Source organism: Pseudoalteromonas sp. 68 DY56-GL68 (assembly GCF_041414825.1).
Taxonomy (GTDB): Bacteria; Pseudomonadota; Gammaproteobacteria; order Enterobacterales; family Alteromonadaceae; genus Pseudoalteromonas.
Map to the genome: position 1 here is coordinate 360,466 of NZ_JAOCZL010000020.1, position 102,848 is coordinate 463,313.

The window sequence follows — 102,848 nt, forward strand, 5'->3', positions numbered from 1 at the left end:
TATTCCATAAGTTCTCTAAGCATTCAGAGAGCTCTTGATATTCTTCGTGAGTAAGATAGCCGTGATTAATGAGCTCTTGTAATGTTTCTGCTCTAAAGTGTTTTTTTGCCACCCATATAATGGTTTGTAAATCACGTAAACCACCCGGGTTTTCTTTAATATTCGGCTCAAGGTTATAGGCTGTGCCGTGACACTTTTTATGACGTAAATTCTGTTCTTGCACTTTCGCCAAAAAGAATTCATCAGAGCGCCAAATGGGCGTATCGACTAAATGTCTCTTGAGTTTTTCAAACTCAATATGATTACCGAAAATGAGTCGGCTTTCGAGTAAGCTGGTGGCAAACGTTACGTCTTCGCGCTTTTGTTCTAATGCTTGTTCTATGGTACGAACGCTGTGACCAATTTCTAAGTTGAGATCCCAAAGCATAGTGACGAATTGACCAATCTTTTCACACACCGCATCACTTGGCTGCTCGCTTACTAGCAACATAAAGTCGATGTCGGAGTAGGGGTGCAATTCGCCACGGCCATAACCACCTACTGCGATAAGGGCCAAATCACTTTCGTGCGCAAGGTCATAGTCATGAAACAGTTTAATCAATAAGCGATCGATAAACTCAGCGCGGGCATTGATTAAGTTGCTGACGGGTTGTTTAGAAAATTCGTTCTGAAGCCATTTGTAAAAATAACTTGAACAGTCGCGATAGTCGCTAAGTTGCTCAGCTTGGCTAAGCAACTTCTTTACTTTATTGGGTAATGCCACAGGGGCTGGCTCCTAGTGTTCGATGATCCTGTCAATAGTATCATCTGATCGGAGCGTTAAAATTTCAACACCATTTTCAGTCACTAACAGCGTATGTTCCCACTGTGCAGACAATGAACGGTCTTTTGTTACGACAGTCCAGTCATCTTTAAGCAACTTACATTGGCGTTTACCCGCATTAACCATAGGTTCGATTGTTAAGCACATGCCCGCTTTTAATACTTCACCAGTACCTGCTTTGCCATAGTGCATAACTTGTGGCTCTTCGTGGAACTCTGCACCAATACCGTGACCACAGTATTCACGTACAATCGAATAGCTAAAGCTTTCAGCGTATTTTTGAATCGCAGCACCAATATCACCTAAGCGAACGCCAGGTTTCACCATTTTAATGGCAAGGTACAGGCTTTCTTGTGTTACTTCAGCAAGGCGTTTACCTTGGATATTAGGTGTACCAACATGGAACATTTTAGATGTATCGCCATGGTAACCGTCTTTGATTACAGTTACATCAATATTGACGCTGTCACCTTCTTTAAGTGGTTTGTCATTTGGGATACCGTGACAAATTACATGGTTCACTGAGGTGCAAATTGATTTTGGGAAACCGTGATAGTTAAGTGGTGCTGGAATAGCATCTTGAACGTTAACAATATAATCGTGACAAATTGTATTTAGTTCATCTGTGGTTACACCTGGCACCACATGCGGTTCAATCATTTCAAGTACCTCGGCGGCTAAGCGCCCGGCAACACGCATTTTTTCGATTTCTTCAGGGGTCTTGATCACAGCACTCATTGAGGCTCCAAAGTTGTTTTTTAGGTCATTTTTCAGTGCACAAATTTTGCACTGAATGTTGAGTTTTCAATTTTAATATGGTATAAAGCGCGCCGTCTTTTTACAAATAAATTCTTAACTGATTTTTTGTATTTAAGGCAAACACAATTTTATTTTAACACACACACGTATCGTCACATACACTTGGGTGCACATAAGTTACAAATTAACTTAGGTGTTGGTGCTATGGGATATGTGGAGGCCTAACCCTAAACTATTAGAGGAATTTACAAATGGCAAACGTTTCAATGCGCGATATGCTTCAAGCTGGTGTTCACTTTGGTCACCAGGCACGTTACTGGAATCCTAAGATGAAGCCTTTCATCTTCGGCGCTCGTAACCGTGTTCATATCATCAACCTAGAGCAAACTGTACCAATGTTCAACGAAGCACTTAAGTTCTTATCGAACGCAGCTTCTAACAAAGGTAAAGTACTTTTCGTTGGTACTAAGCGCGCAGCAAGCGAAGCAGTTAAAGAAGCAGCTCTTCAAAGCGAGCAGTTCTACGTAAACCACCGTTGGTTAGGTGGTATGTTGACTAACTGGAAAACAGTTCGTCAATCAATCAAGCGTCTTAAAGATCTTGAAGCGCAAAGCCAAGACGGTACTTTCGAGAAGTTAACTAAGAAAGAAGCGTTAATGCTAACTCGTGAAATGGAAAAGCTTGAAAAGAGCCTTGGTGGTATCAAAGACATGGGTGGTCTTCCTGACGCACTTTTCGTTATCGATGCAGACCACGAGCACATCGCTATCCGTGAAGCTAACAACCTAGGTATTCCAGTTGTTGCTATCGTTGATACTAACTCTAACCCAGACGGCGTTGATTACGTTGTTCCTGGTAACGATGATGCGATCCGTGCTATCCAACTTTACACTGGCGCTGTATCAGCTGCGATCACTGAAGGTCGTGAGAACAACATCGTTGCTCAAGCTGAGAAAGACGATTTCGTAGAAGCTGAGTAATTAGCTGTCATCAAGTCTTCATCTTAATTAAGGTGAAGACTTGTTATTCTTGTTAAGCGGCCCATACCGCTTCCCTAATAACAGAATTCAATTGAGGATATTCTAATGGCTGTAACTGCTGCCCTAGTTAAAGAATTACGCGAGCGTACTGGCGCTGGCATGATGGATTGTAAAAAAGCGTTAACTGAAACTAACGGTGACATCGAGTTAGCGATTGAAAACATGCGTAAGAGCGGTGCTGCAAAGGCTGCTAAAAAAGCTGGTAACATCGCTGCTGAAGGTACAATCTTAATCAAAGAAGGTAACGGTTTCGCTGCGCTTCTTGAAGTTAACTGTCAAACTGACTTCGTTGCTAAAGACGCTAACTTCCTTGGTTTCGCTAACCAAGTTCTTGACGCTGCTGCAGAATCTAAAGCAGACATCGATGCGCTTAAAGCACAGTTCGAAGAAACACGTGTTGCACTAGTTGCTAAAATTGGTGAAAACATCAATGTTCGTCGCGTTGAGTACATCGATGGTGACAAACTTTCTTCATACCGTCACGGTGACCGTATCGGTGTTGTTGTAGTTGGTGAAGCTGACGAAGAAACACTTAAGCAAGTTGCTATGCACGTAGCTGCGTCTAAGCCTGAGTTTGTTAACCCAGAAGACGTACCAGCTGACGTTGTTGAGAAAGAAAAAGCAGTTCAAATCGATATCGCGATGAACGAAGGCAAGCCTGCTGAAATCGCTGAGAAGATGGTTGTTGGCCGTATGAAGAAATTCACTGGTGAGATCTCTCTTACTGGTCAAGCTTTCATCATGGAGCCTAAGAAGACTGTTGGCGAAATTCTTAAAGAGAAAGGCGCAACTGTTTCTAACTTCATCCGTTTAGAAGTTGGTGAAGGTATCGAGCGTAAAGAAGAAGATTTCGCTGCTGAAGTAGCTGCACAAATCGCTGCTGCAAAAGGCGAGTAATTTTCTGCTTGAGTGATGCAGGCGAAATTAGATGAAATTAATCTGCTATTAGCTTTTGCGTCACTGATGAAAATTCTTTAAAATAACCGCGTTTTATGTGTAACCATAGCGCGGTTATTTTTTATCTCATTACTAAGGCTGGCCCAAATATTATGACTATCAATCGTAAACCTATTTTTAGACGTGTTCTTCTTAAACTTAGCGGTGAAGCATTAATGGGAGACGAAGGCTTCGGCATCGACCCGAAAGTACTTGACCGTATGGCTCAAGAAATTAAAGAACTTGTAGAACTCGACGTAGAAGTAGGTTTGGTTATCGGCGGCGGTAACTTCTTACGTGGTGGTTCATTAGCAGAAGCAGGCATGAACCGCGTAGTGGGTGACCACATGGGAATGTTAGCAACAGTAATGAATGGCTTAGCAATGCGTGATGCACTACACCGTGCATTTGTAAATTGCCGCTTAATGTCAGCTATCCCACTAAATGGTGTGTGTGATGCTTATAACTGGGCTGAAGCAATCAGCTTATTAAAATCTGGCCGCGTAGTTATTTTCTCAGCGGGCACGGGTAATCCGTTCTTTACTACTGATTCTGCCGCGTGTTTACGTGGTATCGAAATCGAAGCTGATACAGTTATCAAAGCGACAAAAGTGGACGGTGTTTATTCTGATGACCCAGTGAAAAATCCAGAAGCTACACTATATCGCCACTTGAGCTACAATGAAATCATTGAAAAAGAATTAAAGGTTATGGACTTAGCTGCATTCACTCTTGCACGAGATCATAAAATGCCTTTAAGCGTATTTAATATGAACAAATCTGGCGCGTTGAAACGTGTTATTATGGGTGAAGATGAAGGAACACTTATTTCTTCACAAGCCTCAGATGAAATAAATAAATAGATTATTAGGATTGAACCGTGATTAACGATATCAAAAAAGATGCGTCAGAGCGCATGCAAAAAAGTGTTGCGGCACTAGGCAGTCAATTATCTAAAATTCGCACAGGCCGTGCTCACCCTGCGTTACTTGATGGTATTCAAGTATCTTACTATGGTGCTGATACACCGTTAAACCAAGTTGCAAACGTAACAATTGAAGACTCGCGTACACTTGCTATTAGCGTGTTCGACAAGTCACTAGCACAAGCCGTAGAAAAAGCAATCATGGCTTCAGACTTAGGCTTAAACCCTATGTCTGCTGGTACGGTTATTCGTGTTCCACTTCCTCCACTTACAGAAGAGCGTCGTAAAGACCTAATTAAAATCGTACGTGGCGAAGTTGAAGGTGGCCGTGTTGCGGTACGTAACATCCGTCGTGATGCGAATGGCGACATTAAGAGCTTATTGAAAGATAAAGACATTTCTGAAGATGAAGCGCGCCAAGCTGAAGATGAAATTCAAAAGCTTACTGATAAGTTCATTAAAGAAATGGATACACAATTAACAGCGAAAGAAGCTGAATTGATGGAAATCTAATACGTCCTGTTTATCTTTCAGACACTCATCCTGAATAGGTAATAGGCATAACTAAATTTATTAGTTTTGAAACGCCGTCTAGGGTATACTAGACGGCGTTTTTTTATGGAATACTCGATATTTATGGTTCTTAACGCTGATAAAATTTCCCAGCAAAGTTTGCCTAAGCATGTCGCTATAATCATGGATGGTAACGGTCGATGGGCGCAAGCTAAAAATCGTCCACGTGTTTACGGGCACAAAAAGGGCGTTGATGCGGTGCGTCAATCTGTTCAATTTTGTACTCGCTTAGGTATTCAGTCATTAACACTATTTGCGTTTAGTAGTGAAAACTGGCGCCGCCCAGAGGACGAAGTAAATACACTTATGGAGTTGTTTTTATTCGTACTGGGAAAAGAAGTAAAAAAACTTCATAAAAATAATGTAAAACTAAATATCATTGGTGATTTATCACGTTTTTCTGAAGGTTTACGACACAAAGTAGATGCTGCACACGAACTTACCCGCAACAATACTGGGTTAGAATTAAATGTCGCGGCTAATTATGGTGGTCGTTGGGATATTACCAATGCCGCAACACAGCTTGCGAAGAAAGTCGCTGCAGGTGAATTAGCTGCAGATGAAATTACTGAGCAGCATATGAACGACCACATGAGTATGGCAGGTCAGGTGGAACTTGATTTGATGATCCGTACTGGTGGCGACTTACGCATTAGTAACTTTCTTTTGTGGCAAGCTGCTTATGCTGAGCTTTACTTTACAGATACGCTTTGGCCAGATTTTAATGAAGCTGCTTTTGCTGACGCTATCGCTTGTTACGTTGCCAGAGAGCGACGATTTGGTTGTACCGGTGAACAAATAAAACAATTACTCGCCGAAACCTAATTACTAGTTGAAGGTACACACATTGCTTAAACAACGAATTTTAACCTCACTTGTACTTGCGCCACTTGCACTTGTATTGGTTTTTTATACCCCACTTACTTTATTTAGTTATATCGCTGCCGGTATTGTTTTACTCGGTGCGTGGGAATGGTCTGCTTTTATGGGCTTATGCGATAAATTCAAACGGCTAGGCTTTGTTGCTGCGACCGCTATCATTCTTGCTCTGCTGAATTGGCACTGGCCGATAGAGTCGCTTTGGCAAAACGGTAAACTGGTGGGCGATGCTAATTATTTGTTTACCTTGTCATTCGCGTGGTGGATTGTTGCCACTTATTTAGTATGGCGCTACCCGGCCATGGCGAAAGCATGGAATGAAGGTCTTGTGATGCGAGCGATAGCAGGCTTTCTAACCCTCGTGCCATTATGGTTGGCGTTAAATACCTTAAGAAGTGCGGGCTATAACGAATCGACTCACTTTGGTTCAATGCTTATTTTAGTGGTTTTAGGTATTGTTTGGAGCGCAGACATCGGTGCTTATTTTACAGGCAAGAACTTAGGAAAACGTAAATTAATGCCTAAAGTCAGCCCTAATAAAACCATTGAAGGGCTACTTGGTGGTGTCGTCGCATCGGTTATCTTCGTGTTGGCTTTTTGTCACTTTAGCGACGTTGATATGGCTGTTTGGCCTATTTATGCCATTATGACTGCATTTATAGCACTGTTTTCTGCGGTGGGTGACTTACTTGAAAGTATGTTTAAGCGTGAAGCAGGTTTAAAAGACAGCGGTTCATGCTTACCTGGTCATGGCGGTATTTTAGACCGTATTGACAGCCTAACTGCTGCAGCACCTATTTTTGTCCTTTGTTATGCATGGACATTGAGTTTATGAGTAAGACTGAACAACTGGTAGTGCTTGGTGCAACAGGTTCAATAGGCCTAAGCACGTTAGATGTTGTTGCTCGAAATACAGATCGCTTCGCTATTTTTGCGTTAACCGCAGGGCAAAATGCTGAAAAAATGGCTGAGCTTTGCTTAGCGCATCAACCGAAATTTGCAGTTATGGCTAATAACGCGGCAGCAAAGGCGTTATCAAGCTTACTTGCAAATACACCCTGTACGACCGAAGTACTTGCAGGCGTAGAAGCAATGAGCGAGCTTGCGGCTCACCCCGAGGTTAATACAGTGATGTCGGCTATTGTGGGAGCAGCAGGCTTACTACCCACCTTGAGTGCCGTTGAAGCAGGTAAAAAAGTACTGCTTGCTAATAAAGAGTCGTTGGTGATGTCAGGTCAGTTGTTTATCGACAAAGTAAAGCAACATGGCGCAACATTACTGCCAATTGATAGCGAACATAATGCTATTTTTCAATGCATGCCTGCATCATTACAAAACACATCAGGGTTACTTGGTGATAACGGCGTGAGCAAAATCTTGTTAACGGGCTCTGGTGGTCCATTTTTAACACGTGATTTAGCCACCTTATCATCTGTTACAGTCGCTGAGGCGGTGGCTCACCCTAACTGGTCTATGGGACAAAAGATTTCTGTTGATTCAGCGACCATGATGAACAAAGGTCTGGAATTCATTGAAGCTAAATGGTTATTTAACTGTCACGCCAGTGATATTGAAGTGGTCATTCATCCGCAAAGTATTATTCACTCAATGGTACAGTATCAAGATGGCTCTGTGCTTGCGCAAATGGGGAATCCAGATATGCGTACACCTATCGCACATGCACTTGCTTTTCCAGATCGTGTTGATGCAGGTGTGAAGCCCCTCGACTTTTCAGAGCTAGCTGATTTTACGTTTACTAAACCTGATTATGCACGTTATCCAAATTTAAAATTAGCAATAGATGCCAGTGAAATGGGGCAAGGTGCAACAACGACAGTCAACGCTGCCAATGAAGTAGCTGTTGCGGCATTTTTAAATGGGCAAATTGGCTTTACAGATATCTTCCGTGTTAATGCGCAGACATTAGAGTCAACCTTGAATGTTAATGTACAAACACTTGAAGAAATATTAGCGTGCGATAAAGCTGCACGTATGAAAGCGCTTGAACTTGTTAAAAAGGGCATGAATTAAGATGTTTGATTTTTTCTGGAATTTAGGCTCATTCATTCTTGCATTGGGAATTTTAGTGACCGTGCATGAATATGGTCATTTTTGGGTGGCGCGTAAAGCCGGCGTAAAGGTTTTACGCTTTTCAATTGGCTTTGGCAAACCACTTATAAAATGGTACGACAAGCATAAAACAGAATACGTCATTGCTGCTATTCCTTTGGGTGGCTATGTTAAAATGCTGGATGAACGAGTGGACGAAGTCCCGCCAGAGCAGCGCCATCTATCATTTAATGCCAAATCTGTAAAAGCCCGTATTGCCATTGTTGCAGCAGGCCCCATGGCGAACTTCTTATTTGCTATTTTTGCCCTTGCGGTAATGTATATGGTGGGCGTACAGTCACTAAAACCTGTCGTTGGTGAGGTCACGCAAGGTAGTCGTGCAGAAGCCGCAAATATCGAACCAAACCAACAAATTATCAAAATAGGTGAAGATGATATTAGCACCTGGCAAGATACTACTTTCTCATTAATGAGTCGTTTAGGTGAGCAAAGTGTTGTGGTGACTTTACGCGACCAAAATTACCAAAAGCATGTTCGTACATTGAACCTAGATGGCTGGAAGTTAGACCAACAAGATGTGCCTCCGTTAACGTCGATTGGTATTGTTCCATTTAGACCTCAAGCGACATTAACGGTCGCGCAAATCAATAAAGGTTCTGCAGCTGAGCGGGCTGGTCTTCAGGTAAATGATACAATCTCAGCCGTAAATGGTGAAAATATCAGCGATTGGACCCAGTTAGTCTCTATTATTCAACAATCACCTAACAAATCCTTACAATTTAGTGTAAAAAGACAAGGTAGCATTGAGTCACTTACCGTCACACCAGATGGCCGTGATAATGATGCTGGCGTGTTGCAAGGGTTTTTAGGAGTTGCACCAAAGGTTGAGCCTTGGCCAGAAAACTACATTGAAACTAGACATTATGGCCCCGTCGATAGTATTGTGCTGGGCATACAAGAAACATGGCGTTTAATAACCTTAAGTTTTGATATGATTGGCAACCTCATTACGGGTCAAGTGTCAGTTAAAAACTTAAGTGGGCCCGTAGGCATTGCAGTGGGGGCGGGGACTAGCGTAAGCTATGGCTTGGTTGCATTTTTAAGCTTTTTAGCTTTGATCAGTGTTAACCTTGGCGTATTTAACTTATTGCCGTTGCCAGTGCTTGATGGTGGGCACTTAATGTATTACATAATTGAACTTTTTCGTAAGAAGCCTGTCTCTGAAAAGACACAAGAGTTTGGTTTTAAATTGGGCGCCTTACTGCTCATATTTTTAACATGTTTCGCTTTGTTCAATGATGTATCACGTTTATAACAAGTAAGCGGAAAATTCCAATTTGAACACGATTGTAAAACACCGCAAAAAGTTAAATTTACAAGGTGTTGAGCGGTAATACAGTTGTAAAGGATAAAGATAACAAAATGGCTATAAAAAAACATTTGGCAGTTTCAAGTTTATTAGGTGCAAGCTTTGCAGCCCTAGGCCAAAACTCCTTTATTGTAGAAGATTTAAAAGTTGAAGGTTTACAACGTGTTGCATTAGGTGCAGCACTGACGCATATTCCGATCAACGTGGGCGATAATATTGATGAGTACACAATTTCAAGAACCATAAAGTCACTCTATCGTTCAGGTCACTTTGATAATATTAAAGCGTTGCGTGACGGTAATAATGTTATTTTCCGTGTCACTGAGCGCCCAACAATCAGCTTGATTGAGTTCGACGGCAATAAAGATATTAAAGATGAGCAGCTAAACGAATCACTTGATCAACAAGATATTCGTACCGGTGAGCCTCTTGATAAAACCGTTCTTGATAATATTGAAAAAGGGCTTGTTGAGTTCTTTCATAGTATTGGTAAATACAATGCTAAAGTTGAAGTTAGCATCACCAAGCTACCTCGCAACCGCGTAAAGTTATTATTTAAGTTTGATGAAGGTGACGCTGCGTCAATTCGTCAAATAAACCTTGTTGGTAATGAACTTTTCTCAGATGAAGAACTACTCAAGTTGGCTGAATCTCAACAAGATTTGCCATGGTGGAAGTTCATGTCAAGTGACCGCTATCAGAAACAAACGATTGAAGGCGATCTTGAGAAAATCCGCAGTTACTATTTAGACCGTGGTTACTTACGCTTTAATATTGATTCCACACAAGTGTCTGTGAGCCCTGAGCGAGATTCAGTTTATGTGACTGCAAACATGACTGAGGGTGTTAAATACACCGTAAAAGGGTTTGACTTTATCGGTGACTTACTTGGCCGCGAAGAGCTTATTAAAAGTGTTATTCCACTTAAAGCGGGTGAGTTGTACAATGGCTCTGTGGTTACCTCATCAGAAGAGTTTATCAAGAGCTACCTAGCCCGATTTGGCTATGCGAATGCAGAAGTACGCACGATTCCTGAAATCGATGATGAAAATAAAGAAGTACAGTTAACGCTGTCGGTAGACCCTGGCAAGCGTGTATATGTGCGCCGTATTATCGTTGGCGGTAACCAAAATACCTCAGATGAAGTTGTTCGTCGTGAAATGACTCAGCTTGAAGGTGCGTGGCTTTCTAATCAAAATCTAGAGCGTTCTAAATTGCAAATCCAACGTTTGCCGTATATGGAAAGCGTTGATTTCAATGTTGTTCCTGTACCAGGTGTTGATGATCAAGTAGACGTTGATTTTACTGTGAAAGAACAGTCAGCAGGTAGCTTTAATGCAGGTTTGGCATATGGCTCTTACTTAGGTCTGCAATTTAACATTGGTGTCAGTGAATCGAACTTCTTAGGTACTGGTAACCAAATTGGTTTTAATATCAATACGTCACGTGGTTCAGAGCGTATTAGCTTATCGTATACTGATCCGTACTTCACCCCAGATGGTGTTTCGCAGGGCAGTAGCATTTTCTATAGCAACTATGATGCAAGTAAATTTAGCCTCATCGACTATAAATCGAAAAGCTACGGTATTGGTACCAATATTGGTTTCCCAATTGATGCTGTAAACCGTATTAATTTCGGTATCCGTTGGATTGAAGAAGAGTTATCGGATATCGCTGAATACGAGCAAACACGCGTAATGCGAGAAACCTTCTTAGACCCTGAAAACCCAGATGCTGGCTTTAACTTTACTAAATATGAGTTGAGCACGGGATGGTCGCGTGTGACAGTAAACCGTGGTTTATTCCCATCAGCGGGTTCGCGTCAATCACTTAATCTAACAGCAACAACACCGAACTCAGATTTAACTTACTTTAAGTTAAATTATGACTCACGTTTTTACTGGCCGATTAGCAATGACCATCGTTGGGTATTCTCAACACGTGCAGCGCTTGCTTATGGTAATGGTTACGGTTCAACCAATGGGTTTGATCAAACATTACCGTTCCAAGAGTACTTCCGTATTACTGAGATGGAATTACGTGGTTTTGATAGAAATACCATTTTACCACGTGCTGTATCACGTACACCGCAAACTATTCCGGGCACGCCACAAGGCGATGGTACAACAACCGGCAGTATTGGTGGGGCGTCAGAATTTGACGTACTAACATTACAAGGCCGAATTGGTGGTAATGCCAAAGCGGTTGCAGGGATGGAGCTGATTGTTCCAACCCCATTCTTGGATGAAGAAAATACGAGTTCTGTACGTACAAGCTTCTTCGTAGATGCTGCGAACGTATGGGATACAGAGTTTAACGTTGACCGTTATCAAAACTTAGCCCCTGATCAACGCGCAAAATTAGAGGATTATTCAGATCCGATGCGCTTTAGGGTATCAACCGGTCTTTCATTACAATGGATCTCTCCAATGGGTCCAATGCTGATCAGTTTTGCGTATCCATTGCAAAAAGAAGAAGATGACGATACGAAAACCATCAGCTTTAATATTAGTAATACATTCTAAAGGAGTTTTTTGTGAAAAAATCAATTAAATCAACAGCGTTTGCACTACTTGCTACTTTGTCAATGGGGTTGTCTACCAGTGCATTTGCACATAAAGTCGCTATTGTTGACATGCAAGAAATCTATAAGCAAATTCCTCAAATGGCAAAAGTAGAGCAAACACTTGAAGCTGAGTTTGCTGAACGCCGTCAAGAGCTTGAAAAATTGCAGGGTGATATCCGTTTTGAAGCTGAAAAGTTCAAGCGTGAAGCAACAACAATGAGTGACAAGCAAAAAGAAGAATTACGTACTAAGATTCAAGGCATGCAACAACAACTTGCTGAAAAGGGTCGTCCTTTAGAGCAAGAAATCAAAATGCGTCAAAACCAAGAGTTAGCAAAAGTTCAAAAGCTAATTCTAGATGCGATTGAAGAAGTTGCTAAAGCAGGTAAGTACGACGAAGTAAAAGTTAAAGAAACAACAATTTACGTTAACCCTAAAACAGTGTCTGACTTATCAGATAAAGTTGTTGAAAAAGTAAGTAAGCAATAGAAATTACATATGCAAAACTACACGCTTTCGCAGATTGCGGATCTTTTGGGTGCTGAGCTACACGGCGATGGCACTCAAGAGATTAAAAAAATATCAACACTTGCAAATGCCCAATCTGGGCATATTGCATTTTTGGCGAACAAAAAATATCGTTCTCAGTTAGAGGATACCAATGCCAGTGCGGTGATTTTATCACCGGCAGATGCCGACTATTTTAGTGGCAATAAGCTGGTTATTGCTAACCCTTATGTATGCTACGCCAAGCTTGCCCAGTTAATGGATACAACACCTCGCAGCGCATCAGTAGGGATACACCCTAGTGCAGTCATTCATGATTCAGCATCAATTGGAGATAATGTCTCGATCGCTGCCAATGTGGTGATAGAAGCAAATGCAGTCATCGCAAACGATGTACAGATTGGTCCAGGTTGCTTTATTGGTGAGCAGGTCAAAATAGGCCAAGGAACAAAGCTTTGGGCTAATGTCAGTATTTACCATGAAGTTGAAATTGGCAGTGACTGTCTATTTCAAGCAAATACAGTTGTAGGAAGCGATGGTTTTGGTTACGCCAATGAGCGTGGTGAATGGATTAAAATACCGCAATTAGGACGTGTAATTATTGGTGATAAAGTTGAAGTCGGTGCCTCAACAACGATTGATCGTGGCGCACTCGATGACACACTCATCCATAGTAATGTAATTATCGATAATCAATGTCAAATAGCGCATAATGTCGAGATCGGTTCGGGTACAGCAGTTGCTGGCTGCACTGTTTTTGCCGGCAGTGTTGTTGTTGGTAAACATTGTCAAATTGGCGGCATGGTTGCAATTAATGGTCACATCAGTGTCTGTGATGGTGCTATAATCACGGGCATGAGTATGGTGACAAAAGCAATCACTGAACCTGGGATTTACTCATCAGGTTTGCCTCATCAAAACAACAAAGAATGGCGTCGTAGTATTGCCCATATCCGAAACCTTGGTGATATGAAAGACCGCTTAAAAGTACTTGAGTCACTGACTAAGTCACTCAATATTGAAGACAAATAAGGATGCTATTTTGGCAAATGAATTAAATAGTCTTGATATTCAAGATATCTTGAATTTACTTCCGCATCGTTATCCGATGTTACTTGTTGATCGTGTTTTAGATTACACGCCAGGCGAGTCGTTACATGCAATCAAAAATGTAACAGTGAATGAACCTATTTTTACAGGCCACTTTCCGAATCAACCAATTTTTCCAGGTGTGTTGATATTAGAAGCAATGGCTCAAGCAACTGGCTTGTTAGGTTTTAAGACAGTTGAAAATCGTAGCGATAATGAACTTTACTTGTTTGCTGCCATTGATAATGCACGATTTAAGCAACCAGTATTACCTGGCGATACTATGCATTTGCATGTAGAGTTTGTTAAAGAGCGCCGCAATATATGGAAGTTTGCAGCAGAAGCAAAAGTTGACGGCAAAGTAGTGTGTACTGCCGAAATCATGTGTGCGAGAAGAGAGTTTTAATAGTGATCCATCCTACGGCAATAATCGAACCAGGTGCGAAGCTTGGAAAAAATGTCTCAGTTGGCCCTTATAGCTATATTGGCAACGATGTAACGATTGGTGATAACTGTATCATTGAGTCTCATGTGGTTGTCAAAGGCCCATCGACAATTGGTTCTGGTAACCATATTTTTCAGTTTGCATCGGTTGGTGAAGCTTGCCAAGACAAAAAATACGCGAATGAGCCAACTACCTTGATTATGGGTGACAACAATGTCATTCGTGAATGTGCAACAATTCACCGTGGCACTATTCAAGATCAAGGTGTGACTAAAATTGGTAGCAACAACTTGTTTATGGCTTACACGCACGTTGCTCATGACGCAGTCGTGGGTGATAACGTGATTTTTGCTAACAACGCCTCTGTTGCTGGTCATGTGCACGTAGGTGATTGGGTGATCCTTGCGGGTAACTCAGGTGTTCACCAGTTTTGTAAGATTGGTGCACATGCTTTTGTTGGTATGTACTCAGGCGTTAATAAAGATGTACCGCCGTTTGTTACAACCATTGGTACGCCAGCAGGCCCAGTCGCAATCAATACTGAAGGTATGAAACGTCGTGGCTTTGAAAGTGATGAAGTAATGGCAACTCGACGTGCTTACAAAACACTTTATCGTAAGAGCTTAGGTGTTGAAGAAGCAATTGCTGAGCTGAGCGAAGACGCAGCGAAGTACCCAGCTGTTCAGCTGATGATAGACTTCGTGAAAAGCTCTGAGCGCGGAATTATTCGCTAATCATTAGCGACCCCCTACAAAAGCCACCGTAAGGTGGCTTTTTTGTTTTTATAGTTCAGGTTTTGCTAAGTCAGTGCTTGCTATCTTCACAGCAAAAAGGATCTAGTAATATGAATAAACTCATCGTCTTTGCATTGTTAAGCTTAATTTTAAGTGGCTGTAGTAGCTCGCCTACTATAAACTCAAGTGCTAAGGTACAAAGAGGTAAAGCCAGCTTTTATGCGGACAAATACCATGGCCGTACAACGGCCAGTGGTACAGTGTTTAATCAACAAGCATTGAGTGCAGCCCACCAAGATCTCGCTTTTGGTACCCGCGTAAAAGTGACTAATGTCGCAAATAATAAAAGTGTGATTGTTAGTATTAACGACCGTGGTCCGTTTGTTCACGGTCGAATTATTGATTTGTCTAAAAAGGCATTTTCACAAATAGCTTCTTTGCAGCAAGGTGTTATTGACGTTACCGTTGAGCAACTTGATTAAAAACGAGTGATGAGCTCGACATAATCAGGCTCATTCTCAACCAGCTCAGCATGGCTTGCCATTGCTCTTATTTGCCCTTGTTCTAACCAAATGACTTTATCAACACGATTCAACATAACAGGATCATGACTGATCGTTAGCACGGTTTTATCAGCCCAGACCTTTTCGAGTGTATTCAGTAAACTGTACTTAGTGTGGTTATCTAAGCTTTCTGTTGGTTCATCAAGAACCACAAAATTACCTTGTCTCAATAATGCTTGCGCAATAGCAATACGACGTGACTGACCATGAGAGAGTTTTCTTCCAGCGGTGCCTAATCGGGTATTAAGGCCGTTTTTTAAGTTGTTCAGCCATGAGCCAAGTTCTGCTTGTTCACAGGCTTCTGAAAGCATCTTATCAGTCGCCTCCGGTGCTGCAAAGCGAAGGTTATCTCTTAGTGTGCCATCAAAAATATGATGTTGTTGGGCGACAATTGTGAGCTGCATAAAGCGTTCGTTAGCGTCTAGGCTACTAAGTTCAACACTGTGTTTTGCTGCTAACAGTTTTAATGAGCCAGACTGCAAAGGCCAAAGTCCCGTGAGTAAATTTACTAATGTTGTTTTACCGCTGCCACTTGCGCCAACCAGTGCTACTTTGTTGCCAGCTGCAATGGATAGATTAATATCCCTCAAAGCGTCATTATGCGCCCCAGAGTATTGATAACTCACGTTAGTTAATTCTAAGCCGAGCGCGTGTTGATTGTTTACTTGGTCGTGCTTTTTGTAAGGTGCTGGTGTTTGTTTGTCCTCTAGCGAAAATAACCGCTCTGCTGCACTTAAAGCGACAGGGAGCTCGATAAAAGCAGCGGGCAGGGTAAGTACAGTTTCAAAACTAGCCAAGACGAATAGTGCGAGCATTGCCAATTCAACATTTTTCATAGCGCCTGTTGCAACCAAAGGAATAATTACAAAAACGCTTGCAAGCATGGTTAACTGTACAACAAAGGTGCTCAAACCATTGCTGTTCGCGATGGCTTTATGGCGAGTATAGAGTTGCGAATTATATTGCTGACTTAGTGTATCGCAGCGTGTTAACTGAGCACCATGTGCTTGATAAATTGCAAGTTCACGGCTTCCTTTTAACGTATCGGCAAGCTCAGCTCTTAGCTCAGCTGAAAGTCTGGTCTCGGCATCTGCTTGTTTGTGTAATTTATGACTCAATAAGACTGGTAGCAGCACACCAATTATCATCAATGATATAAAACAAATCAAAGCCACCTTCGCGTTGTATGCGCTCATAAATGCCATGACAATTGGAATTGTAAATAAGGCTATTATGATGGGAAGTAAGACATTTAAGTAAAATTTATCAAGGGCATCCACATCATTTTGCAAACGATTCACAAGGTCGGCACTGCGACTCATTGCCAAATCAACGTTGTTGAGTCGGCTCAGTGTTGCAAACATTTTTACACGAATTTCGCTTAGTAATAAAAATGTAGCATTGTGAGTGATCATTCTTTCGCCGTACCGTGATGCGGTTCTTACAATGGCTAAAAAGCGAATAACTCCTGCAGGTGTAAAATAATTCATATGTACACCTGCAATGCCAGCGGCTGCCATTGCTGCTAAAAACCAGCCAGATATTGCAAGCAAGCCAACATTGGCAAGCACAGTTAAGCTTGCTAAAAAAGCGCCCAGTAGCAGCATGCCAGCATGAGGTTTACACAGTTTTAATAAGCGAATGAAGTTATACATGCGCTTCACCTCGACTTACAAGCTTAGCAAACAGACCCGCTTGTTCAGTGAGTTGTTGATAATAACCCGACTCGATAATTTTACCTTGCTGCATAACGTAGATATTGTCCGCGTGTTTTACCGTATTAAGCCTATGAGCAATAACCAGCACTAAATGATCGTTTGCATAATCTCGGATTGCTTGATTGATTAGCTGCTCTGTTTGGCTGTCTAAGTGTGCTGTTGGCTCATCAAGCATTAGAATTGGTGCATCCTTTAAAAATGCACGAGCAAGGGCAATACGCTGCTTTTGGCCACCAGAGAGACCTTCCCCTTGTTCACCCAGCATAGTATCAAAACCATTTGGTAGGGCGTTAATAAACTCAAGTGCGCCTGCTTTTCGAGTGGCCGCAATAAGTTCATCATGGCTTGCATCTGGTTTGGCAAGGCGTAGATTGTCGGCAACACTTCGATAAAATAGTGTGGCTTGCTGTGGGATCCACGCAAGTTGCGCCTGCCAATTATGTAGTGCGATATCACTGAGTGCTTGTCCGTTAATATTGATAGCACTGTTAGCTTGATGGTGAAAACCTAAAAGGCAATCAAATAGGGTACTTTTACCTGAGCCACTCTCTCCAACAAATGCAATTAACCCTTTATTTGGCAGACTAAAATTAATGTCGGTGACCCCTTCGTTTGTGTCAGGGTAATGATAGGTGAGTTCATGCACATGTATGTCTTTTAGCGGTGTTGATAATTGTGATGAACCCGTATGCTCATGTACTTCGCTGTGATTAACGATGTCGACCATATCAGCAGCGGCGCTAATCCCTTCTAATTTTGCGTGATAGTGAGTGCCCATTTGTCGAAGTGGTAAGTAAAACTCAGGGGCCAGTAGTAACACCACAAACCCGGTGGCAAAATCAAGGGTACCAAAAAACAGTCTAAAACCGATAATAACTGCAACAAGTGCAACACTAATGGTGGCTAAAAACTCCAAGGCGAAAGAGGATAAAAAGGCAACTTTCAACACCCCCATGGTTGCACCACGGTAGTCATCAGAAATCTGGCTAATATTATTAAGCTCGCGTTTGGTCGCATTAAACAGCTTAAGCTGAGTCAGTCCTTGCAAGCGGTCAAAAAAGTAATTGCCAAGTACCGCGAGCTGTTGCCAACGTTCTTGGTTGAGTTGCTCCGCTTTGTGACCGACTAAAATCATAAAAAATGGAATAAGCGGGGCAGTTAACAGGAAAATAAGCCCTGCTTTATAATCGGTTGGAAAAATAACCACTAAAATAGCGAGTGGAATAAGTGCGCTATATGCCACGCTTGGAATGTAGTTTGCGTAATATTGATGAAGCGCTTCAACACCATTATGTAAAGTGTTAAGTGTTGCGCCGTGCCCTTTGTGCTCACTGTAAGCAGGGCCTAGTTTAGTTAACTTCGCAAGTAATGTATTGCGCATCACCGTTTTTATTTTTAATGCGGCAAGGCTACTTACTCGCTCACTCAATGCAACTAATAGGGCGCGTAGTACAATAAGACCTGCAAGAGGCCATAGTAACGGAGTGACAGCTTGCAAACTTGCTTGCTCAAACATAACTTGATGAACCGCGTTTGCCAGTAAATAGCAAGAGGCAATCATTAACAGGGCATTGAGTGTGCCCAGACTAATACTTAGTTTCAGAAGCCCTGAAGCGGACTGGCTATACTGCTTTAAGAACGCGCGCAGCGTTTGCTGCTGCGCGCGATTTGGTCGGGGTTTAGTTGTCATCGTTGTTTTTGAGTCTCGCGTACAGCTCTAGCTCATCATCAGCGATGGAATCTTTATGTTGGTGAAATTCGTACCACATGACGTTGATAACCCCAAGTGTACAGGCTAATAGAACACCTAATATCCAGGCGAAATACCACATAATTAAATCTCCTTAATAGCTACCGTGCGTATTGTTTTCAATTTCACTAATCGTTACTTTGCGCCACATTTTCACATAACACCAAGTGGTGTAAAGAAGAATGAGTGGTACAAAAATGACTGCAGCAATAAACATCACATTTAATGTCATATGGCTCGAAACCGCGTCCCACATCGTTAGACTAATATTAGGATTATTGCTCGATGGCATCACAAACGGGAACATTGACATACCTGCTGTAAGAATCACACCTGCAAGCATTAGACTTGAGGATACAAGTGCTAGCGCAGGCTTGTGTAATTTTGAAAACACCAGTGCCAGAATAGCCATTACAAATGCAAGAGCAGGGAACAACATGGTTAATGGCATTTTACTGTAGTTGTCAAGCCATGCTCCAGGCGCTTGGGCTACGGTTTTTGCAAGTGGATTTGCATAACCTTGCGTATCACCCATGCTAATAATTCGATAGCCTTCAATTTGTGATATCCACACACCAGCAATAGCAAATAACACAATAAATGCCATGAGTGCGTATCGTCCATACTGTGCTGAGCGTTTTGCAACCTCAGCATCTGTTCTAAGTTGTAACCACATACCAGCATGTCCGACTAGCATCAATACACTGATCAAGCCTGCAACAAGTGCAAAAGGATTAAGTAAGGCAAAGAATGAACCTTGATAACTTACACGCAATAGGTCATCAATATGGTACGGCACACCTAATAATAAGTTACCAAATGCGACCCCAAAAACGAGCGCAGGAATAAAGCTGCCAGCAAAAAGCCCCCAATCCCAGTTGTTACGCCAACGGGTTGACTCAATTTTAGAGCGGTAATCGAAACCAAGGGGTCTAAAAAAGAGTGCGAATAACACCAGCATCATGGCAAAGTAAAAGCCTGAGAAGGCCGCAGCATAAACCATAGGCCATGCTGCGAATAGTGCGCCCCCAGCGGTGATAAACCACACTTGGTTACCATCCCAGTGAGCACCAATGGTGTTAATAACTGTTCTGCGTTCTACATCTGTTTTACCTACTAGGCGAAGCAAAATTGCTACACCCATATCCATGCCATCGGTCACGGCAAAACCAATCAGTAATACACCGATTAGTAGCCACCAGATAAATTTAAGTGTTTCGTAATCAAAAATCATGACTGAGCTCCTTGGCTATCTACTTTAGCAAGTTCATGATGATATTTACCTGTATGAAGCGAGCTTGGGCCTTGCTTAATAAAGCGCAGCATTAACCAGCCTTCTACCGCAGCAAGCCCTGTATAAAATACAATAAAGCCTGTGATACTAATCAAAAGATCATTAACGGTCAGTGACGATGTTGCTAAAAAGGTTGGTAAAATTTCTGATATAGCCCAAGGTTGACGGCCGTATTCAGCGACAATCCAACCAAACTCAATGGCAATCCAAGGAAGTGGGATACTCCATACCGCAGCCCATAGTAACCAGCGTTTTTGTTCAATTACACGGTGTGCATTGTAATAAAATGCCAGAACAAATACCCCAAGCATAAGTACACCGCAGCCCACCATGATCCTAAATGACCAAAACATTGGGCCTACTTTAGGGAAGGAGTCTTTAACTGCTTTTTGAATATGTTCTTCTGTGGCATCAACGACATTTGGCGTATAACGTTTTAAAAGTAAACCGTAGCCTAAATCACCTTTTAGCGTGTCAAACTTGGCAATATTTTCAGCTGTATCATTACCGCTACGAAGCTTTTCAAGGTATTCATAGGCAAGCATACCGTTGCGAATACGTACTTCATGTTGTTCTTCAAGCTCTTTGATACCGGTTACTTGCTCATCTATTGAGCGTGTTGCAATAATACCCATAACATAAGGGATTTTAACTGCAGCATGGGTGACTTGTTCTTCTGAGTCAGGAATACCGACTAAGGTGAATGCCGCAGGCGCTTCTTCGGTATGCCACTCAGCTTCAATGGTGGCGAGTTTTACCTTTTGAACTTCACCCACTTCATAGCCAGATTCATCCCCAAGTAAAATAACACACAAAATAGAGGCAAGACCAAAACCAGAAGCCACCGAGAATGAACGTTTAGCAAAAGCGAGGTCACGACCTTTTAAGATGTACCAGCTACTAATGCCTAATACAAACATCGAGGCAGCAACATAACCTGCAGATACCGTATGAATAAATTTAACCTGCGCAACAGGGTTAAACACAAGCTCAGCAAAGCTGGTCATTTCCATACGCATGGTTTGATAGTTAAACTCTGCCCCCACTGGGTTTTGCATCCAACCGTTAGCAATTAAAATCCACAGTGCTGATAGGTTAGTGCCTAGTGCCATTAAAAAGGTTGCAGCAAGGTGCTGGCGCTTTGTTAGTCGTTCCCAGCCTAAAAAGAACATACCTACGAACGTCGATTCGAGGAAAAAGGCCATTAGACCTTCAATGGCAAGAGGTGCGCCGAAAATATCGCCCACATAGTGAGAGTAATAAGACCAGTTGGTACCAAACTCAAACTCCATGGTTAGACCTGTAGCCACACCAATAGCAAAGTTTATACCAAACAACTTACCCCAAAACTTAGTCATATCACGATAAATTTCGCGACCAGTCATCACATAAACGGACTCCATGATCACTAAAATCCACGTCATACCTAAGGTAAGAGGAACAAATAGGAAGTGAAATAGGGCAGTGATTGCAAATTGCAATCGCGATAGATCCACAAACGTTTCATCTATCATTGGTTGGCTCCTTGTAAACGGTGCGGTAGACACGACAAATTAAATTATTCAAGTTTCAGTATTTATTGAAACTTCGTAAATAGTAACCTTGTATTCATTTTAGTCAATAGATAAATAAGAAAATAAGGTGAAACCACTGCTCACCATTTCTACAGGTTAGAGATAAAGCTCTAAAGTTTCAAATGATTAATTACTTTAAAGAATAAGATATTCAGTTATTACTTAATGGGTATCGATTACTTCACTTGAGGTATCAGTCTTTGGCATGTCGAACTTTAAAGCCTTATAAAGAGGCTTAAATGCTTAACCTTTGAGCGTTATTTCAATTTCTAGTATTTATTCAGCGTGTGACATTTATCCTATTGCTAAAACACGGTAAACTAATTTTTATATGTGCCTTTAAGTTGCGAATTATCAACGAATGAAAGAACAAAAAAAGCCGTTACGTATTGCCTTGGTGGCAGGCGAGTTATCAGGTGATATTTTAGGTGAGGGACTGGTAAAAGCACTTAAAGTCCGTTTTCCAGATGCCATATTTGAAGGCATTGCAGGCCCACGTATGCAAGCGGCTGGCTGCAAAACACTATTTGATATGGACGAATTATCGGTTATGGGGCTCGTTGAGGTCTTAGGCCGCTTACCGCGTTTACTAAAAATTCGTAAGCAGCTTGTACAGCACTTTATCGATAACCCACCTGATGTGTTTATTGGTATTGATGCACCAGACTTTAACTTGCGTGTTGAAAAGCCTTTAAAAGAGGCGGGTATCAAAACGGTTCAATATGTTAGTCCGTCGGTGTGGGCATGGCGCGAAAAACGTATTCACAAAATTAGTGCTGCAACTAACTTAGTGTTAGCACTGTTACCGTTCGAAAAAGCATTTTATGATAAGCATAATGTGCCTTGTACATTTGTTGGGCATACGCTTGCAGATGATATTGCGCTTGAACATGACCAAAATGATGCACGCCATCAGTTAGGTTTAGCTCAAACGGATAAGGTGCTTGCGTTATTACCAGGCAGTCGAGGCTCAGAGGTCGGCCTGTTAAGCGAAACTTATATTCAAACAGCTGCAAAGCTACAAGCTGCGAACCCTGAGCTTAAAATTGTGGTGCCCTTAGTTAATGAAAAACGCAAAGCTCAATTTTGCGATGTGTTAGAAAAAACAGCACCACAGTTAAAGTTAGCGCTATTAGACGGTAAATCAAACCTCGCTATGCAAGCAGCGGATGCTATTTTACTCGCATCAGGTACGGCAACACTTGAAGGCATGCTTTATAAAAAACCTATGGTTGTTGGATATAAAATAAAACCAATGAGTTATTGGATTTTCAAAACATTATTCACTTTCAATATTAAATATTTTTCATTGCCAAATTTATTGGCAGATGAAGAGCTGGTGCCTGAATATTTGCAAACAGAGTGTAATGTTGAGAACTTAGTTGATGCATTAACACCCATGTTAAATTCCGATAATGCAAAACTGAAAGCACGCTTTTTAGCTATTCACAAAGAAATTAGATTAAATGCCAATGAACAAGCTGCGGCTGCAGTTGCGGAGTTACTAGATGCAGATTGAACGACCTAACGTTAACTTTATTGCGGGTGTCGACGAAGTTGGCCGTGGTCCATTAGTCGGTGATGTAGTCACAGCCGCGGTTATTTTAGATCCTGCTAAACCTATTGCAGGTTTAACTGACTCAAAAAAGCTTTCCGATAAAAAGCGTCAATTGCTTGCAACCGAAATAAAAGAAAAAGCACTTTGCTATGCTATTGGCCGTTGTAGCCCAACTGAAATTGACGAATTAAATATTTTACATGCCACTATGCTGGCAATGAGTCGTGCTGTTGAAGGCTTGAGTGTAAAGCCTGAGTTTGTATTTATTGATGGTAATCGTGTGCCAACTCAATTAACGGTCCCTGCTCAAGCTGTTGTAAAAGGTGATAGTTTAGTAGCTGAAATTTCAGCAGCGTCCATTTTGGCTAAAGTTGCCCGCGATGATGAAATGATCGAGCTCGATAAACGTTACCCAGATTATGGTTTTGCAGGCCATAAGGGATACCCGACAAAAGCACATTTTGCGGCACTTGAACAATACGGTGCAATTGCAGAGCATCGTAAAAGCTTTAAACCTGTACAGCGCATTTTGGCGTTAAAAGGAGAGCAACGCTAATGCCAACGCCGCAATTTGTCCACTTACGTGTTCACTCAGATTTCTCAATGGTGGATGGTCTTGCTAAAACAAAACCAATAGTTGCAAAGGCTGAAGAGTTACAAATGCCTGCGCTGGCAATCACCGATCAAATGAACTTATGTGGTTTGGTGCGTTTTTATGGTGCTGCCCATGGCGCGGGTATTAAACCTATTGTTGGCGCTGATTTTTGGCTAAGAAGCCCTGAGTTTGAAGATGAACCATGTCGTATAACCATCTTAGCGAAAGATAATGACGGCTATAAAAATCTCACATTATTGATTTCTAAGGCGTATCAACGCGGGCATTTATTTCATCGCCCAGTTATTGATCGTGAATGGTTAGTTGAGTTAAAAGACGGCTTGATTATTCTCTCTGGCGCGAAAGATGGTGATTTAGGCAAAGCACTGCTTAAAGGTAATGCAGGGCTTATTGAGTCAGTAGTAAGCTTTTATAAACAGCATTTCAGCGATCATTACTACCTTGAATTAATTCGAACAGAACGCCCATTAGAAGAAGATTATTTACACCTAGCCGTTGAGCTTGCCGCACAAGAGCAGTTACCTGTGGTAGCAACGAACGAAGTGGTGTTTTTAAAACCAGAGAACTTTGAAGCCCATGAAATCCGCGTAGCAATTCATGATGGTTACACGCTTGAAGATAAGCGCAGACCAAAACGTTTTTCTGAGCAGCAATATCTTAAAACAGCACAGCAAATGGCTGAGCTATTTAGTGATATTCCTGAAGCGTTAGAAAACACTGTGGAAATTGCCAAGCGCTGTAATGTAACCGTGCAGCTCGGGACTTACTTCTTACCAGATTACCCAACCGGTTCGCTGAAAATAGAAGACTTCTTGGTTAAGGTCTCTGAAGATGGCCTTGAAGAGCGTTTACAGTTCTTGTTTCCAGATGAGCAAGAGCGTAAAGAAAAGCGTGGTGAGTATGACGAGCGTTTAAAAATAGAGCTCGACGTAATCAACCAAATGGGTTTCCCTGGTTACTTCTTGATCGTAATGGAGTTCATTCAGTGGAGTAAAGATAACAATATTCCGGTAGGTCCTGGGCGTGGTTCAGGTGCCGGCTCATTGGTGGCTTACGCGCTGAAAATTACCGACCTTGATCCGCTCGAATTTGACTTACTATTCGAACGTTTCTTGAACCCCGAACGTATTTCAATGCCCGATTTCGACGTCGACTTCTGTATGGATAGGCGCGATGAGGTAATAGATCACGTAGCGGCGCTTTATGGTCGTGACGCGGTATCTCAGATTATTACCTTTGGTACCATGGCTGCAAAAGCGGTTATCCGTGACGTAGGCCGTGTACTTGGTCACCCTTACGGCTTTGTTGATCGTATTTCTAAACTAGTACCGGGCGATCCGGGCATGACCTTGGCTAAAGCGTTTGATGTTGAGCCTCGTTTACAAGAAGCCTACGACGGTGATGAAGAGGTCAAAGAGCTTATTGATATGTGTCGCATCCTTGAAGGCTGTACACGTAACGCCGGTAAGCACGCCGGTGGTGTTGTAATATCACCAACCACTATCACTGACTTTGCTGCTCTTTATTGTGATGATGAAGGTAAATTCCCGGTAACGCAATTTGATAAAAACGACGTTGAGACGGCGGGTTTAGTTAAGTTTGACTTCTTAGGTCTAAGAACACTTACCATCTTGCAATGGGCAATTGATATGACTAACGAGCGCTTAGCCCGAGAGGGCAAAGAGCCGGTTGATATCAACGCTATTCCACTTGATGATAAGCCAAGCATTGAGTTACTGCTACGCGCCGAAACCACCGCGGTATTCCAGTTAGAATCTCGTGGTATGAAAGACCTTATTCGTCGTCTAAAGCCCGACTGCTTCGAAGATATGATCGCACTGGTAGCACTATTCCGCCCTGGTCCATTGCAATCAGGCATGGTAGATAACTTTATCGACCGTAAGCATGGTCGTGAAGAGTTATCTTATCCTGATGTGCAGTGGCAACACGATAGCTTGATACCCATTCTAGAACCGACCTACGGTATTATTCTTTATCAAGAACAGGTAATGCAGATTGCGCAGGTACTGGCTGGCTATACGCTAGGTGGCGCTGACATGCTGCGTCGTGCGATGGGTAAGAAAAAGCCAGAGGAGATGGCAAAGCAACGTTCAACCTTCGAAGAAGGCGCTGTTAATAACGGAGTTGACGGCGAACTTGCAATGAAAATCTTCGACTTGGTAGAGAAGTTCGCAGGTTATGGTTTTAACAAATCTCACTCTGCGGCTTATGCATTGGTGTCGTATCAAACGCTGTGGATGAAAACCCACTACCCAGCAGAGTTTATGGCTGCGGTAATGTCGGCGGATATGGATAACACCGATAAAATTGTTACCTTGGTAGATGAATGTGAAAACATGAAACTGACCTTGTTACCGCCAGATGTAAATGCGGGTGAGTACAAGTTTACGGTTAACCGTCAAGGTGAGATTGTTTACGGTATTGGTGCTATTAAAGGAGTAGGTGAGGCGCCTGTTGAAGCCATTTTAGAAGCACGAAGTGAAGGTGGGGCTTTCAAAGACTTATTTGATTTTTGTGCGAGAGTTGATTTAAAACGTTTAAATAAACGTGTGGTAGAAAAACTAATTTATGCCGGTGCGCTTGACCAGTTAGGGCCAGATAAAACCCAGCCAGGTCGTGCGACTTTATTAGCGAGCTTAAAAGATGCCATGCGAGCAGCCGATCAACATCATAAGGCTGAATCATTAGGTCAGGCCGATTTATTTGGGTTATTAGCCACAGAGCCTGACGAAGTTGAACAAGCATTTATAAAAGCAACTGATTTAACGGATAACGAATGGCTTGATGGCGAAAAAGAAACGTTGGGCCTTTATTTAACTGGTCACCCTATAAATCAGTATAGAAAAGAGCTAAGACACTACACATCAGGCCGCCTTGTTGACCTACAACCGACAAACCGTGATGTGCAGTCAACAGCAGCTGGTCTTGTTATTAATGCGCGAACCCTTATTAATAAAAAAGGAAATCGTTGGGGTCTTGTAACTTTAGATGACAAGAGTGCCCGTATTGATGTACGCTTATTCCCAGAACAGTTTGAAATGTACCAAGATATGCTACAAGTTAATAATATCTTGGTGATATCTGGACAGGTCAGCTTTGATAACTTCTCCGGTGGCATTACAATGACCGCCAGAGACATATGCACCATTGCTCAAGCGCGAGAAAAACGTATAAAAGCGATTAAAATGACGTTGAATATGGTGCAAATCGAGGCGAACTTCTTCGATAATTTACAAAAAGTACTGGAACCTTATAAGTTTGGTACTTGTCCTATAAAAGTATTCTATCAACGTCCGGATGCGTTGGCTGAGATTACCTTAGGAACCGAATGGTGTGTTACGCCTAGTGATGACTTAATTCATAAGTTATCACTGATGGCGGCGCAAGATGTAGAACTAGAATTTAATTAATTAGGTAGTTTAGAGCATGAGCCTCAATTATCTTGATTTTGAGCTTCCAATCGCAGAATTAGAAGCAAAAATTGAAGAATTACAAAATGTAAGCCGCGCTGGCGAATTAGACCTTGGATTAGAAGAGGAAGTCAGTCGATTAAAAGAGAAAAGCGCTGAAATGAAAGAGAAAATCTTCTCTGAATTAGGTGCTTGGCAGGTTTCTCAGTTAGCCCGTCATCCGTTGCGTCCTTATACTCGTGATTACATCGAGCGCATTTTCACGGAATTTGACGAACTAGCAGGCGACCGTACTTTTGCTAACGACCCTGCTATTTTAGGTGGTGTTGCACGCTTTGAAGGTCAACCAGTTATGGTTATTGGCCAGCAAAAAGGGCGTGACACGGCTGAAAAAATCAAACGCAACTTTGGTATGCCAAAGCCAGAAGGTTACCGCAAAGCATTGCGCTTAATGGAAATGGCTGAGCGTTTCAAAATGCCAATCATGACCTTTATCGACACCCCAGGTGCGTACCCAGGAGTTGGTGCTGAAGAGCGTGGTCAAAGTGAAGCGATTGCACGTAACCTAAAAGTAATGGCGGCGTTAAAAGTACCAACCATCTGTACCGTAATCGGTGAAGGTGGTTCAGGTGGCGCATTAGCAATTGGTGTGGGCGACCGTGTAAACATGCTGCAATACAGTACTTACTCTGTAATTTCACCGGAAGGTTGTGCATCAATCTTATGGAAAAGCGCAGATAAAGCACCATTAGCTGCAGAGGCGATGGGTGTAACTGCTGCACGCGTTAAAGAGCTTGATTTAATTAACAACGTCATTGATGAGCCACTAGGTGGCGCACATCGTAATTACGATGCGATGGCACGTAACCTTAAAAACCAACTTAAGCGTGACCTAGCTGACTTACAAGGCCTTTCACTAGATGAAATGCTTGATCAGCGTTACAAGCGTTTAATGTCGTTTGGTTATTGCTAAACACAGCTTATAAACGAAAAAGCCGCTTTTGCGGCTTTCTTTGTTTTATAATGCCTGTAACTACTACGCTTGTATATTGATTGGTTTTTAATGCAAACATCAGATTTATATCACCATTTTTTAGCTCAATTACAGCCTTTACTGAATATTCAGCACAGGCGCTTTAGTGTGGCTTTATCCGGTGGTGTTGATTCGGTTGTGTTATTACATTTAATGACTACTGTGCGAATGCAGTATCCTGAACTTGAAATCGAAGCGGTGTATGTCAATCATGGTTTGAGTCAACATGCTGGTGAGTGGCAAAGGTTTTGTCAATCGTTATGTGAAAAGCTTGATGTAGCATTTAAAGCGGTGCGCGTTGAAATTGTTGAGCGTGCACGTACCTCACTTGAAGCACAAGCCCGAGAGGCCAGATACCAAGCACTCGATGAAAACTGTTCAGCGGGCAGTGTGTTACTACTTGGTCAGCATTTAAATGATCAGCTTGAAACCTTCTTGTTGCGACTCAAACGTGGCTCAGGCTTGCAAGGCTTGGCATCGATGCAACAGCAGCGCTTACTCGCGTCAGGACGCGTATGTTTTAGGCCACTCATTAATATTACTCGTGAGCAAATTGAACAGTTTGCTGATGAATTTGCCATTACTCATATCACAGATGATTCAAATAGCGATGAGCGTTTTGATCGTAACTTTTTACGTCATCAAGTGATGCCACTATTAACGATGCGTTTTCAGGGGTTTGAAAAAAGCGCTGCACGCAGTATTCGGTTGTTACAGAAGCAGCAATCGCTACTTGATGAATATACGCAAAGTGACCTTGCACAGTGTCAAAATCAGCACGGGGGCTTAAGTTGTGGGTCCGTTGCAAAGTTTAGTGAAGTTCGCCAAGCCAACCTTGTGCGTGCGTGGCTTAATCAATTTACTCACCAATTGCCTTCTGAAAATCAGCTGCGGCAAATTATTGAACAAGGCTTAACAGCGCAGGCTGATGCGCAATTGAAAATTAGTTTGCAAAGCGGTGATGTGCGCCGTCATCAACAGCATTGGTATTTTGTTGTTGAGCAAGCTGCTCCTGATGCAATGATGATTGACTTACAGCCCGTGCAGTTGTCTGATGGCAGAATGCTTGCGCCGCATAGAGGCAAAGGTGTTCGTATGCCTTTAGAAAATGAGCAAGTGAAGGTTATGTTCAATAATCCACAGGCTCGAATTAAGCCAGTTAACAAGCCAGGTTCAAATACCTTAAAGCATTGGTTTAAAGATGCCAAAGTAGCTCCTTGGTTACGTGCGCAAGTGCCGCTTATTTACTATAACGATGAGCTAGTGCAGGTGGTTGGCTATTTTGTTAGTGCTCAGCACAGTGCTGATGATGGAATTTTTTGGGAGATAGATGTATGAGTGAACAACCACATGCTGGTTTATCACTAGTTAATAAGGCACCGCTTGGATTTATGTTGTCGGTGTTAGTTGCAGTAATTGCGAGTGTTGTTTTCACACAGTTGACTTTAAATACGCTCTTTTATGCGCTCGCTGGCGGAGTCGTGTGCTCGTTATTGCTATTGGCTTATTGGTCAGGTAAAGGCGGTGTGTTCTTTATTTTAGGCGTGCTTACGCCACTGGCGTTAGTAGTGATATCGCCCCTTACCACGATGGCTGCATTACTTTATTTATTGAGTGGTTTTTTCTCTGGCTTTTGGTTGGTATTACTGGGCTATAAGCTGATGGTTAAAAAAGCCTAACGGGGGATGTTAGGCTTTCTATTTGATTAGTAGGCTCTGGCGCAATTTCTGCCTGCTGCTTTAGCCTTGTAAAGACCTTTGTCAGCACGGGCAAATACTTCGTTTTCGCAGTCTTGGTTGTTAGCAAGTGTAAAACCTATGCTAGATGTAACCTTGTATTGCGCCATTAAATCAGACTGAGCAACTAAGTGCATAATGCGATCGGCAATCACTTTGTTGGTTGTAAATTCTGGGTCATCGATAAGCAAAGCAAATTCATCACCACCAAAACGAAAGATTGAATCGGTGCCGCGTACGCTTTTATTTAGTACTTTAGAAAACTCTTGCAGTACATCATCGCCAATCTTGTGACCAAAATTATCGTTAACTTGTTTGAAGTTATCTAAATCCAGCAACATCAAGCTAAATGGGCGGTGTTGCCTGCGACAACGCTCAAGCCTTTGTGCCAAGCTGTCATTAAATTGGCTGCGATTATTGAGACCGGTCAAGGCATCTTTAGTTGCAAGTCGTAATACACGGTTATACATAACCGCATTACGTAATGGGTAAATAAGTGCGCTGTGCAGTTGTTGCAATTTGCTTTTTATAGCTTGTCCCATAGGAAACTTACTAAAGTATATTAGCTGACCAAGGCGCTCATTTTCGATATCTAAATCAAATGAATAAGGCGTCTGGCTGGTATCGCTTTCTGCACTTTGGCAAACACCAAGGGAAGATTGAAATTGCAAACCTGACAAGTTTATTAATTGTTTAGCATGGTCAGCAAAAATTGTAAGAATTTCCTCAATTGATAGAGTTGTCTGTAATTTCGCTACAAGGCCATGCGCATTGCTTAGTTCATTATTTCGGTAATACTCTGCCGAAAATGGCATGAATTCGCCGCGTGCAGACACTCGCTGCGTCAAAATATGGACATTTTCCACGATAATTCTCCCCCCGGAGTGTTTAGATACTGTGAGTAAGCGAGATTTGTGCCACTTTTTTAAACTGGCTGAAAAACAAATGGTTGCTATATTTAAAGAAAGGTATAGCTGGTCATCAAGTTGAAAGGAGTTTATTGCTTGCAAAATGTACTGATTCAAGTGTTTGGCTTGCTTGTCGCTGCCGTTGTATTTGTTTGGTTCTTCAAACGAATTGGTTTACCTCCTATTCTTGCCTACTTGGCAACCGGTGTATTGGCGGGAAGCCACGGCATTGGCTGGATGGCGCAAAGCCATGAAATGCATTTTGTAGCAGAACTCGGTATTGTGTTTTTGCTCTTTAGCCTTGGGCTTGAGTTTTCGATTCCACGCTTGATGGCAATGCGCAATATTGTATTTGGGCTGGGATCATTGCAAGTTGTAGTCACTAGCGTTGTCTTTATCATTATTTTGCTATTGCTTGAGCATAGCCTGTTAAACAGCTTTACGATTGCAACACTTATGGCGTTATCTTCTACAGCCGTTGTGGTTAAGCTGTTAAAGGAGTCTGGCGAGCTGAATCAACGGCGTGGTCAGCTTGCTGTGGGTGTATTATTATTTCAAGATATTGCAGTTGTGCCGTTGTTAATTGTTTACCCGCTTTTAGCGCAAAGTGGCTCAGATGCCATTGCCGGCGCACTGGCTTTTGCATTAACCAAAGGGGCATTTGTATGCGCTTTATTGTGGGCAATTGGGAAATGGATTTTACCTAAGGTATTCAGTGAGATAGCGCTGGTTCGTACCGATGAGTTATTTGTTTTAACAACCTTGTTGGTCGCACTATTTGCAGCAGGCCTCACGTATTTATTTGGCCTTTCTATGGCACTGGGTGCATTTTTAGCAGGGATGATGCTAGGCGAGAGCCAATATCGTCATCAATTAGAAGCTGATATTAGACCGTTTCGCGATATTTTAATGGGACTATTTTTTGTTACGGTCGGCATGCAGCTTGATGTGTTATATGTGCTAAATAGTTGGTATTGGATCTTAGCTGTATTAGTTGGGCTGCTCTTTTTTAAAATTGCCGTATTAGCAATTTCAGCGCAAGTGATTGGTGAGCGTAAACAAGATGCCGTGGCTGCTGGCATTATGCTCTGGCAAATGGGGGAGTTTGGTTTTGTATTAATCGCACTGGCATCGCAGCATTTGCTGATCAGCACAGAGCAAGCATCATTTCTTATTGCCGTGGGCGTATTATCAATGGCACTCACTCCTTATTTGATAGAGAAAACCCCCGTACTTTTAAAGCGCTTTGGTTTACTTTCCCATGCAGGTCAGTACTGGCAACAGCCAGCTACAAGCAGTCCTCTTTATCATAATCATGTGGTGATTTGTGGCTTTTCGCGTGTAGGGCAAACTGTTGCTCGTTTTCTTAAGCCTGAGGCCATTGAGTACGTGGCTATTGAAAGTAACCCTATTTTATTGCAAGAAGCAAAAGCTGCGGGTGAACCGATTATTTTTGGTCATGTAAAACAAAAAGATATTTTAAAATCGGCAGGGGTAGAGCGAGCACGGCTTGTTATTATTACATTTGCAGACTTTGAACAAACGCAAGTCGTTGTTGATGCAATAAAACAAATAGCGCCCAAAGTAAAAATTTTAGTCCGCATGCGAGATGATTCTGAGCTGGAAACACTTAAAGAGTTAGGCGTTACAGAAGTTGTGCCAGAGACCTTAGAAGCGAGTTTAATGCTAGTTTCGCATGTGCTTTATATGTCTGGTGTTCCCATGACACGAATTATTCGCAGAGTGAGTAAAGAGCGCCGTAATCGCTATCAATTTTTAAATGGCTTTTTTACTGGGGATAAGCTTGATAGCGAAGAAACTAGTTCTGATCGATTAGAATATTTACACGTTATTGCACTGCCTGAATATGCGTTTGCTGTGAATCAAAAAATCAGTGAGCTAAAGCTCGAACAGCGCCGAGTATCGGTTAGAGCACTGCGCCGACAAGACAGGGAAATAGAAGCCCCATCATCGCAAACAGTATTAATGGCTGGCGATATTCTTGTTTTACAAGGTAAACCGCGTCGAGTAGAGCGTGTAGAACATTATTTACTCGATGGAACAGAGTAATTAGTCAAGCTCTAAGAATTTACGAATTTCGGGCAGTTTATTGAGCCCGTCTTGGTAACCTATTTCAATCAGCTTTTGGGTATAGCGTTTTTCGAACAGTAAGTAACTGGTTAAACTCGATTGTGAGCGTTTTTTTACACCTATCATACGCAGTAGCACTTTAATCGCGATTGGCATATCGTCATAAAATTGTGCTGCAATCATATTAAAATTTTGTGAGGGATTAATGATACAGGTATCAATCTGTTTAAGTTCTTGATGTTTGTCACGCGCAGGTAACAAGCCAAGTGTTCTGTTTATGCGTTCTAACCGCTCTAAATCAGATTGCAGCGTGTCGGTAAAAACACTATCAAGCAGGTGACCTGCAATATTTGAAAGCCCAGGGTAATGGGGTTGATACCCTGGAGGATGCATTTCTTTGGGTTCATCAACACCAATAATAAAGATTTTTTCAGCGCCTAAATGCACAGAAGGGCTCAGTGGTGACAACTGGTGTATAGACCCATCACCAAAATAATGGTTATGTACATTAACACTTGGAAACACCATAGGAATAGCACTTGATGCCATTAAATGTTCTACATTAATACGCGTTGCCTGGCCTTCACGTTTCGCCCGTTGCCATGGTTTTTGCGTAAGCGATTGAAAAAAAGCGACAGAATCACCGGTTGTATAACTTGACGCAGTAATAGACACAGCATCGAGGTAGTTTTTATGTAAGTTACGTTCTATACGTGATAAGTCTAAAATTTCGTTAAGAAGTTTTCTCAGCGGTTTATTATTTAGCAAGCTTGCTGGTGGATGATTAATGTGTTCAGACTGGAAACTCGTTAAAATATTACGTGTTAGATGTAAAAACACGCTTAAAAAATCACTTTTGTACACTTGAGAGGTGGAAAAGTTTTTCCAGACCCATTCCAGCTTTTTACTCGCCAAATGGGCGCACGACGCATAACATGCAAGTGCGGCGGAATTAATTGCCCCCGCTGATGTCCCATTAATAATAGTAAAAGGTAATGGGGCAGTACGAGGCATACTTTGTGTTATTGCTTTCAACACGCCGACTTGATAAGCGGCACGCGCGCCACCACCTGTTAATAATAAGGCGATTTTAGAGTGCTGTGTTTTTTTTAACTTACTGCTCATAGTTGCATTTAAATTGTTGTGCGTCTTTACTTTATTTATCAACTGTAAGTCTTTAAGCTAGAAGAAGCAAAGTTTACCTAATTGCTCACGTTATTTTGTCGAGTTTTATGTCTGTTTTTTTAAAGGAGTCTGTATGTCAGAGCATTCGTCAGAGACCGAAGTACAAAAGCGTCCAGTTAATAACAACCTTATATTTGGTGTTGTTATTTTAATTATTGTTGCCTGTGTTGCAGCGTATATTTTACTCCAACCAGACGATAAGCCGACGCAAACCGTAGAGGATATTGTAACTGAAGAAGTACCTATGGCGGAGTTTCAAGAGCCCGAACCAGAGCCAGAACCCGAACCAGTTGCAGAACCAGAACCAGAGCCCGTTGTTGTTGAGCAGCCTGTAGCACGTGAAGAAGAGCCAGTGCCAGAGGTAGAACCATTACCTACATTAAACGAAAGCGATGAGGTGGTTGTTGCTCGCATGGACGAAGTACTGAGCGATCAGGTTATGAGTTTAATGGTGACCGATGACCTTATTCGTCGCGGTGTAGTGTATGTAGATAACATTGCAAAAGGCAAAGTAGCAGCTAGCCATGCACCTGTTGAACGTCCAAAAGAGTCATTTAAAGTTATTGAAGGTGATATTTTAACGATTGATCCGAACAGTTATGAGCGCTACACCCCTTATGTAAAACTATTTACTAGTTTAAGTGCTGCGCAGGCTATTCGCATTTATGATGAATATAAACCATTAATAAACGAAGCATATGCTGAGATTGGCTACGAAGGCGATGCCTTTAATCAAACTCTTGAAGAAGCGATTGACGTTCTACTTGATACGCCAGAACCAAAAGGTGACATGCCATTAGTACGCAACTCAGTGACTTATCAATATGCTTATTCAGAGTGGGAAAACCTTCCACAAGCGCAAAAGCAGCTTTTGCGTATGGGCCCTGAAAATATGAAAAAAGTGAAAGCGGCATTACGTAACATAAAAGCTGAACTAGAAAAGTAAGCTTTTAAACCATTAAATACAGTGCGATTGTACAGCAAGTATGCAATCGCACTTTCTTTTTCGAATACCCCTTGAATAACAGGCTAAAACTAGAGATAATCCCTCCCGCGCCAAACAAGGCCCTCAATGGTAGTCTTATTGGTCCTCTCGCAACACTAGCAGGTGAACCTGGTCAGGCCCGGAAGGGAGCAGCCACAGCGTGTGACGTGTGTGCCGAGATGTGGCTGGTAAGACTGCCACCCAAATTCTTCTTGGGTGTTGTTTGAAGTGTAAGTCGGCATAGCCTATTTTCTTCCCAAAAGACAAATCAACCTATTCCCAGCAAAAAGCTAAACACTTCCTTATAAACCTTCCATAAACCTGTAAGCTAAGAATAGAACTACTAGTTTAATCAGCTTTTTATGAGCATGAAAATGCTCAGGTCAACCTGTGTTAATTACTGCGGTGCAGTATCATTAAGAAAAAGTTTCTTGGGTGATTAAAATCACGATACCATTAAAATTTTAAACGGCACTTTTCAAAGCATATGACGAGAAAAAATATTCCGAACTATGTAACTCACCCAAGGTATGGCAGTGCTCCATTGGTTTCCAAAGATGAAGTGCCAGCATGCACAATAGACAGTGCACACTGGCGTTACTCAAGCCTTCAATATTTTCCTGAAACGGCAATTTTTGCAGATACTTCTAAGCAGAATTTTGCTATTTATCCCCGCAAGATTTATGTAGATATAGAAGAAACGTGTGAAGTATGTGGCAGGCCATTTATTTTCTATGCACAAGAGCAGAAACATTGGTTTGAAGACCTAGGCTTTTGGATTGATGCACATTGCACTAGGTGTGTTGAATGCAGAAAAAAAGATCAAAGCACTCGCTTTATGCACAAACGGTATCAAGAACTTATCGTTTTAAAGGAGCGAACGAATCCACAAAATAAAGAACTCAAGCAAATAGCAATAAAGCTTTATAAATTGGGGTATATACGAAATCCAAATAAGCTGAATATTGACACCGGAAGTTAGCAAGTTAAGTCACTGACTTGTTGCTTCTGTAATAAAAGCTATCGAATGCAATACAGTAAGTTACAGCCTTATTATTTCCTAGCCATTTCCTATTATGTAAGCGAAGAGCATCTGTCGATAAAACTAGTGTCGGCGTTTAAATGCAAAGGCTGACTCTAATCGTGTTAGTTACGTGGTGTTTTAGTTTTGGCTCGACTATTTCTATCTGCTGAGAGTGTTTAAACTTAAATAGTTGAAAAGGCTCTCTAAAGTTGATGAATGTAAGCTTAACATTCTGTGCAATTTGTAATTGAAGGTTCAATCATAGGGCCCTTCAAAATTTAAAGGAAAAATTGACTATAAAGGGTCGTTGTCTCATGGTGCATCTTATGTATATAGACCACTTAGCGAGGTAATAAATAATTTTGATAATCTTACTGGTATTTATTCAACAACAGTGCCTATCGTTGATAACTATGTGGAGAAAAGGTAAGTGAAGGAAAGTAATAAGCAACTATATTTATTTATGATTCTTATTGAGTTCCCATTGGCTGCATTTTTAAAAGGAAGCCTATTGGTTGCATGCGTATTGTGTTTATTAGGTGTTACTTCTTATTTTAAACTTAAACCATTTATTTATCTGAAGAAAAATGTCTCCAATTTCAGTCTATATCTTTTTGGTAGTTATGTTGCGGGGGCATTATCTGCTGCATATAAATATGGTTCAGATTTTAGTACAGACTATGCTTTTGGGATCTTTCTATTAATTAATCTGATACTTTTACCTTTTTTTTATAAAGTAAAGAGTGCAATTGAGAATCATTTATTCGCGGGTAAATAATTAGCGTCCAACTATAAATGAAAGCAAAGCCAGTGGGAGCTTGTTTTCTTTTATCTGGCGTTTGAATGTTGGCGCTTCGCTTCCTTTGGGTTGATGCCAAAGGCTAAATTTGAGGAAACGTATTTTTCTGAGTTAGAAACTATCTAGTGAAAGCTGGGAAGTCCAGCGAGCCATTTCAAAAATCAGGTATTTCATATCTTAGAAAGTCTGTTTCTTTGCGTTAAGGGTTAGGTCTTGGAATAGGGTTTATTGCAAGTAGTAGAAACTGAAGTCGTTATTTCTCTTACCGCTAAACTAAATTTTCGAATCAATAGAATCAGCTTTTAAAATTAGCATTAGGGGGCGGTAGTTATTATTTAGTGTGAATTATACTATATTAACATTAAATGTAATGCAAATGGGAATTGTTCGTGATAACATCTTTGCGCTATTTCAATAACAAGGGTTATTATGAATTTTTCTCTACTTCCTACAGCCACAGCGGTGAGCTTAGCGCTTCTGTCAAACAGTGCTTTTGCAGCAGAACAAACTAATAAAAAAGAAACAGACCTCATAGAAAAAATTACTGTAAATGGTAAGTACATTGTTAACGAAAATATCGATACAGCGACAGGCCTTGGTTTATCTATTCGTGAGACTCCACAGTCTGTAACGGTCTTTACTGCTGAGCGTATCAGAGATCAAGATTTAGACACGATTATTGACGCAGTCGATAATACGGTTGGTTTGTCATCTTCAAAAATGGATAACATTCGTAACACCATGCAATCACGCGGGTTTAATGTGTCTAACTATCAAATTGATGGTGTGCCTTTATCGTGGAGTTTGGCAGGGGATTCTGGTGAAACGTCAGCGGATGTTGCAATTTATGAACGAGTAGAGTTTGTACGAGGCGCAACGGGTCTACTTACAGGTGCGGGCGACCCATCTGCATCAATTAATCTTGTTCGCAAACGCGCGCGTAACACCGACTTAACTGGTTACGTTGATGCTTCAATAGGAAGTTGGAATAAAAAAGAGTTAACCCTTGATATCGCGAATGGCTTAAATGATAGCGGTACAGTGCGCGGTCGAGTGGTTGCAAAAGTGGTTGATAGTGAATCATATATCGACTTATACGAAGAGAATAAAAATATCTTCTACGGTGTATTAGAGACTGACCTAACACCTGATACTACCCTTCGTGTAGGGGCGAGTTACCAGAACAGTGATCCGCATGGTCCTGTGTGGGGGGCTTTACCTGCATACTATACAGACGGCACAGCAGCTGAGTGGGATGACTCTAAAACTACGGCCCTTGATTGGACTCGCTGGGAAACAACGCACAAAAACTATTTTGCAACCGTTGAGCATTTATTTTCAAATGGTTGGCAGTTAACAGCAAATTATAATCACTCAAAATATGATAAAGAAAGCCGCTTATTTTATGTTTCTGGTGCATTAGATAAAGAAACAGGGGCAGGCTTAACAGGGCAACGTTATTTTGCGTTTGGCTCAACAGAGCAAGACAGTGTTGATGTGCAGCTTAAAGGTCAATACACTTTGTTTGAACAGAGTCATGACTTTGTGGTGGGTGCGCTTTACTCTAAGCAAACTGGTGAAACAAGTACTCGCGATCCCGATCCTATCATTGGTGGTAGCGCATGGGATGCGGTTCCTATTGATAACTTTTTTGATTTCCAAGGGGATGATATTGCAGAACCTAATTGGACTGAAGAAGTGACACTACAAGATGATAACGACACAGTACAAAAAGGCTTTTACGCAGCTACACGAGTTTCGTTAACTGATGCGTTTAAAGTGATTGCTGGTGGGCGTGTTTCGTCATGGGAGCGAGAGCGCTACTATTATGGCGATCAACAAGATTACGGTGATTCAGGGGTTTTTGTGCCTTACTTTGGCGCACTCTTTGATTTAAATGATCAGCACCGCATGTATGCCAGCTATACAGAAATTTTTCGTCCGCAAAATAGTTTAGATGCGAACGGGGAGTATTTAGACCCTGTTGATGGTAAAGCAAGTGAAATTGGCTTAAAGAGTGCTTATTTTGATGAGCGTTTGCAAACATCTTTGGCTATTTTTGATATTCAACAAGATAACTTAGCAGCAGAAGACCCCAACTTTGTGCCAACCGCTGAACAAATGTCAGCATATTATGGCGCTGAAGGAACACAAAGTAGCGGCTTTGAGTTTGAAGTGATGGGAGAGCCTGTGGATGGTTGGAATATCTCAGCCGGCTACTCACAGTTTAAAGCTGAGGATGCCAATAACAACAAAGTAAATACAGATTCACCACGTAAGCAATTTAAGTTATTTACGACCTACCAATTTGTAAAACAATTACCAGCGCTTACAGTCGGTGGTGGTCTTAACTGGCAAAGCAAGTCATATGCGCAAGGCACAACACGTAATGTAGAGCAAGATGCTTATACAATTGTAAACTTGATGGCACGTTATAATATTAATGAATCAATGGATTTACAGTTAAATGTTAATAATCTATTCGATAAGAAATACTATAACTACATGACAGCAGGCTACTATGACCTTTACCGCTATGGTGCGCCACGTAATGCATCACTGAGCTTCAGCTATAACTTTTAATTGATTGCTTGGGATAGGCTTATATCGAGTTGCAACTAAAGGTGCATTTGTGCACCTTTAGTTTTATGGTTATCAGAGCTTCTTCGCGATTCTAGCTTTAAACAGCGACGAGCTGTTTCATTTTATGACAACTCATTTCCTTCTTTAATCTTATTGATCTTAAATAACACCCTTTTAAATAAACTGGCTTATTCTGTTGCCAAATTAAGTAACGAGCTATTTGCTTGTTTGAGGGATTTTAGATAAATGATTACGTTAGATGAGCAGCGTTTAACATCGTTAAAACGTGGCTTTCATATACCACCTAAGCCTGAACTACTCGATGAAATTGCAACTGAAATGGAGTTAGACGATGCTTGCTTAGATAGAATTGCCAGCATGATCTCTAAAGATATTAGCCTCTCTGCTTTATTATTAAAAACCATCAACAGCCCTTTTTTTGGCTTACAAAGAACGATCAGTGATATAAAACAAGCGGCTATGTTTTTGGGTTTAGAGCAACTAAATCGCTTAGTTACACTCGCATTACTTAAGAACAACTTTGTTGGTGATGCCTGCATCAGTTTAGAGCGATTCTGGGATGAGTCTGTTGAAGTGGCAAACGCTTGTGTATGGCTTGGACATAGTTACAAGTCGCTGATGCCAGTTGATGAGCTCTACTCGTTAGGCCTTTTCCACAATGTTGGCATTGCAGCAATGGCCCTAAAATACCGTGACTATATTGACGTATTACAACACGCAAATCATGCAAAAGAGCAAGTAATAACCGATCTTGAGCAAGCTCGTTATCAGTGCGACCATGCTGTTATAGGTTATTTTATTGCCACATCGTGGCACTTACCTAAGCCGTTATGTAACGTTATTTTAAACCATCATAATAGCCACTTTTTACAGCTAAGTGATAATGACCACCAGCGAATGGCCTTCGCTATTTTAAAATGTGCAGAAAGCATGATTGACTATGCCAGACACAGGCAACATTCAAGCGAGTGGCTAAAAATTAAAGATCAGTGCTTTATCGAGTTAGGAGTTATTGAGCAGGAATACGCTGATCTTCTAGAAGATTACCTCGACAATTCAATGGCGAGTTAAAGCCAATAAAAACCTTCGATAAGCAAGCGGGTGGTGTTAATTCACTGCTCGCTTTTATCTAATTCACGAGCTTCGGTAAGTGCTCATTAGTCCGTAGGCTTTACCTTAAAACCGTGAGTAAATTTAACCTTAAATATAGATATAAAAGCAGTTTGATAAACTGTAGTCGCGACTTTACGTCGCGTTATTTATATGAAACTAATGACGTGTGGTTCAGCGCAAATTATGAAGTAAGTACATAACCATCTCTGATAGAAAATAGCGTGTTTATATCGAGCTTTAGAGCTCAATATTTTCAAAAATTTAAACAGCTAAAGATATGCGCATTACACATATATTTGTTACGCTTCACTAAGTCTATTAAATAGGTATTAAAGTGAAAGTAATTAAATATTTACTGGTATTATTTTTTAGCGGTATTTTCTCGATTTCAGCTTTTGCCGCAACAAAGCACATAAATATTGTCAAACCTGTGGTTGCGGCGTTTAAGGCAGGTGATAAAGCCTTAATTGCCAAGCGAGTGCATTATCCTCTGCAGCGTAAAGCGCCGCTGCAAGCAATTGAAAATGAGCAAATGTTTATAGAAAACTTTGAGCAAATTTTTGATAAAGAATTTATTGAACAAATAGCTAGCTCAAATATTCGCCATGATTGGGAAATGATGGGTTGGCGCGGTATTATGTTCGATTCAGGCAAATTATGGTTAGACTTCGATGGCTCTATTTGGGCTGTGCCTTATGAATCAGAGGCAGAAAAAGCACGACGCGAAGCACTGATTGACGAGCAAAAACAAGCTTTACACAAAAGCCTTCGTGAATTTACAAAGCCGATATTAACGTGGCAAACAAAAAAACATCTAATTCGTATCGATGAGCTTGCGGATAATCAGTACCGTTATGCTGCATGGGAAATTGATCAATCTATGCAAGATGAGCCAAGCCTTGTGATCACAGGGGGCACATTAAGTTTTGATGGCAGTGGGGGCAATCATTTTTATACCTTTACTAACAATGGTTATCGTTATGTTTGTCATGTGACTGTGCTTGGTACTGAACAGTCACCGCCTGGGCTTTTAGAAGTATTTAAAAATAACGTACAAATATTGTCCGAGTCTGCTTTAAGTTTGTAAGTTTTTTTTCTTATTTTGAACTATACTTATCCTTTCAAAGGAGTCTCTTCTAAAGGAGTAAGTTATGGGTGCAAAATTTTGGATACTCAGAGCCACTAAAGTTTTTACGCTGGTAGCTATTTTATTATTTATGGTAGAAATCTTGAAAGGCCATGAGCCCTTAAGTGCATTGGGTTTTGCGCTACTTTGGTCTTTTATTGCTACGGCCATTTTTATCGCAACCCGTTTATATCATTCATCAAAAGGGCGCCACTGTGCACTTTGTAATGACACCCCTGATGATAAAAAAGCAAGTTAGCTTAGGTTATTAACAAACACGCCGCCCCATACCAACGCACAAATCGTTAGAGCAATCAGCACGGCTGCGGAGCCTAAGTCTTTAGCTAGGCCTGATAATGGATGAATTTCAAGGCCTATTCGGTCTATGGCGGCTTCAATTGCCGTATTGACTACTTCAGCAAACATCACAAATAGCACAGATACAAGCAGCATAATTTTCTCATACAGGCTAATCTGCCAGACAAAAACCACTGCGATGGCTAGGACCAACAGTATTAGCTCTTGCTTAAAAGCAGACTCATGCTTTGCTAACCACGTGAATGCTCGTTGGGAGTTTTTAAATGCGAGGCGAATACGTTTAATGCCAATGGGTTTGTTAGTGCTATCAAATTGCATAGTATGAAATCTCTATTTCGTTAGCTTTGTGTTGAGCAAGCATTAAAGATATCTTGCTCTGGTTGATATTCAGTGCTTTGTACATGGGTTAAGCCAAGTAAGGTGTCAAAAATGTTATCGTGCGAAAAAGCCTGGTTACGCTGCTGTTCTATACATTGATTAAAGCGGGTATCGGCTAGTTTATTACTCCAAAACAGCATAGGCACTTGGGTTTGCTCTTTAGGCGCTAATGCATACGGGAAGCCATGTAAGTACAAGCCTTTTTCACCTAGTGATTCACCGTGATCAGAAACATACAGCAGAGCTTTGTCATCCGCCTGACTGTTTTGCAGTAAATTAATAAGTTTACTCAACACTAGGTCGGTATAAGCAATGGTATTATCATAGGTGTTGGTGAGTTGCTCACTGCTACAGTTTTGGATATCGCTACGTGGGCAATCAGGCAAAAATTTACTGTCTTTTTCTGGATAGCGGCGATAGTAGGTTGGCCCATGTGAACCAATCATATGTAGCATCACTAGTTGGTGCTTCGCATGACTTTTAGCAAGCTTTGCGGCTAATTCTTCAACCAGTACTTCATCAAAACAATAGCGTCCGTCACAAAGTGGGTTACTCTTTGTTGGTTCTACCGTTTGTGAGTTTACCCGCACACAAACCCCTTTACAGCTGCTATTGTTATCAATCCACTTTACTTCTACACCACTTCGTTGAATGATATCTAGGGCATTTTCTTGGCTTTGCGCGATGCGCGAATCATAGTGATTGCGATCTAAGCGCGAGAACATACAAGGTACAGAAATGGCCGTTGCGGTGCCACATGAACTAACATCACTGAAATATTTAACGCCAAGTTTAGGGGTATATTGATTAGTCGGCTTGTCGTAACCTTGCAGTGAAAAGTTTGCTGCGCGTGCTGTTTCGCCTACCACCATAATCGTCAGTGAACTTTGTTGCTTAGCTAATAGGTGCGGTGTTTTATCTAAGACTTTAAATGGTAAAGGTGGATAAAAATAATTATCGCGCAGGTACTTATAGCCCGCAGTATAAAATGCAAAGGGGGTAATGTAGCTGGTTAATTGACGATTATTACGCCCTACAGAGGCGTAATCTTTATAAAATGGGACGGCAATAACAGCTACAGCAATAAATGCTGTAACGTTAAGAAACGCAAAGCTTTTAAGGCGCACACGAAAGTTTCCGACAATTTTAAAGCGAGAAAACAAGTAAGCAGGCAGTACACCTAACACACAAATAAAAGCGATAACTTGTACATTAAGATATGAAAATGCTTCGCCTGAATTTGTTTCTAAGATATTTTGCAGCATGCTTTTATCAAAGATAACACCGTAATTTAAGGTTGCATAAAACAACAACGATGAAACCACGATACTTGTTAAAAGCACGGGTTTTACAAAGGTGATTAACGATAACCAACTTAATACCATTGCCGCCAGTGCTAATAAGAAAAACGGTACGCTTGCTATAAATAACCAATCGACATGTTCAGGTTTGCTTGCAGCTTCAAATACATTAAATAAAAACAGACCATTAAATACAATAACCAAGTACAACGACACCAGCCAGACAAATTGGCTGTAGCTAACGTGCCATTTTTTAGTAAGGAGTTGTTTAATTTGCATGCTCATAATCATTCCTCATCGCTACGATTTATTTGGTAAGCGATACAACTGTTCGGTATAAGCTAAATTGCTAAATAAGACGTGCGCTAAGGCTTTTTTTGCAAGCTCAACGCTGCTGCCATCTTTATCAATGGCAACTTGGGTTTTACTTGCAGGGTCATAGCGCCAATAACTCACTTTTTGATTTGGCATGAGTATTACGGCTTCACCATTTTCTACGTAAGCAAAGTTGTCGTAGTACTGCATCATGGCGCGCTCAACAGGGTAGTGTTTCGTTAAATCATAACCAAGCATAGGGGTTGCTTGCTCAACGCCTAATAACGACAACAAAGTAACAGGTAAATCAATTTGGCTGACTAAGCGAGTATCGCGCTTTGCATCCATATCACTATTTAGGATCACAGCAGGGATGTGGAAAGATTTAAGCGGCACAGGCTCTGAACCAAACACGCGTACATCATGATCGGCAACCACTAAAAAGACGGTGTCTTGCCAGTAATCTTGCGTTTTTGCCTTCGCGATGAATTTTCCTAGTGCATAGTCAGCATATTTGATTGCGAGATCGCGCTTGACGTTTTCTGGGTCGTGGCCTTCAGGGAGTGTTACTTTACCCTCTGGAATATCGAATGGGTCGTGGTTACTTGAGGTAAACACAAGGCTGAAAAATGGTTTGCCTGATTTATTTAGCTCACTTAGCTCTTTATCAGCTTGATTAAACAAGTCTTCGTCGCTTGCGCCCCAAGATGAGATAAACTCTGGGCTTTGCATGTCACTAATATCTACAATATCGCTAAAGCCATTCCCTAAGAAAAAGCTTTTCATGTTATCAAAATGACTTTCACCACCGTAAATAAACTGGGTGGTATAGCCTGTGCGGCTTAATACATCAGCGAGTGAGAAAAAGTTGTGCTGTGACTTAGAGAGCTTTACTACAGATCGTGAAGGCGAAGGAGGAAATCCGGTTGTTACGGCCTCGATGCCGCGTACAGAGCGTGTGCCCGTTGCGTATAAGTTATCAAACCCCCAGCCTTGCTGATAAAGCTTATCAAGCTCAGGAGTTACACCAATACCACCTAGTTCACCAACAAAGCGTGCGCCTAAGCTTTCTTCTAAAATGATCACTAAATTCTTGTGTTTGCCTGTATTAAAAGGTGTGTTGTTGGCTAGAGTAGGAATACTCTGCGTTACAAACTGATTTTTATAGGCTGCTTGCTTTACCGTTTGTAAAATCTCATTACGTGGCATGGTGCCGTACAAACTACTGGCATTTTTTTCATTGCCCATATTTTTAATTGCAAATGCAACACTGTAAGTTGAATTTAGAGCCAAAGAGTTAACCAGTGAGTCACTTGAAAAGTACACTAATGCAGGGTTTAAAGGGCGATGGCTTACAGTGCCTCTTGCGCTAATTAAGCAAACTAATAAAGTAGTAACGAGTATCACCACTTGGCTAACCGTTTTAGCATTTTGCTGTTTGCTAAATGCTGCATTTACATAACGATACGCAAACACACAACTAAGCGTTGCAATAATTAAGGTGCTTATCATGGCAAATAGGTGGCCATGTAATAGCATAGAAAAGACTTCTTGAGGGTAATCGAGATATTCGACAAATAAACGATTTGGTCGTACATCGTACTGGGTAATAAACGCGGGGGTCGAAGCCTCAACAACCACGATTAAAGTCACGACTATGCTGCTATAAAGAGTAAACGCACGGCGAAATAAAGCGGTTTTGCTGCGCACAAGCACATCAGCGAGTAACATTAAAACAGCCAAGGCTGACAAGTAGCCTACGCTGCTTAAGTCGACTCTTAAGCCGCCCAATAAAACGGCAAGGCTATCGCCATTTGCTAACCTTTGTTGTTGCCATAATAGCAAGCCCATTCTAGACAATATAAAAACTGACATAATCAGTAGCGTAAAACGTAATAGTGGTTTTAGAACGGATGTGATTGCTTGCATAGTTGTACTTACTTAATCGAAAAGTATCGCAATACTAGGAAGCAAAGCTTAAGAAATACTTATGAAAAACTTAATGTTTACTGGGTTAGCTAAAATTCAGTAAACCTTAAGCAAATCTTAAGTTTTACAGCGTAAGCTGCGCTTAGAATGTTTTATAAGAGAGAGCTATGAAGCTATTACTCATTGAAGATTCGGCGTCTTTGCGACGCAGTTTACGAATAGGTCTTGAAAACTTAGGTTTTACCATTGATGAAACAGGAGATGGAGCCGAAGGGTTAAGTATGGCTATGTCAGGAGAGTATGAACTGATAGTTCTTGATTTAATGCTACCGAGTATTGATGGCATTACTTTACTGCAAACCATCAGAGCAAAGCAGCTTGATGTGCGAGTACTTATTTTATCGGCTAAACAAGAGCCAGAAGATAGAGTTAGAGGGCTGCTCACAGGCGCTGATGATTACTTAACAAAGCCTTTTTCGTTTGATGAATTACATGCACGGTTATTAAACTTAACGCGTCGTGGAAATTTGAAAGCAAAAAGTGATGTGATTTATATTAATAGTTTGGCGCTTAACTTGCAGCTTAAATTATTACAAGTGGGCGATACAGTAATCGACTTAACACCTAACGAGTATAAAATAGTTGAGTGCTTGTTTAGTAATCAAAATAAAGTCATCACAGCAGAAAAACTGAGTAGTTACATTGCAGGTCAATACGATTTAGTATCAAAGAATTCAATCGAAGCACATTTATCATCTGCCCGTAAAAAAGTAAGAGCGGCTGGTGGAGAACTTCCCATTCAAACTAAGCGTGGCTTTGGCTACATAGTACAAGGTAAGTGATGAAATCAATTCGAAGTAAGCTGGTTGTCACTTTATCAATTGCTATTACTGGGCTTGTTTTAAGTATTTTATTAGCCACCGATATTGCTGTTGATAGCTGGATTGATAACGAATTTAATCGCGGCTTGCAGTCAAAAGCAGGGATGTTAATGACGTTGGTACATGAAGATGAGCAAGGACTGGCGTTTAACTTTTCAAGTGAATTTATGCCAGAGTTTGATGGTAAGGTTGAACCTGAATATTTTCAAATCTGGACAGAAGCAGGCGTATTTACGCGCTCTAAAAGCCTTAATTTATTTAAAGTAAAGACCCTTACATTGCAGAGTTTAGACGTTGGCGAATCGAAAATTGTTGCTGCTAAACTGCCCGATGGCCGTGACGGTAGAATCATTTATACTCGCTTTTTTCCTCAGGCTGAATCGCATGTTAGAGCGGGTAACTACGAAAGTAATAAGTCTGCTGTTCAAATGCCTCTTACCCTAGCGTACGCAGCCTCATCAGAAGAAGTGGACTTTATTCTTTGGCTCATTGATATTATTTTTGTTGTCACGACCGTCACCGTCATTGTATTTATTCGACTTTTTGTCCGTAAGTCAGTTGATTCATCGCTTGCGCCATTAAATCAACTCAACAAAGAGATAAGCCTACTTAGTATTGCCGATAAAAGTGCTCAAATTGTAATTAAAGAGCCTGTAAAAGAGTTGCAGCCGATCGTTGAGAGTCTAAATGCGTTCATACAAGAAAACAGGCAGCTTTATTTTCGTGAGAAACGTTTAACGTCAGATATCGCCCATGAACTTAAAACCCCCATTGCAGAGCTAATTAATATGGCAGAAGTAGCCATTCGTTTTCCCAAAGAACAACAACTCAATGAAGACTTTAAGCCGGAAGTGCTAAACATTAGCCAGCGTCTAAAAAGCATTGTTTCTAACTTGTTACTACTGCATAAATACAGTGATCAGGTTTTGCCAAAAAATGAGGCGTGTGATTTAAATCAGGTGACTAGGCGAGTGTTGGAAAACGGTGATACATCGAGACTCGAATTTGAACTCGATAAAACCCTGCCGGCCATAGTCAGTAATATATTTGCGCTTGAGTCTATTATTACCAACTTGGTGAATAATGCTAAGCAATATAGCCCTGAAGGCACATATGTGTTGATTAAAACTAAAAGAGCAGGGAGCTCAATCATTTTAACTGTTAGGAATACGCTCTTAACCGCTTTAAGTAAGGAGGAAATGAGCCAGTTATTTGACCCACTTTGGCAAAAAGACACCGCGCGAACGTCAAATGATAACTTTGGGCTGGGGTTATCGATAGCAAATGCATTAACGAAAGCTATTGATGCAGAACTATTGGTTGAGCAAAGTGAGCAAACAATTACCTTTAGTTTGATATTAAAGTGAAATTTTGCAGCCTCCGTGTTTATGTGCAACACTGATTATGAACAACAATAAGGAATAAAAACTATGGGTAAAATAATTGGTATTGCACTTATCGTCATTGGTGTTGCACTGGCTGTGTGGGGATATAACGTGTATGACTCTGCCAGCGCGCAAGTAAGTCGTACGCTAAGTGGTGATACACCGATTGAAGCGTGGTTAGGTATGGTAGGTGGTGCAATCTGTGCGGTTGTAGGCATATTAAAAGTTAAGTAATCAAACATTGAAATTAGCAAGCTAATACCTGATACTGTGTTTATATACAGTTGTGGTGCTAGCTATGCAGAAACAATTACCAGCAAAATACTATTTAAGTCACTTTTTTGAACTTGCAGAGTTTATCCAAACTCAGTGCACACGCCTGTTAACGGCTGAGCAGCAGTTATTTCTATCAAGGTTAATTCAACTTGATGAGCAAAGCTTGTGTACCTTATTGCGTATTTACTCGCGTAAGCCCAAACTTGTCGCAATATCCTCACTTAATTATGAAGAGATCCCCAATCTTCATGGTGCTATTTTTAAGCTTAAGCAGCAAGGGCTGGTGGCACACCCCACAAGTGAAAATTTAGACTTAGTACTTGAACATTTAACTAAGCTGGAGTTGGTGAGCCTTTTAGCGAATGATGAGCTAATGTCATCTACTGTTGTTTTTAAAAAGTCAGCAAGCAAAGGGGCATTAATTCAACTATGTAAAGATCACATCGATCGTACAAGTAACCTGTTAGAAACGCTTTTCAGTCAATTTGTGATGAATAGCCGAAGCCAGTATTACGAGTACTTTGAGTTTTTATATAGTGGTCGCTTGAGTGGTGGTGATATAAACCACCAAAATCGCTTTGTGATGCGTGATTTAGGGATAGCCAAAGTACGTGGTGATGTCAGCAAAACGCTGTCGCGTTTTCAAACCTTGACCGAAGCACAAACACATTATCAATTAAATCAATTGCGCATGCAGTTTAAGCAAAGCGAGTCAGCAGCGCAGTATCAAAATTTAGCCCAAGCACTTTTAGCCATTAGCTGTGAAGATGAATTAGCCCAGAGTATCAAAAACAAATTACTTATTCGCTTATATAAGCAGTTGAAGGAGCATGATTTAGCGTTTGCATGTGAGTTACTCGAACACTGTGAAGGCAGTAGTGAAGCGCAAGAGCTAGCAATTCGCCAGCGCTATAAAGAGGGGGATAAAGAGTGGGTTGAGCAAAAGCTTGAGCAAATAATTCACGATCCACTTGATGATGGCATTTTGTATTTTGCAGAGGATTTCTTACAACGCAAATACAATAAACAACAACGCTCGCGTTTAACGCAAATGCTCGTTGATACAGAGCATCAATTAAACATTGATGACATTTATCGTGGTGACGTAGAGCAAGGGGTGTGTGAGCATTATCAGCAACAGGAATGCACTGTCTTTTTTAGCGAAAATAACCTTTGGTTGAGCTTATTTACACTGACATTTTGGCAAGAGCTTTTTATTGATACGCCGTACCCACCATGCAACGAATTTGATATTTATCCCAAAGTGCTTCTTGCTGATAACTTTTACGACTCACAGCAAAAACAAATAGAAAAAAAGTTAGCATTTTTAACATCAAGTGATGCTTGGTTTAAGCATGTGTGTAAAGCGGCAGGGCAGTTTTACGATACACCGACAGGTTTATTTCAATGGCACAGTGATGTTTTAGAACCATTAAAGTTACTTATAAAATACAGTGATTTACAAAATTTAAAGTCACATATTTTGCAAATGACAAAAACCTTTAAGCAGCTAAAAGATGGTTACCCAGATTTAATGGTGCTCAAAGAGCACAAGCTCACATTCGAAGAAGTAAAGGCCCCAGGCGACAAACTAAGACGCAACCAACTTGTCAGTATTGATGTGTTAAAACAGCATGGCTTTACTGTGAACATCGTTGCGGTAAATTGGTTTAATGACCCTAATCGCATTTACAGCGTGGTTGATATAGAAACCACAGGTGGTGTTCAAGGTAATAACAAAATTACGGAAATAGCCGTTGTGCAAGTGCAAACTGGCGAGGTGATAAATCAATGGGCAAGCTTAATTAACCCTGAGCGAAGCATTCCACCGTTTATTACTAAACTTACCGGTATCAATGCTGTCATGGTCCGTGATGCCCCACGCTTTGAAGAGATAGCCGATACACTACGCTCACTATTAAAAGGCAGTGTATTTGTTGCTCATAACGTGAATTTTGACTATGGCTTTATTCGTAAAGAATACGCTGCACTTGGGCAAGGCTTTAAAATGCCCAAGCTATGTACTGTGGTTGAATCACGAAGAGCATTTCCAAAGCTTAAGTCTTATTCGCTCGGTAACTTAGCGGCTCATTTTGAACTGAATTTAACTAACCACCATAGAGCATTAGCTGATGCAACTGCCACTGCAGAGCTGTTAAATTTGATTCAACAAACACAATCAAAAAAGGCGAGTTAAACTCGCCTTTTAAACTTAATCTGTCCCATCCAAAATAAGATTACTCGTATTCGATAGGGTCGGTAACGTTATTTAATGCAAAAGCCTCTAAACGCTCTTGGCAAGCACCACATTTGCCACAAGCTTTGTCACGGCCGTTATAACATGTCCATGTTTGGCTATAATCAAGACCCATTTTTAAACCGTCTGTCAAAATATCGATTTTGGTATTATTTAAATACGGGCTGAAAATTTCCACAGCGTCATAGTTGGCAATACGGCAAACATCATCCATTTTTTGTACGAACTCTGGGCGACAGTCTGGATAAATTGCATGGTCACCTGAATGCGCGCCGTAATAGACTTTGCTTGCTTTTAAAGACACCGCATAACCCACTGCAAGTGAAAGTAAGATCATATTACGGTTAGGCACAATTGTGCTCTTCATGCTTTCTTCTTCGTAGTGACCTTCTGGTACTTCGATATCATCAGTTAAAGATGAGCCACCAATTAACTGGTTAATAGCTGAAATATCAACAATCTTGTGAGAAACGCCTAAGTTTTCACACACTTGAGCAGCTACTTTAAGCTCTTTAACATGACGCTGGCCGTAGTCGAACGACAGGGCATATACTTCATGGCCTTGTTGCAGGGCTTTATTTAATACGGTAAATGAGTCCATACCGCCGGAATAAATCACAACTACTTTTTGCGTCATATCTGTTTTGCTCTTACTTTTGATAGAGGTTTACTTCAGGGCGCGATATACTACACGGCTCGGGCCTAAATAACAATTTTTGCGCGTGTTTTTGGTTTTTTGATGGTATGTATTTTATACCGTTGCGTCGTAAGTGAGATGTCTTTTGTACAAAATTAACGAAGTGTTTGAAACAATTCAAGGTGAAGCAAGTTTTACAGGTACACCTTCAATCTTTTTACGTTTACAAGGCTGCCCAGTGGGTTGCGCTTGGTGTGATACAAAGCAAACATGGGATGTTGATAATGTATATAAAGTGTCCTTAGATGACACGGTTGAGAAAAAAGCCGACTCAGATCATTGGGCAGAAGCAACGGCTGAGCAAGTGTTAGCGCTATTTAAAGAACGTGGCTACAACGCAAAACATGTGGTGATCACCGGTGGTGAGCCTTGCATGTACGACTTAAATCCAGTGTGTGAATTATTACACGCAAATGGTTATTCGACTCAAATTGAAACCAGCGGTACGTTTGAAGTGCTAGCACCAGAACAAACATGGGTTACTGTATCACCAAAAATTAATATGCGCGGCGGTTACAAAGTACTTCGCAGCGCCATGCAACGTGCTGACGAAATTAAACACCCAGTTGCGATGCAAAAGCACGTTGAAGAACTTGAAGACTTATTCTTAAAAACAGGTGTGAACCCACGTTTAGTGTACCTGCAACCAATTAGCCAAAAAACCTCAGCAACCAAACTGGCTATTGAGACCTGTATCGCTAAAAACTGGCGCCTGTCAGTGCAAGTACATAAGTATTTGGGAATTAGTTAGTTTATTACTCTGTAGAACAAAAAAGCGTTGCACAATGGCAACGCTTTTATATTTTATACTCAGTTCAATTATTAGCTTTGAGCTAAATAATCAAGCACGACTTGATGGTGGTCTTTAGTTTTAAACTTATCAAATACGTGTTTGATTTTACCGTCTTGGCCTACAAGGAAACTAATACGGTGAATACCTTCGTACTCTTTACCCATAAACTTTTTGTAACCCCAAATACCAAATGCATCAGCAATAGCATGATCTTCGTCGGCTAATAAATCAAAGTTAAGCTCTTTTTTGGTTTCAAAGTTCTTTAAACGTTTGATTGGATCAGGGCTAATACCAACAACACGTGTATTTAATTTAGCAAGCTCAGCTTTTTCATCACGTAAGTTTTCAGCTTGTACTGTGCACCCTGGAGTGGATGCCTTTGGATAGAAGTAAACAAGCACTTGCTGCTCTTTTAATAGCTCAGCGAGTGTGATTGTTTCATCATTTTGGTTTTGTAAACTAAAAGCTGGGGCTGTATCACCTGCTTGAAGAGGATTAATTTTGTTCATGCTTAGCTCCTTAGCGAATGCGTCTGAAAATATAGTCTACGTTCAAACTACGAGAAAGATCTTCAAAACTAACTTTAAATTTATCAATATCAACTTCTACTGGAATATTAAACTCTAGTTCACAACGCATTTTCACATCTTCATCGTCATCAAATGTATCTGATTTTAATGAGCAAATACTGATATTGTTATCAGCAAAAAAGCGTGTCACTTTACTGAGAGTTCCTGGCGTGTCGATACCTGTGTATTCGAGTGTGTAACCTGCACAAAACTCACTTGCCACATGGCTTGCTGTGCGTTTCATCATGGTTAATAAGCCTAGCTCCATCCCTTTAGTTGGCAATGTATGTTCAATTCGGCTAATTGCCGACATGTCACCAGCTAATAACATGATGAAGGTAAATTCGTTGCCTAAAATAGCAATTCGACTGTCGATTATATTGCAATGACAATCACTCACTAGTTGAGTTAGTTCGCTAACGATACCCGGTCTATCTTCACCGATCGCAGTGAGCACTATCTGATGATTCGTAAAAGCAGTCATGGAATTTTAAGTACCTAGTAATTAATAAATACCAACGGATATAAGCCAGAATAAGCTTTGATTTCACGTGAGTTTAATACCGCACGGCGGCGAAGTTTAACATAATTTACCGAATAGACGATAGCGGTGATTAATTAAGCCATTAATAAAGTACGCTCTTTCTTGTTTTTAGGGGCATCTGAAAGTACCATAGTTAAAATTTTGCAAGGCGATAAGCAAACATAGTGGTTACGCGTTAACCCATATTGATTAGGGTTTTTTGCATAAAAACAAAAAATGTAAAGTCAAAAATGATTTTACAGTGAACCAAATCGGCATTACCCACTCATACATTTGTTAAAAAAATTAAGGGTTTGCTAAGGAGAAATATCTGTGCAGTATTGGATCTCAAAGGCGCTTGCAGTAAGCGTAATGGTTAGTTTAACAGGGTGCGGTGTCTTTACTGACGAAGCACATCACAAACGTAATTATCGTGCTAACGAACCGGTTAAAGCGCCTGAAGGACTTGCGCAGCCAGCTCAAGATCTGACCTATAAAATGGATGTTGCTCAATATGACAACGATCCAGAAGCAAAAAATTATCGTCCACCCGCACAAGTTATCACTATTGCTCAGGGTAGCTGGGTAGAAGAGGGTGATAAAGATGCTCGCGTATACTTTGACAAAAATGACGGCATTGTTGACTTAGACGAGTTTATTTGGGACTCAATTAACGCTGTATTACATGAAGAGAATACTCGCGCAACGAAGGAAGACAAGTTGCTTGGCAGTATTGAGACTGATTGGTATAGCATCATCAAACCAGAAGATGTTTGGTTTTGGGAAGATGAAGCAGACGTTTCACAACAGCGATTCTTGTTTACAATTGAAGAAAAATCTCACCAGCGTACGGCATCATTAAGCAGCAAATTGGTTGATTTTAAAAGTGACTCGCAAGAGCTTACGCCACTTTTAAAGCAACAGCTTGAAGTGCGAGCGCTTAATCAAGTAATTGCTGAGTTTGATTACCGTTATCGTCAACTTGAAGTCGAAATGCGTAAGCAACAAGGTATTATTTCTCTTGAAATGGGATTTGATAACAAAGGCAACGCTGCATTAGTGACTGAACAAGATTACTTTGTGGTATTTGATCGTTTTTCTGGTTTCTTAGAGCGTTTATCTTTCACGATTGTTGAAATTGACCAAGAAAGAGGTTTGATTACGGCTGATTACAAGAAGCCTGAGTCAAGCGTTTGGGATTCAATTTGGGGTGAAGAATTAGCAGAGTTACCAATCGAAAATGGCCAATACCAAATACTTGTAAGTCGCACAAATGAAGGCGGTACGAGTCTGACATGGATGGACTCTGAAGGAACTACATTAGAGCCAGGTACAATGAATGACCTACAACAAGCACTAGAAAATGCGCTGCGCCAGCGCGGTATTAATATTTAATAATTATAAAAGTTAAAACCACCACAGAAAGAGCCTCACCGCTCTTTTTGTGGTTTTTACAGGTTGAAAATATGTCTAACTTAAACACTGCAAATCGCAGTAACTTGCGAACTTTGTTTACCTTTTTCGTTCCTTCACTTATAGGTGTCTTTTTGTTTATGACGCCGGTGCCCATAGGTGAGGCAATGACTATTCCTATTGCTGTGATGGCAAAGGGAGTTCAGCAATGGATAGCACCATTCGCATTAGGTTTAATAACCACTATTGTATGTATAACGGGTGTGCTTTCCTTAGTTATTAAATTATTTCAGCCTAAAGCACTTTTAAAGGTGTTTGTAATTAAGCATTTGTTTGACGTAAGTTGGTTGTGGCTCAGTGTTCGCCTATTCGGTATGGTGTTTATACTATTGACCTATACCCAGTATGGGCCTGAAATGATTACTTCCAAAAATACGGGAGCTCTAGTTCTAAATGATCTGCTTCCTGTGTTGTTTTCAGTATTTATATTAGCAGGGTTATTACTTCCTCTATTATTAAATTTTGGTCTGTTAGAGCTTGTCGGCACCTTATTGACGAAAGTAATGCGACCATTATTTGGTGTGCCAGGGCGCAGCGCAGTTAACTGTGTAGCATCTTGGTTAGGCGACGGTAGTGTGGGAATTTTGATGACTGCACGCCAATATGAAGATAAACATTACACCCAACGCGAAGCAGCGATTATTGGTACCACTTTTTCTGCTGTATCAATCACTTTTTGCTTAGTTGTAATTGGCCAAGTTAAATTAGAGCACTTATTTGCTCCTTTCTATTTGACTGTGTGTCTAGCTGGCTTTGTTGCCGCACTCATAGTACCTCGCTTGCCTCCTTTACGTTTTAAGAAAGATTTATATGTTGATGGTACTCAACCTGATGAGCATGCAGAAGCAGTGCCAGAAGGAAAAACACTGATAACGCACTCGCTTGATGTTGCACTTGCAAAGGCTAGAACTGCGCCAGGTTTCTTTGGTACTTTAAAAGAGGGGATTCACAATGCCCTTGACATGGTTTTTGCTGTGTTACCTGTGGTTATGGCTGTGGGTACATTTGCGCTTATTATTGCCGAATATACGCCAATTTTTGAGTATATGGGTAAACCATTCGTACCATTTTTAGAACTATTGCAGGTACCAGAGGCAGAAGCCGCTGCACAAACTATTATGGTGGGATTTGCTGATATGTTTATTCCGTCTATTTTAGCCGCAGGTAGTATTGAAAGTGATGTAACGCGTTTCATTATTGCGGCAATGAGTGTGACGCAATTAATTTATATGTCTGAAGTAGGTGCCTTATTACTGGGTAGTAAAATCCCAGTGAATATCGTTGAGCTATTCTTGATATTTATTTTAAGAACGTTAGTGACACTGCCTGTTATCGTTTTAATGGCTCATTGGTTGGTCTGAGTGAGTCTTTAGATATTATTATGAAGCCCTGATAACTAATCAGGGCTTTTTTTATCTTTATCATCAGCGTTTTGTGGTTTTTTAAAATCCATTTTTGCAGCGTGTTTTAATAAGGCGAGGTTACCAATAACAACGCCGAAAACCGCAACAACAATTGCAATTTTTTGCCATGTTTCCATGCTCAAACCCAACTAGTCAATTTTGATAAATAATAGCACTTAAAAGCGTCTAGCATAAGACAGAGATATAAAATCAAGGCCAGGGTTCGGGCTTTTGAAGCCCGCATTAGAATAATGTAAGTATCTTAATGCTAAACTAGTATTATCACCTAAGTCTGCGACGAGCCCTAATCTATCTTCAAATTGGTAGTGAGTGCTAACGTTCTTACCTGCAAAATGGGTGTCATCTAACAAAGAGACGCCAATCCCGAACTCCACTGAAACAGGGATGTTTTTAACACTAAAAACAGGATATTGAATAACAGGAGACATGGCTAAAACTAGGTTAGTTTGATGGCTGTTTTCTTTACCATATTGCCAAATATTAAAGCTTGATTCGAAGTAGAGGCGTGCATGCTGAAAAGGGAGTTGCTCTTGGGGGATGTGATATTGATAGGCAAGTTTTACCCCTTTTACATCTCCTTCGCCTTGAATATAGTCAATGGCATAACCATGATTTGAATTTGCAAAAGCAGGCGTTGTTAAACTAGCTGCTATAACGAATGTTAGGGCGTTTAAAATGTGTGTAGTTTTCATATCGGGACTTCTCATAGTGACTATGAGCATGTAAATAGGGGTGGCTAAGGGGGCTTTTCAATGTGCAAAAATACACACCTACTGTGCATTTACTTAGTTTTTTTAGCAATTAACTGAAAACTAAAACAAAAATCGATTGGTGCGGATTTGGCATTAAAAAGGTGTCGGATTGTTTCTTTTTATTTGGGGCTAATATCGGTATATTGGCTCAAATTTTCAACGGTAAGTGCATATCATGACCAAATTAATTAACGCCTTTTTACTTGTCACTGCGCTATTTGCTTCAAGTGTCTTTGCTAGCCAACTGAATTCTCCAAAACAGTTGTTAGAGTCAGTGACCGCTGATTTATTTGTAGACATTGCAAGTGTAAACGCAAAAGGTGATGCAAGCTCACAAGCCATGGCGGACATTGTTGAAAAACGTTTGCTACCGCATATGGATATTAAGTTTGTTTCATATAAGTTGCTTGGCAAGCATATTAAGGGGTTGCGCCGTGAGCAAGCTGTTAGCTTTATTTCAGCGGTTGAGCATTATTTAACTGTTACTTATGCTGGTGCGTTAATGAAATACACAGGTCAAAAAGTTATCTTTGATCAAGCACAATTAGTAGATGGTGACTACGCGACCGTTAAAACACAAATTGTGGATGAGAATGCGCCAACTATAGACCTTCATTTTAAGCTACGCCAGAGTAAGAATAAGCAATGGAAAGTGTACGATATCGTTGCTGAAGGGATTTCTTTACTGAGTGCTAAGCAAAAAGAGGTTTTGCAACGTATCAGCCAAGTTGGTATTGACGAAGTTACTCAAGAATTAGCCAGCAAATAGGCTTAGACCTAGACTTACGTTAAAGACATATTTTCAGTAAGTTTAGGTTTATTTAGTCTCCAACCAAGCAGTCAGTGTATCCATGTGCTACTGCTTTTCTATTTTCTTTAAAAATCACTGACTTTACGCTAGCACCTCTTAACCTCTGTGGTAGAATTAAGGCACTTTTCTTCTTACCTTAGTATCATTAGATACTGTTTTTATTGGTCGTGATATTAAGCGCAGTGTCAGTTAAATTTTGGCATAATTTGTAGCTTAATAAGACATCTAATAATGTGCAGCGGAGTTGTGTTTTTTTAATGGAAAATGTACTGATTTGGCCAAAGGAATACCCGTTACTGATCAAAGGATTAGTCGAACAAAATGGGGCCTATATTTTAGATGCGTTAGAAGCTTGGCCTGCATGCCAATCTACCAATGAAGACGATGGTGTATGCACGACTGTATTACCTCCTATCTATTATCTTTCTTGGCTAACACCCCTTGAGCCATTTGAGGAATGTTATTTTCAGCATATTTCTGAGTTTGATGAAGCTGCGCAGCATTATATCAATGCAATGAAGTCTCACTTTTATGAAAACGATTACACGCCTGAAACGCTTGTGCTGATGCTTTGCCAACGATTAGAACAATATGCGAGTGCATTTGCGCAATCTGCGGTTAAAACGCCAATTACTCTCATTCGTCAATTATTTAACCGCCGCTATTTTACTGTTATTGAACATGTGTTAAGTCAAGGTGCGAAAATGTCCGCGGATGATGTATTAGTTCTGTGGACAGAAGTTGATTTTAGAGAGCGTTTCAGTGGTTTTATACCTGATTCAGTCACTGACCTTGAGCAATTAACAGAACTTGCTGCAGAAAAAGTCGCCCTTGGTGAGGATTATTTCACGTTATTAAAATTAGTCTCGCCGGATGTCGATTCAGCTTCGCTTCTTGAGCAAGCATTGTTAGCTCACTTAAGCCACGAGAGTGCTAAGCAAACAATGGCAAAACGTTTTATTGAGCAAGGAGCAACGGGCACACTGGCAGATGAAAACGGCAAAACAGCATTTATGTGGGCTACAGAGAAGGGCTACGTCAATGTTGTTGAGACTTTGCTGGAGCATCAAGATAAAACGATTCAGGATATAAAAGGTAATACAGCATTACACTATGCCGTGCTTGCTGAAAATGAACCATTACTAGTGTTATTACTAAAACAAGGTTTTGATTATCGTGTACGCAATAACGATGGTTTAAGCTGCTATCGCCTGGCGGTGAGTATAAAAGCAGATAGCCTTGTAAAATGTCTTGAGCGTGAATTTGGCATTAAAGAATTATCACCAGAGGGGCAATTTGATCGTGTTAAGAAAGTGCACCTACTCCACGCAATTGTTACCTTGTTGCTGCCAATGCAGTTATTCTTCTTTTTTGATGACAGTATTGCAATAAAAAGTGAATTAACACTGAGCTTCACTTTGGTGGCTATTTTGTGTTTCTTTTTTGCAACGAGCTTAAAGCGTTGCGCACTTTATCCACATTTACGCCATCCTTGGGGTTTATTCTTACTGAGATTATTCTCATTGTTTAGCTTGATTGCTCAAGTGGGGTTAGCCAGTATTGTTGCATTAGCAACTTTATCCGAATTGGTTTAAATAAAAACGGCAACTTATAGTTGCCGTTTTTATTTTCGGCCCTAAACCACCTACTTCAGTAGGTGGTTATCATCATTTAGGCTTTGCCTGAAAAAATACTCATGTTAATTCCTTACTTGATTTTTAGCGAAGTCATATAAGGAAAAAACATGAGTAGATACGAGAAAGCATCGCATGTGTATTGGCGATGTCAATATCATATAGTCTGGACACCAAAGTATAGGTTCAGAATATTGAAGAACAAAGTAGGCAGAGATGTTTACAGGTGCATACAAGTGTATTGTGAGCAGTTAGGGTGCAAAGTAGTCGAGTTAAACGTGCAGGTTGACCATGTTCATTTGGTAATAAAGATACCGCCGAAGTTATCAGTCTCGAAACTAATGGGTGCTTTAAAGAGGGAAAAATAGCTCTAAAGCTATTTAGCAAATATCCATACTTAAGGAAAAACAAGTTATGGGGAAACCATTTTTGGCAGAGAGGGTACTTCGTAGATACTGTAGGGATAAATGAAGAAATAATAAGACGGTATTTCAGGCACCAAGAAAAGGAAGAGGTGCAAGAGCAGGCGCAGTTAACACTGCAGTAAACAACGCCCCCTTCTAGGGGGCTAATGCAAAGCCACCTTCTTTAGAAGGTGGATCTTTTACTTGTAACTGTGCTAAACACATGGTGTGACTATTTGTCGTGCTCGTGGGCTGCTTTTTCCTCAGCAAGCTCTTCTTTGAGTTTACGTATTTTTAACCTTAATTCCTGCCCACGATGGCGCGCATAATACGTGCAACCAATAAACATGAGGCTAGCAAAAGTTAACTCTAACAGTACCCAAAAAAGTTGATCTTGGGCGACCCACAGTAGTGTAAAGCCATGAATAAAATAGAACATGACAATAAAATTAGCCCACGCATATGTGTAGGGCTTGTCTTGAATAATCCCTTTTAATGGTAAGAGTAATGGCACTATATAAACAACAAATATAAAGGCATTACTATGGCCTTCCCTAGGAGCAATTAGGAATAACCAAATAGGCATTAAAATTAATAAGCCGATGTAACCGGTTAATGCAAATCGTTGAAAACGTTTTGTAATCGGTTTTTTGGCAATAGGGGGGGTTACTTCTGAGTTTGTGCTCATTGTAGTTTACTCGCAATCTGCGCCAAACGTTTTCCAACACTGTGGCAAATTTTCATTTCATCTTTACTAAGAACATTACTATTGTTAGTACCAGCAACATGTGTTGCACCGTATGGGGTTCCACCTGTCTCTGTGCTCAGTAATTCGGGCACATCGTATGGCACGCCTAGTAACATCATGCCGTGGTGTAATAAAGGTAATGATAAGTTAAGTAAGGTTGCTTCGTTACCACCATGCATACTGCTTGATGACGAAAAAACACAGGCTGGTTTATCGATCAATTGTCCTTTTAGCCACAGATCACTGGTTGTTTCCCAGAAACTTTTCGCTTGTGATGCCATCATACCAAAACGGGTAGGGGTGCCAAAGGCTAGACCATCACAATGAATAAGGTCGTCTTTGCTTATGACAATATCGTGAGCTTGGCGTTTAACAAAGGTGCGCAGTAAGGCTGTTGCACCTTGCTGTTCAATTGACTCTGCAATTTCGTGGGCCATGGCTTCTACAGAGCCATGACTTGAGTGGTATAACACAACAATGTTAAGTGACATTAAAGTACGCTTAATACGTTTTCAGGTGGACGACCAAGCGCAGCTTTATTATTGTGCTCTACAATAGGACGCTCTATTAATTTAGGGTTTGCCGCCATCGCTGCAATTAGCTTGCCTTCGTCTTGTTCGTTTTTAAGCTCAAGCTCTTTGTAGATGTCTTCTTTTGTGCGCATTAATTCACGTGCCGAGGTAAAACCAAGTTGCGTTACTAGCGTGGCGATTTGTTGCTCATCAAGCGGTGTTTTTAAATACTCAACCACATTAGGTTGGACGTTATTACTTTCTAAAAGGGCAAGCGTTTCACGTGATTTTGAACAACGCGGATTATGATAAATAGTCACAGACATGGAGTGTTCTCTAATTTAATAATTTAGCTTATTTTAGGGTAAGCAAGGCGAGACTTAAAGTCTCGCTAGCTCTTTTTGTAGTTGACGATATTGTGTAAGCAATGCTTTTAAGCGTTGCTGCTTCACTAGCTCTTCTGGCTCGACGAAATTTAATGCTTTTTGAATTTCGTCAGCTGCTTTTAAGTAGGCACCGTATTGCGCTAAAACATCAGCATGTGCTTCATGATACGCCGCTAAGTTTTTTTGCTTTTTATAAACGTTAGCAATCAATTCTTTACCTAAATTATGATCAGGTTTAGCAAGCAAAAAGGTTTTTAAAACTTGCTCTGCAACGTCGTATTGCTCAGCTTCAATAGCCGCATTAGCATAGTTGAGGGTTATAACTTGATTATTTGGTCTATCAATATTTAATTTTGCTAAATATTCTACTGCTTCATCTGCTTTACCTTGCGCAATAAGTAGATCAGTGTGGGTATCGATATAAAATAAGTTTTTAGGATCTTTTTTGCGTAATGGCTCAAGTACACTGGCAGCTTCATCGAGTTTTTTCTGGTCTAATAAGCTAATCCCTAAACCATATTTTAGAGCAGTATCGCCATACGCAGTATTTTCACGCATTAATTTTCGAAAGAGGTCCTCAGCAGCTTCAGACTTTTGATAATAGCGAGCAATAACACGACTTTTTGCTAAATTGAATTCTAAGCTATCTGAGAAATGCTTTTTAGGGTATTGCTCAGCTCTTAAGCGTACATCAGAGACGCGGCTTTCGGGTAATGGGTGAGTAAGCAAAAAAGCAGGGGGCTTGTACTTGTAACGGATTTGCGCAGCTAGTTTAGTTAAAAACTCGCTTGATTGGCGCGGATCAAAGCCGGCATTGTTAAGGGTTTGCATGCCAATACGGTCAGCTTCTTGCTCTGCAGCACGACTGTGAGTGAGTTGGCTGAATGCGGCTTGTGTTTGGTTTGCTGAAATAATCGCAATACCTGCATCAGGTGAGACAACCGTTGCCAAAATGCCTGCAATCATACCTGCAATTGTTAAAGCGCTATTGTCTTGTTGTTGTTGGAGTCTACGCGCTAAATGACGTTGTGTTACGTGCGCTATCTCATGGCCCAACACTGACGCAAATTGGCTTTCGTTATCAGCTTGAGCAATAAGCCCAGTGTGAACACCAACATGACCACCATAGAATGCAAATGCATTAATCTCAGAGTTGTTAATCCAGAAAAAAGAAAACGGAAAACGTACATCGTTGGCATTTGCAACTAAGCGACGACCTAAAGTTGTGAGATACTCGTCAAGTACAGGATCATTAACAACAGGTGATGATCCTCGGATCTGCATCATCATTACTTCACCAATTGCTTGCTCTTTTTCAATAGGAAGTGCTTGCAGTGCCGAGGTGCCTAAATCGGGAAGTTTAAAATTTGTTTGCGCCTTCAACGGCTCACTGTGCAAAACCACGATTGTGAGTAATGCACTGCACAGTGTTATAAAGGCTGATTTAAATCGCATTTTATTCCTTTTTGATCTGCTCACCAAGCATGATTTTAGCAAGGTCTATTTCGTCGCTACATGCACGGCTATCTTTTTCACATAATTGATAGAAATCTTTTATTGTGACTCCACCTAGCTTAACAACGTTCAACTCGCGTTGTAAAAAAGTTATGATTTTATGCACAACCTTATGCGCATGAAGAATAAGGGCTTTGTCGGCCTTATCGCCACGCTCAAAGTAAAAGGCAATAAATTTGTGTAGCTGATTTATGCGAATAAGGTTTTTCATTGTGATGGGATCCCATACCTTAAACTCCATAAAGCGGTTACCTTTGACATATTGATCAACAATTGAATCTTTGGCATATGGCGAAGCCCATAACTCAAAACCACGCTCAGTAAAGCTTTGATGTAACGCTATTCTGGGTTTGTTTTCACAAACAATTTCACCTAAATTGGTTACGTGCCCATCAAGTGTATCAAGATTCCAATTGCTTGTATCAATAAGGCGCTTCACTGCATTATCAAAACCATGATTCAAAATCCCCTCAGATTCACTCACAGAGGACGCAACCATGTGATAAAACGGAGGTAGCTCCCCCCAGTTAATCTGCTTTTTATACCAATTTATTTCTTTAAGAGTTGGATTAGCAGGTAATTGCGCTTTATTATGCGTGCCAGGCATTAGGTTTCCTTTACTACCAGTTATTAAATAAGGATAAACTATTGTTTTGCGTGTTTTAAGAAAAAAATGAATTATGATTCATTCTAGCGACCTTATTTTGGTAAATGTATAAAGCTTATACCAATTGTTCATAGTTATTACGGGATAGTCTCGTTATGTTGAGATGTGATTTGAGGCCGTTTAAGTGCCCGCAACAATTTGTTCAGTTTAAATTAGGACTAAAAAAGGCACAATTAACGAAGCAAACAGTCATTTTTGCATTTGATGTTGCCCATTCAAATCATGATATGCTGCGTTTTTTAGATAAACATCATTATCAATATAGACTTGACCTAAATTTAGGCGAATTAACAGTGGAGCCTGTTTGTGTTTGAATACGTTAAAGCTTGGTACGAAAATAAGTTTTCTGATCCTCATTCAGTTACGCTGTTATTACTTTTAATAGCAACAGTTGCATTGTTTTATTTCTTTGGCTCATTAATTGTACCTGTGCTCGTTGCATTGGTGATTGCATATTTGCTTGATTGGCCTGTTGTTCATTTAGAAAAGCTCGGTTTAAAACGTTTTACAGCCACTGTGTTGGTGATGTTGGTGTTTAGTGGCTTAATGTTAATGATCATTATTGGTATGGGGCCTGTTTTATGGCAGCAAACAAGTAATTTAGTGCAAGAAGCCCCGCACATGGTCGAGCAAGGAAAAGCCTTCTTAATGCATTTGCCTGAAGACTACCCCAATCTGATCACAACAGATCAAGTTAAATCTATTGTCAGTAGTGTAGAGACGAAGGTTATTGAGTTTGGCCAAGTTGTTCTATCTGTCTCGCTTACTTCTTTAAAAGATGTCGCAGCATGGTTGATCTATCTTATTTTAGTCCCGCTGTTAGTTTTCTTTATGCTTAAAGATAAACAAGATCTTATTAAAAGTGCTGAGCGTTTAATCCCTAAGCAACGTCGTTTAATCCTGCAAGTATGGCAAGAGATGAATCAGCAGATTATGAATTACATCCGCGGTAAAGTGTTTGAAATTTTGATTGTTGGTACAGCTTCTTTTATTGCCTTTGCTGTGCTTGATTTACGTTATGCAGCATTACTCAGTGTGCTTGTTGGGCTTTCAGTACTTATTCCGTTTGTGGGAGCGGCATTGGTAACGATCCCCGTTGCTGCTGTGGCGTTGTTTCAATTTGGTCTGGAGACCCAGTTTTGGACCATATTGATCATTTACGGCATTATTCAAGCGCTCGATGGCAATGTGTTGGTCCCTTTATTATTCTCTGAAGCTGTTGACTTAAACCCTGTGTTTATCATTGTTGCAGTGCTGTTTTTTGGTGGGCTTTGGGGGTTCTGGGGAGTATTCTTTGCTATTCCTTTAGCATCACTTGTCAAAGCGTTAATAAATGCTTGGTCGAGCAAGCAGGATCATTTGATAGAGAGCAAATAGTTCAGCCAGTTCTTTAGCATTAAAAAGTATAGAAAACGCACTTTACTGCTTAATTGATTATTACTCTTATACACAGTAAAAATGTAAAATACGTTATAAGATATATCTTTTAGTAATATGGTGCGTTTAATGGCTAACTTTTTTTTCTCCGATGATGTAAATCAGCAAATCTATTTAGATGCAAATGCAACGACACCTGTACTTCCTGAAATTGCTGATATTGTCTCTCATACAATGCAAGTTTGCTTTGGTAATCCGTCAAGCTCTCACATTACAGGTATTCAAGCTAAGCACTTGCTGGAGCAAACTCGCCGTAAAGCCCGTGATGTAATTGGGGCGACTGATGGTGACATCTTGTTTACTTCAGGCGCAACAGAAGGTATTCAGACGGCTGTCGTATCGACTTTAATTGCCGCAAAACATCATAAAATAGATAACCCAGTATTGCTTTATGGTGCAACAGAGCATAAAGCGGTTCCTAATACGCTTAAGCACTGGAATACAGTGCTAGATATTAATGCTGAAGTTCTTGCGATCCCCGTTGATAAAAATGGCATTTTAGATCACGAATTTATTGCTAGGCATGCGGCGCGCGCGTTAATGATTTGTACCATGGCAGTGAATAATGAAACTGGTGTGTTCCAAGACCTAACAGCAATTGAAAAAGTGATCCGCAGTAAAAATACGGATGTTGCTTGGATGGTAGATTGTGTACAAGCACTAGGAAAAACGGACTTATCACTCAGTAAAACGACAATTGATTACGCACCATTCTCAGGGCACAAGCTATATGCACCCAAAGGGATAGGTGTTTTGTATATTCGCAAGGGTAGTGCATATACGCCATTTATAGCTGGAGGTGGCCAAGAAAGTGGCATGCGCTCAGGCACTGAAAACTTACCAGGTATTGCAGGGTTAAATAAACTTTTTTCATTGTTGTTAGATAAAGAAGACAATGTTTTTAAACCTATTGAGCAGCTAGATGCTTATCGCAAGCAGTTACATGCAGCATTAGTGGATACCTTTGGTGACATTACATTTAATCACCGCTTTGCATGCTCAGTACCCACAACATTAAACTTTGCGGTTAATGAGTTAACAAGCAAAGAAGTGATGGATTTATTTGATGCTGCGGGTATTCGTGTCAGTGGTGGGTCTGCATGTAGCTCAGGGGCGAATCGTAGTTTTGTTCTCGATGCTATGGGCGCATCTGATTGGCAAAGTGAGAATGCCATTCGCATGTCGTTTGGGCCAGCAGCAAGCCAGCAAGAAATTGATTATGCGTGCGAGAAAATTCGTTCATTAAAACCGATTCTTGAAGCAAACTGTTTAGTTGTTTCAGACAGTACAACACCACAGCATGAGGTGTGTGCGATTGGTCTAACTCAATTAAGACATCAAGCTGCGTGCTGCTGGTTATATGTTGATAGTAACAAGCATGCGGTGATTATCGATCCTATTATTGAACTTATTCCGCGTTTAGCAAAAATGGTTGCGACACAAGGATTAACAGTTCACGCTATTTTAGACACCCATCAACATCAAGAGCGACTTTCTGCAAGATGTTTATTGAGTAAAGAGTTGGGTGAACACTGTATTGCTGGTGAAGTCGATGCACTAGGCTGGCCAGTTAAGGCCGAACAGATTGAACTAACCGATATGTGTTTGAGCAAAGTCGCTACACCAGGGCACAGTCAAGACAGTGTTAGTTATTTGCTCAAAGATAACAAAACAAAAGCTATTAGTTATTGTTTTTGTGGAGACTTAATTTTACCTGGAGGGTTAGGTAATACTTCGCTTGAAGGTGGTGATGCCGCTCAGATGGCTCAATCATTAAAGTACATTGCAAATACCATAGATGATAAAACAGTGATTTGTTCTGGTCATGATTATCAACAGTGCTTCGCAATGGATTGGCATGCTCAGCAGTCGACAAATCCGCTATTAATCAAATTGCTCAACGAGCAGATTTCTGACGCCGAGTTTATTGAGCTAAAGCAACAAAGCGATCAGCAAAAGCAAACTGTAAATCATACGTTGTGCGGTTATGTCGAAACATTAGAAAGCGCGCCCATGAAACAGCTCACATCAACAGAAGCAAAAGCAATGCTTTGCCAAAAGGACACCTATCTAATCGATACGCGCGAGCCTTATGAGCATAGTGTTGTTGATATCGCAGAGCAGTTTAAGATTGATGACTCTCACGTGATTAATATTCCACTTAGCCGCATGGCTAATGAGATTATGCAGGGGCATCTAAATAAATGTAATTGTTATATCTTAATATGTCGCAGTGGGAACCGCTCAAAACAAGCTGCAAATAACTTATCTCAATTAGGTTTTGAGAATGTTTATAACCTAAATGGTGGGTTAGCGTTACTGTAGCGAACAATACCAGTTCGCACTAATGCTTAATCATTTAATTAAGTGAGTTAATATAAGAAAGCCGCATGTTAATGCGGCTTTTTCGTAACAGTATTGAATCGTTAGATTTTTGGCCCTGAACTTTCACGAACAACTAATGACGGGGTAAATGTCGTGATGATCTCTTTGTCTTGGTTCCGTGCCCCTCGTGTCTTTCTAAATAATAGGCGAGCAGCGTGCTGAGATATAACATCATTGGCTTGATGAGCTGTTGTCAGTTTTGGCCATGTTTGACGCGAGAAAGGCGAGTCTTCGAATCCTGTAATAGACAATTGCTCAGGGATCTCAATTCCCATTAAACGTGACGCAAATAAGGCACCAGCTGCCATTTCATCGTTTCCGCCTAAAAGAGCCGTTATTTGTAGCGGATTATCGGTTCCCAAGAGTGCTTTCGCACCTTCAACACCTGACTCAAACGAATATTGGCCTTCGTAGATTAGCTCATCATTTAGGGCAATATTGTGATCTTTTAATGCTGCTTGATAACCTTCTAAACGTTCTGTTGTTGATTTATGCTCTTTATCACCACATAAAAAGCCAATATGAGTATGACCTAGCGATAATAGGTGAGAGGTAATTTCGTAAGCGGCTTCATAGTCATTAACAAAGATGCAGGTATCTTGCTCTTCATCAGTAGGGCGGCCAGATAACACACGAACGTAATGAATCCCCATTTCATCGAGCATATCAATAATACTACTTTGTTCAGATAAAGGAGGGGTTAGCACTAAGCCGGCTAAGCGAGAACGCTTAATCATGGTTTTAAAGTCATCTTCCATGTTGCTGTCTAGATAATTGCATGGATGGATAACCAGCTCATAACCTTCTTCCTTGCAGCGGGATAAAACACCATTTTGCATATCGATAACATAGTATGCATTTGGGTTGTCATAAACTAAGCCAACAGTGAAAGAGGATGTTCCGGCAAGGTTACGAGCTGCTAAGTTTGGTTGGTAGTTAAGCGTATTAACAGCGTCCATGACGATATCGTAGGTTTTTTTTCTAACCGATGGCTCTTTATTTATGACTCGCGACACGGTTTTCATGGAAACCCCCGCAAGCTTAGCTACATCATTTATTGTTACTTTCATACTGTTACTTTATAGTTAGTTTAAATTGTATTATAATAATACTGAAAGATGGTTAGCCCATGCACTTTAATTTTTAATAAATACATTAATATTTAATATAAGTTGTTTAGTGTATCGAATGTTCAAACAAATTAGCAGTAAAATAATTGAGATAATTTTTATGATACCGGTGTCAAAAGAGAAAAATTGCGCTATTATCTCGACTATAAAATGTAAAAGTAGAACATTGACAGCGTTGTCATTTTAACTTAGTGTTAACCAACTTCGTGTTTTTAATTGCTGTCTTTATTCATTTTTAATTAAAAAGATAGTTACATATCAAATTGTTGCAAGTTTTTTAGGGGATTTCATTTATGAGCAACCGTTCGCAGTTAACTAGTTGGCAAGCATTGAGTGACAGTGCAAAAAAGATGAAACAAATTCATCTTAAAGATTTATTCGCCAATGACAGCTCGCGCTTCGAGCAGTTTTCCGCTCAAATCCCAGGTGTTTTATTTGATTATTCAAAGCAACATATAGATAAAACAGTATTCGAGCAGCTGATTGCACTCGCGAATGAATGTGATATCAGCTCATGGCGTGAAAAAATGTTCACCGGTGAAAAAATTAATATCACCGAAGATCGTGCCGTACTTCATACTGCATTGCGTAACCGCGCTAATACACCTGTTATGGTTGATGGCGATAATGTAACGAATGACGTTAACAACGAACTCGCAAAAATGAAGCAGTTCGTTAATAAGGTTCGCAGTGGTGAGTGGTTAGGTTACACAGGTAAGGCCGTAAAAGATGTTGTGGCCATTGGTGTTGGCGGCTCAAACTTAGGCCCACAAATGGCTACTGAGGCACTTGCAGCCTATGCCGATGACACATTGAAAGTTCATTATGTTTCAAATGTTGATGGCGTACAGATTGCCTCTGTATTAAAAGAGTTGAATGCTGAAACAACGCTTTTTGTTATTTCATCAAAAACATTTACAACATCTGAAACCATGACCAATGCAAAGTCGGCGGTTGAATGGTTTTTACAATCGGCGCAAGCACAAGAGCACATTGCCAAACACTTTGTAGCTGTGAGCACTAATTTAGAAAAGACAGCCGCGTTTGGAATTGCAGATGAAAACGTATTCACAATGTGGGATTGGGTCGGTGGTCGCTTTTCACTGTGGAGTGCGATAGGATTACCAATCGCATTGTATTTAGGCTTCGAAGCGTTTGAAGAGATCCTTGAAGGTGCGTTTGAAGTTGATGAACATTTCAAGTCGGCTAAATTTGAACAAAACGTACCGCTATTAATGGCGCTATTAAGTGTTTGGAATACCAGCTTTTTAGGTCATACATCGCAAGCAATCTTACCGTACGATCAAGCATTGCATATGTTACCTGCTTATTTACAGCAAGGTGAAATGGAAAGTAACGGTAAACATGTAAACTTTGCTGGCGAAACAGTACCTTATACTACAGTGCCTATTATTTGGGGTATGACTGGTATAAATGGTCAGCACGCATTTTATCAATGTTTGCACCAAGGTAATGTAATTGTGCCTGCTGATTTTATTGCATCTATTGAGCCGCAAGTGAATGTTGGCAAGCACCACGATATTTTATTATCAAACTTCTTTGCTCAAACAGAAGCCATGATGGCAGGCGTTGATGCAGAGCAAGTAACGGCTGATTTAACCGCGAAAGGTAAATCGGAATCCGAAATTGCAGAATTACTGAATCATAAGATTCACCAAGGCAACCGCCCAACAACGTCAATGTTACTAGACAAAGTGGATGCAAAAACAGTGGGTCGCTTAATTGCGCTTTATGAGCACAAGATCTTCTGCCAAGGCATTATCTTAGAGATTTGTTCATTTGACCAATGGGGTGTTGAACTAGGTAAAGGACTTGCCTCTAAAATTGAAGCTGAACTATTTGATGACGCAGTGAGTCACCCACACGATAGCTCAACCAATGGACTGATCGCTTACTATAAAACACATCGTAAGCAGTAAAAGATTCGCAGCATTAGCTGTAAACCAAATACCTTTGAACGGGTAGCGCTGGAGTTCTTAGGGCCTGTATTTTTGTGAGAGGATTTACAGAGCCCCTAAGACTCATTTACTTCAGCCAAAATAAGAACAATGAGTAAGCTACTTACATAAATTCAATAGGCTTTGTTAAATGTTTTAAACATCGCCAATCATCCAAATAACAATTCGCATTGCCACACTGCACAAAGTGAAAACATGGCATTGCCAATGTAGAGAGTGATATATGCTAAATCCATTTGATATCGTAATTTTTGGGGGCGGTGGCGATCTTGCGTTACGCAAATTACTACCTGCAATGTATCGCGCTTATCAAGAGGGCAACCTGCCTCAAGGTTCTCGCATTCTCCCTACGGTACGTGACCAAAGTAAACAACAAGAATACATCGAAACAGCGCATAAAGCGTTACAAGAGTTTCTTGCCAAGGGTGAATATAACGCCAAAGACTGGAAAGCATTTTCAGCTTATTTAGTGCCAGTTGTGACCAATGTTACAGAAGCGGATGCTGATTGGGATAAGTTAAAAGATATCTTAGATGAGCACGAAGCTGATAAATCTCGTGTATTTTATCTGTCACTACCGCCAGCTGTGTACGGTAGCTGCTGTGAGATTTTATCATCAAAAGGTCTAATCACAGACACATCCCGTGTAGTTGTTGAAAAGCCGATTGGTTATTGTGGTAAATCCGCGGAAGAAATTAATGCAAAAATTGCCGAGTATTTTACTGAGGAACAGATTTTCCGAATCGACCATTACCTTGGTAAAGAAACGGTACAAAACTTAATGGCCCTGCGTTTTTCAAATTCATTGTTTGAAAATCTTTGGGATGCTAAGTCGATTGATAATATCCAAATCAGTCTATCAGAGACAGTGGGCCTTGAAAGTCGTGCTGGCTTCTACGATAAAGCAGGTGCACTTCGTGATATGGTACAAAACCATTTATTACAGCTGCTTTGTCTTGTTGCAATGGAGTCGCCAAACAAATTAACAGCCAATAGCATTCGCACAGAAAAACTAAAAGTGCTTGAATCACTACGTCCGCTTGTTGCTGAAGATGTTGATGCAAATATTGTCCGAGGCCAATATGTACCTGGTAATTTAGATGGCAAAATCGTGCCTGGGTACTTAGAAGAATTAAACGAAGGCGCAAGTAAAACAGAAACATTTGTTGCTATTCGTGCGCATATTGATAACTGGCGTTGGGCAGGTGTTCCTTTCTATCTTCGCACTGGTAAACGTATGAAAAAGCGTTGTGCTGAAATTGTTGTTGAGTATAAAAAAGTTTCTCACAATGTATACAGCGATAACGTTGGCAATATTGAGCCAAACCGCTTAGTGATCCGCCTGCAACCAGAAGAAACAATTCAATTAACGCTTATGTCAAAGCGTCTTGATAATTTAGAAATGCAGTTAGAGCCTGTGACAATGAATATTGAGTTGTCTCAAGCATACAGTAATGGTTTCCATTCTGATGCATACAAACGTTTAATGCTTGATGCGGCTGCTAATAACCCATCACTATTTATCCACCGTGATGAAGTTCGCCAAGCGTGGAAGTGGATTGATCCAATTATCGAACGTTGGCAAGAAAAAGGCGCTCCTTCGTTATACCGTGCAGGTAGCTGGGGTCCAGAAGATGCTGATGAATTACTAGATGAAAATAATCATGTATGGTTTAACACTGGCGATAAGGCGTAAATACGATGGCAACAATTGTTGAAAAATTCTTTGCGACTAAAGATGAGTTAACAGCTGAGCTTTCTTCAAGTTTAGAGCAAAGTTTAGTATCAGGCATTAAACAAGATGGCCGTGCTGTATTAATGGTATCGGGTGGTTCGTCACCGGCGCCTGCGTACAAACACTTATCTAACCTTGAGCTTGATTGGGCAAATATTGATGTTGCTATGGTTGATGAGCGTTGGGTTGATGCGTCACATGAAAAAAGTAATGAAGCATTTATCAAAAGCACGTTATTACAAAACCAAGGCGCAGCAGCTAACTTCATTACGATGAAAAATAGCGCAGCGACTGCAAAAAAGGGTGTTGCTGAATGTGAAGCAGCATACCAATCTTTAAAGCGTCCTTTTGATGTAACAATTTTAGGTATGGGGCCAGATGGCCATACTGCTTCTCTTTTCCCACATGCTGAAGGTTTAGAGCATGGTTTAGCTACAAATGATTTAGTTTGCGCTATTAATGCTATTGAAAGTGATGTTACAGGTAAGATAACTGAGCGTATGACATTAACACTTGCTGCAATTGCTGATTCTAAAGTGGTTAAGTTATTAATCAGTGGCGAAGAAAAGCTTGAAGTGTATAAACAAGCAAAGCAGGGCGGGGCTGTTGCAGACATGCCTTTACGCGCTGTTTTGAATCACCCAACAATTAATATTGAAGTTTATTGGGCTCCATAATTACTTGTTTTAAAAACATTAAACGAAAGCGAGCTTGAGGCTCGCTTTTTTATTTAAATAAGGAACAAAAAGCATTAGACATTAAATAATATGCTCGTTATAATTTAAAAATGACAACGCTGTCATTGGTATTGGTTTTTATTCTCAATCCCCTTAACGCTTTCTGCCCAGAAAAAGTTAAATAAAATTTATCAATGTTGGCGTGGTTATAAAAAAACACCCCAATTTAAAACTAATTGATTGTTAGTTAAGTCTTTTTTTATAACTTTTGGTTATGGCTAATAATTAACCTCTGGAAAGTAAAGCTTACAAAAATTGCTTAAAATAGGTGCTTTGTACCTAAAAACTCTCAACTATGCTTTTCATATACTTCAAATCTCATGTTATATTTGCGCCGTTTAAATGTAACAATTCTTAAATACTCAATATTAAATTTCATTAATTTCAATATCTTAATTATTTTGTTGTAAATTTTTTGCACAAAACAGCCAAAAAGATGTAGCACAAATGTAATTTAGAGTGTATGGTTTGTTACTAGATGACAGCGTTGTCATCATCACTGGGCAGAAGTGATATAAAACCAACAAAATGATTCAAGGGGAATCCTGTGTTAGCTAAAAATTTTAAGAAAAGCTTATTAGCAGTTAATATCGGTCTTGTAATGAGTGCCGGATTCACTGGTGCTGCATATGCGGCAGATGAAACAAAAGTTCAAGAGGACGTTGAAGTTATTGAAGTTCGCGGTATTCGCCGTTCACTTGAAGCGTCAATGAATACAAAGCGCTTTGCTGACAGCGTTGTCGATGCTGTTTCTGCAGAAGATGTGGGTAAGTTTCCTGATGGTGACGTAGGTGAAGCGCTTGGTCGTATCTCGGGCGTTGCAGTTAACCGTCAGTTCGGTCAAGGCCAGCAAGTATCGATCCGTGGTGCATCTAGCCAACTTACACGTACTCTTTTAAACGGTCAAACAGTGGCATCAACTGGTTGGTACGACCAACAGTCTATCGACCGTAGCTTTAACTACACTTTATTACCACCTGAGCTTGTAGGTGAAATCCAGGTTTATAAATCTTCACAAGCTGACATCGTTGAAGGTGGTGTAGGTGGTACTGTTATTGTTAATACACGCAAACCACTAGACCTTGATGCTGGTACTACTTTCTTAAGTGCTAAAGCAGATTACGGTACGATTTCTGAAGAAACTGACCCGCAAATCTCAGGTTTATTTAGCTGGAAAAATGACGAAGAAACATTTGGTGTTCTAGGTTCAGTTTCATGGGCAGAAACGAACTATCAACGTAATGGTATTGAGTCACTAATTGGTTGGGGTGACATTGTTCCTACCACTTTCCAACAAGAGCGTGAGCGTACAGCATTAAATGCTACATTCCAGTATCGTCCAACTGAAAATCTAGAATTAGGCTTGAATATCATGAGCCTAGAGTTAGATGCAAACAACGCAAATACCTCAAACTTCGTGATGTTCCCTGACGATAAAGATGCAGCGTGTGAACAAACGAATGCATCAGGTACGTGTACTTTCTACCGTCGTACTGGCGAAGGTGCAAATCCAGGTTGGGTACAAACATGGGCGCGTATTGCGAGCATGACATCAGATACAGCTGATTTTAGCCTTAAATATGAAGGTGAAAACTTCACATTAAAAGGTCGTTTCGGTACTACTGAATCAGAAGGTGGTACAGACTTAACAGCAAACTACGGTAACTTCATTGGCTTACCATCTGATTATGCGGGTACGTATGATGCAACTGGCGAAGTAATTAAAATTGATATCAATAACAAATACTTTGAACCGTCAGATTTTACAGGTCCACTTTCTCCAGCTGGTTGGGCACTTAAAAAGCAACCTAATACAGATGAAGAAACCTATGCACAGTTAGATCTTACTTTCCCAGTAGATTTTGGTGCGATTACAGCTATTAAAACAGGTTTCCGCTGGGCTGATCACGAAGTTAAACAAGAGACTTACTCAACAACGTTAGTTGATGTATTACCTACAGGTGATGGTGAAACATACTTCTCAGGTACTATGTCATCAGGTGCAGGCTTCACACTTCCTGAGCCAGATTTCGACAAAATGGTAACTGATGCGTACGCTTCTATCGCTAGCTTTGATAATGACTCAGATGTATATCGTTCAGGCTACGGTACAATTGAAGAAGAAAACTTTGCTGTGTATGCAATGGCAGAATTCTCTGCAGAATCTATTCGTGGTAACTTTGGCTTACGCTATATTTCTACAGATGCTGAATCTGACTACTATGGCTTTGCCAACGGTACTTATGAAAGCACATTAAGCACAGATAAAGCGAGCTACAACGATATTTTACCAAGCATTAACATTGCTTTTGATATCGCTGAAGATGTGATTCTACGTACTTCTGCAGCACAAGTTATTGCACGTCCTAACTATACAGATATGTTCTCTGCGTCTTCATTTGCAGGTTATTCAGATGGCACTGCAGGTAACGAAGTATTAACAAAAGGTAATGTGGGTCTTAACCCATTCAAAGCAACTCAGGCCGATTTAGGCATCGAGTGGTACTTTGATGGTGATGGTATGGTAAGTGCGACGTACTTCTTTAAAGACATCACTTCATTTGTTACATCTAGTCAAATCTTAAACCAACAGATTGGTGTATTTGACCCTGATACACAAGGTGATAACTGGACTCTTTCAACTAAGTTGAATGCAACGGGCGGTCAAATTGAAGGTATCGAGCTACAAATTCAAGATGGTTTTGACAGTGGTTTTGGTTACTCAGTTAACTATACGTTTGTAGATGCACCGTCTGAGGCTGAAAATTACCCAGATCAAATTCCTCTATTCTCTGATTCATCTGAGCATACAGTAAACTTAGTGGGTTACTATGAAACAGATACTTACTCAGCGCGTTTAGCTTATAACTGGCGTTCAGAGTACATGATTCGTGAGCTTCCTGGTTTCTATGGTAACCGTGAGCACCAATCGTACGGTACATTAGATTTCAGCGCGAACTACAGTGTAACTGATAATATTGATGTAACATTTGAAGCTGTTAACTTAACCGAAGAAGACAGCATTCAAATTGGTGTTGCACCAAGTGATGCTGAAGTGGTTCCAGAGCTTCGCAATGGCTACCCAGCATGGAGCTTTGAAGGTGAAGCACGCTACAAGCTAGGTGTTACGCTTCGTTTCTAATTTTAATTAGATAACGAATCTATTAAAGCCCAGTTTGTACTGGGCTTTTTTGTGAGTAAATGAAAGCGAGTTAATAATGATAAAGAAAATCGCAATTGTTGGTGGCGGAACCGCAGGCTGGTTAGCTGCTAATCATTTAGGGCAGTCTCTGCAAGGAAGTAACATTGAGATTACTTTAATAGAATCACCGACTATTCCTACAATCGGTGTTGGCGAAGGTACAGTGCCTTCAATGCGCAACTCATTACAAAAGTTTGGTATTAGCGAAAGCGATTTTATTAATGAATGTGATGTGACATTTAAGCAATCAATTAAGTTTGTTAATTGGTTGGATAAAACAAAACATGGCAGTAACTTTTATCATCATTTGTTTGATCATCCTCATATTTTCGGTGAGCAACTAACAGATGCTTGGCTTGCTTCAAATGAGTCGTCTGACTATGCTTCGTTTGTTTCAAAGCAGCACTTATGTTGTGAAAAAAACTTGGCACCCAAGACGATTACTACCCCAGAATTTATGGGCATTAATGGCTATGCTTATCATTTTGACGCCAAAAAATTTGCTGCATTTTTAAGTCGTCACGCAGAGCAATCTTTTTCTGTAAAACATCATTTTGCAGATATAAAAGATGTTGTAGTAGATGATGCAGGCTACATAACACACTTAGTTGATGAACATGATGTGGCAATGGCATTTGACTTTGTTATTGATTGCACCGGTTTTTCTGCAGCAATTCTTGGCAACAAGCTGGGAGTTGAGTTCTTAGATAAGTCAGCTTGCCTACTAACAGACACTGCGATCACTCTACAAGTTCCTACCTCGCCAGATGATGAAATTCCTCCCTATACAATTGCAACCGCGCACCAAGCAGGCTGGATTTGGGATATTGCCCTCACACAGCGAAGAGGTGTTGGTTTTGTGTATTCATCTAAATATATGACTGAACAACAAGCGTTAGACAAATTACACACATATTTAGGTGAAAAATTTAACCACCTTACCCCCAGAAAAATTCCCATGAAAGTAGGGCGAAGGGAAAAAATGTGGCATAAAAACTGTATCGCCATTGGTCTATCTCAAGGGTTTGTAGAACCACTCGAAGCCACTGCAATTTTAATCGCTGACTTTTCTGCTAACCTACTAGCAAAGCGTTTTCCTCGCTGTAAAGCGGATATTGCATTAGTGATTGATGACTACAATCGCCATGTTAATTACGTGTGGGAGCAGACGTTTGACTTTATAAAAATGCATTACTGTATTTCAGACAGAACCGATTCTGAGTTCTGGATTGATAACCGTAAAGATGAGCAATTATCACAGCAATTGAAAAATAACTTAGCGCGTTGGCAAAGATTTGCGCCAAATAGAGAAGACTTTGCAAGTAAATTTGATTTGTTCGACCTTGAGAATTACTTGTATGTGCTGTTTGGAATGCGCTACCTTCCTGCATCAGACACACTAAATACTGTGTGCGGTTTTGAGCAATTAACGTCATTAAAGCAGCAACGAGTTAATCAATTGCTAGATGAGCTTCCAACACACAGAGCGTTGCTCGAGAAAATTAAAAAGTTTGGAATGCAAAAACAGTAAACAGCAAATAAGTGGCTTTTAATTAACAAGCCACTTATTCAATTCTAAAAAATGATGAAATAGAGAGTCGGCTATTTTTAATATCTTGGCTATATGCTAGGTTGTTTTTTAAGGCCGCACTATGAAGCAGGTTGCTTTTATAAAGTACCACACGGTTTGGTTTTGCCTCTATATCAATAACCTTTTCAAATAGCTCCGTACTTTCATCTAAATAGCCTTGATGTGTACTTTCATGTTGTTGTACATTTTTAATTATATCGTGAACGATATTTTGATTTTCAGCGGTAATTTTAATTGTATTTGTTGGTTTGTATTTATAAATACCTGTACCACCCCATTCTTTACTTGATAAATAATGTACGGCAGCAAACGTTTTATCATCTGTTGAATCAATATGTGGCATGCGTTGCATGACATGTAATTCATTAGCAGATTGCGTAACGACCGAGAGCTTACATTTATGCAAATAGAGATTGTTATTTCCAGAATCTATAACACCATGCGTTATTAAGCTTTGTAATAGTTGTTCAAATACTCGGTAATAAGGCGCTGGCATTTCGTCGCGTTTTCCTGGGTACAAGGTGCCGTCTGTGCCGATAGGTTGAAAGTATGCGACGTTTGATGCGAAATGATAAACACCTTGAAGGTGGCTTAAAAAATCATCGATAATAATGATGTTTTCATCAATACTTTCAATATTGATTACCTGCACTTTATAGTTTTTATTTAATTGATAATTTTCCATTTAAATGCTCAGTAAATTCCTCATCATTAATGAATATACTAACAAAAATAATTAGTTAGAGGCGAGGGAATTTTGCCTTAATTCACCGCTTTTCTAGGCTGTTTTTTAACCGTTGTTGAGTAATTATTTGTGTTAAAAAATAATGTACAATCTGCCACAAAATTTTCACTTCCTTTTTGTGTCTAAAACCGATAGGCTTTGGGCACTAACAGCAAAACATATATAAAATTATAATGGAGCAGTATCATGGCGGAGCAACAAGTACAGCCTTTACATAACGAAAAACATGCCAACACTAAAATTCAAAACGGCATCCATGTCGAGTTCATGAAATCTCAGCATTTAGTTCCTGTGGTTGCCCACGAATTTGCACGTATCGCAAATGAATTTCCAATGGCTTTTGTTAAAAATAATGAATCAGGTCAATTCCAAGCTGTTGCGATTTTTGGTCTGGAGCCAGGCGAAAACTTATTTATCGAAGATGACAAATGGACAGCCGCTTTCGCACCTATGGCGATGACACGTTATCCTCTTGGTCTAGTAAAACACCCTGAGGGTGACCAATTTGGTATTGTTATTGACGAAGCAAGCCCACTTGTAAGTGAAGAAGCGGGTAATGCTCTTTTCGAAAATGGTGAAGAGACTGAATATCTTAAACGTCGTAAAGAAGCACTTGTTTCTTTCATCGAGTTTTCTCAAGTAACAGACGCATTCACTAAGTTCTTAGCTGATAAAGAACTTTTAGTTGCGCAGACATTAACTGTAGATATCAAAGGTGAGAAAAAAGACATCAGTGGTATTTACCTTGTAGATGAGAAAAAGCTAAACGCATTAAGCGATGAAGAGTTCCTTGAGCTTCGTAAGCGTGGCTATTTAGCGCCTATCTACTCATTCTTAACGTCTACTCATCAAGTAGCACGTCTAGCACGTTTGAAAGCTGCTAAAGCATAATTTTAAACTGCTAAAGAAAAGCGCCATTTGGCGCTTTTTTTATTTCTTTCATCGGGTAATACTTGAAAATTGCCGACGAATTATTCACATTGGGCTTATCACCAAAATAAATATAAGTGCCCATTATGTTAAAAACATTACTCACCTCAGCTATTGCGCTCAGCGCATTGTCACTCAGTGTTCCAACTTACAGCGCAGAGCAGCCGTTTGCTATTGCCATTCATGGTGGTGCTGGCACCATAGAAAAAAGCCGCTTTACAGCAGAGCAAGAAAAAGCCTATCGGGCAAAATTAAAAGAGGCAGTAGAAACTGGCTACACAGTGCTAGAGAAGGGCGGTGAGAGCTTAGATGCAATTACAGCAGCTATAAATGTACTTGAAAACTCGCCATTTTTTAATGCTGGTCGTGGTGCTGTGTATACCTATGATGGCGCGCATGAATTAGATGCTTCGATAATGGATGGCCGTAATCGACAAGCTGGCGCAGTTGCAGGCATTAAACACATTGAAAACCCAATTAACCTTGCTCGTTTAGTGATGGAAAAGTCAGTGCACGTGATGCTGAGTGGTCAAGGGGCTGAAGATTTTGCAAAAACGCAAGGTGTTCCTTTGGTTGAAAATAATTTGTTTGATACAGAAAATCGCTATGAAGCACTTTTAAAAGCTAAAGAAAAATTAGATAAGCAAAAAGTAACCAGTAAAGATTACCAAGCTGCACATCAAGCCTTGCCAGTTAATTATAAAATGGGCACCGTCGGTGCCGTTGCGCTCGATAAAAACGGCAATATCGCCGCAGGCACTTCAACCGGTGGTATGACAGCAAAACGCTTTGGCCGTGTTGGTGACTCGCCAGTAATTGGTGCCGGTACGTTTGCTGAAAACGAATCATGTGCAGTATCTGCAACAGGGCATGGCGAGTACTTTATTCGCTACAATGTGGCAGCTGATATTTGTGCGCGTGTAAAATACCAAGGTAAAACGATTGTTGAGGCGGGTAACGAAGTGATTCACGATGTTTTAATGCCTGTTGGCGGCACAGGTGGCGTGATCATCATTGATGCTAAAGGCAATATCAGCTTACCGTTTAATACTGCGGGTATGTATCGTGCGAGTAAATCAAATACATCACCAACGTATGTGGGTATTTTTAAAGACGAATAATTACTCGTAATTGCCTGACAATAAAAAACCGAGTTCAACTCGGTTTTTTATTGTCGTTTACTTATTGACGATTAATTTTCACCTTAAAGGGCGTTTCGTCTTGATTCGTTGAGCGATAAGGGTTGATGTCTAAACCTCCGCGGCGTGTATAGCGGGCATACACTTCAAGCTCTTCAAGGTCTAACTGCTGCATTAAATCACAATAAATACGCTCTACACACTGCTCATGAAACTCGTTATGAGTACGAAACGAAATCAAATATTTTAATAAGGCTTCATGGCAGATTGCTTGACCTTTGTAGCGAATAATCACGCTTGCCCAATCTGGCTGTGAGGTAATTAAACAGTTCGATTTTAGCAAGTGGCTGTGTAGTGTTTCTGAGATAACGTCATTGCCATTGTGACGAAGCGAGCTTGCGTCAATATCGTAACTGTTGATTTCGATATCAAGATCATCAATACACTCGCCTGGTAACGCGGTAAATGGCAAGCAGTTATAATCGTCAGCTTTATATAAAGTGACGACGACAGGCGCATTCACGGCGGCAGATAAGTCGCTAGAAAGAGCTTGCTGTACGTCTTCAATAGCTGCAAAGCGTGTCTGGTTAAAACTATTCAGATACAGCTTGAATGATTTTGACTCAATGATGTGACTGCTTTGGCAAGGAAACACAAATGTCGCTACAGCAACCATTGGTTTACCCTTATTATTGAGCCACGATAACTCATAGCCAGTCCAAATATCTTGCCCTTTAAATGGTAAGTTATTTTCGCTAACACCTAATGCGTCACGATTAAGTTTACGGGCAATAGGAAACAATAAGCTAGGTGTGTAGGTGTCTATATACTCAGTTGATTTACCAAGCACACTGTCTTTTAATTCGGGAGAGTTGCTGTAATCTGTCATCTTTACACTTTTGTGGTTACAATGGCGACATTATACCCAAAGCTAATGAGTTTCGCAGTATGTCCGTTTCTTTAAAACTAGAAAAACTACACCAAGCATTTAGTGAAAAATGCCTAGAGCGCACGGAAAGATTACCCGTTATTGAGCATGATGAAGCATGGCCTAGCCCGTGTGAGCAAGGTGATGTTGATGAGCAAGGCCTTATTCAGTGGCGAGCAGCAGCGCAACAGCCCAAGGGATCTTTAAATGATTTAGCAAATGCTTTAGAGCTTAATTTTCCTGAAGAGCTGGATGTGTTATTTGGTCACCTGTATGCAGGAAACTTGCTAGTTCGTATCGACGATCATCATATTGAGTTGCTGCAAGCATGGAATGAAGATGATTTTAGCCGTTTGCAGCAGAATATTACTGGCCATGTACTCATGAAACGTAAGTTAAAGCAGCCAGAAACGGTGTTTATTGGTCTTACAGAGCAAGATGATTTACTTATTACTGTACTGGTTGAAAGCGGGGAGGTTTGCTTAGAGTATGTGGGTAAAAAGCCACATCACGTACTCGCAAACAGCATCAGTGAGTTTTTAGATAAAGTAACGGTGTAAACTTAATAAGTAAAAGGGGCGATTGCCCCTTTTGTGTATCTGGTTATTGCATTTATTGAGTTATTGAAAGTCCCACGAGATATTCGAAACAATGCCACAGGGCTCGCAACGAAAATCAAATAAGCCAAACCATGGTTCGGGCAGTCTCCAATCTCCATTACAGCTAGGGCAACGACGTTCAAGCTCTGATTCTTTATCGACTCCACCAACGCGATACAAATAGTAATAAACTGGCTTCTTTGTTAGGTAGCTAATACGCTTAGTGATATCTCGCCCACGGCGGTATAAATCACTGTTGATACTGGTTAGCTCCTCAAGAGCAGGAAATTCACAGCGGGTTGCACCATTGATCTGAATTTGATCGCATGCTTGCCAGTCTTCTTGCCATTTTATCAGTGTTTTGTAATCACCATTGGCAATCGCAGGAATGCGGAATAACGGCACAGGTAAAAAGTCATCACCACAATAAACAGGGCTACAGGTATGCACGTAGGTAGTGTATAAAATATAGCACGACGGATCATGACACATGTCTGCGCCATTTGAGTGAATGTCTTGGCCGATCACTTTAACTTTTGGTGCAAGTAAACCCGCAGTGTGCAGTTGCTCAATACTGTGCTTTACAAACGGGCTATTATTAAGAGGATGCATTGCATCTTCGGTCGGGCACATCACGCGGGTGATAAAAAATCCATCTTTTAAAACTGTAGGAAATTCATCCCCAATAATCTGGCCGTTAAAACGAAGCGCATTGACTAAGCGGTTTATCGCCTGCTCAGCAAGCTCTAGGGTGGTATCTTGGTAGCAATCAAAAGTCAGATCGACAACAAACATTATTTTTTCTCAAGCAGTGCTAATAACCTATCTAATTTTGCTTCGATACGATCCAATTGACTTTCTTTTGGTGTACTCAGTTTCTCATTTGATGGGTTATTAATGAAATTTTTAATTGAATCCGGATTGTTTTTATATTGGCTTACAGCTGCAATAATTACTGGCATCGGCATAGGTTCTGCTAGCTTACTTTTTGTTAGGGCAACTGTTGGGGTTTTACCTTCATCAAGAAGGGTTTTAATTGCATCAAATACAACGGCATTCATTTTTGTATAAACTCTTTAATAAAGACTAAAAAGCACCGTAGCGTATGGGCCACAGTGCGCGTGTATGGTAGCAATAATAGAGATGGAGTGAAATTAATTTCCTTATTTACACGCTAAAATTAGGTATATTAGTGTGTAAATAAGGGAGCGAAAGCTACTGGCGTAACCTTGCGTCTAATTCGTCAATCACCTCGCTCCATGCACCATCTTCAGCTAACGACTCGGCTAGAAAATGTTGCTGTGCTTCATCCCAAAACGGAGCTTCCTGTAACAAAGTTGTATCTGACAATTGATGTGAGGCTATAAAAGCGTCTATTTCGCTTTCTTTACTTGGTAAACCAAGTTGTGCAAAGAGGGTTGAAATATCATGTTTTGTCGTATCCATAGTTCTACTCCTTGTGTATGGTGATAATTTATTACTGCTTAAAAATAATAATGGAGAATGTCAGTTTAACTTACGCTGAATTTGTTTTTAGCTTTGCTTAGGTATATATATAGTCTAGTGGTAAAAATAATAAAGCCAAACAAAGGATGAGTATGACAACGATAGCCGAACACGACACATTCAGTGTGCAATACCTCAGTGCTGAAGATATCAGTATAGCTGCAAGTCTTATTTACCAAGCTTATTATGATGACCCTGTGTTAAAGAATGTACTTGGATACCAACCAGATAGCCCCACTAAATACGAAAGTAAGCTCAGAGCCCTTGTGCGTGAAGAACTGGCCAGCTTTTGGCAAGAAAAGCAGCCGTTAATTGGGTTGTACTCTCAAAAAAGATTGAAAGCCGTTGCGTGTGTTTTTGACTCAAACAGTGAACTTCAAGCCGAACGTTACTGGCACTGGCGCTTGAAATTAATGCTTAGTGCAGGGTATTTGCAAACCAATCAATTGATTGAAAAAGAGCGCACAATACGAGAAGCATTATCGCAAAAAGCACCTTATTTATTTTTAGCCTTTATTGCCGTGGACCCGCACTTTCAGGGGCAGGGCCTTGGGCGTTATTTACTAAGAGGACTTGATGATTTATTACAAAGCAGTCCTAATACATCGGGTCTCGCTGTATTTGTGACACGTGCGGAACAGCGCGAGTTTTTTACCTCAGAGAGCTTTGAAATATTTAAGTCACTAAGCTTTAATCAGGTTAATGGTGACCTTATGTTTAAGAGTGCAAAATAACCAACGGACGTTTTGGAAATTGCAATGTGAGACTTATCTCACATTGCTGTAAGTATTATCAGAATAAATACTCAAATTTTGTACCCGTTTTTGCTTATCTTAATGTTTTTAAAAGAATTCTTATATCTTACTTTAATATGAACGCAAAAAAATTGCTTTTTGTACCTATCCTGATTTCTCCATTCCACTAAACTTAATCATGTCAAGACGACACAGGTTCAATGAATGAACTGATGCCAAGGATTAGGACGCTGGCAATTTAGCAAAGATGCTTAGCAGGAAGCAAAAGGACAGAAGCAAAAGGACAATTTAAAAGGGAAGCAAGGACGACTAAGGAAACTGCTAGGATGCAGTACGATCGCGGAGCGGTTGAAAAGGATTGAGTAAGGGATTATTTAGCAGGAAGCTAAAGGAGCGTTTGGAAAACGAAGTGGATAGCCATTGATGGCAAGAGGACGACACCGGGATGTGTTAAATGCGACATGATGTTGCATGGTGGGTGTATCTGGATGTATACCCGTTCAGGGGATAGAAAAAAACGGCAGCTTCGGCAAGAGTAGGGATACTTTATCATGGAAGTAGCAAGATTGAGGCGTGGCTAGTAGCTACGCCTTAGTTCTTTCTGGGCTTTGTATTTTTCGCAATCAAAATTACTTCGTTTATACGCAACTTAAATTTTGTGCGGTGGTATCACTACACTCTTAAGCAATTCGTTTTCCATGATCAAAACGCCTTGATATACGCTTTGCCCATCACTTGAAAACTCAAAAATAAACTCGCTTTTAATACCCGGTTTACCACTTTTTAAAATCCCAAGTCGGCGTTTATTACAAGCGACACTCATCAATTGCACATTTAACTGCTCAATTTGTCTTTGTGCATGGAGGTTAGCTGCTTCGGCTACTTTTCTGTTTAACCAAAAAAAGTAGATGATGCTGCCAATGATAATGAGTGTCCACAAGCCTGCCATTTACGAAAATAACCTTCCAATTGCTCGAGCGAGTGTTTCGCTTCGATTTTCTAGTCTTAATAAACCTAATAAGTGAGGGCGAATACTCGGAATTGCAACTAAATCGGTGAAAATACTCACAAACAGTTGCTCAATTTCAGTGTGGTGTGCACAGCAATCCATAAACACATGTAAGCGTTCTGGGTCTTCTAGTGTGCTAAAACAACGCCCTGCAATCGTTAATAGTACATCTGAGTGGGTGTTCATATCAGAGCGTAATACAGCATCAACAAGTTGTGCAGTTAAACCTTGCGCTGGTGTTTTTGATAAGCTTCTAAGAGCTGCAACAAGCGCAATGTCGTCTTTTTGTTCTATGGCGTTTAAACCATAGGCTAACAATTGCTCTGCAAATACGGGTTCGATTGCAACATGTTCAAGCATTGCACTTAGCGGTTGTAATACTTCGACAGGTAATTGCCCCCAAGCTGCTTGTAGGTTTGCTAAATTGTTGTCGTTATCTAAACGCATCGCAAAATCAGCAATACCTTGTACTGCAACACTTTGCCAATTATCAAACCCCAGTTTGCCTGAAAAATACAACTGAGCATATTCGTAGTACTGTGAAGCACTTTGTTTAAGTAAACATTTAACCTGTGCATTAAATGCAGCTAGCTTGTTGGCGTTTGGCGTAAATACATACGGGTTGTTATCAAGTTTGCCCTCGGCATTTTCACCGGTAATTTCTGTACCAAGTGCTTCAATTACCATACTTGCAAAGTGATCGCGGCTTGCGCTTACTAGGCGGCTTTGCTCATCTAATGGAAATTTTAAAAACCATACATAAGGTTCTTTAGACGCTTTTACATCCCAAAATTGAATAGCAAGCCAAGCATGACCAGCAAGCGGGTATGGGTAAGGGATTTTTGTTTCTTCAATGGCAAGAAATTGTTTTTTGTCTAATTTCGTGATGTGTCTGCCAATATCGAAGGCACGCCAAGTGGTACCTGCTGCATCCAGAAGTTGCCCTAATGTGGCGATCTGCTCAGTCATAAAATCTCAATTACCGTAATTAATCTATATCAGGCGCGAATTATACGCCATACCATGGCGCCTTGGAACAGGGTATACTAAGCACAAAGGTATTAAGAGTTTTACAATGCATCAACAGACTTTGGCGCTGCTGCGCGAATTAGAATCCACATTACAACGCCATTCACTTTGGCAAACAACACCGATTGACCCAAGTGCACTCAATTCTAGTGTGCCGTTTTGTCATGACACCATGGCTTTTGAGCAATGGCTGCAATTTGTTTTTCTTGAAAAAATGCATGCTTTAATCACACATGCTCAGCCTTTACCCCGTAATTTTGCAATTGCGCCTATGGCTGAAATGATGCTGGTACAACACAGCGGTGCTAATGAAGTAATTAGTGTTTTACAAAAACTCGATCAACTTTTGAGTGATGACTAAGATGCAAGAGATTGTTAAGCCACAATTTGACGAGTTAACGATTCTGTACCGCGATGAAAATTACATTGCGATTGATAAACCATCCGGTTTATTGGTTCACCGTTCGTTTTTAGACAAACACGAAACCCAATTTGCAATGCAAATGCTGCGTGACCAAATAGGCCAACACGTGTTTCCTGTTCATCGTTTAGATAGACCAACCTCAGGCGTATTACTGTTTGCGTTAAGTTCAGAAGCGGCCCGTGATATGAACCAGTTGTTTATTGATGGGCAAATTGAAAAGCGTTACTTAGCTTTAGTAAGAGGCTTTTTAAACGAATCAATCTTCTTAGATAAACCTTTAAAAGAAGAGCTTGATAAAATTGCCGATAAGTTTGCTGATCAAGATAAAGCACCGCAAGAAGCACAAACGCAATTTCATTGTCTGCACCAAGCAAGCTTACCTATTCCAATTGGTAAGTACCCAACAGTTCGTTACTCGCTGGTGGAGTGTTTTCCTAAAACTGGCCGCAAACATCAAATTCGTCGTCATTTAAAACATTTATCATTGCCAATTATTGGTGACGTAAATCATGGTGATAATCAGCATAATCAATTTTTTAGAGAGCATTTCCAGCTTCGTCGTTTAATGTTATTTGCCTCTGAATTAAAGTTTGTGCACCCTTATAGCAAACAACCAATAACAATTAGAGCGCCATTAGGCGATGCAATGTTAACGATTTGCCAGCAACTTGGCTGGCCAACAGAAGAAAAGGATTATTATGGCAACTATTAGTATTTTTGTCGGCAGTGTCTATGGCGGTGCTGAGCGTTTAAGCGAGCAAGTTATTGAAGTTATTGAAAAGTCAGAGCATCAAGCGCAATTAGTTGAAAATGGCACGGTTGATGACATGCTTGCTGCATCACATATTTTAGTGATCACATCAACGACGGGTCAGGGTGATATTCCTGATAACTTAATCGCTTTATACAGCCAATTAAACGATCAATTCCCACTGTTAACAGGCAAGCAATACGGCATTATTGCTATGGGCGACCGCAGCTATGGCGATACGTTTTGTGGTGCAGGTCGCAGTTTTGATGAACTGTTTCGCGATTTACAGGCAAAACCTGTTGGTCATCGTTTAGAAATTGATGCCTGTGAAGATTTTGAGCCTTGGCCTGTTACTGAGCCTTGGTTAAATGAATGGCTGACGAAAATTAGTTAATGCCTATTAATTAGCTAGTGTCTCTTAAAAGTGCTGATTGAATAAGCAATTGGCACTTTCCCCTTGGTTTTTCGAGTACAGAATCTGATATACTAAACCATCATTTTATGAGGCTGTTATGATTTCAAAAAACCAACTGAAACTAATTCGTGCATTAGGTCAAAAGAAATACCGTAAGCAATACAATCAGTACCTTGTACAAGGCGAAAAAAATGTACTTGAATTACTAAACAGTGGTTTAAGTATTGCTCATATTTTTGCGACTCCTGCATTTATTTCTGCGCACCAATCAGCACTTGCAGCCCATCAAGTCATTGAAGCAGATGAAGACAGCCTAACTAAAGCCAGTACACTTGTTAGTAACAACGCCGCAATTGCTGTTGTTGATATGCCAAGTCAGCAAGCATTACCAACATCGGGACTTATTTTAGCCCTTGATGGCGTGTCGGACCCGGGGAATTTAGGAACGATTATTCGAGTTGCTGATTGGTATGGTATTAAGCATATTGTTACCAGCACAGACAGTGCGGATGCTTATAACCCTAAAACCATCAGCGCAACCATGGGTTCATTTGCTCGCGTGTGTGTCACACAAACCGACTTAACCAGTTACTTACCTAGTTTAAACCTTCCTGTGTATGGCGCATTTTTAGAAGGTGAGAACATTCACAAAACTGCTCTCAAGCAAGATGCCGTATTACTCATGGGCAGTGAATCCCATGGTATTCGTGCTGATTGCGAAAGCTTAGTTACTGATAAAATCACTATTCCGGCTTATGGCCAAGCAGAATCGCTTAATGTAGCAATGGCAACGGGTATTATTTTAGATAATTTTAAGCGCCACGCTTAACCTTTTACCCTAAAATGGGTTAAATTGAAGAATAACAATAAAAATCGGTAAAACAATTAGATGCGCTTAAGCACCATAAAATTAGCGGGTTTCAAATCGTTTGTTGAACCCACTAAGATCCCATTCCCTGATCAGATGACCTGTGTTGTCGGCCCGAACGGCTGTGGCAAATCAAACGTCATTGATGCAGTGCGTTGGGTGCTAGGTGAAAGCTCAGCTAAAAACTTACGTGGCGATGCCATGACCGATGTTATTTTTAACGGCTCAACTAATCGAAAACCTATTTCACAAGCCTCTGTTGAGTTGGTGTTTGATAACACCAGTGGCCATCTTCCGAATACCTTTGCTGATCGAAACCAAGTGGCGATCAAACGCCTAGTGACCCGAGATGGTCAGTCAATTTATTTTCTAAATGGCAGTAAATGCCGTAAGCGTGATATTACTGATATTTTTTTAGGCACAGGTCTTGGCCCGCGCAGCTATGCGATTATTGAGCAGGGCATGATCTCGCGTTTAATAGAGAGCAAACCGGCTGACTTGCGTGTTTTTTTAGAAGAAGCCGCGGGAGTTTCAAAATACAAAGAGCGTCGTCGTGAAACGCAAACACGCATTAAAAGTACCCGCGAAAACCTTGAACGTTTGCTTGATGTAAGACAAGAGCTGCAAACACAGCTCGATAAGCTTGCAGTGCAATCAGTCGATGCAAAAAAATACCGAGAACTAAAAGCCACTGAACGCACTTTAAAAGGGCAAATTGCGGTTTTAAAGTGGCAGAAGTTACACCAACAACAAATCGATAAAGCTGAGCAAATCAATAAACTTAAAGAGCAAATTCAGTTCTTTAGAGAAGCACATTCTGGCCATGATGATGTTTTAGCCAGCCTTGAAAATCAGGTGCAACTTGAGCAGCAGAAACTGCAAGATGCTCAGCAGGCTCAGCATCAAACTCATACAGAGTTAACACGCAAAGAACAGCAACAGATCAGTTTAAAGCAGCAACAGCAAACACTTAGCCAAAACCTTATCAAACAGCAACAATTGCAGTTACAAAACAAAGAGCTGCAAGAAGAGCAACATGCTTCTGCCGCCATTTTACAAGAGCAACTTCAAGATGCGATTGAGCAAAGTTTGTTGTGCGCTGAGCAAGTTGCAGAGGTTGAAGAACAAGTCGCTTTTAAGCAGCAACAAACGCAAAGTGCCAATGAGCAATATCAAAGCACTTTACATAAAAATCAAGCTCATAGTAGTGATATTAATGTTGCAAAGAGTCAACAGGCTCACTTTGCCCTGAGTCTTGCACAACTTGAAACTCAGCAGACACAACTTGCCGCTGAAATTAGTGAGCTAGAAGCGACCCCAGTTGCAGCGCAAATTGCTGAGCAACAACAGCATATTCAAACACTGACAAAAGAGCTTGCGCAGCAACAAAGTGCGCTAAATAAGCTCACTCACAATCTAGAACAAGCGGATAAAGACCAACAGCACTTAGAGCAGGATTTAAAGCGGGTTCAACAGCACAGCAATGAAAACAAAGCCAGCATAGCTGCGCTTAACTCTTTGTTATCAGAGCAAACCGACAGCGGGAGTGTCTCTTTATTAGCGCAGTTAAAAGTGGCTTCTGGTTTTGAGCCGTTAGTTGAGCAAGCCCTACTTGGCCTTGAGCATCTAAAGGTCAGTCAATATAAAGAGCCGAATAGTGTTTGGCCTGTAACTAATAATGCTGAGCTACCAAAAGAGTCATTAGTAAATTATATCGAATCGGGTGCTTACCCTGACATATTAGCACGGTTTGCATTTCAACCTTGTTTTGATGACGCTATTTTGGCGGATCCATATTGGCTGGCTGTGATTGATGAAGAAGGCTGTATACATGGTCGTAACTTTCATACCGATGCTAATAAAGACACCGACAATTCTTTGCTTTTAAAATATGCTCAGCTTAGCGATGCACAGCAGTTAGATGAAGAGCTCAACGAGCAATTAGAAACCAAGCAGCAATTGTTAAATGAGCATCTAGCACATAAAAAAACGCTCACCGCTGACAAAGAGCAATACAGAGAACGAATTCACCAAGCGGCTCAGCAGATTGCATCGGCCAGTACTCGCCGCGATATGTTGCTAGAGCAGCAAACGCAGTGGCAAAACCAGCTTGTTAAGTTACAACAGCGTCAAACGTTACTGGCTGAGCAAAAGCAAAATGCCGACGAACAGCAACAAACGCAGCAGACTTTACTTGAGCAATTGTTAGAGCAGCAGTTAGAACTTGAAACTGAGTTAGAGCAGGCGAAACATCAACAAACTGAGGCAAATAACAACTATCGCCAAGTGGCTTCTCAGCTTGAGCAATATAAAACGCAAGCACATCAAGCAAATTTGGCCGAACAAAAAGCTCGCAGTGAGTGTCAACTTAGCGAAACTAAACTTCAGCATGCTAATGCCGCCCAAAGTGCGGCTAGTGAAGCTGTATTAGAGCTCACCGAGCAACTAGAAGAGCTAGTGATCCCGCTTGAAGAAGTAGCAGAGCAAATTATGCTATTGCTTGAAAAGCATCAACAAAGTGACGTTGAGCTGAAAAACTTGCAAGCGGCATTGAGTCAAGCTAAAAAGGAGCTTGCTGATAAGCAAATAGCGCTGAAATCATCGCAATCTGAGTTGGTGACGTTGCAAGAGCAGCTGCAAGCATTGGCACTGGATGAGCAAAGTTTAATCGTTAAAGCACAAGCGGCTTTAGAGCCACTTGAAGAACTGCAACAAAATTTAAAAACAGTACTTGAAGAACTGCCTGACAATGCCAATTTAAATAGCATGCAAACTTTGCTTACAAAAACCACGCAAGCTTTAAATGAGCTTGGCGCGGTGAACTTAGCGGCAATAGATGAGTTTGAGCAGGCTAAACAACGTAGCGATTATTTAAATCAGCAGCTTGATGACTTAACACAAGCATTAAATACCCTGGAAGGGGCGATTCAAAAAATCGACCGAGAAACAAAAAATCGTTTCAAGGCGACGTTTGAACAAGTAAACACTGACTTTGGGGAGTTATTCCCCAAAGTGTTTGGTGGCGGTAGTGCTTACCTTGAATTGACCAGTGATGATCTACTGGAAAGTGGGGTGAGCATCATGGCAAGGCCACCAGGCAAGAAAAATTCGACAATTCACCTGCTTAGTGGTGGAGAAAAAGCGCTGACCGCATTATCATTGGTGTTTTCAATATTCAGGCTCAATCCAGCTCCATTCTGTATGCTAGATGAAGTGGATGCGCCATTGGATGATGCGAACGTGGGTCGTTTTTGCCGTTTGGTAGAAGAGATGTCACAATCGGTGCAATTTATTTATATTAGTCATAATAAAATTGCCATGGAAATGGCAGGCAGATTGACTGGTGTAACTATGGCTGAACCCGGTGTTTCTCGGATGGTTGCTGTAGATATTGAACAAGCAGTGCAAATGGCACATGCATAAATTTAGTTAGGCAGATCAAATAATAAAGGTGAGGGGATGGCCGAAGAATTAAGATGGGCTTTAATCGTAATCAGTGTGTTTGTGATTGGTGGTTTATTAATACACGGACTTTGGTCTGTACGGAAAAAAGACAATCCAGAGGTTACGCAGCAAGATCGGGTCGAACCTAACGAACCGACGCCAAGTGTCGAAGATACACCAGAGCCTGTTGTTCAAGAACGCGATGAACCTGAATTTGGTGATTTAAGCTTTAGTGCTGAGAATGATCAGCGCGAGCTTGAGCCTGAAATCGAACAGCAGCCAGTCGAAGAAGAGCAGCCATCAGAGGTTGAATCTGTGACTGATGAGCCGCAACAAGAAGTGCAACCAACGGACTTTATTATTGTTCACTTGCAAATGCCTGAAGGTTTATCGATGGAAGGCAGCCAATTGTTACCTGCTGTTAATATGCTTGGCTTCAAATATTCAGAAGAAGGCTTCTTTAATCGTCACCTAGACCCTGCGGGTACGGGGCCTGTGTTGTTCCGATTAGTGAACATGTATAACCCTGGTACATTCGATATTGATAATATGGAACAATTTAGTACCGCAGGGGTAAGCTTATTTATGACCTTACCATGTGAAGGCGATGGCTTAAGTGCCTTTAATATGTTGCACAGCGCAGCTAAAAAACTTGCTGATGAATTTGGTGCAACTATTTTAAATAGCAACCGTGAAGAAATGACGGTTGACAGTGTGAGAGAGTATGTTGAGAAAGTAAGAAGCTTTTCAGCATAATAGTCGTTGCACATTTTTTGTATTTTAGGCCACTTGGCGATGACTCGTTTAAGTGGCTTTTTTATGTAGATTTTTGAGGTTTTCATGTCCAGCCCTATCTTTGAGCAAATTACTCAATTGCGTGCCCAGTTAGAAGAGCATAACCATAATTACTATGTGCTGGATGCACCCAGTATTCCTGATGCAGAATACGACCGTTTAATGCGTGAGCTAAGTGCGCTTGAGCAAGCGAATCCAGAATTTCAAAGCCCTGATTCACCTACCCAGAAGGTGGGTGGTGCAGCACTTGATAAATTTGAGCAAGTAACGCACCGAGTACCTATGTTGTCACTTGATAACGCGTTTTCTGAGGAAGAATTTGCAGCCTTTAATCGCCGAATTAAAGAACGTGTTATGAATAATAACGAGCTGACATTTTGTTGTGAGCCAAAACTTGACGGTTTAGCCGTATCAATTATTTATCGCAATGGCGTGCTTGTACAAGCAGCCACTCGCGGCGATGGCATGGTCGGTGAAAATATTACCCAGAACGTAAAAACGATTCGAAATGTGCCGCTTAAGTTACGTGGTGATGATATTCCTGCAGAGCTTGAGGTTCGCGGTGAAGTATTTATGGATACCGCTGGGTTTATAAAGCTTAATACTGAAGCTCAAAAGCGTGGTGAAAAAGTATTTGTTAACCCTCGTAATGCAGCGGCAGGAAGCTTACGCCAACTAGATTCTAAAGTAACAGCAATACGCCCATTAATGTTCTATGCCTACAGCACAGGTTTGGTTGCTGATGGTCAGTTACCGGAAGATCATTACCAACAACTTGCTAAGTTGACGGATTGGGGCTTACCACTTTGCCCTGAAACAAAGCTGGTTGAAGGTCAACAGGCCGCGCTCGACTATTATCAAGATATTTTAGTTCGTCGCGAACAATTAAAATACGAAATTGACGGCGTGGTGATCAAAGTAAACGATAAAAAACTACAAGAGCGTTTAGGCTTTGTTGCACGTGCACCACGCTGGGCAATTGCTTTTAAATTTCCTGCCCAAGAAGAAGTAACTAAACTGCTCGATGTTGAGTTTCAGGTAGGCCGCACCGGTGCAATTACCCCCGTTGCTCGTTTGGAGCCAGTATTTGTAGGCGGCGTCACTGTGTCTAACGCAACGCTTCACAATGGCGATGAAATTGCCCGATTGGGCGTTAAAATAGGCGACACCGTGATTATTCGCCGTGCAGGTGATGTTATTCCACAAATTACGCAGGTTGTACTTGAGCGCCGCCCTGACGATGCCAAAGAGATTGAATTTCCAGCTACTTGCCCAATTTGTGATTCGCATGTGGAGCGCATTGCAGGCGAAGCGGTAGCTCGTTGTACAGGTGGTTTAGTTTGCCAAGCGCAGCGTAAGCAAGCAATTAAGCATTTTGCGTCACGTAAAGCGCTTGATGTCGATGGCTTAGGTGACAAAATTGTTGACCAGTTAGTTGACCGTGAACTGATTAAAACGCCTGCTGATTTATTTATCCTTAAGCAGGGTCATTTTGAATCACTTGAGCGTATGGGACCTAAGTCTGCTAAGAATTTAGTCAACGCATTGCAAGACGCTAAGCAAACAACGTTAGCCAAGTTTCTATATTCATTAGGTATTCGCGAAGTGGGTGAGGCGACAGCACAAAACTTAGCAAACCACTTTTTAACCCTAGAAAAAATAACTCAAGCAAGCGTTGATGCATTGACTGAAGTCAGTGATGTTGGTGAGATTGTTGCTAAACATGTACGTGGTTTCTTCACTGAAGAGCATAATATGGACGTTGTTAATGCACTTATAGAGCAGGGCATTCATTGGCCTGCGTTGAGTGCTCCAAGTGAAGATGCGCAGCCATTAGCAGGGCTGACTTATGTTCTAACAGGTACGCTAAGTGAGCTTAACCGTAATGATGCAAAAGCGCGTTTACAGGCATTAGGTGCAAAAGTATCGGGAAGTGTCTCAGCAAAAACAGATGCGTTAATTGCTGGTGAGAAAGCCGGTTCTAAACTGACTAAAGCACAAGATTTAGGAATTGATATTTTGACTGAAGCCGATTTAATCGCATTACTAGGTGAACACAATGGATAGTTTTTTACAGGCAATGTCGTCGCTTGCATTAACTCTAGGTCATTGGTTGCAGCCTCACTTATATAATATTTCGTTATTGTTAGTGGTTTGTTTTTTATCTCTCTATGCGGACGATATCATTAAAATAACAAAGCGTTTTGTGGCACGTCGTCACTTCATTATACGTATTCTGTGTTTTGTGTTAGTCACAGGGTTCGGTATGGGGTTATTGGTTGTATTTATTACCCCTTACTTGAGCAAGCTGCTTATGCTGTTGGGTGTAAAATGGTTGGCTTTGACACTCACAGCTGCCTTTTTAGTATTGGGTATTATCGCTGATAGAAAGAACCAACTGTAATGCGTTATGGGCCTGAATATTGGGATAAATACGGAGCATATAGAACGCCTATAGCTTTTCATTTATCTTTATTAGTACTTTTACGCAGTTACTTTATTTGGATTATGGCGGCGCTGAGTCGTCGCCCTGATTTAGATATTATGTCGTTATTTTTTAGCAGTAAGTCTGATTTCTTTTTTTCTATCGGTATTGCGGCCATTGCTTTATTACCTGCTGTTATATTTTGTTTAAGACGACCACAAGACAACCCTGATAGCGCAAAGCGACTCGCAAGCATATGGCGTTTTATGCGTTGGCCATTAATTTTATGTGCAATCATTGATCTAGGCTGGCTTACATATCAAGCAGCGCATAGTCATTATCAATTTTCATTGTTTCTAGCGTGTCAAATGGTAATGGTATTATGGGTGTTGTTGTACTTACTGAAAAGTCGTTACCTCAGCGTATTTTTTAATGATTGGCCTGATCCAATTATTAAAAAAGGAGAATAAAATGCTTCGTGTTAATAAGCTATTAGCTAAAATTTCAGTGGCAATTGCGTTCGTTTTACTGCTTTTATGGCTTTTCACACCACTGTGGAATAGTGCTCTTTTTTCATTGTTTGTTATTTTTTGGTGTGTGATAACAAGCTCTGCGTTGTACCGAGTTACTCCTTTATTTAAAAACAGAAACCCAGTTGAAGAGTTAATCAAGCGAGATGTTAATCAGCTTGCTTTAATAAGCCTAGCGGGATTATTTGATTTTAAACGTAAAGCCGAATTTGTGTTAATAGGGCAAATCAAAACAATCAGTGTCGGTGAGGGAAGTATTGTTATCGAAGACATTAACTCACAACGGTTGCATGCAGTACTGAGTGTCTCTAAAGCTGAAATAATTTCACATCTTCATATCATTTTATCAGCGCGTGAACGGCAGAAAATTACAATAACATCTTAAGGCTTGCCGAGCCTTAGCTTTTTGATGTAGTGTCTTGGCATACTTTAAATCTTGAGGGGGCCTTATGTTAACTTGGCAAGATATATTAACGTTCGCACAAACTGGTAATCCGACTCCGCCGCGCAGAGTCGAAAAGAGCGCCTCTGAGTGGCAGTTACAGTTAGATGAACACACCTTTTATGTGACACGTTTAAAAGGAACAGAGCGCCCACACAGCTCTGGTTCATGTACTTTATTCGAACCTGGTAAATACGCTTGTGTATGCTGTGATAATTTGCTGTTTGACGCAGATGAAAAATTTGACAGTGGTACTGGTTGGCCTTCATTTACGCAACCAAGCAGTAAAGAAAGTATTGCTTATATTATGGATAACAGCCACGCAATGCAACGTATAGAAGCGGTTTGTAATGTGTGCGATGCGCACTTAGGCCATGTTTTTCCTGATGGCCCAGCACCGAGTGGCCTTCGTTATTGTATGAATGCTATTGCCATGAAAAAATGCGACTAATCTAAGTACTGGGCAATAATAAAGATAAGGTGCTCTCGGTATATTGGTTTACTGATTATATAGTCAGTTAGAATATTCGATTGTGCCTTTTCATCTTTTAACGAGGATGCGGTTACTGCGATAATTGGAATGTGTTTAAAACGGTCGTCACTACGAATTAACTGACATGCTTCTAGCCCACCCATTACTGGCATTTTTAAATCCATGATTATTAAATCCGGTTGCTGTTGTTCTACCTTTTTAAGTGCGTCTTCTCCATTTATAGCGGTATCTATAGTAAAACTCCAACGTGATAAAAATGACTCTAAATAGTCTCTGTTGTAGGGGATATCGTCGACAATTAAAATACGCGCAGGGTTAAAGTGGTAGCTTGAAATAGCAGGGTAGTTACGATGCTCTACCTCGGCCATTGATTCCGCAAGTTCAACATTAGGAATTGATACAATAAACTCACTGCCTTTATCTTTTTCACTCAGTACCGATAACTCGCCACCCATTAATTTAATAAAACGTAGTGAAATTGCTAATCCAAGGCCTGTTCCCCCAAACTCTGAACTGCGCTGACCCTGAACTTGTTCGAAGTCATTAAAGATTAAATCTTGCTGATCTTTAGGAATGCCTTTGCCCGTGTCTTTAACATGAATAGCAATATCGATATGACTTTCATCATCATGAGGCTTGAAGTCGAAATACACATCGACACACCCTTGTGAGGTAAACTTAATCGCATTACTGATTAAGTTTGTCAGTACTTGGCGTACTTTATTGCTATCAAGTAATACGGGTGTTTTGAAGCCAGGGTGAGCTGTCACTTTAAAGTCGAGATCTTTTTGGGCACTTAATTGCAAAAACATCATGTTTAATTCATGACAGATAGTCGGGATCTCGACGCGATCTATATCAAGTTGCATTTTTCCAGCATCAATTTTTGACAAATCAAGAATATCATTAAGAACATTGAGTAGTGAGCTACCTGAAATTGATATTGCTTCTAAGTAGCGACGCTTGTTTTTGTCTGTTTCACTGTCTTGTAGTAATTGGCTAAACCCAAGCACCGCATTGAGTGGTGTTCTTAACTCATGTGACATATTTGCTAAAAAGCGGCTTTTGGCTTGATTAGATTGTTCAGCTTGCTCTTTCGCATCAATATATTCTTGTGTGCGCTTAGCGATGGTTTCTTCTAATTGACTGTGTTGTTCATGCATGCTGTTTATCTGCTGCCTTACCGCTGCGCGCATCATCTTAAAGCCACTTGCTAGGGTACCAATTTCATCTTGGCTTTTAATATTGATAGGGCAGTTTAAATCACCTGTGGTAACAGCATGAGAAAACTCTACAAGTTGCTCTACAGGCTGTAAGATAATTCGCCTGATGATGATATAGGCAATGATCATCGCAGCAAGTAGGTAAATTGCAAATAAAGATATTGCATTACTAATGATTGATTTTGTTTTTAGGGCCAAGTCCTTGTCTGAAAAGGTCACAATAACGTAACCTATATTCTCACCTTGATGGTTATCAATGGGTACGGCAACAGCGTATTGTTGATCTAAAGGCACGATGGTATTTTGATTTGGCTTAAGTTGCTTGAGTATTACTTGATTTGTTTCTAGCGTATCAATTTTAGATGTGTCGGGGTGAGCTGCAATAAAGTTATTTTGATCAATAAAATAAATGGTTTGAAGATCATCGAATGTATTGTTTTTTAAGATGTTCTTTAACGTGATCCCCTGAATCTTTAAAACCCAACTGCCAATGGTGTTATCGGTCGTTAAATTGTCGATTTCTGAGAGCATAGGTGAAACGATCGCATCGGCTTTCTCACTCATGTTCAGTAAAGTCTGTTCTTTTAATTCAACTACATGCATAGAAGTGCTCACCCCCAAAATTAGAGTGATGGTAAAACCTATAATCATCAAAATTTTATGAGCAATACTGACTCTCATTGTTGAACCGCTCTATTTGATGTTAAGTGCTTCATATCGGCGTTAATTTTAGCATGGGTGGCTTTTATTGATTCTTTAATATCTGCACCATAAAAGATTTGACTAAATGTATATGAAATGACTTTTCCGATAACCGGAAATTCAACCATGCCTGCTTGTAAGCGATCTGGTGTGGCGTGATCAAATACCCATAGCATAGTGTTATTAAAGCCAGGTTTGTTGACAAGAGTGAACAGTTTTTCGTGCCATACTTTTTTTCGTGGGGGCGAGCCGCCAGTACTTAATAATGAGGCTGTTTGTTCACTTGTCGCCCATTGAATGAATAACCACGCAGCTGTTTTATTATTTGAATGAGCATTAATTGTAAACGCCCAAGCCCAAGGAGAGGTTTCTCGCGCAACAGGGCCCGCTGGTAAAGGGGCCGCTTCCCATTTATTCCAAATATCGGATTCTTCCGCTGTATCAATTTCATTGTAGAAATGTGAGGCTAAAAAAGCGGATGCGAGTTTTCCTTGCTTAAACTGGTTTCGCAACTCATAAAAATGTAAAAGCCGGCTATTGTCTGGTGTGCCATAGCCAGTTACTAAATTGCGATACATCTTTAAGGCATCTTCTGTTTCAGGGCTATCAAACTCTGATTCCCCATGTTCATTGATTACCTGTGCACCGTAAGCCCGCATAATAGGTAAAATAGTCCATGTGTTCAACCCTGCACCAGGTAAGGTGCGAGAGGCAAATGCGTGCATACCCTTTAATTGAGGATCAGTATCAATAGCGCGTTGTAATGCTACTTTTGTTTTTAATAGTTCTGCATACGTATCGGGGACTTTAAGATTGAAACGTGTAAATAAGTCTTTTCGATAAAAATAAATTGGCGCAGAAAAATCAAAAGGAAGTGAATACAGTGCGCCATTAATGCGGCAGAGCGCAAGACTTCGTTCACTAATATCCTCTAATTGATACCAACTTTTATCGGTAATTAGTGGATTTTCTAAATAGGGTGCTAAGGGCTCAATCCAGCCATGACTTTGTGCTTCACCTAAAAAAGTAATTCCCATTGGGTGAACATCATATAAACCAAGTCCTTCACTTAAATCTTGGTGGCGTCTAATACGCATTTGAGATTGCTCAAGTGGGTGAAAGCCGACAGAAATACCAGTTAGCTTCTCGAATAGAGGAATATAAGGCTTTAAAGCCATAAAAGCAGGCTGCTCATCAGCTAATATATTTATATGGCTACCAGCTTCACTTTGCCAATTGATCTTTGCTTGTTGCCAGTGTTGTAGCTCTGATGAGGCACTCGTATTAATACCGCCCAGTAAAGTGATTAAAAAAAGAAAGTGTTTTAAATACGTTTTCAAAAGAAGCCCCCAGTAAATCAGTTTTTAATCAGTAAGCTGTAGGTTCATTTTTGCTGCGCGGGCTTTTATTTTTTCAAAACGCGCGGCTTGCTCATCTTCAAGCGTGTGCTTACTTAGCAAGCGGTAGCATTTTTTGGCAAGTACAAGGTTGAAGGATTGACCTTGCCCATTGTTATCAAATAAACACTGCAATAGATTTAGCGCAATGCTGGCATTTTTAGGCATGACTCTAAAAGCTTGTGTAAATGCTTCGAGTGCAACATTGAGCTGACCTTTATTAAAATGCGAAACAGCGTGATTGTTTAACTCTTTCGGACCCATTTTGATGTCACGACGCTCTGTTTGTTGCTGTTGAATATAGCGTACATAAACTGGGTCGCTGACAGATGGGTGTCGCTCGCAATGAGTAATTATTTGATTAAAAAGCATTTGTGCTTTGTTATGAAAACCAAGTTCGTGAAAAGCTTTTGCTTTATCAAGTGCTCCGTCGACAGAGCGAATTTGCGTATCACTTTCATCAAGCTGTTCAATCAGTGCTTTTGCTTTTTGATGTTCATCTTTTAAATAGTGCAATCGTGCATTTAAAACATCAATTTGAGTTTGGTTATTACTGTTCGGAAACTGCTGCTTTAAATCATTTAAATATTGATTAGTTTGCCTTGAGATACGATTAACTTGATCGCTTTGATCTGTCGTAAGCGCAAAGTCGATGCCTGCGCGTGCGGCATTTAAATAAACATCAGGGTGATCATGAATAGAGTGTTTCGCGTAATTGGCAATATCTTTTTGTGTTAGGTAATTTTTCTCATAATCATGATTAAGCAAGGAAACGTGACTGAGTGCTTTTTGGCGAGAAATATTACGGGGAGCAATATTAACAGCCTGACTGAAGAAAGCTTGAGCCTCGTCAAATTGGTTTAGTTTAACCTCTAAGCGACCGAGTAAATCGAGTGCGACTAAGCGAGTTTCATTGCGTTGTAACATCGTTTTGAGCATACGCTGAGCGAGAATATGTTCGTTATTAGCGATAAGCGCTTCAACTAAGCCCACTTTAGCCCATGTAAATTTTTGAATATTGAGTACTGACTTGAAGAAAGCTTTTGCATCTTCATTACGCTTTAAGCGGAGTAGGGCATTACCCTTTAACCGTAACAAAATAGCACTATAAGTATTACTCTTATTTTGTAATAGCTCGTCTATGTGCTTAATTGCTTTAGAGTCGTTATCGTCATCAATTAGCTGGTACACACGCTGTAAATGGTATTTACGCATGAGTACTTTTTCGATACGGTTTTTGAGTTCGTAAATTGTGTATGGTTTAACAAGAAAGTCATCGGGCTGTAGTTCTAATACACTATGAACTAATGAGCCGCTTGTCTCTGCTGAAATAAAAATAAACCCAGTTGAGCTTTTAATATAACGTTTTACTTTTAGCTCTTCATAGAGCTGATAACCATCTTGGTGTTTGCTTAAATTAAATGAGCAAACAATTAAATCAAACTGTTCAACTTGGCATTGCTCCTTGGCAGCTATTGCGTGTTCAGCAAAGCGAAGTTGACGAAAACCTAACCCTTCAAGAGATTGTTTCATATAGCTTTGAGCTAGCGGCTGCTCTTCCACTATTAATATTTTAGCTTTCGAAAAAATCTTTGTAGGCATTGGACTTGCGACCGAGTGATATTAAAGGTGACTATAATAAACAGTCTAGCTGCTGACAAGGCAATTTGCAGGTTTAGTATAATTAGGACTGATAATTCATGCTAAATAATGGCTTAATTCAGTATTTAAATTTCAGGTATTGAAAAGCTGTTAAATGTTTATATGTGTTAGGTCGTACTGGACTTTAACTATCGAGCCTGTGCTTTGTAAAGAGTGGCGATGCTTTTAAATGTGTAAAGATTTTTTGTATGAAGAGGGCTTATATGTGGTGGGTCGTACTGGACTTGAACTATCGAGCCTGTGTTTTGTAAAGAGTGGCGATGCTTTTGAAACTAGAGATAAAAAGGAGTCTTTAAAGAAAGTGTTTATATGTGGTGGGTCGTACTGGACTTGAACCAGTGACCCTCGCCTTGTAAGGGCGATGCTCTCCCAACTGAGCTAACGACCCACATATAAATTTTTGAAGATTAAATGGTTGGTTTTACTGAACTTAACCACCGAGCCTTTTCGTTGTAAAGAGTTGCGATGCTCTTTGCTTCAAAAAGTAATGGTGGGTCGTACTGGACTTGAACCAGTGACCCTCGCCTTGTAAGGGCGATGCTCTCCCAACTGAGCTAACGACCCATATAATCTTTTTTCTTCGCTACCATTTTTAACTTTTTTCTTTAAAAAGTAAATGGTGGGTCGTACTGGACTTGAACCAGTGACCCTCGCCTTGTAAGGGCGATGC

General features: G+C 40.6%; 92 protein-coding genes, 2 tRNA genes, 1 other RNA gene and 1 pseudogene (1 of these 96 running past the window's edge). 61 read left to right on the top strand and 35 right to left on the bottom strand.

Annotated features, from left to right (window positions below; all coding sequences use genetic code 11):
* Together glnD and map are read right to left on the bottom strand one after the other, a co-directional pair.
* Positions 1-763, bottom strand: partial view of a [protein-PII] uridylyltransferase gene (gene glnD, locus NYF15_RS13520; protein ID WP_371353828.1) — the 5' portion only. The gene continues 1,856 nt to the left of window position 1, outside the view; 763 of the gene's 2,619 nt are visible here — the first part of the coding sequence; the start codon lies at positions 761-763; its stop codon lies off the left edge, out of view.
* Positions 764-775: 12 nt separating this feature from the next.
* Complete coding sequence (gene map, locus NYF15_RS13525; protein ID WP_267136299.1) at positions 776-1,597, bottom strand: type I methionyl aminopeptidase; 822 nt, start codon at positions 1,595-1,597, stop codon at positions 776-778.
* Positions 1,598-1,833: 236 nt separating this feature from the next.
* Between map and rpsB the strand changes: the two genes are divergently transcribed.
* The 14 genes from rpsB to NYF15_RS13595 all read left to right on the top strand — a co-directional run bounded on the left by rpsB (position 1,834) and on the right by NYF15_RS13595 (position 15,197).
* Positions 1,834-2,562, top strand: a complete 729-nt coding sequence (gene rpsB / locus NYF15_RS13530) for a 30S ribosomal protein S2 (protein ID WP_062569873.1) — start codon at positions 1,834-1,836, stop codon at positions 2,560-2,562.
* 105 nt (positions 2,563-2,667) lie between these two features.
* Positions 2,668-3,519, top strand: a complete 852-nt coding sequence (gene tsf / locus NYF15_RS13535) for a translation elongation factor Ts (RefSeq protein ID WP_237127061.1) — start codon at positions 2,668-2,670, stop codon at positions 3,517-3,519.
* Positions 3,520-3,671: 152 nt separating this feature from the next.
* A complete protein-coding gene (gene pyrH, locus NYF15_RS13540) occupies positions 3,672-4,421 on the top strand; it encodes a UMP kinase (RefSeq protein WP_062570043.1) in 750 nt (249 codons plus the stop codon).
* 17 nt (positions 4,422-4,438) lie between these two features.
* Positions 4,439-4,996 (top strand): ribosome recycling factor, encoded by a 558-nt coding sequence (gene frr, locus NYF15_RS13545; protein ID WP_130150607.1) that lies wholly within the window; start codon positions 4,439-4,441, stop codon positions 4,994-4,996.
* Positions 4,997-5,101: 105 nt separating this feature from the next.
* Entirely contained in the window at positions 5,102-5,881 is a 780-nt protein-coding gene (locus NYF15_RS13550; RefSeq protein WP_130150608.1) for an isoprenyl transferase, read from the top strand.
* Positions 5,882-5,903: 22 nt separating this feature from the next.
* The gene (locus NYF15_RS13555; protein WP_371353829.1) at positions 5,904-6,770 is read left to right on the top strand and encodes a phosphatidate cytidylyltransferase; all 867 of its coding nucleotides are present in this window, start codon (positions 5,904-5,906) and stop codon (positions 6,768-6,770) included.
* A complete protein-coding gene (gene ispC, locus NYF15_RS13560; RefSeq protein ID WP_130150610.1) occupies positions 6,767-7,966 on the top strand; it encodes a 1-deoxy-D-xylulose-5-phosphate reductoisomerase in 1,200 nt (399 codons plus the stop codon). Before NYF15_RS13555 ends, ispC begins: the two co-directional genes overlap by 4 nt.
* A 1-nt stretch (position 7,967) precedes the next feature.
* Complete coding sequence (gene rseP / locus NYF15_RS13565; RefSeq protein ID WP_371353830.1) at positions 7,968-9,320, top strand: sigma E protease regulator RseP; 1,353 nt, start codon at positions 7,968-7,970, stop codon at positions 9,318-9,320.
* Between the two features lie 107 nt (positions 9,321-9,427).
* Positions 9,428-11,899, top strand: coding sequence for an outer membrane protein assembly factor BamA (gene bamA, locus NYF15_RS13570; protein WP_371353831.1), 2,472 nt, complete (start codon positions 9,428-9,430; stop codon positions 11,897-11,899).
* Positions 11,900-11,910: 11 nt separating this feature from the next.
* A complete protein-coding gene (locus NYF15_RS13575; protein ID WP_062569881.1) occupies positions 11,911-12,429 on the top strand; it encodes an OmpH family outer membrane protein in 519 nt (172 codons plus the stop codon).
* Positions 12,430-12,438: 9 nt separating this feature from the next.
* Entirely contained in the window at positions 12,439-13,479 is a 1,041-nt protein-coding gene (gene lpxD / locus NYF15_RS13580; protein ID WP_371353832.1) for a UDP-3-O-(3-hydroxymyristoyl)glucosamine N-acyltransferase, read from the top strand.
* Between the two features lie 10 nt (positions 13,480-13,489).
* The gene (gene fabZ / locus NYF15_RS13585; protein ID WP_130150615.1) at positions 13,490-13,942 is read left to right on the top strand and encodes a 3-hydroxyacyl-ACP dehydratase FabZ; all 453 of its coding nucleotides are present in this window, start codon (positions 13,490-13,492) and stop codon (positions 13,940-13,942) included.
* A gap of 2 nt (positions 13,943-13,944) precedes the next feature.
* Positions 13,945-14,715, top strand: a complete 771-nt coding sequence (gene lpxA, locus NYF15_RS13590; RefSeq protein WP_062569884.1) for an acyl-ACP--UDP-N-acetylglucosamine O-acyltransferase — start codon at positions 13,945-13,947, stop codon at positions 14,713-14,715.
* Between the two features lie 110 nt (positions 14,716-14,825).
* Positions 14,826-15,197, top strand: a complete 372-nt coding sequence (locus tag NYF15_RS13595; protein ID WP_341803013.1) for a septal ring lytic transglycosylase RlpA family protein — start codon at positions 14,826-14,828, stop codon at positions 15,195-15,197.
* On the opposite strand, the gene cydC is transcribed toward NYF15_RS13595, so the two are convergent.
* The 5 genes from cydC to NYF15_RS13620 are packed head-to-tail and all read right to left on the bottom strand — an operon-like array spanning position 15,194 to position 21,554.
* Positions 15,194-16,933, bottom strand: coding sequence for a thiol reductant ABC exporter subunit CydC (cydC, locus tag NYF15_RS13600; RefSeq protein ID WP_371353833.1), 1,740 nt, complete (start codon positions 16,931-16,933; stop codon positions 15,194-15,196). The genes NYF15_RS13595 and cydC overlap by 4 nt on opposite strands.
* Positions 16,926-18,686: a thiol reductant ABC exporter subunit CydD gene (gene cydD / locus NYF15_RS13605; RefSeq protein ID WP_371353834.1), complete on the bottom strand. Its 1,761-nt coding sequence runs from the start codon at positions 18,684-18,686 to the stop codon at positions 16,926-16,928. Before cydD ends, cydC begins: the two co-directional genes overlap by 8 nt.
* Entirely contained in the window at positions 18,676-18,828 is a 153-nt protein-coding gene (gene cydX / locus NYF15_RS13610; RefSeq protein ID WP_036969707.1) for a cytochrome bd-I oxidase subunit CydX, read from the bottom strand. Before cydX ends, cydD begins: the two co-directional genes overlap by 11 nt.
* A gap of 12 nt (positions 18,829-18,840) precedes the next feature.
* Entirely contained in the window at positions 18,841-19,980 is a 1,140-nt protein-coding gene (cydB, locus tag NYF15_RS13615; RefSeq protein WP_341803010.1) for a cytochrome d ubiquinol oxidase subunit II, read from the bottom strand.
* Positions 19,977-21,554, bottom strand: coding sequence for a cytochrome ubiquinol oxidase subunit I (locus NYF15_RS13620; RefSeq protein WP_371353835.1), 1,578 nt, complete (start codon positions 21,552-21,554; stop codon positions 19,977-19,979). The genes cydB and NYF15_RS13620 overlap by 4 nt, the downstream gene beginning before the upstream one ends.
* A 421-nt stretch (positions 21,555-21,975) precedes the next feature.
* On the opposite strand from NYF15_RS13620, the gene lpxB reads away from it, so the two are divergent.
* The 6 genes from lpxB (at position 21,976) to NYF15_RS13650 (ending at position 29,931) form a co-directional block, all read left to right on the top strand.
* Entirely contained in the window at positions 21,976-23,133 is a 1,158-nt protein-coding gene (lpxB, locus tag NYF15_RS13625; RefSeq protein ID WP_130150620.1) for a lipid-A-disaccharide synthase, read from the top strand.
* Positions 23,123-23,728: a ribonuclease HII gene (gene rnhB, locus NYF15_RS13630; protein ID WP_371353836.1), complete on the top strand. Its 606-nt coding sequence runs from the start codon at positions 23,123-23,125 to the stop codon at positions 23,726-23,728. The genes lpxB and rnhB overlap by 11 nt, the downstream gene beginning before the upstream one ends.
* Positions 23,728-27,219 carry a DNA polymerase III subunit alpha gene (gene dnaE / locus NYF15_RS13635; protein WP_237118233.1) on the top strand — a complete coding sequence of 1,164 codons (3,492 nt, stop codon included), beginning with the start codon at positions 23,728-23,730 and terminating at the stop codon, positions 27,217-27,219. The genes rnhB and dnaE overlap by 1 nt, the downstream gene beginning before the upstream one ends.
* 16 nt (positions 27,220-27,235) lie before the next feature.
* On the top strand, positions 27,236-28,192 hold the full coding sequence (accA, locus tag NYF15_RS13640; RefSeq protein ID WP_054553102.1) for an acetyl-CoA carboxylase carboxyl transferase subunit alpha: 957 nt from the start codon (positions 27,236-27,238) through the stop codon (positions 28,190-28,192).
* Between the two features lie 90 nt (positions 28,193-28,282).
* Positions 28,283-29,590, top strand: coding sequence for a tRNA lysidine(34) synthetase TilS (gene tilS, locus NYF15_RS13645; protein WP_371353837.1), 1,308 nt, complete (start codon positions 28,283-28,285; stop codon positions 29,588-29,590).
* The gene (locus NYF15_RS13650; protein WP_371353838.1) at positions 29,587-29,931 is read left to right on the top strand and encodes a hypothetical protein; all 345 of its coding nucleotides are present in this window, start codon (positions 29,587-29,589) and stop codon (positions 29,929-29,931) included. The genes tilS and NYF15_RS13650 overlap by 4 nt, the downstream gene beginning before the upstream one ends.
* A gap of 26 nt (positions 29,932-29,957) precedes the next feature.
* Here the strand turns inward: NYF15_RS13650 and NYF15_RS13655 are convergent, their stop codons facing one another.
* Positions 29,958-30,854 carry a GGDEF domain-containing protein gene (locus tag NYF15_RS13655; RefSeq protein ID WP_237118236.1) on the bottom strand — a complete coding sequence of 299 codons (897 nt, stop codon included), beginning with the start codon at positions 30,852-30,854 and terminating at the stop codon, positions 29,958-29,960.
* Between the two features lie 138 nt (positions 30,855-30,992).
* On the opposite strand from NYF15_RS13655, the gene NYF15_RS13660 reads away from it, so the two are divergent.
* On the top strand, positions 30,993-32,966 hold the full coding sequence (locus NYF15_RS13660) for a monovalent cation:proton antiporter family protein (protein ID WP_193987553.1): 1,974 nt from the start codon (positions 30,993-30,995) through the stop codon (positions 32,964-32,966).
* On the opposite strand, the gene NYF15_RS13665 is transcribed toward NYF15_RS13660, so the two are convergent.
* Positions 32,967-34,112, bottom strand: a complete 1,146-nt coding sequence (locus NYF15_RS13665) for a patatin-like phospholipase family protein (protein ID WP_130150626.1) — start codon at positions 34,110-34,112, stop codon at positions 32,967-32,969. It lies immediately after the preceding gene.
* Between the two features lie 133 nt (positions 34,113-34,245).
* On the opposite strand from NYF15_RS13665, the gene NYF15_RS13670 reads away from it, so the two are divergent.
* From NYF15_RS13670 to NYF15_RS13705, 8 genes are all read left to right on the top strand, one after another.
* Positions 34,246-35,118 (top strand): DUF3014 domain-containing protein, encoded by an 873-nt coding sequence (locus NYF15_RS13670; protein ID WP_062569898.1) that lies wholly within the window; start codon positions 34,246-34,248, stop codon positions 35,116-35,118.
* Between the two features lie 136 nt (positions 35,119-35,254).
* Positions 35,255-35,351, top strand: an RNA gene (gene ffs / locus NYF15_RS13675) — signal recognition particle sRNA small type.
* A 293-nt stretch (positions 35,352-35,644) separates the two neighbouring features.
* Complete coding sequence (locus tag NYF15_RS13680; RefSeq protein WP_300543067.1) at positions 35,645-36,139, top strand: zinc-ribbon domain-containing protein; 495 nt, start codon at positions 35,645-35,647, stop codon at positions 36,137-36,139.
* A gap of 472 nt (positions 36,140-36,611) precedes the next feature.
* Positions 36,612-36,959 carry a hypothetical protein gene (locus NYF15_RS13685; RefSeq protein WP_371353839.1) on the top strand — a complete coding sequence of 116 codons (348 nt, stop codon included), beginning with the start codon at positions 36,612-36,614 and terminating at the stop codon, positions 36,957-36,959.
* A gap of 450 nt (positions 36,960-37,409) precedes the next feature.
* Complete coding sequence (locus NYF15_RS13690) at positions 37,410-39,563, top strand: TonB-dependent siderophore receptor (RefSeq protein ID WP_371353840.1); 2,154 nt, start codon at positions 37,410-37,412, stop codon at positions 39,561-39,563.
* A gap of 246 nt (positions 39,564-39,809) precedes the next feature.
* Positions 39,810-40,655, top strand: coding sequence for an HDOD domain-containing protein (locus tag NYF15_RS13695; RefSeq protein ID WP_130150630.1), 846 nt, complete (start codon positions 39,810-39,812; stop codon positions 40,653-40,655).
* A gap of 376 nt (positions 40,656-41,031) precedes the next feature.
* The gene (locus tag NYF15_RS13700) at positions 41,032-41,784 is read left to right on the top strand and encodes a hypothetical protein (protein ID WP_371353841.1); all 753 of its coding nucleotides are present in this window, start codon (positions 41,032-41,034) and stop codon (positions 41,782-41,784) included.
* Positions 41,785-41,848: 64 nt separating this feature from the next.
* Positions 41,849-42,082 carry a hypothetical protein gene (locus NYF15_RS13705; RefSeq protein ID WP_237118244.1) on the top strand — a complete coding sequence of 78 codons (234 nt, stop codon included), beginning with the start codon at positions 41,849-41,851 and terminating at the stop codon, positions 42,080-42,082.
* Here NYF15_RS13705 and NYF15_RS13710 read toward each other — a convergent pair.
* From NYF15_RS13710 to NYF15_RS13720, 3 genes are read right to left on the bottom strand one after another with little or no spacing between them, the layout of a single operon-like run.
* A complete protein-coding gene (locus NYF15_RS13710) occupies positions 42,079-42,459 on the bottom strand; it encodes a diacylglycerol kinase (protein ID WP_058586251.1) in 381 nt (126 codons plus the stop codon). The two genes, NYF15_RS13705 and NYF15_RS13710, sit on opposite strands and share 4 nt — an antisense overlap.
* Before the next feature lie 20 nt (positions 42,460-42,479).
* Positions 42,480-44,105 carry a phosphoethanolamine transferase gene (locus tag NYF15_RS13715; protein WP_371353842.1) on the bottom strand — a complete coding sequence of 542 codons (1,626 nt, stop codon included), beginning with the start codon at positions 44,103-44,105 and terminating at the stop codon, positions 42,480-42,482.
* 15 nt (positions 44,106-44,120) lie between these two features.
* Entirely contained in the window at positions 44,121-46,064 is a 1,944-nt protein-coding gene (locus NYF15_RS13720) for an LTA synthase family protein (protein WP_371353843.1), read from the bottom strand.
* Between the two features lie 167 nt (positions 46,065-46,231).
* Between NYF15_RS13720 and NYF15_RS13725 the strand changes: the two genes are divergently transcribed.
* From NYF15_RS13725 to NYF15_RS13740, 4 genes are all read left to right on the top strand, one after another.
* Entirely contained in the window at positions 46,232-46,906 is a 675-nt protein-coding gene (locus tag NYF15_RS13725) for a response regulator transcription factor (protein WP_130150638.1), read from the top strand.
* Positions 46,906-48,312: a sensor histidine kinase gene (locus tag NYF15_RS13730; RefSeq protein ID WP_371353844.1), complete on the top strand. Its 1,407-nt coding sequence runs from the start codon at positions 46,906-46,908 to the stop codon at positions 48,310-48,312. The genes NYF15_RS13725 and NYF15_RS13730 overlap by 1 nt, the downstream gene beginning before the upstream one ends.
* Positions 48,313-48,375: 63 nt before the next feature.
* The gene (locus tag NYF15_RS13735) at positions 48,376-48,564 is read left to right on the top strand and encodes a DUF3185 family protein (RefSeq protein ID WP_062569921.1); all 189 of its coding nucleotides are present in this window, start codon (positions 48,376-48,378) and stop codon (positions 48,562-48,564) included.
* A gap of 64 nt (positions 48,565-48,628) precedes the next feature.
* Entirely contained in the window at positions 48,629-50,803 is a 2,175-nt protein-coding gene (locus tag NYF15_RS13740) for an exonuclease domain-containing protein (RefSeq protein WP_371353845.1), read from the top strand.
* Positions 50,804-50,843: 40 nt separating this feature from the next.
* Here NYF15_RS13740 and queC read toward each other — a convergent pair whose 3' ends face one another.
* Positions 50,844-51,524, bottom strand: coding sequence for a 7-cyano-7-deazaguanine synthase QueC (gene queC / locus NYF15_RS13745; RefSeq protein WP_228074481.1), 681 nt, complete (start codon positions 51,522-51,524; stop codon positions 50,844-50,846).
* Between the two features lie 121 nt (positions 51,525-51,645).
* Here queC and queE point away from each other — a divergent pair, with 121 nt between their 5' ends.
* Entirely contained in the window at positions 51,646-52,311 is a 666-nt protein-coding gene (gene queE, locus NYF15_RS13750; protein ID WP_371353846.1) for a 7-carboxy-7-deazaguanine synthase QueE, read from the top strand.
* Positions 52,312-52,382: 71 nt separating this feature from the next.
* Here the strand turns inward: queE and bcp are convergent, their stop codons facing one another.
* Together bcp and NYF15_RS13760 are read right to left on the bottom strand one after the other, a co-directional pair.
* Entirely contained in the window at positions 52,383-52,862 is a 480-nt protein-coding gene (gene bcp, locus NYF15_RS13755; protein ID WP_130150642.1) for a thioredoxin-dependent thiol peroxidase, read from the bottom strand.
* A gap of 10 nt (positions 52,863-52,872) precedes the next feature.
* Entirely contained in the window at positions 52,873-53,406 is a 534-nt protein-coding gene (locus NYF15_RS13760) for a glycine cleavage system protein R (RefSeq protein ID WP_130150643.1), read from the bottom strand.
* A gap of 372 nt (positions 53,407-53,778) precedes the next feature.
* Between NYF15_RS13760 and bamC the strand changes: the two genes are divergently transcribed.
* The gene (gene bamC / locus NYF15_RS13765; RefSeq protein WP_130150644.1) at positions 53,779-54,840 is read left to right on the top strand and encodes an outer membrane protein assembly factor BamC; all 1,062 of its coding nucleotides are present in this window, start codon (positions 53,779-53,781) and stop codon (positions 54,838-54,840) included.
* A 71-nt stretch (positions 54,841-54,911) separates the two neighbouring features.
* Entirely contained in the window at positions 54,912-56,279 is a 1,368-nt protein-coding gene (locus tag NYF15_RS13770; RefSeq protein ID WP_341802987.1) for a YjiH family protein, read from the top strand.
* A 35-nt stretch (positions 56,280-56,314) separates the two neighbouring features.
* Here the strand turns inward: NYF15_RS13770 and NYF15_RS13775 are convergent, their stop codons facing one another.
* Both NYF15_RS13775 and NYF15_RS13780 read right to left on the bottom strand, forming a co-directional pair.
* Entirely contained in the window at positions 56,315-56,458 is a 144-nt protein-coding gene (locus NYF15_RS13775) for a DUF2897 family protein (protein WP_371353847.1), read from the bottom strand.
* Positions 56,459-56,497: 39 nt separating this feature from the next.
* The gene (locus tag NYF15_RS13780) at positions 56,498-57,034 is read right to left on the bottom strand and encodes an acyloxyacyl hydrolase (RefSeq protein WP_130150647.1); all 537 of its coding nucleotides are present in this window, start codon (positions 57,032-57,034) and stop codon (positions 56,498-56,500) included.
* Between the two features lie 235 nt (positions 57,035-57,269).
* On the opposite strand from NYF15_RS13780, the gene NYF15_RS13785 reads away from it, so the two are divergent.
* The 3 genes and pseudogenes from NYF15_RS13785 to tnpA all read left to right on the top strand — a co-directional run bounded on the left by NYF15_RS13785 (position 57,270) and on the right by tnpA (position 60,086).
* Complete coding sequence (locus tag NYF15_RS13785; RefSeq protein WP_062569929.1) at positions 57,270-57,863, top strand: phospholipid-binding protein MlaC; 594 nt, start codon at positions 57,270-57,272, stop codon at positions 57,861-57,863.
* A 299-nt stretch (positions 57,864-58,162) separates the two neighbouring features.
* The gene (locus tag NYF15_RS13790; protein WP_130150648.1) at positions 58,163-59,500 is read left to right on the top strand and encodes an ankyrin repeat domain-containing protein; all 1,338 of its coding nucleotides are present in this window, start codon (positions 58,163-58,165) and stop codon (positions 59,498-59,500) included.
* Between the two features lie 149 nt (positions 59,501-59,649).
* Positions 59,650-60,086 (top strand): annotated as a pseudogene (tnpA, locus tag NYF15_RS13795) (IS200/IS605 family transposase).
* Positions 60,087-60,175: 89 nt separating this feature from the next.
* Here tnpA and NYF15_RS13800 read toward each other — a convergent pair.
* The 5 genes from NYF15_RS13800 to NYF15_RS13820 are packed head-to-tail and all read right to left on the bottom strand — an operon-like array spanning position 60,176 to position 63,711.
* Positions 60,176-60,631, bottom strand: a complete 456-nt coding sequence (locus NYF15_RS13800; RefSeq protein WP_371353848.1) for a DUF2069 domain-containing protein — start codon at positions 60,629-60,631, stop codon at positions 60,176-60,178.
* Positions 60,628-61,182, bottom strand: a complete 555-nt coding sequence (gene wrbA / locus NYF15_RS13805) for an NAD(P)H:quinone oxidoreductase (RefSeq protein ID WP_062569932.1) — start codon at positions 61,180-61,182, stop codon at positions 60,628-60,630. Before wrbA ends, NYF15_RS13800 begins: the two co-directional genes overlap by 4 nt.
* The gene (arsC, locus tag NYF15_RS13810) at positions 61,182-61,529 is read right to left on the bottom strand and encodes an arsenate reductase (glutaredoxin) (protein WP_062569933.1); all 348 of its coding nucleotides are present in this window, start codon (positions 61,527-61,529) and stop codon (positions 61,182-61,184) included. The genes wrbA and arsC overlap by 1 nt, the downstream gene beginning before the upstream one ends.
* 54 nt (positions 61,530-61,583) lie before the next feature.
* Positions 61,584-63,044: a M48 family metalloprotease gene (locus tag NYF15_RS13815; RefSeq protein ID WP_130150650.1), complete on the bottom strand. Its 1,461-nt coding sequence runs from the start codon at positions 63,042-63,044 to the stop codon at positions 61,584-61,586.
* A 1-nt stretch (position 63,045) separates the two neighbouring features.
* Complete coding sequence (locus NYF15_RS13820) at positions 63,046-63,711, bottom strand: hypothetical protein (RefSeq protein ID WP_130150651.1); 666 nt, start codon at positions 63,709-63,711, stop codon at positions 63,046-63,048.
* Positions 63,712-64,077: 366 nt separating this feature from the next.
* Here NYF15_RS13820 and NYF15_RS13825 point away from each other — a divergent pair, with 366 nt between their 5' ends.
* Positions 64,078-65,148: an AI-2E family transporter gene (locus NYF15_RS13825; RefSeq protein WP_130150653.1), complete on the top strand. Its 1,071-nt coding sequence runs from the start codon at positions 64,078-64,080 to the stop codon at positions 65,146-65,148.
* Positions 65,149-65,277: 129 nt separating this feature from the next.
* Positions 65,278-67,533 (top strand): aminotransferase class V-fold PLP-dependent enzyme, encoded by a 2,256-nt coding sequence (locus NYF15_RS13830; RefSeq protein WP_371353849.1) that lies wholly within the window; start codon positions 65,278-65,280, stop codon positions 67,531-67,533.
* A gap of 101 nt (positions 67,534-67,634) precedes the next feature.
* Here the strand turns inward: NYF15_RS13830 and NYF15_RS13835 are convergent, their stop codons facing one another.
* Positions 67,635-68,663: a LacI family DNA-binding transcriptional regulator gene (locus tag NYF15_RS13835; protein WP_130150655.1), complete on the bottom strand. Its 1,029-nt coding sequence runs from the start codon at positions 68,661-68,663 to the stop codon at positions 67,635-67,637.
* A gap of 353 nt (positions 68,664-69,016) precedes the next feature.
* Between NYF15_RS13835 and pgi the strand changes: the two genes are divergently transcribed.
* From pgi to NYF15_RS13860, 5 genes are all read left to right on the top strand, one after another.
* Entirely contained in the window at positions 69,017-70,663 is a 1,647-nt protein-coding gene (gene pgi, locus NYF15_RS13840; protein WP_371353850.1) for a glucose-6-phosphate isomerase, read from the top strand.
* Between the two features lie 262 nt (positions 70,664-70,925).
* Positions 70,926-72,398: a glucose-6-phosphate dehydrogenase gene (zwf, locus tag NYF15_RS13845; protein WP_341802981.1), complete on the top strand. Its 1,473-nt coding sequence runs from the start codon at positions 70,926-70,928 to the stop codon at positions 72,396-72,398.
* A gap of 5 nt (positions 72,399-72,403) precedes the next feature.
* Positions 72,404-73,114, top strand: coding sequence for a 6-phosphogluconolactonase (gene pgl, locus NYF15_RS13850; protein ID WP_193987536.1), 711 nt, complete (start codon positions 72,404-72,406; stop codon positions 73,112-73,114).
* Between the two features lie 607 nt (positions 73,115-73,721).
* On the top strand, positions 73,722-76,316 hold the full coding sequence (locus NYF15_RS13855; protein ID WP_341802980.1) for a TonB-dependent receptor: 2,595 nt from the start codon (positions 73,722-73,724) through the stop codon (positions 76,314-76,316).
* A gap of 76 nt (positions 76,317-76,392) precedes the next feature.
* Positions 76,393-77,907: a tryptophan halogenase family protein gene (locus tag NYF15_RS13860; protein ID WP_371353851.1), complete on the top strand. Its 1,515-nt coding sequence runs from the start codon at positions 76,393-76,395 to the stop codon at positions 77,905-77,907.
* 34 nt (positions 77,908-77,941) lie between these two features.
* On the opposite strand, the gene NYF15_RS13865 is transcribed toward NYF15_RS13860, so the two are convergent.
* Positions 77,942-78,652 (bottom strand): DUF6445 family protein, encoded by a 711-nt coding sequence (locus NYF15_RS13865; protein ID WP_371353852.1) that lies wholly within the window; start codon positions 78,650-78,652, stop codon positions 77,942-77,944.
* A gap of 246 nt (positions 78,653-78,898) precedes the next feature.
* On the opposite strand from NYF15_RS13865, the gene NYF15_RS13870 reads away from it, so the two are divergent.
* Together NYF15_RS13870 and NYF15_RS13875 are read left to right on the top strand one after the other, a co-directional pair.
* Entirely contained in the window at positions 78,899-79,603 is a 705-nt protein-coding gene (locus tag NYF15_RS13870) for a SapC family protein (RefSeq protein ID WP_130150662.1), read from the top strand.
* Positions 79,604-79,728: 125 nt separating this feature from the next.
* Entirely contained in the window at positions 79,729-80,763 is a 1,035-nt protein-coding gene (locus NYF15_RS13875; RefSeq protein ID WP_371353853.1) for an isoaspartyl peptidase/L-asparaginase family protein, read from the top strand.
* Between the two features lie 61 nt (positions 80,764-80,824).
* On the opposite strand, the gene queF is transcribed toward NYF15_RS13875, so the two are convergent.
* Entirely contained in the window at positions 80,825-81,670 is an 846-nt protein-coding gene (gene queF / locus NYF15_RS13880; protein ID WP_371353854.1) for an NADPH-dependent 7-cyano-7-deazaguanine reductase QueF, read from the bottom strand.
* Positions 81,671-81,729: 59 nt separating this feature from the next.
* Here queF and syd point away from each other — a divergent pair, with 59 nt between their 5' ends.
* Positions 81,730-82,269, top strand: coding sequence for a SecY-interacting protein (syd, locus tag NYF15_RS13885; RefSeq protein ID WP_371353855.1), 540 nt, complete (start codon positions 81,730-81,732; stop codon positions 82,267-82,269).
* Between the two features lie 60 nt (positions 82,270-82,329).
* Here syd and NYF15_RS13890 read toward each other — a convergent pair whose 3' ends face one another.
* The 3 genes from NYF15_RS13890 to NYF15_RS13900 all read right to left on the bottom strand — a co-directional run bounded on the left by NYF15_RS13890 (position 82,330) and on the right by NYF15_RS13900 (position 83,754).
* On the bottom strand, positions 82,330-83,103 hold the full coding sequence (locus NYF15_RS13890) for a Zn-ribbon-containing protein (RefSeq protein WP_130150666.1): 774 nt from the start codon (positions 83,101-83,103) through the stop codon (positions 82,330-82,332).
* Positions 83,103-83,369, bottom strand: a complete 267-nt coding sequence (locus NYF15_RS13895) for a hypothetical protein (RefSeq protein ID WP_062569950.1) — start codon at positions 83,367-83,369, stop codon at positions 83,103-83,105. Before NYF15_RS13895 ends, NYF15_RS13890 begins: the two co-directional genes overlap by 1 nt.
* 154 nt (positions 83,370-83,523) lie before the next feature.
* Complete coding sequence (locus NYF15_RS13900; RefSeq protein ID WP_036969581.1) at positions 83,524-83,754, bottom strand: DUF2789 domain-containing protein; 231 nt, start codon at positions 83,752-83,754, stop codon at positions 83,524-83,526.
* A gap of 146 nt (positions 83,755-83,900) precedes the next feature.
* Between NYF15_RS13900 and NYF15_RS13905 the strand changes: the two genes are divergently transcribed.
* Positions 83,901-84,548 carry a GNAT family N-acetyltransferase gene (locus tag NYF15_RS13905; protein WP_371353856.1) on the top strand — a complete coding sequence of 216 codons (648 nt, stop codon included), beginning with the start codon at positions 83,901-83,903 and terminating at the stop codon, positions 84,546-84,548.
* Between the two features lie 670 nt (positions 84,549-85,218).
* Here the strand turns inward: NYF15_RS13905 and NYF15_RS13910 are convergent.
* Both NYF15_RS13910 and NYF15_RS13915 read right to left on the bottom strand, forming a co-directional pair.
* Positions 85,219-85,518 (bottom strand): DUF3301 domain-containing protein, encoded by a 300-nt coding sequence (locus NYF15_RS13910; protein WP_062569953.1) that lies wholly within the window; start codon positions 85,516-85,518, stop codon positions 85,219-85,221.
* On the bottom strand, positions 85,519-86,547 hold the full coding sequence (locus tag NYF15_RS13915; RefSeq protein WP_371353857.1) for a DUF3549 family protein: 1,029 nt from the start codon (positions 86,545-86,547) through the stop codon (positions 85,519-85,521). It lies immediately after the preceding gene.
* A gap of 106 nt (positions 86,548-86,653) precedes the next feature.
* Here NYF15_RS13915 and NYF15_RS13920 point away from each other — a divergent pair, with 106 nt between their 5' ends.
* The 11 genes from NYF15_RS13920 (at position 86,654) to msrB (ending at position 97,152) form a co-directional block, all read left to right on the top strand.
* Positions 86,654-86,968, top strand: coding sequence for a YqcC family protein (locus NYF15_RS13920; protein ID WP_119853339.1), 315 nt, complete (start codon positions 86,654-86,656; stop codon positions 86,966-86,968).
* Position 86,969: 1 nt separating this feature from the next.
* Entirely contained in the window at positions 86,970-87,743 is a 774-nt protein-coding gene (truC, locus tag NYF15_RS13925) for a tRNA pseudouridine(65) synthase TruC (RefSeq protein WP_119853338.1), read from the top strand.
* Positions 87,730-88,176 (top strand): flavodoxin, encoded by a 447-nt coding sequence (locus NYF15_RS13930; RefSeq protein ID WP_105175164.1) that lies wholly within the window; start codon positions 87,730-87,732, stop codon positions 88,174-88,176. The genes truC and NYF15_RS13930 overlap by 14 nt, the downstream gene beginning before the upstream one ends.
* A gap of 118 nt (positions 88,177-88,294) precedes the next feature.
* Positions 88,295-89,026 carry an RNA methyltransferase gene (locus NYF15_RS13935; RefSeq protein ID WP_371353858.1) on the top strand — a complete coding sequence of 244 codons (732 nt, stop codon included), beginning with the start codon at positions 88,295-88,297 and terminating at the stop codon, positions 89,024-89,026.
* Positions 89,027-89,086: 60 nt separating this feature from the next.
* Entirely contained in the window at positions 89,087-92,488 is a 3,402-nt protein-coding gene (locus tag NYF15_RS13940; protein WP_371353859.1) for a chromosome segregation SMC family protein, read from the top strand.
* 36 nt (positions 92,489-92,524) lie between these two features.
* On the top strand, positions 92,525-93,265 hold the full coding sequence (gene zipA / locus NYF15_RS13945) for a cell division protein ZipA (RefSeq protein ID WP_371353860.1): 741 nt from the start codon (positions 92,525-92,527) through the stop codon (positions 93,263-93,265).
* An 84-nt stretch (positions 93,266-93,349) separates the two neighbouring features.
* Positions 93,350-95,371, top strand: coding sequence for an NAD-dependent DNA ligase LigA (ligA, locus tag NYF15_RS13950; RefSeq protein WP_371353861.1), 2,022 nt, complete (start codon positions 93,350-93,352; stop codon positions 95,369-95,371).
* Positions 95,364-95,708 (top strand): DUF3392 family protein, encoded by a 345-nt coding sequence (locus NYF15_RS13955; RefSeq protein ID WP_062569962.1) that lies wholly within the window; start codon positions 95,364-95,366, stop codon positions 95,706-95,708. Before ligA ends, NYF15_RS13955 begins: the two co-directional genes overlap by 8 nt.
* On the top strand, positions 95,708-96,199 hold the full coding sequence (locus tag NYF15_RS13960) for a DUF2919 domain-containing protein (RefSeq protein ID WP_371353862.1): 492 nt from the start codon (positions 95,708-95,710) through the stop codon (positions 96,197-96,199). The genes NYF15_RS13955 and NYF15_RS13960 overlap by 1 nt, the downstream gene beginning before the upstream one ends.
* Before the next feature lies 1 nt (position 96,200).
* Entirely contained in the window at positions 96,201-96,644 is a 444-nt protein-coding gene (locus NYF15_RS13965) for a hypothetical protein (protein WP_371353863.1), read from the top strand.
* Between the two features lie 64 nt (positions 96,645-96,708).
* A complete protein-coding gene (gene msrB, locus NYF15_RS13970; RefSeq protein ID WP_371353864.1) occupies positions 96,709-97,152 on the top strand; it encodes a peptide-methionine (R)-S-oxide reductase MsrB in 444 nt (147 codons plus the stop codon).
* Here msrB and NYF15_RS13975 read toward each other — a convergent pair.
* From NYF15_RS13975 to NYF15_RS13995, 5 genes are all read right to left on the bottom strand, one after another.
* Positions 97,149-99,020 carry an ATP-binding protein gene (locus tag NYF15_RS13975; RefSeq protein WP_165381475.1) on the bottom strand — a complete coding sequence of 624 codons (1,872 nt, stop codon included), beginning with the start codon at positions 99,018-99,020 and terminating at the stop codon, positions 97,149-97,151. The two genes, msrB and NYF15_RS13975, sit on opposite strands and share 4 nt — an antisense overlap.
* A gap of 74 nt (positions 99,021-99,094) precedes the next feature.
* Complete coding sequence (locus NYF15_RS13980) at positions 99,095-100,459, bottom strand: extracellular solute-binding protein (RefSeq protein WP_371353865.1); 1,365 nt, start codon at positions 100,457-100,459, stop codon at positions 99,095-99,097.
* 24 nt (positions 100,460-100,483) lie between these two features.
* On the bottom strand, positions 100,484-102,118 hold the full coding sequence (locus tag NYF15_RS13985; RefSeq protein ID WP_371353866.1) for a response regulator: 1,635 nt from the start codon (positions 102,116-102,118) through the stop codon (positions 100,484-100,486).
* A 372-nt stretch (positions 102,119-102,490) separates the two neighbouring features.
* Positions 102,491-102,566 (bottom strand) — tRNA-Val (locus NYF15_RS13990).
* Positions 102,567-102,666: 100 nt separating this feature from the next.
* A tRNA-Val gene (locus tag NYF15_RS13995) sits at positions 102,667-102,742 on the bottom strand.
* Positions 102,743-102,848: the final 106 nt, after the last annotated feature.

Coding starts and splice junctions, on each gene's coding strand:
- NYF15_RS13720 (WP_371353843.1), bottom strand. CDS start 46,064: ATGCAAGCAATCACATCCGTTCTAAAACCACTATTACGTTTTACGCTA.
- rseP (WP_371353830.1), top strand. CDS start 7,968: ATGTTTGATTTTTTCTGGAATTTAGGCTCATTCATTCTTGCATTGGGA.
- NYF15_RS13735 (WP_062569921.1), top strand. CDS start 48,376: ATGGGTAAAATAATTGGTATTGCACTTATCGTCATTGGTGTTGCACTG.
- NYF15_RS13920 (WP_119853339.1), top strand. CDS start 86,654: ATGCATCAACAGACTTTGGCGCTGCTGCGCGAATTAGAATCCACATTA.
- NYF15_RS13875 (WP_371353853.1), top strand. CDS start 79,729: ATGTTAAAAACATTACTCACCTCAGCTATTGCGCTCAGCGCATTGTCA.
- msrB (WP_371353864.1), top strand. CDS start 96,709: ATGTTAACTTGGCAAGATATATTAACGTTCGCACAAACTGGTAATCCG.
- NYF15_RS13740 (WP_371353845.1), top strand. CDS start 48,629: ATGCAGAAACAATTACCAGCAAAATACTATTTAAGTCACTTTTTTGAA.
- NYF15_RS13730 (WP_371353844.1), top strand. CDS start 46,906: ATGAAATCAATTCGAAGTAAGCTGGTTGTCACTTTATCAATTGCTATT.
- NYF15_RS13830 (WP_371353849.1), top strand. CDS start 65,278: ATGGCTAACTTTTTTTTCTCCGATGATGTAAATCAGCAAATCTATTTA.
- NYF15_RS13665 (WP_130150626.1), bottom strand. CDS start 34,112: ATGAGCAGTAAGTTAAAAAAAACACAGCACTCTAAAATCGCCTTATTA.
- bamA (WP_371353831.1), top strand. CDS start 9,428: ATGGCTATAAAAAAACATTTGGCAGTTTCAAGTTTATTAGGTGCAAGC.
- NYF15_RS13870 (WP_130150662.1), top strand. CDS start 78,899: ATGGCGGAGCAACAAGTACAGCCTTTACATAACGAAAAACATGCCAAC.
- lpxD (WP_371353832.1), top strand. CDS start 12,439: ATGCAAAACTACACGCTTTCGCAGATTGCGGATCTTTTGGGTGCTGAG.
- NYF15_RS13890 (WP_130150666.1), bottom strand. CDS start 83,103: ATGTTTGTTGTCGATCTGACTTTTGATTGCTACCAAGATACCACCCTA.
- NYF15_RS13900 (WP_036969581.1), bottom strand. CDS start 83,754: ATGGATACGACAAAACATGATATTTCAACCCTCTTTGCACAACTTGGT.
- NYF15_RS13965 (WP_371353863.1), top strand. CDS start 96,201: ATGCTTCGTGTTAATAAGCTATTAGCTAAAATTTCAGTGGCAATTGCG.
- pgl (WP_193987536.1), top strand. CDS start 72,404: ATGGCAACAATTGTTGAAAAATTCTTTGCGACTAAAGATGAGTTAACA.
- NYF15_RS13715 (WP_371353842.1), bottom strand. CDS start 44,105: ATGAGCATGCAAATTAAACAACTCCTTACTAAAAAATGGCACGTTAGC.
- arsC (WP_062569933.1), bottom strand. CDS start 61,529: ATGTCTGTGACTATTTATCATAATCCGCGTTGTTCAAAATCACGTGAA.
- NYF15_RS13820 (WP_130150651.1), bottom strand. CDS start 63,711: ATGCCTGGCACGCATAATAAAGCGCAATTACCTGCTAATCCAACTCTT.
- tsf (WP_237127061.1), top strand. CDS start 2,668: ATGGCTGTAACTGCTGCCCTAGTTAAAGAATTACGCGAGCGTACTGGC.
- zwf (WP_341802981.1), top strand. CDS start 70,926: ATGCTAAATCCATTTGATATCGTAATTTTTGGGGGCGGTGGCGATCTT.
- cydD (WP_371353834.1), bottom strand. CDS start 18,686: ATGACAACTAAACCCCGACCAAATCGCGCGCAGCAGCAAACGCTGCGC.
- NYF15_RS13595 (WP_341803013.1), top strand. CDS start 14,826: ATGAATAAACTCATCGTCTTTGCATTGTTAAGCTTAATTTTAAGTGGC.
- NYF15_RS13790 (WP_130150648.1), top strand. CDS start 58,163: ATGGAAAATGTACTGATTTGGCCAAAGGAATACCCGTTACTGATCAAA.
- accA (WP_054553102.1), top strand. CDS start 27,236: ATGAGCCTCAATTATCTTGATTTTGAGCTTCCAATCGCAGAATTAGAA.
- pgi (WP_371353850.1), top strand. CDS start 69,017: ATGAGCAACCGTTCGCAGTTAACTAGTTGGCAAGCATTGAGTGACAGT.
- NYF15_RS13695 (WP_130150630.1), top strand. CDS start 39,810: ATGATTACGTTAGATGAGCAGCGTTTAACATCGTTAAAACGTGGCTTT.
- NYF15_RS13935 (WP_371353858.1), top strand. CDS start 88,295: ATGATTTCAAAAAACCAACTGAAACTAATTCGTGCATTAGGTCAAAAG.
- NYF15_RS13705 (WP_237118244.1), top strand. CDS start 41,849: ATGGGTGCAAAATTTTGGATACTCAGAGCCACTAAAGTTTTTACGCTG.
- NYF15_RS13760 (WP_130150643.1), bottom strand. CDS start 53,406: ATGACTGCTTTTACGAATCATCAGATAGTGCTCACTGCGATCGGTGAA.
- ispC (WP_130150610.1), top strand. CDS start 6,767: ATGAGTAAGACTGAACAACTGGTAGTGCTTGGTGCAACAGGTTCAATA.
- NYF15_RS13800 (WP_371353848.1), bottom strand. CDS start 60,631: ATGAGCACAAACTCAGAAGTAACCCCCCCTATTGCCAAAAAACCGATT.
- NYF15_RS13915 (WP_371353857.1), bottom strand. CDS start 86,547: ATGACTGAGCAGATCGCCACATTAGGGCAACTTCTGGATGCAGCAGGT.
- NYF15_RS13860 (WP_371353851.1), top strand. CDS start 76,393: ATGATAAAGAAAATCGCAATTGTTGGTGGCGGAACCGCAGGCTGGTTA.
- NYF15_RS13895 (WP_062569950.1), bottom strand. CDS start 83,369: ATGAATGCCGTTGTATTTGATGCAATTAAAACCCTTCTTGATGAAGGT.
- syd (WP_371353855.1), top strand. CDS start 81,730: ATGTCCGTTTCTTTAAAACTAGAAAAACTACACCAAGCATTTAGTGAA.
- NYF15_RS13620 (WP_371353835.1), bottom strand. CDS start 21,554: ATGATAGATGAAACGTTTGTGGATCTATCGCGATTGCAATTTGCAATC.
- NYF15_RS13940 (WP_371353859.1), top strand. CDS start 89,087: ATGCGCTTAAGCACCATAAAATTAGCGGGTTTCAAATCGTTTGTTGAA.
- queF (WP_371353854.1), bottom strand. CDS start 81,670: ATGACAGATTACAGCAACTCTCCCGAATTAAAAGACAGTGTGCTTGGT.
- NYF15_RS13975 (WP_165381475.1), bottom strand. CDS start 99,020: ATGCATGTAGTTGAATTAAAAGAACAGACTTTACTGAACATGAGTGAG.
- lpxB (WP_130150620.1), top strand. CDS start 21,976: ATGAAAGAACAAAAAAAGCCGTTACGTATTGCCTTGGTGGCAGGCGAG.
- tilS (WP_371353837.1), top strand. CDS start 28,283: ATGCAAACATCAGATTTATATCACCATTTTTTAGCTCAATTACAGCCT.
- NYF15_RS13650 (WP_371353838.1), top strand. CDS start 29,587: ATGAGTGAACAACCACATGCTGGTTTATCACTAGTTAATAAGGCACCG.
- NYF15_RS13725 (WP_130150638.1), top strand. CDS start 46,232: ATGAAGCTATTACTCATTGAAGATTCGGCGTCTTTGCGACGCAGTTTA.
- ligA (WP_371353861.1), top strand. CDS start 93,350: ATGTCCAGCCCTATCTTTGAGCAAATTACTCAATTGCGTGCCCAGTTA.
- cydX (WP_036969707.1), bottom strand. CDS start 18,828: ATGTGGTATTTCGCCTGGATATTAGGTGTTCTATTAGCCTGTACACTT.
- NYF15_RS13905 (WP_371353856.1), top strand. CDS start 83,901: ATGAGTATGACAACGATAGCCGAACACGACACATTCAGTGTGCAATAC.
- NYF15_RS13690 (WP_371353840.1), top strand. CDS start 37,410: ATGAATTTTTCTCTACTTCCTACAGCCACAGCGGTGAGCTTAGCGCTT.
- NYF15_RS13910 (WP_062569953.1), bottom strand. CDS start 85,518: ATGGCAGGCTTGTGGACACTCATTATCATTGGCAGCATCATCTACTTT.
- zipA (WP_371353860.1), top strand. CDS start 92,525: ATGGCCGAAGAATTAAGATGGGCTTTAATCGTAATCAGTGTGTTTGTG.
- NYF15_RS13670 (WP_062569898.1), top strand. CDS start 34,246: ATGTCAGAGCATTCGTCAGAGACCGAAGTACAAAAGCGTCCAGTTAAT.
- truC (WP_119853338.1), top strand. CDS start 86,970: ATGCAAGAGATTGTTAAGCCACAATTTGACGAGTTAACGATTCTGTAC.
- NYF15_RS13955 (WP_062569962.1), top strand. CDS start 95,364: ATGGATAGTTTTTTACAGGCAATGTCGTCGCTTGCATTAACTCTAGGT.
- NYF15_RS13775 (WP_371353847.1), bottom strand. CDS start 56,458: ATGGAAACATGGCAAAAAATTGCAATTGTTGTTGCGGTTTTCGGCGTT.
- NYF15_RS13780 (WP_130150647.1), bottom strand. CDS start 57,034: ATGAAAACTACACACATTTTAAACGCCCTAACATTCGTTATAGCAGCT.
- NYF15_RS13710 (WP_058586251.1), bottom strand. CDS start 42,459: ATGCAATTTGATAGCACTAACAAACCCATTGGCATTAAACGTATTCGC.
- NYF15_RS13985 (WP_371353866.1), bottom strand. CDS start 102,118: ATGCCTACAAAGATTTTTTCGAAAGCTAAAATATTAATAGTGGAAGAG.
- cydC (WP_371353833.1), bottom strand. CDS start 16,933: ATGTATAACTTCATTCGCTTATTAAAACTGTGTAAACCTCATGCTGGC.
- pyrH (WP_062570043.1), top strand. CDS start 3,672: ATGACTATCAATCGTAAACCTATTTTTAGACGTGTTCTTCTTAAACTT.
- NYF15_RS13680 (WP_300543067.1), top strand. CDS start 35,645: ATGACGAGAAAAAATATTCCGAACTATGTAACTCACCCAAGGTATGGC.
- NYF15_RS13785 (WP_062569929.1), top strand. CDS start 57,270: ATGACCAAATTAATTAACGCCTTTTTACTTGTCACTGCGCTATTTGCT.
- NYF15_RS13815 (WP_130150650.1), bottom strand. CDS start 63,044: ATGCGATTTAAATCAGCCTTTATAACACTGTGCAGTGCATTACTCACA.
- bcp (WP_130150642.1), bottom strand. CDS start 52,862: ATGAACAAAATTAATCCTCTTCAAGCAGGTGATACAGCCCCAGCTTTT.
- rpsB (WP_062569873.1), top strand. CDS start 1,834: ATGGCAAACGTTTCAATGCGCGATATGCTTCAAGCTGGTGTTCACTTT.
- NYF15_RS13960 (WP_371353862.1), top strand. CDS start 95,708: ATGCGTTATGGGCCTGAATATTGGGATAAATACGGAGCATATAGAACG.
- NYF15_RS13770 (WP_341802987.1), top strand. CDS start 54,912: ATGTCTAACTTAAACACTGCAAATCGCAGTAACTTGCGAACTTTGTTT.
- cydB (WP_341803010.1), bottom strand. CDS start 19,980: ATGATTTTTGATTACGAAACACTTAAATTTATCTGGTGGCTACTAATC.
- NYF15_RS13930 (WP_105175164.1), top strand. CDS start 87,730: ATGGCAACTATTAGTATTTTTGTCGGCAGTGTCTATGGCGGTGCTGAG.
- NYF15_RS13835 (WP_130150655.1), bottom strand. CDS start 68,663: ATGAAAGTAACAATAAATGATGTAGCTAAGCTTGCGGGGGTTTCCATG.
- rnhB (WP_371353836.1), top strand. CDS start 23,123: ATGCAGATTGAACGACCTAACGTTAACTTTATTGCGGGTGTCGACGAA.
- NYF15_RS13865 (WP_371353852.1), bottom strand. CDS start 78,652: ATGGAAAATTATCAATTAAATAAAAACTATAAAGTGCAGGTAATCAAT.
- wrbA (WP_062569932.1), bottom strand. CDS start 61,182: ATGTCACTTAACATTGTTGTGTTATACCACTCAAGTCATGGCTCTGTA.
- dnaE (WP_237118233.1), top strand. CDS start 23,728: ATGCCAACGCCGCAATTTGTCCACTTACGTGTTCACTCAGATTTCTCA.
- NYF15_RS13550 (WP_130150608.1), top strand. CDS start 5,102: ATGGAATACTCGATATTTATGGTTCTTAACGCTGATAAAATTTCCCAG.